Raw genomic sequence first — 115,343 nt, forward strand, 5'->3', positions numbered from 1 at the left:
CACCGACTGCACCGACTGCACCGACTGCACCGACTGCACCGACTGCACCGACTGCACCGACTGCACCGACTGCACCGACTGCACCGCAAAAAGCTCAAAATACTCAGCCTACTTCAGCAAATAGTCATGAATTAAAAACACCTATTGAAAATGTAGAACTTCAGACGGCATCTAATAATGAATGGCAGAAACAATTACTTTTAATTCCACCTCCGATCAAAAGTACTTCACAGGCTTCCCCTGAGCCAAATTCTTCACAAGATAAGTCTAAATTTACTACTATTGATGGCATAGAATATGTAAATAGTGAATATCTTGAAGACCAAGAGTTTAATTTAGAAGGAAAAAAACGTTTTTATATCGTGCCAGATGGTTTAGGCAGAACTGAGTCAATAGAACGTAAAAAAGGTCTAAGTCGATCAACGTTGGATCAGCTTTTTAATCGACATACTCAAGATACAGAGTCGGCAGTGGTATTAGCGCCGACGTATATACGTTTATCTTCTCAAGATTTAGAAGCAACTTTTGAACAGGATAAATGTTTTATTAAAAATTATAATAAATCAATTAAAAAGCTCAATATAAATAAAGAAGTAAATTTGTGGCCAAGAAAACCTCTTAAAGAAAAGTTTGAGTATGAGTTGATAAAGCTTGGTCCTTCAATTCAACATTTAAAACTTATGTCATTCGCTGCTAGTAATGAAAGACCTTTATATTATTGGCCTTTAGTTATTTTTTTAGATGATAAAGGGTGTATTTTAGAGGGGGTGAGCGGTTTCAAGAGTAAATCGTATCCTTCTACTCTATTACAACACGCATCAATCCAAGGTGTTTTAAAATTACCACCCTTAGCACATTACATGATGTTGACGCCATTATCCTCTGCCGTAGATGTGGCAGAAAATGAGTTAACGAATCAGGGACAAATTCAAATTTCAGTATTACGTTAAAAATAAGTAGGATATCTAATGAATAAAAAAGTTTTATGGCCTTTTGCACTTACCACATTGGCAATGATGCTAAACGGTTGTGGTGGTGGTAGTTCCACAATAAATGAGAATCCTACAAATGGATCAGGAGGAGCTACTGCTAATGGAAGTTGTTCCGTAACAAACAGTGATTGTCTACAATTCTCTTTAGATTACCCAATACCGGGTATTAATTTTACCTGTAGTAGTGCAGCGAATCTAAGTTTTGTTACTAAGGCTTCTGGAAATAGTGTTATCGGATCTTGTAAAGCAGGCGATACTGCTAGTTTTTATTTGCAAGATACCAAAGCTACAAGAAAAATTGAACTAGGCTCTGTTAAGTTAGACACTGTTTCAAAAATTCAGATGACTGTTCCGCCACGTTTGAAAGTCATGGATATGGCGATTGGATTAACTGGGCAAACACCAACCTCACTTAACCAGAATGATCCTACAGTGCGGGTTGCAATGGCATTAGTAAAACTTTTTCAAAGCGTTGGCTTAGAGAGGGGAGATCATGTTGCTGGTGATTTGCAGCCAACCCAATTTACCGATGAGAAGAAAAATACTTTAAATATTTTAGTTCAAAATATTACAGCTACAGAATGGAAAAATGGTGCTTATGCCAATATTTTGAAACCATGGTTAGATGTAAGTCCAGTAACAGATACGCAAGCTTTTGAATTGGTAACCCAGTTGGCACACTTAAGTTTAGTAGGGTTATATCAATCAGATTATATTACTTTGGCTGAGCCTAATTTAATATCTGAAAATTTTTATGGATGTAATTTAACTAATTTAGCAGATTGTCCAAAAAATAGCGCTAATACCCAACATATGTTTGGTAATTTATTCTTACTATCTGATCGTCGGGGATATACATTTGGTTATGGCTTACAATGGAAAGGAACGAGTACAATTACAAGCCAGTTAGCAATTAGTGCAGTATTAAATGTCTTGACGAAATCTAAGCCAACTCAAATGGTTGCAGACTCGCAAACTGCTTGGCTTGATCCAATACAGACAGAAATTAAATCAACACAACCATTCCGTTTAAAAACTTCTAGCAATACAAATGAAGATTTAGTGATTTATCAAGGCAAATTATTAAATGATTCACTTATTGCAGGACGTGATAGTTCATATTTCGGGTTAACGAATACTAAAACTCCTAATCCTCAGCAGTATGCTTTATGGAAACAGAGTGTTGATAACCAAAATTATAATGGTTCTATGGATATTTATAAGGTAAGCCCTGCGAGCTATTTGTCTAATCAGATCTTTAAAACAGCTAATAATGTCAAATCTGGTCAAACTTATATTTTCCCATTATATGCAACTCTAAACTTTAAATTTGATACAGCAGGGATTGCACCTATTGATTTAGGTATTGTAGTTGATGAAAATGGAGACATTAGAACAGATATTAAACCTAATGCTACTGCGACAGACATGTCTGGTCAGTGTGGAGTGGTTTCAAATACCAGTTTAATTGATAACAATGGGGTTCAGCAGTACAGAATTGGTACAACTGGAGGAACAGAGTCTGCCGCCAATGATAAGTCAATTACAGTAAGAATGATTTTTGGGGTGCCTCAATTAGGGAATTTAAATGGTATTGTAGTCGGCCTAAATTCAAATGTTGTTCAAAGTACTTCTCAAACTGGTAGCCAAACTTTACTTGTAAGTGGCGCAAAAATTAACGTTGCGAACTTATTACAAGGGCAGACCAGTGGTGCGAATCTTACTACCTACGATAACAAGACAGTTTCATGGTTAAATCCGTATGCTTTTTATCAACAGGTTTATAATAATATTAAAGATATTTCCCCTGCTCCGACTGAGACTGAAAAAGCTTTAGGTCAGCGTATGGCGGGAACTGTGACACTTAGAACAGCTGATTGTTATCAGATTAAGACTAAATCTTAAAAATAAAAGACACATAAAAAAGACCGCAAAAGCGGTCTTTTTTATTATCTAATTGATTAACCTGTATGGTCTAAACGAGTACCCAAAGTTTCAAGATGGGTTGGGAATACTTGTTTTTTACGATCTTCAAAATAATGTCTTAGTGTATGTTCGACACTAGGGAAGGCGAGTTCTCCCCATGGAATTTTATGTTCTTCAAACAGACGACTCTCGATACTTTCTTCACCTGCACCAAAAATGCCATCTTTCAGCTGTGCTTTGAAAAGAACATAAATTTGGCCAATACGAGGAATGTTGTACATGCAGTAGAGTTGCTCTATTTCTATCTCAGCTTCTGCTTCTTCACGAGTTTCACGTGCTGCTCCTTGTTCCATGGTTTCGAACAATTCCATATAACCAGCAGGTAATGTCCACAATCCATAACGAGGTTCAATTGCACGACGACAGAGTAATACTTTGTCTTCCCATAACGCTAAGGCACCGCAGATTACTTTGGGGTTTTCATAGTGAATATTTCCACAATGAGTACAAACACGGCGTACTTTATGATCACCTAAAGGAATTTTTTGTTCGGTTTTATGCCCACACGCTACACAGAAACTCATAATTATCATCGAGTATAGAGATGCCTCAGCATAACTGAATTTTTAGACTTACGCATCAACTCTATTCCCTAACTTTGATTTTCAGATATGATGCAAAGAGAGACAGAATAATAGGTGAAAGGTATGGAAGAGCACTTGCTAACACAAAAGTTACAGCAAAGATTGCGCTTTTCCACCCGCATACAAGAAGCACAAGCTGCAGTACTGATTGCAATTACGAATGAGAATGACCCCAAGGTACTGCTTACACGCCGTTCAATACATATGAACAACCATGCGGGGGAAGTCTCTTTTCCTGGGGGAAAGCGTGATCCTAGTGATACCAGTAATATTGTTGTAGCGTTAAGAGAAGCTCAAGAAGAGACAGCTTTAAATCCGTTTGATGTACAGTTGCTCGGTGATTTGCCGATGCAGCGTGCAAGAAGTGGTTTGTCTGTAAAACCGATCGTTGGACTTATTCCTCCAGAGGTGACTTTAATACCACAGCCCACCGAAATTGATCGAATTTTCTTTGTCCCGTTACAGCAACTTATAGAGACGCGTCCAACACCCTATGAAGTTCGGTATGCTCATCAGTCTTTATATTTTCCAAGCCTACAGATTGATAATGAAATTATTTGGGGCTTAACTGCTCGTATGTTAGTTGCTCTGTTTAAATATGGATTGGGTTATCAAAAAGATTGGCCATTTTTACTTAACTCACCAACCTTTGGAATGCCAAAGTTTTCTCATAAAAAATAAAGATCAGGATTGATAAATTATGATGTATAGCTATCAAGGACAGCACCCAAAAGCCTTACATGAGCCATGGGATGGCTGGGTTGCTCCAACCGCAACGCTGATTGGGCAAGTGGAATTAGGCCGTCAGGTCAGCATTTGGTTTGGAGCTGTAGTTCGTGCTGATAACTGTGTGGTTCGGATTGGTGATTTCTCTAATATTCAAGAAAATTCGGTATTACATACCGATGCTGGACTTGAGCTAAATATTGGTGAATACGTTACAGTCGGGCATAAAGTCATGCTGCATGGTTGTACGATTGGTGATAATAGTTTGATTGGTATGAACGCCGTAATTTTAAATCGGGCTGTGATCGGTAAAAATTGTATTATTGGTGCTAATGCTTTAATTCCTGAAGGAAAAGTAATTCCAGATAATTCCGTAGTGATGGGTTCACCTGGCAAAATTGTCAAAACTTTAGATGAAGATGGCGCGGCAAAAATACGCTTGAGTGCATTGCATTATGCTGAACACTTTAAGAACTATACAGATTTAAAAGAGTTTCACTTTTAAAATTTTTTAATAAGTTATTTTGTATCCTAAGCATAAGCTTGGCATTTTTATTTAGAGATAGAACAACTCGCCTATCAGAGCCGAGTGGGGTATCATAACTTCCGTTTTTAATCTGATTGAATACTAAGGTTGTGCATGAAACTGCTGGCGTTGGAAACTGCAAACGAGCAATGTTCCATTTCATTAATCGATGAAACCCAAGAACTGTTTTTTCAACTCGATACGCGGGCGAAAGCACAAACACAGACTATTTTGCCTATGATTGAGCAGGGGCTACAACAAACAGGTCTTGAAATTGCTGGTTTAGATGCGATTGCCTTTAGCCGTGGACCAGGTTCTTTTAGTGGTGTTCGAATTAATGCTGCTGTTGCCCAAGCTTTAGCTTGGTCACAAGATTTACCTGTGGTTCCAGTTTCTACGTTGCAAGCTTTAGCACAAGCGGCATACCGACTTGAAGGTTTGGAACAAGTGACTGCTGTGCTCGATGCGCGCATGAATGAAGTTTACATTGCAAGTTTTGTTCTAGATGAACAAGGTATTATGCAGTGTATTGATGAAGAAAAATTAATGAGCTATGAACCAGCAGCTGCTTATGCAAAACATTGCTTAATTGGTTCGGGTGCGAAGCTACTTCAAGCTGATGCAGAGCATCAAACAATCACTGCAACTGCACAGGATATTGCTTCTATTGCACGTGTTTATGCTGCACAAAAGCAGTGGGTGGATGCCGAACATGCTTTGCCAGTTTATTTACGTGATGATGCGTGGAAAAAGATAGCAGATCAGGGTAAAGCAAAATAAAGGCTAATCATGCACATATATTTTGAAGTAGATTTTCAAGAGCAGGCACAGCACTACCAAGCTGTGCTTTGTTCTAGAGGTGTGACTGTCGATTTACAGCCAATTGAAAAGCTGAATGCACGGTTTTTACGCTTCAATCCTGAAATTGCCCTTTGTGTAGATGAAAACGGACTTTGGTTATCTGCTAATGGCATGAAAATGCAACCCGATTGGAAAGCAGAAATTCCCCGTTTAAAGCGTGCAAGTCTTAAATCAGAAATGATTGCCCGTGCTTGTCAGTTAGGTGAAAAACCAATACTGGTTGATGCTACAGCAGGCTTGGGTCACGATAGTTTACTCATGGCTTATTTAGGCGCACAAATACAATTGGTTGAGCGCCATCCGATTTTATTTACTTTGCTTGAAGATTCAAAAGCTCAGGCGGACCACGATCCATTTCTAAGTCAATTTATGGATCGTATTCAACTGATCTTTGCTGATTCTGCAAGTTATTTACAACAGTTACAACAAACAGCTCAAATGGTTGATGTGGTTTATCTAGATCCGATGTTTCCACAGCGTGATCAGAATCACCAAGCCATCAAAAAACAAGCTCAAGTTAAAAAACAGATGCAGCTTTTACACCTACTTTTACCCGAAGATGGTGAGATGGATTTAGGTGATAATCTGCTGGTTTTGGCACAGAAAGTTGCTAAACGTGTAGTCGTTAAACGACCGCGCCATGCTATTTTCTTGGCAAATCAAGAGCCAGCTCATCAATGGCAAGGAGATGCTTGTCGTTTTGATGCGTATTTTCAGTAGGCTTATGTAAGGTTAGGTTTTATTGCTTGAATAATGCACAAATATATGTGATATAGTTCAAAAGCATGATTGCTAAAATTCTTAGCAGGCATACACTTAAGATGCCTGTCAAAAACGAAATTTTTGAAAACCTTCTATGATTGATCTTAAACCCTCCATTAATTTTTGGCATGATTTTAAAAGCAACCAAATTGCCGGAATGTGGCTGTTTTTGGGGTCGAGACGTTCTTTACAGATTGTGCATCCATCTATCCTTCAGCTCATTGTCTGGGGAATTTTAGGGGGATGTACTAACTCTCTATATAGTTGGCTTGTCGCTGGTCAAATCGGTGATTTCAATTCACAAGGTTTAATTGGTTATGCACTTTGGCCATTCATTGCCTTAATTGTTGGTATTTTCTTATCACAGCGAACCAATCAACCTCGTTTAATGCTAGTTCCTGCTTTACTTTGGCTGGTTCTAGATACAAATATCTTATTAATTCAATGTTTAATCCAGTATTTGGGGTCTAACGGTTATCTCAACTTTATTCCAGATGCTATTTATAACGGAATTTTACCGAGCTTATTTGTAGCTTTGTTCGTGTGGCAAAGTTTAGCGGTAATTTGGGTTTTCTCACGTGAGCTTAAATGGCCCTGGTGGGAACGTGCATTGGTTATGGTTGCGACTATTGCAACAATGGTAGTGTGGCAACTTTCCGTAAAAGATCAACCGATTTGGAAGGTGGAAGATTCGGCTCCAACGTTTGCTGAAGATGCTTTTTATGCGCAAAGTAAGTTGTTGAACGATTCTTTAGAGCAAGTGCAATATGGTGAGCTCGCCAAAAGCCATTGGTATTTTTTAGGTGTTGCTGGCGATAGTTATCAAGATGTTTTTAAATCGGAAGTGGTCCGTATTAAAGAACAGTTTGATACACGCTTTGGAACGATTGGGCGCTCAATGATGCTGGTCAATAATCCAGATACCCGTACAGAGATTCCAATTGCCTCTAAAACAAGTATTGAACTGGCACTACGTCGTATGGGCCAGCAAATGAACCGTGATAGTGATGTCCTATTTTTATATATGACCTCACATGGTGAGCAAAATCACTTCGAAATTGAAAATGCACCATTAGATTTAGGGCAAGTGGACCCGAAATGGTTGCGAGAAACACTGGACAAATCCGGTATTCGCTGGCGTGTAATTGTGATCTCAGCCTGTTATTCAGGAAGTTTTATTCCTGCTCTACAGTCTCCTGATACCTTAATTATTACTGCATCGGCTGCTGATAAGACTTCTTTTGGATGTAATAACGAAGCTGACTATACCTATTTTGGTCGAGCTTTCTTTGATTTGGCTATGCGAGAGCAATCGTCGATGAAAGATTCGTTTAACACAGCTAAGCAAACGGTAACTAAATGGGAAGTGGCTCAAGGTGTTGAACCTTCAGAACCTCAGTGGATGATCGGTAAAAATATGGAACTTATGCTACCTCAATTGGAAAAGTATCTATTTCCTCAGCAAAATACGGGTAGTGTAGATATTGCTCAAACAAAAACAGAGGCTAAAAACGATGCAACTCCTGCAAAAAAACCGCTGCTTTGAGGGTGATCAGCGCATATACCAATTTGAATCTTCTTATTTAAAAGGACCAGCGAAGTTTGGTGTTTATTTACCACCAGCAGCTTTGGAAGGTAAAGCTTGCTCAACTTTGTTTTACTTAGCGGGTTTAACATGCACTGAAGAAACTTTTGCCATTAAAGCACATGCACAGCATATGGCAGCACAACTGAGCCTCATACTGATTACCCCAGACACTTCTCCTCGTGGAGAACAAGTCGCAGCAGGGGATCATTGGGATATTGGGCAAGGCGCGGGCTTTTATATTAATGCAACACAAGCGCCGTGGTCTGAGCATTATCAAATGGAAAGTTATTTAATTGATGAGTTATATCCACTCATTTTAAAAAGCTTTCCTGTAAACGCTCAACAAGTTGGTATCTTTGGACACTCAATGGGTGGTCACGGTGCATTAACTTTAGCGTTTAAATATCCAGAAAAGTTTAAGTCGGTATCTGCTTTTGCTCCGATCTGTGCACCAACTGAATGTGCATGGGGCGACAAAGCCTTTAGCCATTATTTGGGTGCAGACCGTGAAAGCTGGTTGGCTCATGATGCCACAGCATTGGTCTCAAAAAATGGGGCAGTATTTGACGAAATTTTGGTTGATCAGGGGTTAGATGATCAATTTTATGAACAACTTCACCCTGAAAAATTTAAGCAAGCATGTTTAAAAGCAGGACAGCCTTTAACTTTAAGACAACATGCTGGCTACGATCATGGTTATTACTTTATTCAAACCTTTATGGATGAGCACTTACAGTTTCATGCAATCCAGTTAGAAAAGGTATCTGGTTAATTAATTTAGTGTTGCCATTCAACTTGAAATTCTTGTTGAGCCATACGGTTTAGATGATCAAGAACAACTTTTTCTAAGTGGTTGTGGTCATCTAACTGACTATCAATAGCAACGTTTAACTGCTCTGTTTCTGGTGCAAGCGTAATGGTTGCGGTAGGCATTAAGATTTTAAAATCTTGTTCAGTTTCTTGTACTTCAAATTTATGTTTCCAATGATTAACTAGACGTTTTGCAATGCGTTTTCCATCGTTTGTTAATAGATGAGTTGTGCTTTTCATTATCAATCCTCACATTGGTTTAATGTACCTTAACAAATTCGTTTCGCCGTTAGCATTCTATTGTTGCAACGTTACGTTGCAAGTTTGAAATGTTGTCATTTAAGCAAGGAATGGCGGGCCAAGTAGGTTCTTTTTTGTTATAATTTTTAGTCTCTCCTTAAACTTCTAGCCAGGTCATCCACCTATGTCCAAGCCTTATTTGATTGCTCCTTCTATTTTATCTGCCGATTTTGCTCGTTTAGGCGAAGATGTAGACAAAGTGTTAGCCGCAGGTGCAGATGTAGTGCATTTTGACGTGATGGATAACCACTATGTTCCAAATTTAACTTTTGGTGCAGGTGTATGTAAGGCTTTAAAAAACTATGGGATTACAGCTCCTGTTGATGTGCATTTAATGGTATCTCCAGTTGATCGAATTATTGGCGATTTCCTAGAAGCAGGCGCAGATATTATTACATTCCACCCAGAAGCATCTCATCACATTGATCGTTCATTACAGCTGATTAAATCTGGTGGTGCTAAAGCAGGTTTAGTTTTCAACCCAGCAACGCCATTGCATTATCTAGATTATGTACTTGATAAAGTTGACCAAATTTTATTAATGAGTGTAAACCCTGGTTTTGGTGGACAAAAGTTCATTCCAATGACTTTAGAAAAATTACGTGAAGCGCGCAAAATTATCGATGCAAGTGGTCGTGATATTCGTTTAGAAGTTGATGGTGGCGTTGGCCCTGCAAATATTCGTGAAATTGCAGAAGCGGGTGCAGATATGTTTGTTGCTGGTTCAGCTATTTTTGGTCAACCAGATTATAAAGTTGTGATTGATCAAATGCGTGCAGAGCTTGCGAAAGTAGGCAGTGTAGACGCTTAAAAAGTTTGTTGAACTGAGAATAAGCTTGTGGATAACTTTGTTTATAACTGTATGGATAACTGTGTTGATAACCGTATGGATAAGATGTTGGTAAAATAAACAAAATTAGATCAACCGTTTATTCTATAGACAAAAACGATGAAAAAAGAACGTTTTGGCGTTCTTTTTTTATGCGTGTTGAGTAATTTATTAGCTGGCTTTTTATTAAGCTTTGCTAAAAAATAACCTGTGCAAAAAACGATGCAGCTCTGTGTAAAACTTTTTGTGCATACATACGTATAAAACTGTAAAAGTGTCATGAAAAATAAAGCTAAATTTGGTTTAATAAGTTTTTAGTAAGAGACCTTGATCATTAATGACAGTAAAAATTTTAGCGGTAGATATGGATGGGACTTTTCTTAATTCCAAAAAGCAGTACAACAAAGCACGTTTTTTAAAACAATATGAACAACTAAAACAAAATAATATTCATTTTGTGGTAGCTAGCGGTAATCAACTTGCAAAACTTGTTACCTATTTTCCAGAAATTAATCATGAGATTGCTTTTATTGCAGAAAATGGCGCACATGTTGTAGATGCGGGGCAAGAATTAGCTTTTGCTCATTTAAGTCAGCAACAATACGTTGAGATTTTAAAAGCGATTGGCCCAGCGTATACCTCAACCATGGTGATCTGTGGAAAACAAAGTGCTTACGTGCATAGAAGTATGAACGCAGAAGACTATGCCAAAGTTGCCCGATATTTTGAAAAACTGACAGTTGTAGATGACTTTTATGCACTAGATGACTTGGTGTGCAAAATTACTTTTACCGCTCAGGAAAACGAAAGCTTTGCGATTTTTGAGCATTTTCAGAAGCAAAGTTTTGTAGCAGATAAAGTTTTGGTACCTGTTTCAAGTGGTTTTAATTTTATTGATTTGATTCTTCCCGACCAGCATAAAGCACATGGTTTGAAGTTATTACTACAAAAATGGCAGGTTGAACCTAATCAAGTGGTTGCGATTGGTGATAACAACAATGATATGCAGATGATTAAAGCTGTGGGGTATGGGTTTGCAGTTGAAAATGCAGTAGAAGCATTAAAAGCGGTGGCGCCCTATACCACTGTAAGTAATGAGCAAGAAGGTGCATTAGAGGTGATTGATTTAGTACTTCAGCATCGACCCCCATTTGCTTAATTGCTCTATAATAAGCAGTTAAGATAGAAAATTGTATCTCTTTTAAAACTTAGTTATGCTAATGGCATTAAGATCACTCATCGGCTCTAGGCGATAAACCACAATGGCTCTACACCACTTACGCAAGTATGCTTGGTTTGTGTTCCTAATGACTTTGGTCATTGGGTGGAGTGGTGTGTCTGTTGCTCAGACGCCTATGCAGCATGATCTTCATACGATGCCGTGTCATAGTGAAAAAACTTCGCATAAGAATATGCATGTTCAAACAGATGATCAGACTGTATGTCATCAAAATATGACACAGGCTGTTCACTCGCATGGTGAGCATTGTCAGGACTGTAACCCAGTTCATTGTCAAATTGTGAATTTGGCATTACAGCAAGCTGTACCAGATATTGACTCGCAGTTCATTCCCATCTCGTCTCAATTTAGCAGTATTTATCAGGCTCAGCATTTAGCCGGATACTGGCAAGAAATTTTACGTCCTCCAAAAGCTTAATCCTTTCTTACTTATTTTTTTAGTTCAAAGGATTACAGCAATGTCTCATAAAACAATTAGCAGCCTCGTCGCTGTATTTGGTCTATTGGTTTCACCATGGACCCTCGCGGCAATTAAGGAATATCACCTTAATATTAATGAACAACAGGTCAATGTTACCGGTCAGCCGCTCAAACGAATTACCGTAAATGGAAAATTTATAGCACCACTCCTTGAGTTTGAAGAGGGGGATGAGGCTGTTATTCACGTCCATAACCAATTAAAGAATCAAGATACCTCTTTACACTGGCATGGGTTATTACTGCCAGGACTAATGGATGGTGTGCCGGGTTTTAATAATTTTAAAGGAATCGCGCCAAACGGAGACTTTGTTTACCGTTTTAAGGTGAAACAAAATGGCACATATTGGTATCACGCCCATAGTAAAGGCCAAGAACAAGACGGTTTATATGGCCCGCTCGTGATTTATCCAAAAGGGAAAATACCTGTAGCTTCACATGAAAAAACTGATCGTGATTATGTAGTGATGCTTTCAGATTTTCATAATTCTTCTAGCGATAGCATTATGAAGAATTTGAAGAAATCTGCTGAGTATTATCAAAACCGCCGTGAAACCGTATCTGATGTTTTGAAGCAAGTTAAAACACAAGGTTTAAAAGCAACTTGGCAAGATCGTTCGATGTGGAATCAGATGCGGATGTTAAAAACCGATATGTCTGATGTGACGGGCTATACCTTCTTAGTCAATGGTAAGACACCACAGCAAAACTGGACAGGTAATTTTAAAGCTGGCGAGAAGGTTCGATTACGATTTATTAACGCATCGGCTATGTCATTCTTTGACGTTAGAATCCCAAATTTAAAAATGACAGTTGTAAGTGCAGATGGGCAGCCAGTCAAACCTGTTGCAATTGATGAGTTTCGTATTGGTACAGCCGAAACCTACGATGTCATTGTAGAACCTAAACAGCCAAATTATCAGATTGAAGCAGAGTCTATTGACCGCAGTGGTTTTGCCATTGGGACTTTGCACAATGAAAATGCGCAGGCTGTAGGACCAATTCAAATACCGCAGCCACGTCCACGTTCTTTGCTAACCATGGATGATATGGGCATGAGTCATGGCAATGGGGCAAGTGATGAACATGCTGGCCATCAAATGAACATGCAACACGACATGTCGGCGATGCCTGAAATGAAGCATGATATGCAGGCAATGTCATCGAGTGAACATGACCACGCTATGATGAATATGAAGCATGAGATGCCTGCGCAATCTGAGAATAAGCCTAAAAAGGATGAGCCCGTTTATGGCTGGGCAAATGCTTCGACACCAGCGGGCATGAAGGCACTGCAATATAGCGATTTGCAATCTTTAACACCTCAACCAGACACGCGTGCGCCAGAACGAAAGCTTGTTATTCGTTTAGGCGGCAACATGGAGCGTTATATCTGGACCATTAATGGCAAAAAATTTAGCGAAGCTGAGCCATTACAAGTTAAGTATGGCGAACGTATTCGCTTGAAGTTTGTGAATGACAGTATGATGGCCCACCCAATGCATTTACATGGCATGTTTATGCAATTGGAAAATGGTCAACAAGCTGAAAATTTACCAAATAAACATACCCTTATTGTTCCACCTGGAAAGACCGTTACTGCGTTATTGACAGCCGATGCTTTGGGAGAATGGGCGATTCATTGCCATCTGCTCTATCACATGAGTGCTGGAATGATGAATAAATTAATTGTTGCTCAAGTCAACGATGGGCAACAACCCGCTCAGTCCCAGCCAACTGTTCAATCTGAAAATGAGAAAGGAGCTAGTCATGCGCATCACTAAGTTATTTTCTCAAATGATATATTGCGGTGCTTTCTCGAGCATATCAGTATTTACTTTTGCTCAAGAGCCTTTAACTCATGATCATTTACGCGAACATGGTGGACAGATCTATCAGGCAACAAAAATTGATACTGGCTGGACTCAAAATGAAGAAGGAAAAGGTAGTTTTTCTTCTGAATTAGAAACTTGGGTGGGAACGGATGAAAATAAATTGTTCATTAAAGCCCACGTTGAAAAAGCAGAGTCAGAAGATGCCAATTATGGCGGTTCAGTACTCTATAGCCGAAATATAGCTGACTATTGGGATGTACAAGCTGGGGTAAACTACGAGCGTTTGCAACGGGAAGATGAAAAGCAAGATCGTTGGGCTGGTGTTGTGGGTTTACATGGCATGGCACCTTACTTTTTTGAAACCGATGCTTATCTTTATGCAGGTGAAGACCAGCTATGGAAGTTAAGTTTAGAAACGGAAAGGGACTTGCTCTTTACCCAAAAGTTAATTGGTAAACCTTATTTAAAAGCAGATGTTGTTTTGCAAGATGAAGCTCGCTATGCCAGTAAAACAGGGCTATCTAGTTTACAAGCTGGCTTTCAAACCCGTTATGAAATCAATAAAAAGGTGATGCCATTTGTTGATGTCGGTTATGGCTATGAAAAAGGTTTAAAACAAACTGATTGGCAAACAGGAACCGACTCCGAACATGGTTGGTATTATGGAGCAGGGTTAACACTAAAATTCTAATTGCCGAACAAAAAGTAAGCTTAAACAGATGCCATTGGTTTATACTAATGGCATTGTTTTTTGTGTCAGTTATGGTGCAAAGATGGCTTTAGAAAAACAAGAGAATCAAATACATTTAAGTAAAAATAGCTCTAACTGCGGATGCTCAAGCATATCGTCTCAGGAGTGTTTTACACCTAGTGAACCTGTAGCTAAAAAGAGCCAATGGGTAAGTTATTACCATATTCCTAGCATGGACTGTGCAGCCGAAGAGCAAATGGTGCGGATGGCTTTAGCCTCTTACACTGATGATATTCAAGAGCTTCATTTTGATTTGCCTGCACGCCATTTAGCGATTTATCACAGTCTTCAAGCTGAAATGATTACTCAAAGTTTACAGCGTTTAGGATTAGGAGCCGAGTTACAACAAACACAGCCACATTATGAACCTGTTGAAAAACCAAAAAAGGTTCGAGCTAGTTCTTCAACGAATGCAGCACAAAAACAAGTTTTACAATGGTTGTTACTCATTAATGGGGTCATGTTTGTCATTGAGTTGATGGCAGGCATTATTGCTTCATCGACAGGATTAATCGCTGATTCGCTTGATATGTTTGCCGATGCTGCAATTTATGGCATTGCTTTATTTGTGGTGGGTAAAAATCTAAATGCCCAATTAAAAGCCGCGCATCTTTCGGGGTGGTTGCAGTTTGGCTTAGCCATGATTGTGTTAATTGATGTGCTGCGCCGTTTTATATATGGCAGTGAACCAGTTTCAATTTTAATGATTTTAATTGGTGGATTGGCGCTTGCGGCCAACATTAGTTGTCTTTACTTAATGAGTGACCATAAAGAGAGCGGGGCACATATGAAGGCGAGTTATATCTTTTCTGCAAATGATGTCATCGTTAACTTGGGTGTCATTGTCGCGGGAATATTAGTTGCCATGACAGGCTCTAGTTATCCTGATTTGATTATTGGATTAATTATTGTTTTGTTTGTCTTAAATGGCGCACGAAAAATTTTACAATTAAAAAGTGAATAAGTTTCTCTAAGACAGGCAAGCTTTAGATAGGGTTTGCCTTCATTTTTTATTTTAAAGTAAACTGAGTTCACACATAAAGGAGGAACGACCTCCCCCATAATGGGTAATCATGTCGGGACGACCTGACGCTATAAAAATCAGTGAATGTTATGGCTTGGGCTATTTTAATTTTAGCAGGTGTATTTGAAATCATTTGGGCATATTCTATGAAAATGTCCGAAGGTTTTACCCGTTTAACCCCTAGTATTATTACCGTAGTTTTTATGATTTTGAGTGTGGTTCTACTTTCAATTTCAATGAAAACTTTACCGCTTGGCACTGCCTATACGGTTTGGACAGGCATTGGCGCGATTGGGTCATTTCTTGTAGGTATATTTTTTCTTCATGAGCCTATTGGAGTTATGCGAATGATTGCCGCTGTATTGATTGTGTCAGGTTTGGTTTTAATGAAAATTTCATCGCCGTCCTAAGAGAATAAAACTATGTTGCTGTCTTATAAGTATATCAATTCGCCTGTTGGGCAATTAAAGCTAGTTGCGAATGAAAATGCTTTGGTGGCAGTACTCTGGGACAATGAAAATCCAAAACGTGTTCGACTGGCTGAGCTGGTCGAACAACTTGAGCATCCAGTTTTATTAAAGACCGAACAACAATTAAAAGAATATTTTGAAGGTAAACGCCGTGAGTTTACATTACCACTAGATTTCGAAGGAACTGCATTTCAAAAGCAGGTCTGGTCTGCTTTATTGACCATCCCTTATGGTGAAACAAGAAGTTATAAAGATATTGCTGTTCAAATTGGCAAAGAAAAAGCGGTGAGAGCAGTTGGCGCTGCCAATGGCAAAAACCCGATTTCAATTATTGCACCTTGTCATCGTGTCATTGGTGCGGGCGGTGCTTTAATTGGTTTTGCTGGTGGGCTTGATAAGAAAGATATTTTATTAAAACTAGAGCAACAATGAGCCGTTTTTGCGCTCGATTTTTTTAGACTTTTCTACTAAGCTGTCCTCTATGATATTTCATGAAGAAAGTGCTTCATGGCATCGCTTTTTTTGAAATATTGATCTTATTCAACAAACTTTGGATGTTCTAAAAATGGCTGTCGGTGACGTAACAATGCCACAAATGCATGTGGTAAAAGGTGTAAAAATTGGCTCAACAGAAGCATATGTACGTTACCAAAACCGACGAGATTTAGTCATTTTTGAGTTTGCAGAAGGCTCAAATGTTGCTGGTGTATTTACGCAAAATGCATTTTGTGCAGCGCCTGTTCATGTCTCTAAAGTCCATCTTGCCGAAGGTAACCCTCGTTATTTAGTGATTAATACGGGTAATGCCAATGCGGGAACCGGACCTACGGGTTTGAAAAACGCTCAGGATACTTGTGCGAAGTTAGCGGAGCTTGCTGGAGTAAATAGCTCTGAAGTACTTCCGTTTTCTACGGGGGTGATTGGCGAGCAGCTTCCAATGGAGCGTTTACTTGCTGGACTTCAGCCTGCATTAAATAGCGTACAAGATGCGGCTTGGAATGATGCTGCAACTGGCATTATGACGACAGACACTGTGCCTAAAGGCGCATCTGAACAATTTGAACTTGATGGTATGACTTATACCATGACTGGTATTAGTAAAGGCGCTGGAATGATTCGCCCGAACATGGCAACCATGTTGAGCTTTGTGGCAACAGACGCACCTATTCGCCGTGATTTAGTACAAAAGCTACTAAAAACCACGGTTGAGCATTCATTTAACCGTATTACGATTGATGGCGATACTTCGACCAATGACTCTTGTATTTTCGTAGCAACAGGTCAGGCGGGTGGCGCTGAAATCACATCAGACAACGATGCACGCTACACTAAAGTGTTAGAAGTACTTGCTCGTGTAATGAATCGTTTAGCCCAGTTAATTGTCCGTGATGGTGAAGGTGCGACAAAATTTATTACTGTTGTTGTAGAAGGCGGCGCAAATACTCAAGAATGTTGTGACATTGCTTATAGCATTGCGCATTCACCACTTGTCAAAACTGCACTTTTTGCATCGGACCCGAACTGGGGACGTATTTTAGCTGCGATTGGCTATGCAGGCGTTAAAGACTTAGACGTGTCTAAAATTCAAGTGTGGTTAGACGACGTGCAAATCTGTAAAGATGGCGGCGCAGCTGAGGACTATACCGAAGAAGCGGGCGCGCGTGTTATGGCTCAAACCGAGATTACCATTCGTGTTGATTTAGGACGTGGTCAGGCCAAAGACACGGTATATACGTGTGACTTATCTTACGACTATGTCAAAATTAATGCTGATTACCGTTCTTAAATATCAGTTATAATCAAGCCTCGACAAAGAGGCTTTTTTATTAGCCCCATCTTTTGATATTAAATGATTCAATCCGTAAATCATTTAAGCAGTAACGTTATATGCGAGCAGGTATGCCAGCATGAAGGATAGAGAAGACGTTTTATGAGTGATGCGACTTTAATTGCCAACGATGCAAAAAACATTGTACAAGCGCATTTAGACCGTTTAGGTGAGCCAAAAGACAATCGCTTAAGTGAAGAAGCAAAACAACAAAAGTTTGCGCAGATCGAAGCAGAGCTCAAAAAACGTGATGCTGTCCTTGTTGCTCATTACTATTGCGACCCTGAAGTACAAGAACTTGCCGAAAAAACAGGTGGATGCGTTTCTGACTCTTTAGAAATGGCCCGTTTTGGACGAGATCATGCAGCCTCTACACTGGTTGTGGCTGGTGTTAAGTTTATGGGAGAAACAGCAAAAATCCTGTCTCCTGAAAAAACAATTTTAATGCCGACACTTGAAGCAACCTGTTCACTCGACTTGGGTTGCCCAGTTGATGAGTTCACGGCATTTTGTGATCAGCACCCTGACCATACCGTAGTTGTTTATGCTAATACATCGGCTGCTGTTAAAGCACGTGCAGATTGGGTCGTGACATCAAGCTGTGCGGTTGAAATTGTTGAGCACCTAGACAGCTTAGGTGAAAAAATTATTTGGGCACCAGATCAGCACTTAGGTCGCTATATTCAGAAGAAAACTGGTGCAGATATGTTGCTTTGGGATGGCGCATGTATTGTGCATGAAGAATTCCGTGCGCGTGGTATTGCCAACATGAAAGCACTGTATCCAGACGCTGCTGTATTGGTACATCCTGAGTCACCAGAGTCAGTTGTAGAAATTGCAGACGCGGTAGGTAGTACGTCTCAACTCATTAAAGCTGCGCAGACTTTGCCAAACGAAAGACTCATTGTGGCAACAGACCGCGGTATTTTCTACAAAATGCAGCAAGCTGTACCGAATAAGATTTTAGTTGAAGCGCCAACAGCGGGTGAGGGGGCAACTTGTCGTTCATGTGCCCACTGTCCTTGGATGGCAATGAATGAACTCGACGGAATTTTAGAAGTTTTACAAAAAGGTGATCAGGAAATACACGTTGATCCAGCGCTTGCTGAACGTGCCAAAATGCCTTTAGATCGAATGTTAGCCTTTAGTGCATCGTTAAAACGTTAAAAAACCTCAAAATGCTTGTTAAATATACATTTGATAAGGATTTTTAACTTTTTTTGAGAATAGGTGTTGACGTCTGAGGGCGTCGCGCCTAGAATGCACACCGTACCGCACGATGTGCGATACAGCAAAAGCTGAGATAGATCGGAGCATAGCACAGCCTGGTAGTGCACCTGGTTTGGGACCAGGGGGTCGTAGGTTCGAATCCTACTGCTCCGACCACTTAAAATAATATTTTAAGATCGGCGAAGTATCGCATGATAAGCATCATCGGTTAAGCGCCTGTAGCTCAGTTGGATAGAGCATCCGCCTTCTAAGCGGATGGTCACAGGTTCGAATCCTGTCAGGCGCGCCATTCGGTAGCTTGGTACATAGAACTTATTTGATGGTGGATGTAGCTCAGTTGGTAGAGCCCTGGATTGTGATTCCAGTTGTCGCGGGTTCGAATCCCGTCATTCACCCCAATTTCGGAGCATAGCACAGCCTGGTAGTGCACCTGGTTTGGGACCAGGGGGTCGTAGGTTCGAATCCTACTGCTCCGACCATATTTAAAAGCGTTCAAGCTTTATAAAATATCCCAAATATTGAAAAGAATTTCTTCTTGTCTTATCGATAGAAGGAATTTTTTTGTTTTTATATATTTAAATTTTAATTCATACACACTCCAATATTTGAACTTATTTATATAAGCTTTGTTCTCTGTTCTCTGTTCTCTGTTCTCTGTTCTCTGTTCTCTGTTCTCTGTTCTCTGTTCTCTGTTCTCTGTTCTCTGTTATTGATATTTCTGCCTTAACTCATCCTTTTCTTGATGTGATAAAAATGCGATTTTTAGGCCATTTTGTTGAGCTGTATAAATTTGCTCAGGGCTTAAACCTGCTAATGGAGCAGCAGTTAAATATTCATGCTGTATTTCAATGCCTTCAACCGCGGGATCATCCGTATTAATGGTGGCAAGCACACCATGTTCTAAAAAAGTCTTTAATGGATGCTCTGCTAAAGAAGGTACTGTGTTGGTTTGAATATTTGAGGTAAGGCAAGATTCAATACCAATCTCATGTTTCGCTAAATAATCTAAAAGTTTTAAATCTTGAACTGCTTTAACACCATGTCCAATTCGTTCGGCACCTAATTCTTCAATAGCTTGCCAAATACTTTCTGGGCCGGCAGCTTCGCCTGCATGTACCGTAATGTGCCAACCTGCATCACGCGCTTTTTTAAAGTGCTCAATAAATAAATTGCCCGGAAAACCAAGCTCATCTCCAGCAAGATCCAATGCTTTAATATCATTTTTATGGGCAAGCAGGGCATTTAATTCTTTTTCGCAGGCTTCCTGACCAAAAGTACGGCTCATAATGCCAATTAAATTCGCTTTTACACCGTACGCCTGACTACCTTCTTTTACACCAGCAATAACTGCTTCAACCACACCTTCGAGTGGAAGTTGATGTGTCATTCCCATATAACCCGGTGAAAAACGCAGCTCTACATAGTCTAGCCCTTGTTGTGCTGCATCTTGCATGTTTTCAAATGCAATACGTTTGCAGGCATCTAAGCTTGCTAATACTTTTACACCCCAATCGAGCTTAGATAAAAAACTTAATAAGTCAGGTTGGTTATCCATAACTTGTACGTGTGGTCGTAAAGATTCAATGTCGTAAGCAGGTAAATCTAAATGGTATTGCTGACCCAATTCTAAAATGGTTTGAATGCGGATGTTGCCATCAAGGTGGCGATGTATATCTGTAAGCGGGAGCGTTTTTGTAATCATAGATTTCTTCTTATCTGTTTGCATCAATTCATCATGCCTGTTTAGATGCACTGATAAAAGTTTGGATTTGCTATGTTTTTGTGAAAATGGTTGAGTTGAGTTTTTTGAACTTACTATATTTGTATAAGTTTTAATTTTGATGACATTGTTCTGGCCTAAGAAGACAACGCAGTCTGTGTAAGATACAAGCACCAAGATTTTTATTGTTTTTAATTTTGCTGAGCCTGTTTTTTGTTGACTCTTCAAGAGTGGATTGGCTGAAGAATGGTCATTGGTATTTTGCCTTTTACTTGTAAAGATGAATAAAGGCTTGCTAAAGACCAAACCGATAAAGCGATTAATTTATCTGTAGAAATCTATTTCTGGCAAGTAAATGAAAAAGAAGAAATAGGAAGCACTCAAATGAAGTCGGTACTTTGTCATCAAGCAACATTGCAAGTAGTAGACCAACCGAACTTAACGCCTGCAAAAGGACAAGTTTTATTGGAAGTGGTGCGATGTGGGATCTGTGGTTCAGATTTACATATGCAGCACCACTGCGACCACATGCATGATTTGGCTGCACGTGTCGGGTTTAATGGTTTAGCCAAGTCTACAGACCCATTTGTACTAGGACATGAGTTTTGCGGCAAGGTTTTAGACTACGGTCCAAAAACACGCCATAAATTTAAAGCCGACACACTCGTTTGTGCAATGCCGCTTTTGAATGTAGATCAGCATGGTTATTTGTCTACGGGACTTTCGCCAAATGCTTCGGGTGGTTATGCCGAGCAAGTATTGGCTCAATCAAGCTTGATGTTTGAAGTCCCGAATGGTCTAGATGCGGATAGTGCTGCCATGACCGAACCTATGGCGGTTGCATTGCATGCCGTTCGCCGTAGCCGTGTGAAAACCAGTGAGCCTGCTATTGTGATTGGCTGCGGACCTGTTGGGCTAGGTGTCATATTAATGCTTAAAGCGGCTGGGGTTAAAACTGTAGTTGCCAGTGATTTTTCACCAAACCGCCGTAAGCTTGCCGAGCAATGTGGTGCGGATATTGTGGTAGACCCTAAAGAGACATCGCCATTTGCCAACTGGAAAGAGTTTGGTTTGCTTGGCAATGTTTCTGACGCAATTAACATGGGCATGGGACTATTTGATAAGTTGCAAGCGACACGCTTACCGTGGTGGCATGGATGGCGCATGATTGATAAATTGGGCGCTCTGCCAAAACGTCCTGTTATTTTTGAGTGTGTGGGCGTACCGGGTGTTTTGCAGCAAATTATTGAAGGTGCGCCTTTATTTTCCCGAATTGTTGGGGTGGGCGTCTGCATGCAAAGCGACAAAATCGAACCCGCACTTGCAATTAATAAAGAGTTAGAAATTCAGTTTGTGTTGGGCTATACACCGCTTGAGTTCCGAGATGCGCTACACATGATTGCAGAAGGTAAAGTGAATTGTTCGCCGCTGATTACTGGTGTTGTCGGTTTAGAGGGGGTTACGAGTGCATTTGAAGCGTTACGTGACCCTGAACAGCATGCCAAAATCTTGATTGACCCGAAACGTAGTGGTTCAGACATTCAATTAATGAGTCATTAATTCAAAGATATTTACGTTTAACTAAAAGGCTGTGATTTGATTAATCACAACCTTTTTTATGAGTATAGTTCGCGATATTGGGCATAAATAAAAGCTACTAAGCTAATTTGCATTGCTCTTTAGTTGTTCTAATTCTTGGTAAATCCAGTCAACAAATTTTTGAATAGTCGGTGAGATGTCTTGGCTTGAGTGAATGAGATAATACTTTCGGCTGCCTTTTAGTTTTTTATTGGAAACAATCACCAGTTCCTTTTTTTGTAGTTCAGACTCAATCAACATTTGCGGAATTAGGGCCATTCCCATGTCATGGCTAGCAGCTACCGCAAGCATTGAAAATAACTCATGGCGTTGTCCATCAAAAGGTTTAGGGTGCTGCATGTGATGGGTCAGAAACCATTCTTGCCAAATGCTAGGCCGAGTGGTTTGTTGTAGCAGAGGAATTTTCAGCAAATCTTCAGAGCTTAGATCATAGGTATTTTCATTGATCATCACCGCATCTGGAAAATACTTTTCGATCAGTTTTGGTGAGCACACAGGTACAATTTCTTCATCCATTAAATAGTGTGCTTGTATGCCGGGCCAGTGGTCAATTTGCTGCTGTGTCCCTGCAAAAATGGCAGCGTCAAAAATATTATCGTTAAATAAAAAAGGTTTGGTACTGGTTTCTAAATGTACTGTAATTTCAGGGTGTTTTTGATTTAAAAGATGGAGCTTGGGTAACAGCCAGCGCGTTGCAAAGGTAGGCACCACGCCTAACTTTAATGTTCCACCTAAACCTTTATGAGAAATCACATCGGCTGTACATTTCTCTAGACCTAATAGGTAGGGCTTAATACTTTTAAAATATTGTTGGCCTGCAATGGTGAGTTCAACGCCATGCCGAGTACGTATAAAGAGTTCAACGCCTAAGAAATCTTCTAATTGTTGAATTTGACGCGAGACTGCACTTTGGGTAATGCATAACTCTTGCGCAGCATAGGTATAACTTAGATGTTTCGCTGCACTTTCAAAGCAAATCAGGCCCTGAATAGACGGGATACTTCTTCGCATAAATAAATCCTTTTATTTGTCGTCATATTTCAAAACAGCATATGACCTACATGCAGATATCAGAGTTTAGTATAAAAATAAGCCATTTTTAATGAAATACAACCAATTAAATATCTAAATTTAATGCATCTTATTTTAAATATGCGTAAGTCGCATATCTGCATGAACATTTATCGTTTGATTACTGCATTTTTCACGCATAACATCGAGTTAAATAAAGAAGATCAAATCAAGCAGAGGATGCGATGAATCACATGGTGACAACAAAAAAAGCAAAAGTTCAATTTAACTGGCAAGACCCATTTTTAATTGAGCAACAGCTTAGCCCAGATGAGCGCATGATTCGTGATGCGGCTCATGCCTATTGCCAAGAACGCCTGCAACCCCGTGTACTTGAACAATTCCGTCATGAAACAACAGATCCATCTATTTTTCGTGAAATGGGAGAGCTCGGCTTACTGGGGCCAACCATTCCTGAGCAATATGGCGGCGCAGGTTTGAACTATGTGAGTTATGGTTTGGTTGCGCGTGAAATTGAATATGTCGATTCGGGTTACCGCTCTATGGCAAGTGTGCAAAGCTCATTGGTGATGGTTCCGATTCATGAGTTTGGTAGTGAAGAGCAAAAGCAGAAGTACTTACCTAAACTAGCTACTGGTGAATACATTGGCTGTTTTGGTTTGACCGAACCTGACCATGGTTCAGATCCGGGCAGTATGATTACACGTGCTAAAAAAGTTGACGGTGGTTACCGTTTAAGTGGCGCAAAAATGTGGATTACCAACAGTCCAATTGCCGATGTATTTGTGGTTTGGGCAAAAGAAGTTTCTGCTGAAGGTAATGTGGGTGACATTCGCGGCTTTATTTTAGAAAAGGGCTGGGAAGGCCTATCTGCGCCTGCCATTCATGGCAAGGTCGGTTTACGTGCCTCGATTACGGGTGAAATCGTGATGGATAACGTATTTGTACCTGAAGAGAATGCGTTCCCTGAAATTCGAGGTTTGAAAGGCCCATTTACCTGTTTGAATAGCGCTCGTTATGGCATTGCATGGGGTGCAATGGGTGCTGCCGAGTTTTGTTGGCATACCGCACATCAATACACCATGGACCGTAAACAATTTGGTCGTCCGTTGGCTGCAAATCAATTGATTCAAAAGAAACTGGCAGATATGCAAACTGAAATTGCTTTGGGTTTACAGGCAGCTTTACGTTTTGGCCGCATGAAAGATGAAGGCATTGCATCAGTTGAAGGCACATCTCTAATTAAGCGTAACAACTGTGGGAAAGCACTTGATATTGCCCGCATGGCACGTGACATGATGGGCGGAAATGGTATTAGTGACGAGTTTGGTGTGGCACGTCATTTGGTCAATCTTGAAGTCGTAAATACCTACGAGGGTACACATGACGTTCATGCTTTAATTCTAGGTCGTGCACAAACAGGCATCGCAGCATTTAGTAACTAACTCATTAATTTTTAAAAGATAGAGGTGTTCTTTCGAGAATGCCTTTAGGGATTTTTACGCAAAAATTTATGGATAATGACAAGATTCATCGTACGGATACTCATGTAAAGATGTGCCTCTGTGTACTTAAAACTAAATGTAAGATGATGAAAAGTATAGAAGATTAAGTCATACAGAAAACATAAGTAAGCTATCGATGACTCATTTGGGAAAATGAGGAACTAAAGATGAACAATGATGTTCAAGTAATATCGAAAGAGTTAAGAACTACATTTCCAAGTAACCTTGGAACATATGAAAAGATTGGACCAAATACATGGAAATGGGCGTTGTTATTTGCCTATTTTGCGATGGTGGTCGATGGCATTGATATTATGCTGCTGTCTTATAGCTTGACCAGTTTAAAGGCAGAGTTTGGTTTAAGTACCTTTCAAGCGGGTGCATTAGGTAGTGCTTCTTTAGCAGGCATGGGTATTGGCGGTATTTTGGGTGGTTGGGCATGTGACAAGTTTGGTCGCGTACGAACCATTGCCAACTCGGTGACTTTCTTTTCTGTAGCGACTTGTTTGTTAGGCTTTACGCAAAGCTTCGAGCAATTTATGGCTCTACGTTTTATAGGTGCTTTAGGAATCGGGGCACTTTATATGGCTTGTAATACCTTAATGGCTGAATATGTACCGACTACTTACCGTACAACGGTATTGGGCACGTTACAGACGGGTCAGACTGTAGGTTATATTGCTGCGACGTTATTAGCTGGCGCAATTATTCCAGATCATGGCTGGCGCGTTTTATTCTTCCTGACCGTAGTACCTGCTTTCGTTAATATTTTCCTGCAACGCTTTGTGCCAGAGCCAAAATCTTGGCAGCTCACCAAAATTGAAAGCTTGCAAGGCAATAGACAACCTAAAGAAATGGTGGTGGCTGAAAAGCCGAAAAGTGGCAGTATTTATAAGCAAATTTTTAATAACTTTAAGCACCGCAAGATGTTTTTGTTGTGGATGACCACAGCATTCTTCTTGCAGTTCGGTTATTACGGCATTAACAACTGGATGCCAAGTTATTTAGAAACAGAAGTGCATATGAACTTTAAAAACTTAACCAGTTATATGGTGGGTTCATATACCGCAATGATTCTAGGCAAAATTTTAGCGGGTTATCTGGCTGACAAATTTAACCGCCGTGCCGTTTTTGTGTTTGGAACAATAGCCAGCGCCGTGTTCTTGCCAATCATTATTTTCTTCAATACCCCTGACAATATTTTGTATTTATTGATCACTTTTGGCTTCTTATACGGCATACCATACGGTGTGAACGCGACCTATATGGCTGAAAGTTTTTCAACCGATGTGCGCGGAACAGCCATTGGCGGTGCTTATAACATTGGTCGTGTCGGGGCTGCTATTGCACCAGCCACGATTGGTTTCTTAGCATCGGGTGGAACTTTTACCATGGCCTTTATTGTGATGGGCGCTGCGTATTTTGTTGCGGGTGTATTGCCGGGCTTATTTATTAAAGATCGTCAGTACGATCCACAAAGACAATCATAAACAATGAAAAGAAGGTGCGTTGAGTGCCTTCTAAAAGATAAGGGTATCGTTATGGGTGCATTACAAGGAATTCGGGTTTTAGATTTAAGTCGTGTGCTTGCAGGGCCTTGGTGTGGGCAAATCTTGGCAGACCTTGGCGCGGAAGTCATTAAAATTGAACGTCCTCGAGTAGGTGATGATACCCGTATGTGGGGTCCACCATGGATGCCCGATCAAAATGGAAACATGACCCGTGAATCTGGTTATTTTCAGTGTACCAATCGCAATAAATATTCGGTTGCGGTAGACATAACCACACCCGAAGGTCAGGCCTTAATTTATGAAATTGCCAAGACTGCCGACGTCGTCATTGAAAATTATAAGACAGGGTCTTTGGCTAAATATGGTTTGGACTACGCGTCATTAAGTGAGTTGAACCCGAACATTGTTTATTGCTCGATTACCGGTTTTGGGCAAGATGGCCCACGTGCAGAAGAACCCGGTTATGATTTTATTATTCAGGGTATGTCTGGCTTAATGAGCATTACTGGCGAGCCTGATGATGTGGCAGGTGGTGGTGCGCAAAAGGTTGGTGTGGCTGTTGTAGATATTCAAACTGGATTATATTCCACCATTGCCATTCAAGCTGCCTTGATTGCACGTTCGCACACAAGGCGTGGTCAGTATATTGATATGTCACTCCTTGATGTGCAGGTCGCGGCACTGGCAAATCAGGGAATGAATTATTTAGCCTCAGGTAAAGCTCCACAACGCATGGGTAATCAACACCCAAGTATTGTGCCGTATCAAACTTTTAAGGCTAAAGATAAAGAATTTATTATTGCTTGCGGTAACGACAAACAGTTTAAAGATTTGTGTATTGCGATTGGTTATCCAGAGCTACTCGAAAATGAAAAGTTTGTGCGTAATCAGGACCGCGTCAAATATCGAAATGAACTGATTCCTTTATTGTCCGAGCACTTTTTACAGAAAACTGCTAAAGAATGGGTCGACATGATTCATGCACTTAAAGTACCTGTAGGTGTTATCAACTCTATTGAAGATGCTTTAGCTGAACCACAAATTGTACATCGCAACTTGGTGGTAAATATTCCTCATCGTTTAAATGAAAACTTCCAAACCATTGGTTCACCAATCAAGTTATCTGATACTCCAGTTGAATATCATCATGCACCACCAGAACTAGGCGAACATACTGCTCAAATCTTATCGAGATTTAAAACAGCAGAAGAGCTTGCTGCATTAAAAGAGAAGGGCATTATTGATGGGAAGATTGCTTAATCAAAATCTCATCTATTCAATTGCAGCTCTAGGGCTGCAATTATAAATTTTTGTTAATATTAAATAATTGATTAATTGAACTTTTCATATTTATCGCAAGTGTTTCATCGAAACCATCGACTAAAAAGCGGCTAATTAAGCCTTCAATCACCGTATAGATTAGCTCAGATAAAGCTTCACCATTCGGCATATTACAGTTTGCGGCTATGAGCTCTTTAATCCATTGTTTATGGGCTTTTGAAATTGAAATAATGTCTTGGTCATCTTGATTAGATTCAGCAACTGCTCTTACAAATAAACATCCTTTAAAAAAATCTTGCCTAAACCAGTTGGTGTGCCAATCCAGAATCTTATTGATGGCCTCTAACCCTGTTGCATCTCCTACATAGCCCAAAAGACTTTGCTTAAACCGTTCATCACGTGCAACGAGCACAGACTTAACCAGTTGATTTTTATTTTTATAGTACGTGTACATGGTGGTTTTGGAACAGCCAGATTCATCGCGAATCAGGTCAACGCCAACCCCGACAAAACTATTTTCATTAAATAGCTTCTCGGCTGTATCTAATATTTTTAAGGCAGATTTTGACATAAAAATTTTCCAAAAAATAAAATAGTACAGATCTGTACTATTTGGAATTTTATCTATATGCTTTTTAAAAAGCAAATTTTTGTTTGAGGAAAAAACCATGTTCTCGATCTTTTATGGCAAAGAAAAATTGGCTCCATCGCCCACTAAATTTGATATTTTAAGAAGCCTTGTTGGGGGGACGGTCAGTATTTTTATACTTCTGTGGCTGAGTAAGGTCACACATAATATCTTTATCATGGCGCCGTTTGGTGCAACCTGTGTATTGCTGTATACCGTGTCACAGTCACCTTTGGCACAGCCCAGAAATATTATATTTGGGCATCTTATCTCAGCTTTTGTGGGTTTGTTTTTTCTAAAATTTGTCGGTGTTTCAATTTTTACAATTGCTTTTTCAGTGGGCTGTGCAATTGCGCTCATGCAGGTTTTTAAATGCGTTCATCCACCTGCTGGAGCTAATCCTTTGGTTATTTTGCTCACCGCAAGCAGCATACATTATGAGTGGAATTTCTTAATTTTCCCTGTTTTGGTGGGTGCAGTGTCTTTAGTTTTAGTGGCGATGCTCATTAATAATATTAAAGCGAGTACGAAGTGGCCAATGTATGGCTTGGGAATTTTAAACAGTAAAAAGTAGGGATGGCATGAAGTGTTTTGAGCTTAAAATAATGAAAGTATTCACTACGCCAAGATAGTGAATACTTTTGAATGAAATTATGATTTCTTGGAAATACGTTCTTCGATAGCAAATTTGAGTAAAGAAGCACTGCGGTAAAAACCGTGTGCGAACTTACCAAATGGCATGGTAATAAAGAAAGTCATGACAGTGGCTAAATGGAAAATCAGTAAAAGTGCCATGTAAGGGGTATTGCGAAATGCCATGAGTGCTAGCCCTGAAGCGCTAACGATAAGTAGAAGGAAAATAAAGCCTCGATCTACAGGTTTTTGCTCACGGTCACCATGCAACGGATGACGTTTAAGATTTAAATAGAGTAAGCCTGCAGGCCCGACAACTAAGCCAATTCCACCTAAAGTGCCTAAAATCACAGGCAAGCTTAGGTAAGGATAAGGTGCATGTAGGTCAAGAAAATAATGATATAAAGTCGCTACACCTGTAGCTGCAAAGCAGAGCATAAAGCCATAAAACGTCAGGTGATGGAACACACGGCGGATTTGTGTATAACGATCATCTTGCTCATTACAGCCTTTGCCATGACCGCCATCTAAATATTTAAGTGTTAATACGTTTTGGGTGGCTTGAATAAGGTCTGGTTTCTCAACTTTGCCGTGAATGACTTTAGAAGTTTGTCGCCAGAATTTGCTAATTCCAATGCCGAGCAGAACAATTGCAACTGTAAAGGTCGCTCCAAACAATAGGGCTAAAAAGTTATGCGGGAAAATCGCATAGAAATTACCTTGATAGCCTGCAAACAGGTCGGTGCCTTTGTACCACACCACGGCTAACATACACAAAAAGAAAATAAGTGTTAAAGCTGAGACAAAAGGAATACCCACAGATTTATAAAGTCGACCTAAAGGCTGAGGGGTCGCAAACTCTTGGTAAGTTTCTAAACGTACTTGTGCCATCGCTTTTGGAATGTTTACGCCAAACTCATGCGGTGGGGCATATTGGCAAGCGTGTAAACACGCACCACAGTTATGGCACAGGTTTGCGAGGTAATGAATATCGGCTTGATTAAACTCAAGTCGTTTGGTCATGGCCGCAAATACAGCGCAAAAAGACTCACAGTAGCGACAAGCATTACAAATCTGTAGAGCTCTTTGGACTTCTTGCTCATGGTCAGAGAGCTGAACAACTGGAATTAGGGCTTTGCTATTAGCATTCATGTTCAACTCCTTGTGAAAGTGCATAGTGGGCGGCATTTTTTCCGGCAATTCGTCCAAACGTCGTTCCGATCGACATACCGACACCTGCGGTATAACCCTGACCAAGTACGTTACCTGCCATCATTTCGCCTGCGACAAACAGGTTAAGGCTTGGCTTATTGTTAAAACGCACAGCAGCATCGTCTTCGACTTTTAAACCTAAATAGGTAAAGGTAATGCCGGGTTTAAGGGCATAGGCATAGAAGGGTGGCTGGTCGAGAGGAACGGCCCAATGAGTTTTGTTGGGAACAATATTTTCGGTGGTGCAGTCATCTAAAACAGTATGGTTAAAGGTGCCTTGCACACAGGCTTGATTAAATTCTTCTACGGTATGGCATAAGGTTTTGGCATCTAGCCCGATTTTTTCGGCTAACTCTTGAATGCTATTTGCTTTTACGCCAGCAAATACAGGTGGCATAAAACGACCAATGGCTTTTGAATCAATAATCGAATAAGCAATTTGCTGCGGCTGTTTAGCTACAAGACGCCCCCAAATCGCATAACGTTTTGGCCAGAAGTCTTCGCCCTCATCGTAAAAACGTTCAGCTTTGTTATTAACCACAATTCCCAGTGAAACGCAGTCAATACGGGTACAGATGCCGCCGTCATATAACGGTGCGCGCGCATCTACAGCGACACAGTGCGATTGTGATGGGTCACCAATAATATCGGCGCCTTGATCTATCATAAATTTGAGCAAGTTGCCTTGATTAAAGCGGGTTCCGCGAATAATGAAATTATCGGCAGGCCATTCGCCGTTTTCATTTTGTCCCCATGCTTCTCTTAACCATTCCAAATTTGACTCAAAACCACCGGCGGCCAATACACAGCTTTTTGCTTTAAATACACGTCCATCTTCAGCAATTGCAGCTTCAAAATGTCCTTGATTTAACTTTAGATCTTTAATTTTTGTGTTGTATAAAATTTCGATACCAAGTTCTTGAGCACTACGGTAGTACGCATTAATGAGGGCTTTACCACCACCCATAAAAAATGCATTGGTACGTGCAACATGCAAAGCACCCGATAGTGGCGGCTGAAAATTAACACCATGTTTAAGCATCCAGTCGCGGCAAGTCGCCGTGCTACGAATCACTAGACGAGCTAAATGTTCATTGGTTTTGCCCCCAGTCACTTTAAGTAGATCTTGCCAATATTCTTCTTCGGGGTAGGCATCGACCAATACATCTTGAGGAGCATCATGCATGCAGCGAAGGTTACGAGTGTGTTGTGAGTTACCACCACGCCACTCTTTGGGCGCTGCTTCTATTACCAGCACAGAAGCACCACTTTCTTTTGCCGTGAGCGCGGCACACAGTGCGGCATTCCCACCACCAATTACAATCACATCATGCATGGATTTCTCCCTTTCTCAGCTAGGGCTAATGTAGCTTTAAAAGGAAAGGTGAAGTGAGAGGCTAAGCTTGAATGGGTGTTTAGTAAAAATAAACACTAACAGCTTAAGTGTTTATGAGTTCCGCACCGGGCCAGCGCTTTTCATTAATCAAGTTTGCTACACAGGCACGAATCACCACTTTCGTGGCTAAGGTGGCAGGCGAGAGTTCTTCTTCAGAGAGGCTAATTAAATAATTAATACGCTCAATGGCAGGTTCTACAACGCGCAGTAAACATAGGTCTTGCCGCGAATTTAACGATGCACCCGCAGGTTGGATGGTTGCCATTTCGAGTTGGCTAATGCTTTCCATTAACAAATGCAGCCCATCAATTTCATAGGCCACTTTAAGCTGATGAATTTTCTGTTCGAGCAACAAGCGCAGTCCATGTCGTTGACTCGGTAAAATCAGGGGAAGTTCTTTAAGCTGTGAATGATTAATGGTTTGAGTATCGATACAGCTTTCAAGGTCGTACTGGCTCAGCACTTCTTTAGGCGAGATTAAAAACATCTGTTCTTTGACTAAAGACTGTATGGCCCACTGTGGGTCGACATCGTCACTAAAGATGATGGCGACATCGAGCTGCCTTGCATTCACCAAAGCTTTGAGGTCACCCGATAAGCCTTCGATTAAACGAACTTTAATGTCGGGGTAACGGTTTCTCATCAGTTTTAAAAAATGAGTGCCTATAACAGACGCAACACTCGGCGAAAAACCGACGGTGACGTGGCCACTTAAACGTGAAGAATGCGCAGAGTCTACGGCATGGTCTAGGTGTCTAAGTGCCAGTTGCACTTGTTGAAAAAAAGCTAAGCCCGCAGGGGTGGGAACCGTACCCAAAGCGGTACGTTGTAAAAGGCGAATAGAAAGCTCGCTTTCTAATTTTGAGATTTGCTGACTTAATGCAGAAGTTCCAATATCGAGATTTTTTGCAGCTTTACCCAAGCTTCCTGACTCGATCACTGCAATAAAATACTTTAATTGTTTCAGTTCCACGGCAAATACTACATTAACCTTTATGGATTAATTCTACACTGGTTTGTCGCTATAGTTTTTACTCTATTGCTTTGAGTAAACCACTAAAAGAGTAAAGGCAACATCACCTCAAGATGTTGCCTTTTAGAGCTTTTATTCTTTAACCTGCTCAAGACCCTGTTCTTCAATAATTTGGGTGGCTTGTGGCGATTTCACAAATTTAATTAACTCTTTTGCGACTTTTGCATGTTCCGAGTTTTTACCAATGCCTGCCGCAAATACCGTCACTTTTTGATAAGGTGCAGGGATTGGGCCGACTAATTCAACTTGACCATATGTGCCAGTAAAAGGTTTGATTTCACTAATTTGCTGGAAACCAATATCAAACTGGCCTTCAGCGATACGTTTTGCAACGCGGTCACCAACTACTTTTTCTGCCTTACCCGAAATTACTTTGTACTCGACAGGCGGGAAGCTTGGGAAAACATCTTTTTCAAGATGCGTACCACTCGCACTTGCTGAATAGCCTATGTGCTTGGCATTTAATAAAACTTTTTCGAATTTTGCCGCAGAGCTAATATCTGGCTTTGGTGCACCTTTAGGCACAGCCATGCCAATGCTTGAATTTACTAAAGCACTTTGTGAATTGGGGTCTACATAACCCTTTTCTGCGAGCTTGTTGAGTTCAGGAGCAGCCAAGACTACCACATCAAAACGTTCACCACGATCGAGTCGATTTGGAATTGCAGTCGGTGATGCGCCCATTGATGAACCAGACGAGAGATGCACAGTATGGCCTGTTTGTTTTTCAAATAATGGAATGAGTTTTTCCATAGATGAATAAAAACCGCCTGAGCTAATCACTTCGATTGTATCTGCGTTAGTAAGAGTTGAGCCTAAGCCAGCACCAGCTAGGCAAATGGTCATGAAGATAGGGGACTTTTTCATAGTATCTCGCTTTAATGACAGGAGAACACAGTACGGAGACGTAAGATCTGCCGTACTGTTCATTAAAATTTCAGGTTAAGTAGTTGTTGTTTTAAGCGCTAATTTTTGCAGGTTCAGCAATCGCATCAGTATTTTTCTGTTTAGAACCGCGGCATAGATACAAGCTTGAGATGAGGCTACAGACCGCAGCAAGCATGAGCCAGAAAGCAGGGGTACTTGGGTTGCCTGTGTTTTCGACAAGGAAGGTACAAGCCATTGGTGTCATACCACCAAAAATAGCGGCTGCAAGGCTGAATGCTAAAGAGAAACCAACTGTACGCACACGTTTCGGCATCACTTCTGCAAGGGTTGCGACCATGGTTCCGTTGTACATACCAAAGAAGAACGAGAAGTAAGCAAGCGTAATTAGAAGGTTTGAGAAGCTAATGTTGCTCACTAACCAACTTAAAACTGGATAACTTGTAAAGAGAGCAAGTGTGGTAATGCCGACTAGAACTGGACGGCGGCCAATTTTGTCTGAAAGCAAACCACCCATTGGTAACCAGAAGAAATTAGACAAACCAACAAACACGGTTGCTAAAAGGCTATCTGTTACTGACATTTCTAAAGTACGTTTTGCATACACTGTGGTGTAAACCGTAATAAAGTAGAAAGTGGTCGTCGTCATCGCACTCATCATCATGCCTGCAAGGACGATGCGCCAGTTGCTTGCCAGTGTGCTAAAAATTTCTTTTGTTGAAGGATGAGTCTTTTGCGCTTTAAAGTCTTCGGTTTCCTCTAAAGTACGACGGAACAAAAAGATTAAAGGAATAATCAAACAACCGATTAAGAACGGAATACGCCAGCCCCATTCACCCACTTGAGCAGTAGTTAAAATGGTGTTGAGCCAGTAGCCAAGTAATGCAGCAAACACAACAGCAACTTGTTGGCTGCCAGACTGCCAGCTTGTGATAAATCCACGATTTTTATCCGTTGCAATCTCTGCGAGATAAATCGACACACCGCCAGATTCAACACCTGCCGAAAAGCCTTGTAATAGACGTCCAATGACCACCAAAATCGGCGCAATAATACCTATGGTTTCATAACCCGGTACAAAGGTAATTAAGATGGTTCCGATGGCCATAAGGCTTAAAGTAACAATGAGACCTTTGCGTCGACCAACTCTGTCGACATAAGCGCCCAAGAAAATAGCGCCGAGAGGACGCATAAGAAAACCCGCAGCAAATACGGTAAATGTCATCATTAAAGAGACATATTCATTTTCAGAGTGGAAAAATTTTGCCGCGATATAAGTGGCATAGAAACCAAAAAGAAAAAAGTCGTACTGCTCTAAAAAGTTGCCACTCGTTACATTTAATATTTTTTTAAAAGTAGCCCTACGGTTATTCACGACATCCATTGGAGACCTCCTTGGCCTGACAAAATGGAAACATTCACGATTTTCGAGGCTGGACCTAAATTGATTCAATCAATAAATCTAAAGAGCAAATGGGTTAGAGATGAGATTTAGCGAGGTCCTTTGCAGAAAATGTGATGCCTTGTTTCCAGTTCAAACTACACATCTATATTTCGATAAGCAGAAAACCACTTATCATTCGGACGAAAATGTAATCTCAAAAAGCGGGAGGGAGTGAGAGGGCAAAATTAATTAGGTATTTAATAAAATTAATGACTCTTTATAAAATAATTTCAGAACATGGCCAAATCTGGTTTTGAATCAAATCTTTCACGCAAGCCTTAATGGCTGACTTTGCGGCAAGTGCGGCAGGTGATAATTCTTCTTCGGCAAGGCTCACCAAATAATTGATTCGTTCAACTTCAGGTTCTACTAACTTGAGTAATTGAAGTTTATGTTTGTACTCTTGCAGACAAGCGCTGCCTGGGCGGACACTGGCAAGGTCGAGGTGAATTAGACTGTCCATGAGTAAGTGTAGGCCATCAATTTCATAGACGACATTAAGCTGACCAATCTTGTGCTCAAGCAACTTTCTTAAACTATGGCGCTGACGTGGTAGTACTAAAGGAAGATCTCCAATTTGTTGAGACTGAATAACGCCACTTTTGATGCAGTCGGCAAGACCGTATTTTTCAAGCACTTCCTTGCGTGCCATTAAATACATTTGCTCACGTACTAAGGGTTGAATCGACCACTGTTTATCAATTTCATTGGTAAAAATAATCGCGATATCGAGCTGACGCGAGTTAATGGATTGAATTAGATTGCCCGATAGCGTTTCCACAATCTCTAAACGAATGTCTGGGTAACGTTCAGACATTAGTTTCATTAAAGGGATGCCAATCAAGGCAGTAATGGTCGGTGGAAAACCAAGGCTGACATGTCCAGACAGTCGTGCAGAATGAGCAGCATCTACCGCGAAGTTCACTTGACGTAAAATAAGTTGAGAATGTTTTAAAAAGGCGAGTCCTGCGGGAGTAGGGGTTACACCAAAGGCATTACGCTGTAATAGACGAATGCTTAGCTCTTGTTCTAATTTACTAATTTGCTGGCTAATAGCAGAAGCACCCACATCAAGTTTTTGGGCAGCTTTACCAATACTACCTGCTTCAACCACAGTCAAAAAATATTTTATTTGCTTGATTTCCATAATAAATGTGTTCGCTCATCATCCTTGATTTAATTGATACAGATATGAAGGATTGGGAAATCTATCATGTGCTTTAATATTAACAGCAATCCATAAAAAAGATCTTCAATTTGATATTCTAAAAATAATAAAACGATCTTTTTCAACTTTAATATTAAAATTTATTCTCTAACTTTTATTTATTATTACGATAAATTTACCTTTAAATTTTATTCTCTCCCATTTTATTTTTCTTAGAATTTTAACCTATTTAATTTTACTAATGCCCCCTTTAATTTATTGGTATCACGATGTTTTCTTGATCTGTGCTTTAATCTTTTCAAATGAAAAAAGGAGCACATTAAATGCATGATGCATTAGAAAATATGATGGATTTACAAATGATGAAGAAGAGTAACTGATTCAATAACTATTGGAAAAATGTATGAGTATTTAGCTCATTTGATCAGAAGGGAAGATTGGGTAAACAGGTTTATTTATTTGAATATTAACGTTACCCATAGCATGGATATGCAAAAGACAACGCAATAGATTACGTTTTTACTATCTTGTTGTTATTCATCAGTATTATTTAACCGAAGCATTTTTAGATATTTCTGCAAAGGTTTTAATTCTCATTATAGATCTGGTGATTGTCCTAACTTTCCCTCTACTTAGCTATTTTTTTCAGTCGATTGATTCGTAATTTTTATAGTAACGCTGCATTACTGAAGTTCGATGTGAAAAGCGCATTTCAAAACATAAGACCAAAACTAAAAACCAATAAGCATGATCGTGCCAAGGAGGTCGATTATGGAGATTGGTAAAAATCAAAATATGAATAGAGCAAAACGTTATAAGGATGTATGTAACATGAAAAATTTAACTTTACTCGCATTAACATGCGTCAGTGTGACAATGGCTGGGTGTGGATCAGGAAATGCTTCTAAAGAGGCGGGTCAGCCAAAACGTCCGGAATGTATAGCCCCAGCTAAGCCGGGTGGCGGGTTTGATATGACCTGTAAATTGATTCAATCTGGCTTTAAACAAACAGACCAACTCAAAGATCCAATACGCGTAACCTATATGCCAGGTGGGGTTGGTGCCGTAGCCTATAACAAAATCGTTAACAGTGACCCTGCGAATAATAATGCCGTGGTTGCATTTTCCACTGGTTCACTCTTGAACTTAGCACAAGGAAAATTCGGACACTTCACTGAAAAAGATGTGAAATGGTTGTCTGGCGTCGCCGTCGATTATGGTTTGGTTTCGGTACATAAAGACTCACCATTGAAAAACCTTGATGACTTGATGAAAGCACTCAGAGAAAACCCAAAAGCACTTAGCTTTGGTGGTGCCGGAAGTGTGGGTGGTCAAGACTGGATGCAAACAGCAATGTTGGCAAAAAAAGCAGGTATTAGTCCTGCCGATTTAAGATTTGTTGCACTTGAAGGCGGTGGGGAAGTGCTGACTTCATTATTGGGACAACATATTCAAGTTGGGGTAGGCAATATTAGTGAAGTCAGTTCATACGTAGAGTCTGGTGATATTCGGGTTTTGGCAGTTTTTGCTAACAAACGTTTAGACGGGAAGTTTTCAAAATTACCTACTGCAAAAGAGCAAGGCTATGACATTGAGTGGCCGGTGATCCGTGGTTTCTATATGGGACCAAAGGTGAGCGATGAAGCCTATGGTTGGTGGAAAAATGCCTTCGACAAAATGATGGCTAACCAGAAATTTGACGCAGTCCGTGAAAATCAGGATCTACTTCCATTTCAGCTGACAGGTGAAGAACTCAAAGCTTATGTTTATAAACAGACCGCGGAAATGCGGCAGTTATCGCAAGAATATAAATTATCACAATAACAAATCGGCTGGGTTGAGAAGCTATTTTTCAGCTCAGTTTTTTTCTGAGGATAGATGATGAAATCTGAACGGATTCTTACCGCCATTATTACGGTTTGTGGGTTATTTTTGTTGATTTATGCGAGCAATTTTGAAGCCCCAATTTCCTACGATCCAGTGGGTCCTAAAGCTTTTCCTATTTTATTAATGGGCTTAATTACAGCGAGTGCAGCGTATCTCACTATTCGACCGGCCATTATGTTTGAACCCGTGGAATTGGGATGGACAAAACATCTAGTCGTTAAGTTAGCGTTGTGCGCTGTGGCTTTAACGCTATACGCATTAGTTTTTGAATGGCTCGGCTTTATTGTTGCAACCCTGTTGATGACCATTGCAGTGGGCAAACTTTTCCATGGCAAAACCATACCGGTTTTGGTGACAGGTTTGGTACTTAGCATGAGTACCTACTATATGTTTGACCGTTTCTTGGATGTGCCATTACCACTTGGATTTTTTGGTTAAGGATGACCCGATATGGATGTATTAAGTTTTTTAATGATGGGGTTTGAAGTTGCCTTGCAACCGCAGAATCTTTTAATTGCTTTGATTGGCGCATTTATTGGAACGATTGTTGGCTTATTACCAGGTTTAGGTCCAATTAATGGGGTGGCAATTTTATTGCCGTTTGCTTACGCTTTGGGTTTACCCGTAGATAGTGCCTTGATTCTATTGGCAGCGGTTTATTTGGGCTGTGAATATGGCGGACGTATTTCAGCGATTCTGTTAAACGTACCCGGAGATGCCGGAGCCATTATGACCACCTTAGATGGTTATCCATTGGCACAGCAAGGAAAGGCAGGAATTGCATTGTCTTTGTCATCGGTCAGTTCCTTTGTTGGGAGTACGGTCGCTTTTATTGGGATTGTATTGTTTGCTCCTATACTGGCGAAATGGGCAATTGCATTTGGTCCCGCTGAATATTTTGCTCTGATGGTCTTTGCAATTGTTTGTTTAACTGGTCTGGTCAGTACGCAGCCTTTTAAAACCTTGATTATGGCACTCATGGGCTTAGCACTTTCAACTGTGGGAATGGATGCAATTACAGGTGTATATCGCTTTACCTTTAACAGTGTCGGTTTAAGTGATGGAATTGCTTTTACTACTTTGGTTATTGGCTTATTTAGTGTAAGCGAAATCCTATTAATGCTCGAACGTACGACAATTGGTCAAGTTGCTTTAAAACAAGGAAAGCGTTCTCTTTTTAATCTTAAAGAGTTCATTTTCTCGTTAGTTGCTATTATTCGCAGTTCAGTGATTGGTTTCTTCTTAGGTATTCTTCCGGGAGCAGGCGCAACCGTTGCAAGTGCAATGGCCTATACCACTGAGCGAAAAATGGCAAAAGATAGTAGCAAGTTTGGTAAAGGTGATTTACGTGGGCTTGCTGCACCAGAAAGTGCGAATAACGCAGCTGCTTGTGGTTCATTTGTACCCATGTTGACACTCGGTGTGCCGGGTTCGGGAACGACTGCGGTCATGATGGGCGCCTTGCTTATGTACAACATCGCACCAGGTCCACAGTTATTTGTTCAGCAACCAGTATTGGTATGGTCGCTGATTGCATCGCTTATGGTGGGTAATATCATTCTGTTGGTATTAAACTTGCCATTGGTAGGCTTCTTTGCCCGCATGCTGAGTATTCCTAATTACATTCTGATCCCGATCATCGCAAGTGTGAGTTTTGTAGGTGTATATGCTATTCATAGCAATATCTTTGACTTGCTGCTCTGTATGGGCTTGGGTGTATGTGGATATATTCTCAGAAAATTTGATTTTCCTTTAGCCCCACTGATTCTTGGTTTTGTACTTGGCGAATTAATGGAATCGAATCTGCGCCGTGCACTTTCAATTTCTCAAGGGGAACTTGATGTCTTATGGAGCAGTAACATTAGTATAGGACTTTGGATCATGTCAGGATTATTATTGATCTTGCCAATCGTTCGTAAATACTTGTTTATCAAAAAGCAACAAGCTTAATAGGACAGCAATAATAGTCAGCATTGGTTGGCTATTATTGCTCTGAATTATGGAAAAAATAACCTCAAATCTCAAAGGATTAGCAATTGCTCTGGTCGGAGCTTTAATTGCCAAATATCTACATATTCCCTTGCCTTGGTTGCTTGGCCCTTTATTGACGGCCTTATTGTTCGGTAGCGTTGGTCATCCACTTGCCTGTGATCCCCAGTGGCGACGCATAGGACAGGTTATTATTGGTATGGCGTTAGGCCTATACTTTTCACCAGCTTTGGTACAGGCAGTGGCAGCATATTGGGGCTTTATCCTCATAGGTTTGGCATGGTCACTTGTGTTGGGGACGTTGCTGGCTGGATTGCAATATCGAGTTAATGCCTTGGATTGGGCTACTGCATGGTTTTCTTCTGCGATTGGTAGCGCCAGTGAAATGGTGAATATTGCAGAGCGACACCAAGCTCAAGTCGATAAAGTCGTTGCTGCTCATAGCCTAAGAATTGTGATTTTGGTTGTGCTGGTCCCAATTTTTATGGAACTTTATTTTCATGTCGAATGGACTGGTTTAAAGATACCAGTGTCAGATCAATTTAACTTTTTTCAGGTCGTCTTACTGTTTTGTTTGGCTCTGTTTGTTGGTCAGGTTTTTCAATTTTTTAATCTTTTGAATGCTTGGATTTTGGGGCCACTCGCCATTATCGGGTTATTGTCATTTTGCGGAATACTTCAGATGAAATTGCCTGAATGGTTTACTGCCTTTGGTCAAGTCTGTATTGGTTGGTCACTAGGTAGCAAATTTCCATTTAGCTTTTTAAGGAAAAATAAAAAATTTATTGGAATCACACTAATATTCAATTTACTGGCTTTAGTGTTATCGATCAGTGTTGCTTTATTACTGGTTAATTTAAGTCATACAGAAAAACAAATCTTGATTTTAGGTCTTTCTCCCGGAGGCATCGCAGAAATGTCACTGATGGCTAAAGCTCTCGGACTCGCAGTACCCATTATTGTTTCCTTTCAACTCTCAAGATTAATTTTCGTAATTCTCACTACACGCTTTTTTTATCAATACAGTCTGCAATTGTTTTTTAAATCTAAAAAGTAAGACTTCCTAGGCAACTGAAGAGAATGTTTAGGTGGGGAATATCTATGGTTAGCGCTTACATGGTTAAGTCATGTAATGTCTTAATCTATTGACCAAAATAAGCTAAAGCGATGCTCTGTATTTATTATCGCTTTAGTAATCAAGTGCCTCTACTGAAACTTAGTAAAAAGTAGAATCACCCCTAATACCCATAAAATTGAACCAATCACCTTATTAATCTGTACTTGCTTGGCTAACATTTTCTGTCTCAGTAGCATGGATGAAAACAGCACAGCCACCAGTGAAAACCATAAGAAATGTGCAAATGACATAAAAAAGCCATAAGCCAAAAGAATAGTTTTAGGCGTAGTTAAACTCACAATTTGCGTATAGGTACTAATCACAAATAGCGTGGTTTTAGGGTTCAGGGCGTTAGTAAAAAAGCCGTACTTTATGGCTTGAAAAGTACCTATAGACGTTAAAGCAGTGGTGTCTAAAACAGGTTTTTGAGTAAAAGTCTTATAGCCAATATAGATTAGGTAAAGCGCGCCAATATACTTAACAATATTCAAAATTTGCGGCGTATAAATCATCACAAAGGCAACGGCGACTAACGTATAAGTCACATGCACCAACACGCCAAGCGATATTCCGAGTGAAGTGAACACACCTATTTTTCGACCGTACAAGTAACTATTTTTGGTCACGATCGCGAAGTCAGCGCCGGGGCTAACCACCGCCAAAATTGTAATGAAAATAACTGCAATAAACTCTGCCATTATCTTGTTCCCTCACTGAAAACGATGGGATTAATCTGTACTTTTTGGAATGTATTTGAGAGGGCGAAAGCACTACTTAAAATTGCTCTTCTTTTTGCAAGAAATGCGGAGGCTTTACATTTATGAAAATAGATATAGATATTCAATATATTTTTCATCATCTAAAATGGGGTTTAATAAAGATGATTTTTATTTTGAACAGAAACTTAAAAATAAAAATCGATAAAAACGACTTCACATCTATGAGTTTTTGGAATGATTGAAAGAATATCGTTGAATTCACTAAAATTTTTCTATTTTGTGGCGAAGTATGGCAGCGTCACTTTAGCTGCAAAGAAATTATTTGTGACGCAAAGTGCGGTTAGTAAACAAATTTATAATTTAGAAGAAGCTTTAAATACGACTTTGTTCGACCGAAAAAATAAAACACTTGTGATGACGGAGCAGGGTGAAATTTTACTGAGTTGTTGCCATCAAGTGTTTGGTCAACTCGATGAATGTTTAATAGAACTCAGCCAGCCTAAAACTCACAACAAACAACTGGTCTTGTCGTGTGAACCGACTCTTTCAATGAAATGGCTCATTCCACGGTTATCAAAATTTAAAAAGCTTGGTCATGATTTTGAGGTTGTGCTACTCACAGCAGGCGGCGTGGTCGACTTTGAAAAAGATAATATTGATATCGCGATTCGCAGAAATGACTTTGAATGGGGAGAGCATATTTATAGCGAAAAAATTGCCGATGAATATATCGCTCTAGTTCAAGCAACCAAGCCATCGGAAACCAACGACGTACTCATTTCGACTTCTAGACCAAAGTTTTTCAAAAACATGAGCCGCATTGCTGAGTTAACGCAGAGTCTAAAAGGCTACACCAAAGTTGAACTCGAACATTTTTATCTGTGTTTAGAAGGCTGTTTGGCAGGACTTGGCGCAACAGTCATCTCAATTTTTATGATTGAAAAAGAGCTTGAGTGGAACTTACTGAAAAAAATTTCACCTGTTGTGCAAGATAATTCAGCCTATTTTTTACTTTCTCATAGCGCTTTTGAGGAAGATTCACGCAAAACCATATTTTTAGAATGGCTAAAAGCAGAGATGAATGAAAGTCAGCACACATTACTTTAGGTTGATTCTTTTTAACTTAAATTTTTACTATTAAGTATTTGAAAATTATAATTAATATTTAAAATGATTAAGGTGCCGTGTGAGCGCCGTATCTTGAATTTCTGTTGTCTAAAATTCTCTAAGATGAAAAATATTTAACTTCATACTTATTTATTAAACCCTAAACATGAATTTCACTCAGTTTGTAATGAGACTAAATCATTTTTATTCATGTTCTGATTGCGGTATAAATCTATTCATGCTCTGAAGCGCTCCAGTAATTCACTTTGGTAAGACCATAAGGCACAAATCTGACAAGTCTGGAAAGTTTAAAAAGAGCAAAAAGTTTTTATTTAGGTTTTATCTCAGAAATTAGGGTACTGATCACAATGAGTAAAGAATTTACATTTACGATTAAGAGTATTTGTTTCGATGAGAACTATCGTCCAGCAGACAATACACGTATTACAACCAACTTTGCTAACTTGGCAAGAGGGATGAGCCGCGAAGAGAATTTGCGTAATACATTGCAGATGATCGACAATCGTTTCAATGCCTTAGCTCATTGGGACAACCCTAAAGGCGACCGCTATGGCGTTGAACTTGAAATCATTTCAGTTGAAATGAACATTGATGCCGAAAACCGTACAAGCGGGCTTCCTTTAATCGAAATATTGAAAACCAATATTGTTGATAAGAAAACCAATGAACGCATCGAAGGTATTGTAGGCAACAACTTCTCGTCTTATGTACGTGACTATGACTTTAGTGTGCTTTTGTTAGACCACAACAAAAACAAGTCGACTTTTAGCACGCCAGAAAAGTTTGGTGAATTGCATGGTAACTTGTTTAAGAGCTTTATTAACTCTGAAACTTACAAAGCCAACTTTAAAAAGGCGCCTGTAATTTGCTTAAGCGTTTCGACGACTAAAGAGTACCACCGTACTGAAAACGAACATCCTGTTTTAGGTGTTGAATACAAGCAAGAAGACTATTCACTCACTGATGAATATTTCCAAAAAATGGGCTTAAAAGTTCGCTACTTCATGCCGCCAAATAGCGTTGCGCCGTTAGCGTTCTATTTTACAGGCGATTTGTTGAGTGATTACACCAACCTTGAGTTGATTAGTACCATTAGTACGATGGAAACATTCCAAAAGATTTACCGTCCTGAAATTTACAACGCAAATTCAGTGGCTGGAAAATCTTATCAACCAAGCTTGAAACACGAAGATTATTCACTTACTCGAATTGTGTATGACCGTGAAGAACGTAGCCGTTTGGCTATTGAGCAGGGGAAGTTTGTTGAAGAGCAATTTATCAAACCATACCAAGCGATTCTTGAGCAGTGGTCTGCTAATTACGCTCCTAATTAATCAACATACGGGTCATTATCATGAAAAAATTATTACCAACTTCAACTGCTGGCAGCTTACCAAAACCGTCTTGGCTTGCAGAACCTGAAAAGCTTTGGTCGCCTTGGAAACTTGAAAATGAAGGCTTAGTTGAAGGTAAAAAAGATGCGTTACGTTTGGCGTTGCACGAACAACAACTTGCTGGTATCGACATTGTGAGCGATGGCGAACAAACTCGCCAGCACTTTGTGACCACGTTTATTGAACACTTAAATGGCGTAGATTTTGAGAAGCGTGAAACAGTTCGTATTCGTGACCGTTACGATGCAAGCGTACCGTCTGTAGTTGGTGCGGTGTCTCGTCAAAAGCCTGTGTTTGTTGAAGATGCGAAGTTTTTACGTCAGCAAACCAATCAACCAATTAAATGGGCATTACCTGGCCCAATGACCATGATTGATACGCTTTACGATGGTCACTACAAGAGCCGTGAAAAACTTGCTTGGGAATTTGCAAAAATCTTGAACCAAGAAGCGCGTGAGTTAGAAGCTGCTGGTGTAGACATTATTCAGTTTGACGAACCTGCATTTAACGTATTCTTTGACGAAGTAAATGACTGGGGCATCGCGACTTTAGAGCGTGCAATTGAAGGTCTTAAGTGTGAAACTGCGGTGCACATTTGCTACGGTTACGGCATTAAAGCCAACACTGACTGGAAAAAAACATTAGGTTCAGAATGGCGCCAGTACGAAGAAGCTTTCCCGAAACTTCAAACGTCTAACATTGATATCATCTCGTTAGAATGTCACAACTCACATGTGCCTATCGATTTACTCGAACTCATTCGTGGTAAAAAAGTGATGGTCGGCGCAATTGATGTTGCATCTAACCAGATTGAAACACCAGAAGAAGTGGCTAACACACTGCGTAAAGCGCTTCAGTTTGTAGATGCTGACAAGCTTTACCCTTGCACAAACTGCGGCATGGCGCCTCTTTCTCGTGAAGTGGCACGTGGCAAGTTAAATGCTTTAAGTGCAGGTGCAGAAATCGTTCGCCGAGAACTGACTGGTTATGATCTTACTGCTTAATATTTACCAATAAGTGGTATAAAGGGTTACTTTTTTGATAGCAGTTGATAATCAAACAAGTAACCCTCATTTTACTTACTACATGTCGCTCTAATCAGATCGCATGTCGATAGTACCTTCCTGATGGAGTTGGGCGGTATAGCAAACACACAGGACAAGGTACGGTTCAATTTAGGAATAATGTCATGGTTCAAGCAACAGACTTTAGAAATGCAATGTCTTTACTCACAAGTGCAGTTAGTGTTGTGACCACGGCAGGCATGTCTGGCCGTTTTGGATTTACTGCCTCTGCTGTTTGTAGTGTGACTGACACACCGCCGACATTATTGGTGTGTATGAACCAATCTGCGAGTTCACATGCACATTTCCTAGATAACAAAATCTTAACTGTGAATGTTTTAGGAGCACACCACGAACATATTTCAAAAGCATTCTCATCTAAACTCACACCAGAAGAGCGCTTTAAACATGGCACATGGATTGAGTTAGAAACGGGTTCACCTGTGTTGGATGATGCTTTGGTAAGTTTCGACTGTGAGATTGAGCAAATTCAACAAGTTGGTACACACACGATTTTTATATGTCCGATTGTGGCAATTAAACAAAGCCAGCATGACCAAAGTTTGGTTTATTTTAATCGTGCTTATCACCAAGTGGGGCAGACAGAGATTGTCTAAGCCCACTTTCCGTTTTGTTATTTCAAATTAAAAGTTAAAAGACAGAAATCAATAAGCATGGATCGCTTCACTTAATTTGAAAATGCAATTAAATATAATATCTAAAATAATAATTAAGTTAATCTAATGAAAAATAATAAGAAATTTAATAACTTGTCATGAACGCTACATTGACACCTCTAAACTCTCAGATTATGCTTTGCGTGCTGGCCTACATTGCCAGCTGGCTTTGACAGGCCAGAACCTAAGTACATTGAAAAAACTTGTTTTTTTAATGTAGACTCGTTCGTCCCCCTTTTTTTGTTGCGGTAGGACGGAAGGGGGACACCCTCGGGTGTGCTGATTCTTAGGTTCAGTCTGTCAACCCTCTTTCGTTCTGCCACCATTATTTGACAGTAATGCGGTAGGACTTCTTTTACCTAAGGAGTCGCTCATGCGCAACATTTCTATTTTGTTGGCTCTCGAAGCCAAAAGCTATAACGACACAGCTTAAAAATTTACAGCAGCTTGAACGCCATAAGGTTTTCAGGCTCTAAGTCATTTTTACTTAAAACTTAGCAAAACAAAACTTGAGATGTGCCAAGCACCGTCTTACGGCTTTGCTGTGCCTTTTTTTCTCCCAGAAAGGGCACAGGCTTTTTATCTCATTTAGAAACAACAAGAATTTATAACGGTAAAACGATGCCAACTTTAGAAATATCTTCCAAAAAATTACAGGTGGTGCAAACCGCCATCCAACTCTTTACCACGCATGGATTTCACAATGCAGGCGTAGACCTGATTATTAAAAAATCCAAAATTCAAAAAGCCACATTTTATAACTACTTTCACTCGAAAGAACGCCTTGTTGAAATGTGCCTAATCTTTCAAAAAAGCCGACTTAAAGAAGAGGTGCTGGCAATTGTCTATTCACACAGCTACCCAACCGCAGCCGATAAACTCAAAGAAATTGTCCGCTTACATGTTGATGTAAATAGCCTTTACCATCTTTTGTTTAAAGCCATTTTTGAATTAAAACTGCTTTATCCACGGGCTTACCGCATGGCTGTTGAATACCGTAAATGGCTACTAAAAGAAATTTTTGATCTGGTCTTTAGTCTGGAAACCAACAAACCCAAACCCGATGCCAATATGGTTTTAAACTTAATTGATGGCTTGATGCTACAGCTTTTAAGCTCTAACAGTTTGAATGAACGGGATGTGGTGTTGGAGAGGTTTTGGGGGAGGGGATATTAGTTTTATAAACGACAATATTTGTCGTAGTGGTAAAATTTTACCTTATAAAAAAGTAACTTAATGGTAATATTGCATCAAACAAATATTGTGAAACTTAAAAAGAGAAAACAGTGACTAATCATTTAAGAATAACTATAGCAATACGAAAGGATAATGTTGAAAATTTCGGCTTATTTTATATGAAAATTTAAAGAAGGCTGGAGGGTAAAAGGCATAATATTTTTCAATGTAAATTTTAAGAATAAATTTAAAATTAAATAGTTTTATATTTCATGAAAATTTAGTTTAATTACTTTGTTTTTATTGGGGGAAGATTATGAAAAACGAAATTATGAGCAAATCAGAAGTATGGGGATTGATTGCTCTTTTTTTAGGTTTGGCTAGTTATACTACTTTTATGTTTTATCTTCTTGCTAAAAGAAGTGAAGGGTTAAATTATTTTGATGATTTATCTTCTTTTAATTATAAAATAGCATATTTACTTTGCTTTTTAATTTTTATATTAAGAAAGTTGACTGCAAAATATAAGAGTAAATTAGCTTTTATGCCATTTTTGGCAGGGGTGCTTTTATCTGTCATGTTCTTTATCGTTATTTTATAGTAATAAATTTTAGAGTATTGAATTGTAAATAAGTCAGATGTTTGAGAATTATTGGTGTTTTATTCTGGTTGGTTGAATTTTTTAGATTCTAGATTTTTTTATAAAAGCAGATTGGATTAAAGGGGGTAATATTAATTTTAATTTTTATATTGGGGGTGTTCTGAATTTAATATTTTAAAACGGGTTAAACAAAATAATATTTTTACTTTAGAATAAAGGGGTTTTTATGAGTGGTTCATTAGTTTTACAAATAAATGATATATATAGTGCTGTAAATGATTTAAATACAGCAACTTCATCTGGAGATAATAGATCTATAGATAAACAAATATCAGCATTATCTCTTACATCTTCGGTACTAAATTTCGCTATACAAGCTTCTCCACCAGGTGCTTCAGATTATTTAACGGGAGTCAAATATCAGGTTGATGCAGCTTTGACAGGTGCAGCTTTAACTCAGGCTATGATTAATATAGATCAAGGAAATTACTCGGGAGCAATATCCAATACACTAGCAGCAATGTCTACAGCAACCGGTCTTGCAGCTCTCGCCGTAGATAAACCTGGTTTAAGTACTGCATTGAATGGCCTTTCAGGATTTTTGGGATTAAGTTCCAATATTGCAGAGAAAGGGCCTGAAATAGGAGATGCTTTAGCTCAAGCCCTTTCTGAAATACAGAAAATGCAACATGACGGTACATTCCCGGAACTAGATCCAGGTTTAATGGCTGGTTTTGCTGGTGAAGTATTAGAAGGGTGGTCAAAAGAGTTCTATAGTTGGTTCCCAGATGATTGGAATCCTTGGAAAAATATCGATCGAAATAGTGATGGTGTAAAAAAGTATCATATTTATGATCCAGTTGTCTTAGATCTAGATGGGGATGGTATTGAAACGATTGCTGCCAATAAATGGGCTGGTGTGTTATTCGATCATGATAATGATGGTATCCGTACATCAACAGGTTGGGTTGGTTCGGATGACGGTATCCTAGTATTGGATCGCAATGGTGATGGTGTCATTAATGATGGTAGTGAGTTATTTGGTGACAGTGTAACTTTGAAGGATGGTAGTCAAGCAAGTAATGGTTATGCTGCTCTAGCTGAGTTTGACAGTAATGGCGATGGTAAAGTAAATGCTGAAGATACAAACTTTGAGCAGCTTAAAGTTTGGCGTGACCTAAACCAAGATGGAGTTAGTCAGACGAATGAATTATTTGGTTTAACTGAGTTAGGGATTCAATCTTTAAATTTAAATCATACAAATACTGATACTGCGTTGGGTAATGACAACATCTTGGCTCAAACTGGAAGCTTTGAAACTCTAGATGGTCAAAGCCATATAATGGGAGATGTCAATTTTAGTTTTAATAGTATCTACAGCAGTTTTAATAACGCTATCGAACTAACAGCAGAACAACAACAAGCTGCAAATCTACAAGGTGTTGGACGTGTTCGTGATCTTAGAGAAGCAGCTGCTTTATCTCCAGAATTAGCAGAAACATTAAAAAATTATTCAAATGCAGAAACTAGATCTGAGCAGTATGATCTATTAGATCAATTGATTTTAAATTGGGCAAAAACTGATCCAGATTATAAAGAAGCAAATGAATTGCAAATGGTATCTTGGGTTAAAACTGCTAATGAAGGTATAGCATTAACCCCAGGACAAGCATCGACAGGTACTTTAAGCTCACCATTGTCACAAGAATCTCAGACAATGTTAGATAAGATTCATTATATGCTTCCAATATTAAATGCATTTTCTGGTTCAAAATCTTCACAAATTTATTATGACAATGAAGCAGATATTAAGAATGTATTTAATACTATAAATAATGCATATATGAGTTTGAAAGAAGGGATTTACACTGGCTTACTTTATCAAACTCGCTTAGATGATTATCTGGCAGAGATTAAATTTAATTTACAAGCATCAAATCCATCTGAGTTGTTTGATTATTCTGGAATTCAGGAAAAACTAGAGCAAACTTTTATAAATAATCCAGAGAAAGTATTTACAGATTTAATTGATTTAGTAAACCATCATCCTGATGTTTTAACTAATTGGTTGCCAGAAGGAAAAGAATTATTAATTAATTATTTAAGTAAAGTCGTTGATCAGGAACTATGGGGCGATTTAGTGCCTAAAATCGATCTAAAAACATTCGATGACTTAGGTTTTATTATCGGAACAAAATTAGATGATACTTTAAATGGCACAGTTCAAGATGATATTTTAGTAAGTGCTTCAGGAAATGACATATTAAATGGTGCTGCTGGTTCCGATACTTTAGTTGGAGGCAGTGGCAATGACAAGCTGTATGGCGGAGCTGGTGTAGATATCCTGATCGGTGGTACAGGAAATGACAATCTGGAAGGCGGATATCATGGTGATACCTATATCTTCTCGAAAGGCCATGGGCAGGACATCATTACTGACTACAGCGGTGGTTATGCCGGTGATGACATTATCAAGTTTACAGATGTGAAGTTTGAGGAAGTGAAGTTCCAGAAAGAAGGAACTGACCTGAAGCTATCTGGTTATAACGAGGGTGACGGGATTACGATCAAGGGCTTCTTTAATACTTATTACGACATTGAGAAGTTTACTTTCTCTGACCAGACCATCACCATGGACTATTTCCGCCAGAACGGATTGACCTTTGACGGTACGGATGCAGGTGAGACAATTACAACCTGGTCTTATAAGAGTGTTGTTAAGGCTGGTGCGGGAGACGATATCGTGACTGCTTCAGGCTATGATGATGTGCTTGACGGAGGCAGTGGCAATGACAAGCTGTATGGCGGAGCTGGTGTAGATATCCTGATCGGTGGTACAGGAAATGACAATCTGGAAGGCGGATATCATGGTGATACCTATATCTTCTCGAAAGGCCATGGGCAGGACATCATTACTGACTACAGCGGTGGTTATGCCGGTGATGACATTATCAAGTTTACAGATGTGAAATTTGAGGAAGTAAAGTTCCAGAAAGAAGGAACTGACCTGAAGCTATCTGGTTATAACGAGGGTGACGGGATTACGATCAAGGGCTTCTTTAATACTTATTACGACATTGAGAAGTTTACTTTCTCGGATCAGACCATAATATCTTCAGATATCCCTAAGATAGGTTTAGAGATTATTGGTACAACTGGTGGTGATACATTAACAGGTAATATTGGAAAGGATAGTCTAATCGGTGGTGCTGGAAATGACATTCTAAATGGTGGAGATGGTAATGATCTTCTGAATGGTGGAGCAGGCAATGATACATTGAATGGCGGAATAGGTGCCGATACTGCAATTTTCAAAATTTTAGAAGGTTTGGGAAATGATGCTACAGGTGGTAATGGCATTGATACATGGTCAGACTTCACGGTTTCCCAAGGAGATAAAATCAATATTTCTGATTTAATCATTGGCCAAGCTAGTAAAGAAAATCTCGATCAGTTTGTATCATTTGAAAAAAGCGGTTCAACAGTTACGCTAAGTTTGGATAGAGACGGAAATGATGTGAATTATTCAGCTACCAAGCTATTAATTTTAAATAATCAAACAAATGTGGCTAGTTTGGATGATTTAATTAAAACTGATGTATTTATAATTTAGTTTCATCACTGATACTTTAATTTAAATTTTAAAGACTGAATAAAAAACCGCTATTAGATAGCGGTTTTTTTATCTGCACCTTCTATAAAGAACTTTCATACTCCACATACCCATCTTCAATTGCAGGAATAATCTCTACAAACTCAAAGTAGGGCACTGTACAAAACTCAGAGTCTCGAATCGCATCAATCACAAAATAATAATCTTGCAGAGATGTGGTTTCAAACACAGCAATATCACTGGCTTTAGTGCTAAAAGCTTCAACGTCATACCACCGAACTTTTACAGTCGGGTACTTCTCAAAAATAGGTTCAAGCTTTTGTGTACTAAACTCAGCCCGCTTTTCACGAGCTAAAGCCAACCAAGCAGGCAATGCTCTTAAATGAATAAAAAAAGTATAGGTTCTAGACATAACCACTCCATGACTGGGTCGAGTTGTAGTTCAACTGAAAAAGCAGCATTTACTTGTCACATCAATATGACTCAGTCAGTATATGAGTGATTACTCACATTAAATACTCGCATTTCGGCTCATGTCAGAAACACTTCCAGACCCACGCAAACGCCCGCGTCAAGCTCGCTCAGTGGCTACCTTTGAAGCAATTCTAGAGGCGGCTGCTCGCATTTTAGAGACGTTAGGCTTTGCTGGATTTAACACAAATGCCGTGGCTGAACTTGCTGGCGTAAGCATTGGTAGCCTATATCAATACTTTCCATCTAAAGATGCCTTAATCGTTGAGTTAATTCGACGTGAGCGGGCTGAGCTTTCAAATCGTATCGTTGAAGCTATACAGCAACACAACATCGCAGACTTAAAAGAAAAACTAATACTCATCATACATGCTGCTGTACAACATCAATTGAGCCGTCCGCAGTTGGCACGAACCTTAGAATTTGCTTCTGAACTTATTGGAAAAGACATTGAAGAAAGAGAACTTCAACACGAACTTGAAACCATAATTTCTGATCTGTTTATACGCTCAGGTATTTCACATGCACAGTTAGCCGCACAAGATGTGATTGCGTTAAGTAAAGGAATGATTAACGCGGCAGGCATAGCAGGGGAAAACGATTTAAACCATTTACAGCAGCGAGTTGAAAAAGCTGTATTTGGTTATTTAGATCTGGATTAATAACCTATAAGCATGAGCATATAACTGTCAAAAGCTCTTTAATGAAAAACACCTTCCAAATACGAAATTTGAAAGGTGCTTTTATAGGGTTTATATCTTTACGAACGAATTAGACAGTCGGTAAAGCATGCAACAGTTGATCAGTTAACTGATTTACCGATGTGAAAGAAATCGTGTTAATTAAACTGCCGCCAGTTGGGTCAGGTTCACCAACCGCAATACCTTCATTCGAACCTACCGAGCCGAGAATATTTCCTAAAATAGTATCTATACCAAGGCTGTTGTCGTCAGAGCTGCCATTGTCGATAGAAATTATTCCATCAAGACCACCCAAGAAACTACCATCTCCACTGTCAACGCCACCAATAATCGTAGTGATTGAACCTAATAGGCCACCGTTTTCAGTGACTAGGTCATCACCTACAATATGCTGAATAATGGTCGAAGCCGTTGAACCATTAGTAAGCAGTGTATTAATTACACCAGTGAACGAGCCACTTGCACCATCAAGGTCAACGCCTGCAAGGTCAGAAATAGCCTCAAGCGTACCGTTAACACTATCGCGTGAAGTCTCGAAAAGTAGTTTTCCAAGGTCTGCAAAATCACCTACTGGATGCTCTGCATCTGGGAATACACCAATAATTGTGTCGGCAATCGTATCAATACCTGTGTTAATCAAACCTGTTTTTAGGCTCTCTAAATTTTGTAGAACGTCGATACCACTTTGAATAATACCTGTAATTGGGTTATCGCCCAGATCTCCACCAATACCGCCAATAATGCCAGTAATTGGGCTCAAGATATCGCCTGTACCTTCACCACCAATAAATGAGAAAGAGTTACCTAATACATTAATTGGAGTGGTGATAGGAGCAGTAACATCAACATCATCACCATTACCGTTGCCAATACCGTAATTATGTTCACCGTTACCTGATGCAATGCCATTTAATAGGCCATCACCAGAGCCATTGCCTGAATCACCAGAACCAATCACGCCACCTGAAGTGTTGCCGTTATTGGTTGTGTCATTGTCATTGACTGTATTTGAAGTGGTTGTCGGTGAGATATTAATAGAGTCTGTCGAAGAGCCACCTATACCTGATAAAGCATTACCTAAAATGTTCAAGCCACCAGTAAATGGAATTGTAAAGTCTGCGTCGTCACCATTTCCGTTGCCAATACCGTAGTTATGTTCGCTATTACCAGACGCTGCACCATTGAGTAAACCGTCACCAGAGCCATTACCAGAATCGCCAATGAGGCCGCCCGAATTAGCATTATCAATGGTGTCATTATCATTGACTGTGTTAGTCGTTGTGGTTGATGCAATATTTACCGAGTCACTAGATGAGCTGCCAAAGCCTGAAATCGAGTTTCCAGAAAAGTTGAGTATGCCAGTCAGTGGGAATGTGAAGTCTGCATCGTCACCATTACCGTTGCCAATGCCATAGTTATGTTCGCCATTGCCAGAAGCAGCGCCATTGAGTAGGCCGTCACCAGAACCGTTTCCAGAACTTCCGCCAACAAGTGCACCACCATCATTGCCATTATCAGTTACGTCATTGTCATTAACCGTGTTGATGCTTGTGGTTGGGGCAGTATTAATTGAACTAGAAGATGAATTGCCAATGAGCGAGAAAGAATTACCAGAGAAGTTTAAAACCCCAGTAATTGGGGCAGTGATATCCGCATCATCACCGTTGCCATTACCAATGCCGTAGTTATGTTTGCCGTTGCCAGAAGCCGCACCGTTCAACAGTCCATCGCCAGCACCATTTCCTGAGCCACCGCCAATTCCGCCACTGTTGCCATTATCAATAGTGTCGTTGTCATTAACCGTGTTTGAAATCGTTGTTGGGGCTGTGTTGACTGAACTTGATGAAGAATCACCAATGAGAGTAAATGAATTCCCAGATAAGTTCAGAACACCAGTAATTGGAGCAGTAATATCAACATCATCGCCGTTACCATTGCCAATACCGTAGTTGTGCTCACCATTACCTGAAGCTGGGCCATTTCCAGCCCCATCACCTGAACCATTGCCGGAGCTGTCCAGTGCACTCACTCCACTATCACCATTGCCGTTATCAGTAGTGTCATTGTCATTAACTGTATTTGAAGTAGTGGTTGGTGAGGTATTCACTGAACTCGCAGATGAGTTGCCAATTAAAGTAATTGAATTACCAGAAAGGTTGAGAGGAATAGTAATTGGGGCAGTAATGCTTGCATCATCAGCAATACCATTTCCGATTCCGTAATTATGTTCCCCGTTTCCAGAAGCGATTCCATTGAGCAGGCCATCACCAGAACCATTGCCTGCACCCGAGCCATTACCGTTAATAGTATTGTCGTTGTCGTTAACATTATTTGAAGTCGTTGTTGGAGAGTTGTTGACTGAGCTTGAAGATGAGTTGCCTATGAGTGTAATTGAATTACCAGAGAGGTTGAGAGGAATAGTAATTGGGGCAGTAATACTGGCGTCATCACCAATTCCATTTCCAATACCGTAGTTATGTTCTCCATTACCTGAGGCTGCACCATTTAATAGCCCATCGCCAGAGCCATTACCTAAATTATTGCTTGTGTTACTATTTTCAGGAAGTGGGATAATATTAGTAATCGAAGATAAAATACTTTTAATAAACATAATCTATTTCCATGTGATTTGTTTGAGATGTTTTTATTACTATTGTTTTATTATGTGCGTTAAGCCCCATAATTGAGAAAGAGTATTTAATTTTTTGCTATTTGAAGTCAAGTTGTGTAATAGGTCACTGCTAATACCGAAAAATTTTAAATATATTCAAAATCAACTAAATAAAAAAGATGATTATTTTTGATAACATTTTTTAAACACAAAAGAGAGTGGGGTAAATAAAAATATTTTAAGAATAAAATAATATATTTATTTTTAAAATATAGGGTAGATAATATTTATCTTATTGAAATAAAATAAATTTGCTATGTATTGGAATTTTAATTTTTTATAAATTATTGTTTTTTATATTGGTTCTATGTTTAGTGTTTAATTTAATAATATTTATTTAAATAATTTTAATGACTTAAATAATATGGCTGGGCTTTGTAATAGTTTTAATTAATTCTCTTTTTTAATTTGTAAAATAAACGTATTGATAGGAACTGTTGTAATAATAATTTGGTATATCTACACCGTCGGCTGAGATTTCCTTCGTTTAAAAGCTAAATTGGGTCAGCCGACACCCTAATTTAAAGTATTAAAAAATCTTTTTTAAAACAAGAGAATTTCTATATTTATAAAATATTCTTTTATTTATATTATTTGTTTTTAAAATAATAAAATATATTTTAATAGTTTGAATGTTAATCTGAATTTATTGAAATTAAATAATTTTAATAATAAAAAAGCCACTCGAGTAGAGCGGCTTTTTGGAAACGCTACGCCATGCGATACATAAGTTTTCATTGATACGATTTATAAATCAATGAATTAGTTTGAAATAATACGTTAAATGATAACTCGTTGCACACAATCAATCCCATTGTGTATTTTGTGAAATATTCTGTGTCTTTTTGTAAAAGATAAATTGATTTTTAAATTCAGATTGAGATAGTAACAATTAAATTTTATACTATATTTATTAAATAATAATTTTTATAATCTTTGAAAGAACTTAATTAGATAAAAAATAGTTTAATATTAAAAAAAATTGGTATTGTTTGTGATGAAATTTACGTTTTATTGAGCATATCCTCAATGCAAAAAAATAAATTATCTTTTAAGAAGAGATATTTGTTGCTGCTTTTACCAGTGTGTTTACTCAGTTATTGTGTATATGGTGAAGTAACAAAAGAAGCGCGGCAAAAAAAGTTCTTGGAACATCCTCCAAATGTACGTCAAATTTGGCCGTCTTCTACTAACCCAGATGGAATGGTATTAAATATTCCTGCCACTTATATAGATGGCAGCACTTTTATTTTTGAACCAATTTTAAAACAAGATGAAGAAAAGAAAAGAGAAGAGAGGATTAAAGCGCGAAAAGAAAAAATTTGCGATGTGTATACTTGTCAGGAGCTTTTTGAACTTCTACTTCCAAAGTTTGAACCTAAGAATTTAAAAAACCTACATATTTTTCAAACAAAAAGTACTGAAGACTTAGAAGTATATAAAAATCATTATTTAAGATTAAATGTAAATAGTTGGCGAGTTACACCTAATAATAATGTAGATAGAAAAGGCTATAGTTTACCTACCAGTAGTTTAGGTCTAGGATTGCAACAGGTTTTCCATACTAAAACTATTTTCTGGAATGAAGAATTATTAAATTACATGATAATAAAACCAAGACCAGATTTAAAACTTATAGAAGTTGTAGGTTTAAAATCGAATGTTCCTGGTGGATTTTATAAGGTTTTAGTTCATAAACAATGGGATAAAAAATATCCAGAAGATGTCATTGAAGATAGTCAACGACATAAAGTTTTTTTCAATAAAGACAAGAGTGGATATATTACGACATATATAAATTGTAGTTCAGAAACCAGTGTGGTTACTGAAGAAAAGTTAGAAGCTTATTCTCATCCTAAAAGATATCATTGTGATCATTATTTTGAAATACCACAATTATCACTTGATATAGAAGCTCATTATAGTGATCTATATTTACAAGAATGGGAAACTATTGAAAAAAATATAAAATATTTATTTAATAAATTTGAGGAAAAATAACTCATGGCACCTTTAAATTCAATTGATATAACTCAACTTGAAAAATATGCTACAGCTTGTGACAAATATAATTAATGGAAATTTCTATCTAATAAAGGCGATAGATATGCAACCTTAGCTCTCTCCTTTGAGTTATAAATGATATTTAATGATTAATATTAAAATGGAAATAAAAAAGCCACTCTAGTAGAGCAGCTCTTTTGATTTGATAAGTTAAACTTACCAGCTTAACGCACCACCAGTTTGGTAGTCGGTTACGCGAGTTTCGAAGAAGTTCTTCTCTTTACGTAAGTCCATCATCTCAGACATCCACGCAAATGGATTTGTTACACCAGCAAATTGCTCTGGTAAACCTAACTGAGATAAGCGGCGGTTACAGATGAATTTCAAGTATTCTTCCATCATGCTTGCGTTCATACCCAATACACCGCGTGGCATGGTGTCACGTGCATATTCGATTTCAAGCATCGTACCTTCAACAATCATTTGAACCACTTCTTGTTGGAACTCAGCAGTCCAAAGGTGAGGGTTCTCAATCTTGATTTGGTTAATCATGTCGATACCAAAGTTCAAATGCATAGACTCATCACGCAAGATGTATTGGAACTGCTCAGCAACACCGTTCATCTTGTTACGACGACCCATACTCAAAATTTGAGTAAAGCCACAGTAGAAGAAGATCCCTTCAAGTACACAGTAGAATGCGATCAGGTTACGAAGTAAACGTTGGTCGTTTTCAGGCGTACCTGTGTGGAAATTAGGATCAGTTAAAGATTGAGTATATTTCAAGCCCCAAGCTGCTTTACGTGCAACAGATGGAACTTCACGGTACATGTTGAAGACTTCGCCTTCGTCCATACCTAAAGATTCGATACAGTATTGGTAAGCGTGAGTGTGAATTGCTTCTTCAAACGCTTGACGCAAGATGTACTGACGGCATTCAGGGTTAGTAATGTGACGGTAAATCGCCAATACCAAGTTGTTTGCAACCAAAGAGTCAGCAGTCGAGAAGAAACCTAAAGAACGCATAACAATAGTACGCTCATCTTCTGTTAAGCCATTTTCAGACTTCCAAAGTGCGATGTCATGGTTCATGTTAACTTCTTGAGGCATCCAGTGGTTTGCACACCCGTCAAGATATTTCTGCCAAGCCCACTCATATTTAAATGGTACAAGTTGGTTCAAGTCCGCACGACAGTTAATCATGGCTTTGTCGTCAACTTGAACACGTTGAGCACCCATTTCTAGCTCTTCAAGGCCAGGGGCAACGTCTAAATGTTCTAAGGCTTGAGCGGCTCTAGCCACTGTATCGGAGGCAACTGTTGGTCGCACGGAATGGGTTCCAGCGGATTGTGGAGCTGCCACGCTCGGCGATGATGGCTGCGCAGTAGATACATTCTGCGAATCTGACGCTTTTTCCGATTGGACGGGCGCAGACTTGTGTTCAGGTGTAGTCGGTTTTTGCGAATCATCTTCAAAATCGTCCCAACTAAGGATAGACATTTTTGTTCTCTCTTCGTTGTATATATCTATATTTGACATCTCTTAAACGAAGATGTCCCTACTATACGCTTTTAATGTGTAAACAAAATTAAGTTTTATTGATGCATGACCAAATTTTGGGCCTTTGGTCTCTACTCCCTACAACTTATTTTGTTTACGCTGCTGCTTACGTATTGTGATAAATGCGTAAACCATCGGCATATAAAAGAAAATAAAGGCAAAGATTAAAACTCCAACACCAAGCATATAGTTATGGCTGAGATGAGAAAGCATAATCTTTACCTCTTTTAAGATTGCTCTTTAGTGAAAAAGAGCAATCTTATTAAATGTTATTGGCAAGCTTCACAATCAGGGTTGTCGATCGAACAAGCCATTGGTACAGGAGCTGCTTGAGTAAAGCCTTCTTCTTCAACCGCTGCTTCTGGTTTCTTCGCTTCTACAACAGGGGCAGCAACAGCTGCTGCTTCAACAGTCGCAGGTTTAACTGCGTTTAAAGCACCTGTGTTGATTGTAGATTTTTCAGCAGAAGTTGCACCTAAAGCTCGGAGGTAATAAGTCGTCTTAAGACCACGTAACCATGCCATCTTGTAAGTGATGTCAAGTTTCTTACCGTTTGCACCAGAGATGTAAAGGTTAAGCGACTGAGCTTGATCAATCCATTTTTGACGGCGTGATGCAGCATCAACGATCCAACGTGTATCCACTTCAAACGCAGTAGCAAAGATTGCTTTTAATTCTTCAGGAATACGAGCAATTTTTTGTACTGAACCTTCAAAGTGTTTAAGGTCGTTAACCATTACTGTGTCCCAAAGACCGCGTTCTTTTAATGCACGAACAAGGTATGGGTTAATAACAGTGAACTCACCAGACAAGTTAGATTTCACATATAAGTTTTGGAATGTTGGCTCAATAGATTGAGAAACACCACAAATGTTAGAGATGGTAGCAGTTGGAGCAATCGCCATCACGTTTGAGTTACGCATACCGTCTTTTTGAACTTTGGCACGTAAAGTGTCCCAGTCTAAACGTTGAGTACGGTCAACTTCGAGCATGCGCTCTGGACGAGACTTCGCAACAATTTCTAAAGAGTCGATTGGAAGGATGCCTTGATCCCACAATGAACCTTTGAATGTTGAGTAAGCACCACGTTCAACAGCCAAGTTGCTTGAAGTTTCAATCGCGTAGTAGCTAATTACTTCCATTGATTCATCAGCAAAATCAACAGCAGCATCTGAACCGTAAGCAATACCCATTTCATATAGAGCATCTTGGAAGCCCATGATACCCATACCGACAGGGCGGTGTTTCAAGTTCGAGTTTTTCGCTTGTGGTACAGCGTAGTAGTTAATGTCGATAACGTTATCGAGCATACGTACTGCTGTTTTAATAGTGCGAGCTAACTTCTCACGGTCTAACACACCACCTTGAACGTGTTGTACAAGGTTGATCGAACCTAAGTTACATACTGCAATTTCGTCTTGATTTGTGTTCAAGGTAATTTCAGTACATAAGTTAGATGAGTGAACTACACCAACATGTTGTTGTGGTGAACGTAAGTTACATACATCTTTGAATGTGATCCATGGATGACCAGTTTCAAACAACATAGAAAGCATTTTGCGCCATAAGTCTTTAGCACGTACTTTCTTGTGTAGCATGTTGGTTTCTTTCGCTACAGACTCATAGTAAGCATAACGCTCAGCAAATTCAGCACCAGTTAAGTCGTGCAAGTCTGGAGTTTCAGAAGGGGTAAATAATGTCCATTCACCATCTTCAAATACACGTTGCATAAACAAGTCTGGAACCCAGTTCGCAGTGTTCATGTCGTGAGTACGGCGACGGTCATCACCCGTATTTTTACGAAGCTCTAAGAACTCTTCGATATCTAAGTGCCAAGTTTCTAGGTATGCACACACAGCACCTTTACGCTTACCACCTTGGTTTACTGCAACAGCTGTATCGTTCGCGACTTTCAAGAATGGAACAACACCCTGAGACTTACCGTTAGTACCTTTAATATAAGAGTTCAAGGCACGTACAGGTGTCCAGTCATTACCTAAACCACCAGCCCATTTAGAAAGCATTGCGTTGTCACGCATCGCGCCATAAATGTCATAAAGGTCATCGCCAATTGTTGTTAAGTAACAACTTGAAAGCTGTGGACGTAATGTACCTGAGTTAAACAGGGTAGGCGTAGAAGCCATGTAGTCGAAGCTAGACAATAAGTTATAGAACTCAATTGCACGCTCTTCTTTATCTTGCTCATTGAGTGCAAGACCCATCGACACACGCATGAAGAATAATTGTGGTAATTCGAAGCGAACGCCGTTTGAGTGAATGAAGTAACGGTCAAATAAAGTCTGTAAACCTAAATAGGTAAACTGATTAGAACGTTCTGGCTGAATTGCTGCTGATAATTTTTCTAAGTCGAAGTCAAGCAAGTCAGGTGAAAGCAAATCAAGCTCAACACCTTTTTTCAAGAATGCTTCAAGTGCATTGTTTTCAGGTGTATCTGTTGATAAGCCTAAGAACGTTAAACCAGTGCTCACTAATTCGTTACAAAGCAAACGTGCAGTCACGTAAGTGTAGTTTGGTTCTTGTTCAATACGGGTACGTGTTGCCATCATCATTGTTGTGGCAATATCACTTTCTTTTACGCCGTTATATAAGTTTTTAACGGTTTCATCAACAATGGCTTGAACGTCAATACCTTCCAAACCTTCAGCTGCCTTAGAAACAGTTGCTTGCAATGCACTTAAATCAAGTGGCTGAAGCTGACCGTTTTTGTCGGTAACTTGTAAAGTAGGGTGGTGGTTTGAGTTCGTTTGCTGACGAGCGCTAGCACGTTGTTCACGGTAAATCACATAAGCGCGGGCAACCTTTTGTTCCCCAGTACGCATTAAAGCAAGTTCTACTTGATCTTGAATTTCTTCAATATGGATCGTACCACCCGATGGTAAACGGCGAGTGAAAGTATTTAATACCATTTCCGTCAACTGGGTAATACGGTCATGAATACGGCTAGAATCCGAACTCTGTTGACCTTCCACAGCAAGAAAAGCTTTACCAATCGCAACTGAAATTTTCTCTGCATCAAATGCAGCAACATCTCCAGTGCGCTTAATCACCTGAATTTGACCGGGAGTCGAAGTAATTACGCTCATGCCAGCATAGCTCCATTGTCACTTTTGTTATGTTCATAGACCGTTTGAACCGAGCAAAAAACATGCCACGATATTTGAGGGATAAACACAAGACTTAGTAGTTAAAGTTTATTTTCAACACAAGATACGGGATTTTTCATAGCAGATCAATCTTGACTTTTTAGTAATTTTTTATCTGTATGATTTGATGGGAGATAGCATAGCAAAGCTGTTAAAAAACACTTATAGATAACTTTGTGGATAACTCAAAAAACAAACACTTAAATAAATTTAAACTAAACAGAGAAATAATTTGTTTAATATTCATACATTGGAAATATGAATAGAATATGAAATTTAATAACAATAAATAAATCTTAAAAACACGTGAAAATTCAAAGGCTAATAAAATGCAACAAAATACGATGGTCATGTATCAGTTTGGTGAACGCCTACTTGTTTACAATGTAAACGTGTGTATATTGCAAATGATAAACGAATGTATCTGCAAGATTTTTAAGATACATGAAACGAGATTTATAGGGGCAATGATATGAGCCAAGAAGAAAAGTTACCAAAGATTCTGATCGTTGAAGATGACGAACGCTTAGCACGTTTAACTCAAGAATATTTAATTCGCAACGGTTTAGAAGTTGGTGTAGAAACTGATGGTAACCGTGCAATTCGTCGTATTATTAGTGAACAACCAGATCTAGTGGTCTTGGATGTCATGTTGCCGGGTGCCGATGGCTTAACAGTTTGCCGTGAAGTTCGTCCACATTACCATCAACCGATTCTGATGTTGACTGCACGTACAGAAGATATGGATCAGGTACTTGGTTTAGAAATGGGCGCAGATGACTATGTTGCTAAACCAGTTCAACCACGTGTTCTTTTAGCGCGTATCCGTGCACTCTTACGTCGCACAGACAAAACTGTAGAAGATGAAGTTGCACAGCGTATCGAGTTTGATGACCTTGTAATTGATAATGGCGGTCGTTCTGTCACGCTAAATGGTGAACTTGTTGACTTCACTAGCGCAGAATATGACCTATTATGGTTGCTTGCATCAAATGCTGGTCGTATCTTATCGCGTGAAGATATCTTCGAACGTTTACGTGGTATCGAATACGATGGTCAGGACCGTTCAATCGATGTCCGTATTTCACGTATTCGTCCAAAAATTGGCGATGATCCTGAAAATCCAAAGCGTATTAAAACAGTACGTAGTAAAGGTTACTTGTTCGTTAAAGAAACCAACGGGTTATAAGGTCGGAATAAACTTCCTATAAGGTTGATCGAGTGTTTAAACACAGTATATTCCTGCGAATTTATGCGGGACTGGTAATTCTTGTTGTTTTGGTTGCTGTATTTGGTTATTTGCTTGTACAAATCATCAATTATCAACGGGCACAAGAATACCGAGAATCTTTAACTGATGGTATTTCTTATGTCATTAGTGAAGGGGTGGCTCGACAACCGGGGAAGCAACAGAAAATAGACTGGGTTTCAGACGCATCAGATTTATTGGAACTTCCAATTTACTATACTGATGCAAGCAAGGTTGAGTTATCTCGTACCGAGAAAAAACGAATCGAAGCTCAAAAATCTGTTGTTCGTTACGATGCCAGTAATAGTATTGCGTATATCATTATTGGCTTGCGTGACGACCCACAACATTATCTATCTATAAAAGTCGACAAAATTAGTGAGCGCCAAATGAAAGCTCTCCCTATTTTTGTACTTGATTATCTAATGTTTTATCCGGGGCAAGAACAAGAATATCTTGCCAAGATTCAAAAACATTTCTCTTATCCAATTAATATCTACAATATTCAAGACGTTAATCTGGACTCTGAGCAAATTGGTCGTTTACGCCAAGATCAAAGCGTCATGTTGTACAAAGACAGTGCAACAGTTCGCGGTACAACCATTTCAATCGTCTCACCAATACCGAATCATCCTACACAGGTCCTCGTGCTTGGACCGGTGCCGATGTTTAACTGGATGCCTTTGCAGCTTTCAGCAGGGATTACCTTATTTAGCTTATTCTTGCTGAGTCTAGGTGTTTATGGATTGATCTTGCCGCTAGAGCGCAAAATTCGCCAAGTACGTTATGCATTAAACCGCATGAAGTCTGGTGATTTGTCATTGCGTGTTCCTATTGAAGGAAGTGACGAAATGGCAAACTTGGCATCAAGTTATAACAACATGTCTGATCATATTCAGCGTTTAATTGAGGCTCAGCGTGAGTTAATGAGAGCGGTATCTCATGAGCTTAGAACGCCTGTTGCCCGTATTCGCTTTGGTACAGAAATGTTAGCTGAAGAAGATGATTACAACCATCGTATGCATCAGGTCGACATGATTGATAAAGATATTGAAGCGCTTAATACTTTAATTGATGAAATCATGACTTACGCAAAACTAGAGCAGGGGACACCTTCACTAGATTTCGATGAAATTACTTTATTTGATGTGTTGGATCAGGTTGCTGTCGAAACTGAAGCTTTAAAAACGCAAAAAGAAATTGAACTGGTTGCTCCTCCACTTTATGTAAAAGTAGATGCAGAGCGTCGTTATTTACATCGTGTTGTTCAAAACTTAGTAGGTAACGCGGTTCGTTATTGCGATAATAAAGTTCGAATTACCGGTGGTATCCATAGTGATGGCATGGCCTTTGTATGTGTTGAAGATGATGGTGCCGGTATTCCTGAACAAGACCGTCAAAGAGTATTTGAAGCTTTTGCCCGTCTGGATGATAGCCGTACTCGTGCGTCGGGTGGTTATGGCTTAGGATTGTCTATTGTAAGTCGTATTGCCTATTGGTTTGGTGGTGAAATTAAAGTGGATGAAAGCCCAAGTTTGGGTGGCGCCCGTTTTATCATGACATGGCCAGCAAAACGTTTTAAACAGCCTCCTTTAAAAGCCAATAAAAAAGCACCTTCATAAGGTGCTTTTTTATTGAACTATTTATAGTCGAGTTGCATCTGGTTCCAAAATAGGTTTTCCGCTTCTTAAGCTGGCTAACGCATCGGAATTAAAATCGATCAGTAATGAATTATTTTTTGCATCAATCTGGTATTTTTGAATAAGAGGTTGGTCTCCATTAATTGTTTCTATTTTATATTCATCAGCAATGTGCAAAATACCTTCTAGGTTTGTTGTCGTTGACGCAAAATCCTGTCTAAATATTTCATAGACATCCCGCAAGTCAAAAATTGCATTATTCGCATCTGGATGTTTGTGAATATAGCTTTCTATATGTCGCACAAGTAGCTGGGCAAACAAGTAGTAATTTGGTTTGTGCGTATATTCTAGAGTCATGCATTTTTCTCCTTATTATCTGTTATTAGCATACATGGCAAAACACAGGTTATTGTATAAAATTCATTACACTAGATGATGAAATGAAAAAGTTATAAAGAGATAAACACTCGATTACGTCCTTGGCGTTTTGCTTGATATAAAGCGTCATCTGCTTCCTTAAATAAACTTTCAATAGCTCGATGGGAAGATGGTGAATATAAGCTTATCCCAATACTCACCTGTATGAAAATGGGTAATTTCCCATAAATATAAATAGGTTGCTGGCTAATTTTAATTCTGATTTGTTCTGCCAGTTCAAAAGCACTTTCCTTGCTGGTATCTGCAATAAAAATGGCAAATTCTTCACCGCCTAAGCGGCCCAATAAATCATGAGGATGCAAAATATTTTGTATCGTGGTGACACAAGTCTGTAGCGCCCGATCACCGATTTGATGACCATAGTTGTCGTTGACTTGTTTGAAATGGTCGACATCCAACATGAAAAAAGCTGAGGTTTTATTTTCTTTTTGTACTTTTTCTTGAAGTAATCTGACCGACTGTAAAAACTGGCGTCGAGTGAGGCTAGAGGTTAGTTCGTCATGTGCAATCGCATGTTGAAGCTTTTGAATTAATTCTGAATGTAAAACACTAATACTCGAAACTGTCAGAGGGGCAATTGTCATCATGATTAATCCTATACGGATTGAAATCGTATTGCTGAAATAGTCATTCGGATAGAGTAAAAGGTAATGTCCGGAAACATGATAAATAATGTAGGCGCTGGTGAGGCTCGTAATGAGTGCAACAACAATAGGTTTATAGCGAATGGCGCACCAGATGAGCGCAGCAATGGGGTAGAGTAGCGAACCGGGACCCGAGTCGTAATAGCTAGCAGCAATCGAAATGAGCACAGCTCCAAAAGGTAAAAGGTCGGTTGCCTGTAATCCCCGACTTCTCGAAAAGTAATGCTTTACCTGACTATACTGAGGTAGGTTCAATATGATGGGTAGAAGAAGCAAAGCATTTTGTAGTTCAGAAGTGAACCAATAACCGAATTCATCCAACAAACCACTCAGCATAAATTTAGTATTAAACATAGGCACGAAAGTTGCTGCAAACAATCCGCCTACTATGCTACCGACTCCGCATAGTCCAAATAAAAAAAGGTAAGAATAGCCTCGGTAGGCAGCTTTAATATGCTGATTAAAAAACATATAGAGCGCAAATGTAGTAACAACATAAAGAAAATTTGAAGTTGTTAAAACAAGTGTGAGAGCAAATGGCGTGCCCTGAAATAAGTCGGCAATCACATATCCTATATAGGCACCTAAAAATGCGCTTGGTCGGCGTGTGATTGGGAAGCGAATGAGCAAGCCAAGTAAAACCGAGTTAGCAGGCCAAAAGAATGCAAGAAAACTTAAAGGGCGAGATGCGATGCCAATGAAACAACATACTGCAATAATGATGCTAAACAGGAGAAAATATTTTAAAAAGGAGAGAAATGAAAATTCACGAAGTGAGTATGGCATCAGCTGCCCTTAATGATAAATACTCTTATCCAAGAGTAATAAAATATTATGCATGATTAAACATTCATCATAATTCAGAGGAGAAGTTGAATACAATAAAAAACAAACTAATATTATAAAAAAGTAAGTTATTAAAACTTAATAGTCGATGAACTGTGTAAATATTCTAAAATTAAAAAATGAAAAAAATCATCATAAATAAAGAAACTATTAAATAAACCGATTATGTGCGGTGAAACCCCCCTTACAACACATAGATGAATAGTTTTGTTGGGAAAATCATCCGAAAGACTAAGACGCTTCAACTAGCATGGGAAATTAGAAATCAGGTACAATTGGCGGGATTAATTTTGTGTTTGGTGTATTTGAAGGCCAATACATACATTCTTTGTTAAATAAATAGGCCTGCCAGGAGTTATCCCCGCATGAGTGCCATTACTCCATACGACTGGGCGATTATCGCCTTCGTGATCGGCGTTACATTTCTTTGCGTCTTTATGCTCACAGTTCCCTTACTTCTCGGGGGAAAATCGTGGGGACGTGCTAAGCAAGAGCAGTTTGAATCAGGTGTCGTGAGTGCTGGTGGCGCTCGCATTCGCCTGTCTGCAAAGTTTTATTTAGTCGCAATTTTCTTTGTTGTCTTCGACTTAGAGGCTCTTTACCTCTATGCATGGTCTACTTCTGTGCGTGAAGTAGGGTGGTTGGGATATACCACTGTTGTGATCTTTGTCGTTGATTTATTGATTGCGCTTATTTATGCCTTCTCTGTAGGTGCTCTAAGTTGGTCGCCAGCAGATCGCCGTAAATCAGCAGGTGAGGCGGTTAAAATCGGTTCACCAACAATGAACATTGCTGAAATTACACGCTTTAATTCTATTGAAGAGCTCGTAACTGACCCTACAGGCCAGATTCCAGCTCAATCATCAGGTCGTGTTAAGTCAAAAACTACACCTGCATTGTCATCTGAAAAGGAGTAAGTCGGGATGAAATATACTCTGACCCGCGCGAATCCGGATGCTGATCAATACCCATTGCAAGAACGTCAAATCGTGACGGATCCGCTTGAAGAGGAAGTGAATAAAAACGTATTCATGACTCGTTTAGAGGATGTCTTGCATACAGCAGTAAACTGGGGACGTAAAAACTCCTTGTGGCCATTTAACTTTGGTACCTCATGTTGTTACGTCGAATATGCAACGACCTTAACAGGTGTGCATGACTTGTCACGTTTCGGTGCAGAGGTTATCCGTGCTTCACCTCGTCAGGCTGACTTGATGATTGTTGCAGGGACCTGTTTCGTAAAAATGGCACCAGTTATTCAGCGTCTTTATGAACAGATGTTAGAGCCTAAATGGGTCATTTCGATGGGTGCTTGTGCAAACTCTGGAGGTATGTACGACATCTATTCAGTAGTACAAGGTGTAGACAAAATTATTCCTGTTGACGTGTACGTCCCAGGTTGTCCGCCTCGTCCTGAAGCATTAATTCAAGCTTTAATGCTTTTACAAGACCAGATTCAATTAGAGCGACGCCCGCTTTCTGCCGTGATCGGTGATGATCTTCAGCCAGTATATAAGCCAAAGATGATGCCAGAACGTGACCGTAAGAATGCGCAGCGTATTGCCGTTAAAAACTTACGCTCTATGGATGAGATTAAATAATTTTTTGACGGTGTTTTGACATATCTAACTGATATGTTCATCGAGAAAATTGACAGAATTTGTATTAAATAGGAAGCCAAGCCAATGGCTGAAACTGACATTGCTATGCCAGAGTCAACAGCAGTTGATTCACGCCCAGCATTTGCAATCGTAGAAGAGCTCAAAACCAAATTTGGTGAGAACTTTTACGTGCAGGCGACTTTTGAAGAGTTTCCAACAGTCTGGGTTGAGCGCGCACGCGTGCAAGAAGTCCTTATGTTCCTACGTAAAGTGGAACGTCCGTATGTAATGCTATTTGACTTATCTGCGATGGATGAACGTTTACGTGTTCATCGTGATGGTTTACCAGCATCTGACTTCACTGTGTTCTATCATTTATTATCGCTTGAGCGTAATAGTGACATTCGTATCAAGGTTGCCTTGAACGAAAATGATCTTAACATTCCGACAGCGACAAATATCTGGCCAAATGCCAACTGGTATGAACGTGAAGCTTACGATATGTTCGGTATCAATTTCGAAGGGCATCCAATGCTCCGTCGTATTTTGTTGCCAACCTATTGGGAAGGTCATCCGCTTCGTAAAGAATATTCAGCACGTGCGACAGAATATACGCCGTACATGCAAGACAAAGCGAAACAAGACTTTGAACAAGAGCACTTACGTTTTGTGCCAGAAGACTGGGGTCTTAAGCGTGGTAACGCTGATGAAGACTTTATGTTCTTGAACTTGGGCCCTAACCATCCATCTGCACATGGTGCGTTCCGTGTTGTATTGCAGTTAGATGGCGAAGAAGTGAAGGACTGTGTACCTGATATCGGTTATCACCACCGTGGTGTGGAAAAGATGGCTGAACGTCAAACATGGCATTCTTTCATTCCTTATACTGACCGTGTTGACTACTTAGGTGGTTGTGCTCAAAACATGCCGTATGTGATGGCTGTCGAGCAAATGGCTGGTATTAAAGTTCCTGAACGTGCGCAAGTGATTCGTGTCATGTTGAACGAATTGTTCCGTATCAATAACCACTTATTATTCTGTGGTACGGCAATTCAGGATGCCGGTGGTATGACACCAGTATTCTATATGTTCGCAGACCGTCAAAAAGTTTACGACATTGTTGAAGCAATTACGGGTTACCGTATGCATCCAGCATGGTTCCGTATTGGCGGTACAGCACACGATCTTCCAAACAACTGGCAAAAGCTTGTTAAAGAATTGCTAGAGTGGATGCCTAAACGCTTAAACGAATACTACACAGCTGCATTGAAAAACTCTGTGTTTATTGGTCGTACGCGTAATGTTGCACAATACGATGCCAAATCTGCACTCGCATGGGGTGTAACTGGTACTGGTTTACGCGCAACAGGTATCGATTTTGACGTTCGTAAATATCGTCCATACAGTGGTTATGAAAACTTTGATTTTGATGTGCCGGTTGAGTATGAAGGCGATGCTTATGCACGTGTGCTTGTTCACTTTCGTGAAATTACCGAGTCGCTAAAAATTATTCAACAGTGCTTGGATAACATGCCTTCTGGTCCATACAAAGCGGATCATCCATTGGCTGTTCCACCACCGAAAGATAAGACATTACAAGATATTGAAACCTTGATTACGCACTTCTTGAGCGTTTCATGGGGTCCTGTCATGCCAGCGGGCGAGTCATCATTTATGACTGAAGTGGTTAAAGGTGCAAGTACTTACTACTTGACTTCAGATAAAGCGACCATGAGTTATCGTACTCGTATTCGTACACCGACGTTTACTCACTTACAGCAAATGCCTTCAGTGATTAACGGAAGTTTAGTATCTGACTTAATCATTTATCTGGCGACCATTGACGTGGTTATGGCTGACGTGGATCGCTAAGAGGTAACACATAATGATGATTTTGACTGATAAAAAACCACGTGTGAATGTCGAAGGGATTTTGACTGCGGAAGAAATTCACGAAATCGAACATCACATTGGTCACTATCCATACCCTCGTGCAGCCTCTTTGGATGCATTGAAGTGTGTACAACGCCGTAATGGTTGGGTAGATGACGCTCAGATGAATGCTATCGCACAGTTGTTGTCGATGAGCGTTGCTGATTTGGAAGGTGTTGCAACATTTTACAACCGTATCTATCGCCATCCGGTAGGTCGTCACGTGATTTTGCTTTGTGACTCAATTGCTTGCTTCTTGATGGGTGCAGAAACACTTGCTGAAGCATTCCAGCGTGAATTAGGAATTCAGTATGGTCAAACGACACCAGATGGTCGTTTTACGCTGCTTCCAATTTGCTGTCTAGGCAACTGCGATAAAGGCCCAACTTTAATGATTGATGAAGATACTCACGGTTTAGTCGAAGTGACATCAATTAAACAGTTATTGGAGAAGTATGTATGAATACTGAACCAAAACCAATTTATGGCGACGGTAATCCGGAAACTCATCCGCTCACTTGGCGTTTAAGCAAACAAGAAGCGGTACGTAGTGCTGATGATTACGAAGCACTTGAAGGCTATGCTGGCTTTAAAAAAGCATTAGGCATGAAACCTGCTGAAGTGTTAGACGTCATTAAAGCTGCAACTGTAAAAGGTCGTGGTGGTGCGGGTTTCCCAGCGGGTATTAAATGGTCATTGATGGCACCAAATGATGGTGGTCCACGTTACTTGATCTGTAATGCCGACGAAATGGAACCGGGTACCTTTAAAGACCGTTTGTTGATGGAAAAACTTCCACATCAATTGATCGAAGGGATGTTAATTGCGGGTTATACCTTAGAAGCAACTCAAGGTTATATCTTTATCCGTGGTGAATACATCGAGGCTGCTCAATATCTAAATGAAGCGTTAGAACAGATTCGTGCTAAAGGCTATTTAGGCGAAAATATCTTAGGTTCTGGCTGGAATTTTGATCTGCATGTACATACGGGTGCAGGGCGTTATATCTGTGGTGAAGAAACTGCATTGATTAACTCGCTTGAAGGCCGTCGTGCTAACCCACGTACTAAGCCACCGTTCCCGCAAGTTGCAGGAGCATGGGGCCGTCCGACGATTGTGAACAACGTTGAAACTTATAACAACTTGCCAGCAATCATGCTTCGTGGACCAGAGTGGTATATCGGCTTGTCAGCGGGTAAATCAAAAGATCCAGGCACTAAAATTTATGGTGCATCGGGTAAAGTTAAATTCCCAGGTCTTTGGGAATTGCCGTTTGGTACAACTGCACGTGAAGTCATTGAAGATCATGCAGGTGGTATGCGTGAGGGCTTAAAGCTCAAAGCATGGTTGCCAGGTGGTGCTTCAACTGACTTTTTACCAGCAGATACCATTGATTTACCAATGGATGCGGACACGATTATGAAAGCAGGTTCTCGTTTGGGAACATGTTTGTTAATGGTGGTAGACGAAACTCAATGTATGGTATCGCTCACTCGTAACTTAGAAGAGTTCTTTGCGCGTGAATCATGTGGTTTCTGTACACCGTGCCGTGATGGTTTGCCATGGGCTGTTAAAGCGCTTAAAGCACTTGAAGCAGGCGAAGGTAAGAAAGAAGATATCAACCATTTACAAGAACTAACTCGTAAATTATGGATCGGTAAAACTTTCTGTGCCCACGCACCAGGTGCGATGGAGCCGCTTATGGGCGCACTCAAACATTTCCGTGGTGAGTTTGAAGCGAAAGTGACGAATCGTCCTGTCGTGCAAACCAGCAACGTAGAACAAGCTTAAGGAATTCGACTATGGCTACAATTCATGTCGATGGAAAATCGTATGAAGTCAACGGCTCGGAAAACTTGCTACAAGCATGTTTGAGTCTGGGCATCGACATCCCATATTTTTGTTGGCATCCATCCTTAGGTTCGGTTGGTTCTTGCCGTCAATGTGCTGTTACGCAATATGCGAATCCAGAAGATACGCGTGGTCGTTTAGTCATGTCTTGCATGACACCAGCATCTGACAATACCTATATCTCAATTGAAGACAAAGAAGCAACGGATTTCCGTGCATCTATTGTTGAATTTTTGATGACCAACCACCCGCACGACTGTCCAGTTTGTGAAGAGGGTGGTCACTGTCATTTACAAGATATGACTGTAATGACAGGTCATGACCGTCGTCGCTATCGTTTTACAAAACGTACGCATTACAACCAAGAACTCGGCTCATTCATTGCACATGAAATGAACCGCTGTATTGCTTGTTACCGTTGTGTTCGTTACTACAAAGACTATGCGGGCGGTACAGATTTTGGTGTCTATGCCAATGCATCTCGTGTTTACTTTGGTCGTCCAGAATCAGGTACTTTAGAGTCTGAATTCTCTGGTAACTTGACTGAAGTATGTCCAACAGGTGTATTCACTGATAAGACTCATTCAGAGCGTTATAACCGTAAGTGGGACATGCAGTATGCACCAAGCGTGTGTCAAGGCTGTTCTTCTGGTTGTAACATTTCTCCGGGTGAACGTTATGGTGAAATCCGTCGTGTAGAAAACCGTTTTAATGGTTCGGTTAACCAGTACTTCCTTTGTGACAAAGGTCGTTTTGGCACAGGTTATGTAAACCGTGCAGACCGTCCACGTCAGCCTCAGTTCCGTAATGGTGAAACTGTTGCAACTGTTTCTGTCGACCAAGCTCTAGATCAAGCGATTGCTAAGCTTCAAGGCAAAAAAGTTTTGGGTATTGGTTCTCCTCGCGCAAGCTTGGAATCTAACTATGCATTACGTGAGCTTGTAGGTCAGGCAAATTATTCAACTGGTATTGCACAAAAAGAGCAAAAGCTTGTTGAACTTGCTGCATCTATCATGCAAACCGAGGGTATCTACAACCCGAACATGCGTGAAATTGAAAGCTATGATGCTGTTCTGATCTTAGGTGAAGACCTAACTCAAACTGCACCCCGCATGGCATTGTCTGTTCGCCAAGCTGCGAAAAACAAAGCACGCGAAATGGCTGCAAAAACACGTACACCAGATTGGTTAGCTGAGCCTGTACAACGTATTGGTCAAGAAGCAAAATCTCCGGTTTACATTTTAGCTGCAACTCAAACTCGTCTTGCTGACATCGCAACTGGTGAAGTGGTTGCTTCTCCAAATGACATCGCACGTTTAGGATTTGCAGTTGCTGCGGCAGTGAATGGTGAAGTTGTAAGTGGTTTAGATGAAGATGCAAAAGCATTTGCTCAAACCATTGCTGACACTCTAAAAGCAGCAAACAAACCATTAATTATTGCGGGTACAAGCTTGCAAGATGCTTCTATTATGGAAGCTGCAGCACAGTTGACTCAGAACTTAGGTTCTAAAGCTGGTTTAAGTCTTGTAGTTCCTGAAGTGAACTCTATGGGCTTGGCATTGTTCGGTGGTTTAAGCCTTGAACAAGCATTTGCTCAAGACTACGACACACTTGTTATTGTTGAAAATGACTTGTTCCGTCGCTTACCAGCTGCACAAGTACAAGCTGCATTAGATAAAGCTGAAACAGTAATTGTACTTGATCACAGTGAAACTGAAACTGTGAAACAAGCTGATATCGTTCTTTCAGCAGCAAGCTTTGCAGAGGGTGATGGTACTGTTGTAAGCCAAGAAGGTCGTGCACAGCGTTTCTATCAAGTTTACGATCCAAGCTATTACAAACCTGAATATGCAATTAAAGAATCATGGCGTTGGTTACATGCCATTGAAACTGGCATTAAAGGTAAGGCTGTAGATTGGACATTGCTTGACGATGTAATTGAAAGCATCGTGAAAAATGTACCAGTACTTGAAGCTATCCAAGATGTAGCACCAGATGCGGGTTACCGTGTACATGGCTTGAAAATCGCGCGTGAACCACGTCGTTATTCAGGTCGTACAGCAATGCGTGCGCCGTTATCGGTTCATGAGCCTAAACAGCCTACCGATCCAGATTCAGCATTAACATTCTCAATGGAAGGTTATGTTGGTCCGCAAAAAGCATCATCATTAGTACCATTTGCATGGGCTCCAGGTTGGAACTCTCCACAATCTTGGAATAAATACCAAGATGAAGTCGGTGGTCACTTAAAAGGTGGTGATTCAGGTGTTCGTTTATTCGATCGCTTGGTAAAACGTCCTGCACGTAGCTATGTTGCTCCAGTGCCGGTTGTTGCAAACCCTGAAAGTTTCCGCTTAGTACCAATGCATCATATTTTTGGTTCTGGTGAATTCACGATTAAAACACCTGCAATGGAAACTCGTATTCCGGAAGCTGTGTTTGCAGTGGGCGAACAAGATGCAACTCGTTTGAACCTTCAAGAAGGTCAACGCATTACGGTAAAAGCAGGCGAAACGACTGTGAGCTTGCCAGTACAAGTAATTGAATATTTACCTACAGGTTATATTGGTTACCCAGTTGGTTTAGCACCAATGGTGTCACTAGCTGAGCCTGTTTCAGTGGCTTTAGGAGTGTAATTCATGAATCAAGAAATTATACGTCAAACGCCACTTTGGGCTGAGAACTGGCCGATTGCGTATGCTGTCGTTCAAGCAGTTGTGATTTTGCTTGTTGTTGTATTAGTTGCTGCGTTGATGTCTTTTATTGAGCGTCGTTTACTTGCTTGGTGGCAAGACCGTTATGGTCCAAACCGTGTTGGTCCTGGTGGTATGCTCCAGATCGTTGCCGACATGCTCAAGATCATGTTCAAAGAAGACTGGACACCAAAGTTTGCTGACAAACTTACATTCCGTTTAGCACCTGCTGTTGCAATGGCAACAGCGGTTCTTTCATTCATGGTAATCCCGGTGAGTCCTTCACTGGGTGTTGCCGACATGAGTATCGGTTTATTGTTCTTCATGGCAATGGCTGGTATTGCTGTCTACGCAGTTTTATTTGGTGGCTGGGCTTCAAATAACAAATACTCGTTGCTTGGTGGTTTACGTTCAGCAGCTCAAACCATTTCTTATGAAGTGTTCTTGGGTATCTCGCTGATGGGTGTGGTTGCAATTGCAGGCTCATTTAACCTTCGTGAAATCGTTGAAGCACAACGCGATGTTTGGTTCGTTATTCCACAATTCTTAGGTTTCTTGATTTTTGTGGTTGCTGGTGTTGCGGTAACTCACCGTCATCCATTTGACCAACCAGAAGCAGAACAAGAATTGGCAGAAGGTTACCATGTTGAATATGGCGGTATGAAATGGGGTATGTTCTTCGTTGCTGAATATGTCAACGTAGTACTGATCTCTGCATTGATCGTGACTTTATTCTTTGGTGGCTGGTTAGCGCCATTTAATTTAGAAATTCCATTTGTTCCACCAGTATTTTGGTTTGTGATTAAAACAGCATTCTTTGTAATGATGTTTGTATTGGCACGTGGTTCTTTAATGCGTCCACGTTATGACCAAGTCATGAACTTTGGTTGGAAAATTTGTTTGCCATTGGCGTTGGTCAACTTGTTAGTGACTGGTGCTGTGATTCTGATGAATCAGGCCTAGGACAGCAGGGAGTACAAAATGTATAAATTTCTAGCTGGATTCGGATCAATTGTACGTACGTTACTCATGGTGTTTAGCCATGCAACACGTAAACGTGACACGATTTTATATCCAGAAGTTCCGGCTGAACAGATTGTGCCGCCACGCTTTCGTGGTCGTATCGTATTAACGCGTGACCCTGATGGGGAAGAGCGTTGCGTAGCATGTAACCTATGTGCGGTTGCATGTCCGGTTGGCTGTATTTCACTACAAAAAGCAGAAACAGAAGATGGTCGTTGGTATCCGGAGTTTTTCCGTATCAACTTCTCACGTTGTATTTTCTGCGGTATGTGTGAAGAAGCATGTCCAACAACTGCGATTCAGCTCACACCAGACTTCGAGTTAGGCGAATATGTACGTCAAGACCTTGTTTATGAGAAAGAAAACTTACTCATTTCAGGTCCGGGCAAATACCCAGACTACAACTTCTACCGTGTGACGGGTATGGCAATTAACGGTAAAGAGAAAGGTCAAGCACAAAAAGAAAGTGCACCAATCGATGTACGGAGTCTATTACCATGATGTGGCCGTTTTATTTGATGGCACTCGTGGCCATCGTTTCTACGGTTCGTGTAGTGACTAACACGAACCCTGTACACGCTCTACTTAGTCTAATTGTTTCATTGCTTGCTGTTGCTGGTATTTTCATGATCGTGGGGGCACCTTTTGCAGGTGCTCTTGAAATCATCGTTTATGCCGGAGCAATTATGGTTCTGTTTGTCTTCGTGGTGATGATGCTTAACTTAGGTCAACACACCGTTGAACAAGAACGCAAATGGCTTTCTTCAGATGCTTGGGCATATCCAGCACTCATGAGTTTCTTACTCGGCTTGCTTTTAGTTTGGATGCTTGGTGGTGAATACACCACTATTTCAGCACCACTTGGGGCACAAGTGATTGGACCAAAAGTAGTTGGTCAAGCACTCTTTACTCACTATTTATTATTGGTTGAAGTTGCCGCGATGTTATTGCTAGCAGCCCTTGTTGCAGCATACCACTTAGGTAAACGTGAACCAGGTGCAGAAGAGGAAAAAGAATAATGGGCCAGATTCCTTTAGAACATGGTTTGATTGTTGCAACCATCCTTTTTGCACTCGGTTTTTACGGTGTAATGGTGCGACGCAACCTTTTATTTATGTTAATGAGCCTTGAAATCATGATGAATGCTGCAGCATTGGCATTTGTTCTTGCGGGTAGCGTATGGGCACAACCAGATGGGCAAGTGATGTTCATTCTGATTTTGACCCTTGCAGCAGCAGAGGCATGTATCGGTCTTGCGATTGTCCTTCAGTTCTATCATCGCTTCCATCATTTGGATGTGGATGCTGCTAGTGAGATGCGCGGATGAGTTATTTATATCTAACAGTATTATTTCCGCTGATCGGTTTTATTTTATTGGCGGCAGGACGAGACAAACTCTCTGAAAACATTGCAGCAGTTATTGGTGTAGGTTCTGTAGGTTTATCTGCATTATTTGCACTTATTGCTGGAATGGCATTTACCACGAGTGGTCAGCAAGTTTTCGTTCAAAACTTGTGGACATGGTTCAATGTTGGCGGTTTTGCTCCGGGCATTAGCTTACATTTAGACGGCTTATCTTTACTCATGATGGGCATGATCACGGGTGTTGGTTTCTTAATTCACATCTTTGCATCATGGTACATGCGTGGTGAAGAGGGCTATGCGCGTTTCTTCTCTTATTTCAACCTGTTCGTTGCCAGCATGCTTGTGCTTGTATTAGGTGACAACTTGGCGTTGTTATTCTTGGGTTGGGAAGGCGTAGGTCTTTGCTCTTACTTGCTGATTGGTTTCTATTATGCAAACCCTGCAAATGGTTGGGCAGCGATCAAAGCGTTTACAGTGACCCGCGTTGGTGACGTATTCTTGCTTATTGCTTTATTCTTGCTTTACCAACAATTTGGTACGCTAAATACTCAGTACATCGTTGAACACGCAGTAGAAGTAATGACGAAGAGTTCGTCACTTACCATTTGGACTGCATTAATGTTGTTCTTAGGTGCTGCTGGTAAATCTGCTCAAATTCCATTGCAAACATGGTTGGCAGATGCGATGGCAGGTCCAACACCTGTTTCTGCATTGATCCACGCTGCCACAATGGTAACGGCTGGTGTGTACTTATGCTGTCGTCTATTCAGCGTATTTGAACTTGCTCCTGAAGTGATGCAATTCATTTCAGTAACTGGCGCGGTAACTTTGTTAGTTGCAGGTTTTGCTGCACTCGTTCAAACAGACATCAAACGTATCTTGGCTTACTCAACAATGAGTCAGTTGGGTTATATGTTTATGGCTGTAGGTGCGGAAGCGTATCAAGCTGGCTTGTTCCACATGTTGGCTCACGCATTCTTTAAGGCATTATTATTCTTGTCTTCTGGTGCGGTTATTCTGGCTTATCACCACGAGCAAAACATTTTCAAAATGGGTGGTTTGTTCAAACGTAACAAATTCCTGTTTGCTTGTTTCGCGATTGGTGGCGGTGCATTAGCAGCGATTCCATTCTTGACTATCGGCTTCTTCTCTAAAGATGCGATTCTTGGTGAAGTTTGGGTACAAGGTCAATCAGTTGCTTTATACCACACCTTATATTGGGTGGGTGTAGCAGGTGCATTCCTGACTTCAATCTATACATTCCGTTTAATCTGGGTTGTATTCTTTGGTCAAGAAAACACGCCTTACCATGAAATTAAAGGTGCAACTTACTGGGCTCCATTGGGTATTTTAGCTGTATTGTCTACTTTTATTGGTGCGGTATTAAAAGCACCGGTAGCAGGTATTCTGAATACTGCAAAAATTCCTGAATTCCATGTCGCTGAACAATTTGTAGAAGGCATGCATGGGGCAGAGCACTTAGCTGTAGGTATTGCGCTAGTTGGTCTAGTTGTGGGTATAGCATTATTTACATTTGCTTATGGTGCAGTGAAATCATTTGCTCAAACAAGTTTGGGTTCAGGTTTGGCACATATTTGCCGTACCGCTTTTGGTTTTGATGCGTTGTATGACATCGTTTTTGTTAAACCTTATTTATTCTTCGCCAAAATCTTTGGCCGTGATCCGATTGACGGTTTGTGGTTAGTTCTTCCTGCACTCGTGAAAGGCGGAAACAGTTTTACAAGCTCACGTCAAACAGGTTCATTGCGTGAATACGCATCAAGCATGTCACTCGGTGTAGTGGTGTTATTGATGATCTTGATCGTTATTCAGGTAGTGGGGAAATAAAATGGAAAACAATTTAATTTTACCCGCGCTGATCCTTGTTCCGTTCATTGCCGGTTTTATTTGTTGGTTAGTCGATAAGCTCGACAAAACTTTGCCACGTTGGATTGCCTTAATTGGTATGCTCATTACTTTGGGCTTGGGTCTTGCGCTTTGGCAAAGCGGAACTTATAGCTACGAGTTGGGTTCTAAAATCCCAACTTGGTCTGCTGAGTTCTATTTACCGTGGATTCAATCACTCGGTATTGGCATTCACTTAGCTGTGGATGGTTTATCTCTACTCATGGTGTTATTAACAGCGTTACTTGGTGTACTTGCTGTTGGTTGTTCATGGGGCGAGATTCAAAAGAACGTTGGTTTCTTCCATTTAAACCTTTTATGGAGTTTAGGTGGCGTTATCGGTGTATTCTTAGCGATTGACCTGTTCTTGTTCTTCTTCTTCTGGGAGATGATGCTTGTACCAATCTACTTCTTGATTGCGTTATGGGGTCATAAAGGTTCAAACGGTCGTTCACGTGTTTATGCTGCGACTAAGTTCTTCCTTTACACTCAGATTGCTGGTCTAGTGATGTTAATCGGTATCCTTGGTCTTGTGGTTTATGGCTACATGATGACAGGCATGATCGGTTTCGATTACAACTATTTATTAGCTGTAGCTAACCACTTACCTGCAGGCTTAGCATACGGTTTCATGATCTGTTTCTTCATCGGTTTTGCGGTGAAGTTACCAGTATTCCCATTACACGGTTGGTTACCAGATGCGCATGCTCAAGCACCTACAGCAGGTTCTGTAGACTTAGCGGGTATCTTGATTAAAACAGCTGCGTATGGCTTGCTTCGTTTTGTTATTCCATTCTTCCCGACAGCTTCTGCACAATTTGCAGACATTGCGATTATTTTCGGTTTGATTGGTATTTTCTACGGCGCATGGTGTGCTTACCAGCAAACTGACATGAAACGTTTACTTGCGTATACGTCGATTTCACACATGGGCTTTATTTTACTTGCAATCTATGCAGGTAATATTTTGACCTTCCAAGGTCTAATGATCATGATGTTGGCACACGGTTTGTCATCAGCTGCATTGTTCATTATGTCTGGTCAAATCTACGAACGTTTACATACACGTGATTTACGTTTAATGGGTGGTCTTCGTGGCCAGCTTCAGTACTTGCCATTTTTCTTAATGTTCTTCGTTGCTGCTCTTGTAGGTGTGCCGGGTCTAGGTAACTTTATTGGTGAATTCCTGATTTTGATGGGTTCATTTAATAAATATCCTGTCTTTACGATCCTTGCTTCTATCAGCCTTGTATTCGCAGGTTTATATGGCTTGATCTTGATTCACCGTGCTTTGTTTGGTGAACCAAATCCTGAACAAAAGCAACATTACACTAGTCCATTGAAAGACTTATCTGCTCGTGAAGTTGGTATTTTGATGATTTGTGCGATTGGTCTCGTTTGGCTTGGTATCTACCCACAAACATTCTTGGATGTATCTCATTCAAGCATGCAGTGGTTGGTCAATAGTTATGTACCAGTACAAGAAGTCGTTGAAACTGTTCAGCAAACAGCTACTCAACTTGACCATGTGGAGATCCAATAATCATGAACTTCACAGTATCATACTCTACGCTTATGCCTTTAACTCCGGTGATGATTGTTGCTTTGACAACAATCGTCGTCATGTTGTTAATTTCTATTAAGCGTAATCATAATTTAATCGCAACGACTTCTGTTGTTGGTTTAAACCTCGCTGCACTTTATATTTTATTTGCAGTATTTGGCGGTAAGTTTGTACCGGCAAATGTGATGGGCATGTTTATGGTTGATCCATTTACCATGTTCTATCAATTTATGATTTTGATTGCGGCGTTGGCTTGTTGTACTTTGTCTCACGCTTACATTGAAACCTATAAAGACAATCGCGAAGAACTCTATCTTTTGTTACTTGCTTCAGTAGCAGGTGCAATGTTGATGGTTGCAAGTTCTCATTATGCATCGTTCTTCATTAGCCTTGAGTTAATGTCGATCCCTGTATACGGCTTACTTGCTTATACTTATCAACGTAGTAGTTCACTTGAAGCGGGTATCAAATACCTTGTACTTTCAGCAACAGCTTCTGCCATGTTGTTGATGGGTATGGCATATATTTATGCATATACAGGTTCACTTTCATTCTATGATTCTGTACAAGCATTATTTGAAGCAATCAAACAGCCAATGGTGTTATTAGGTTTAGCACTTATTATCTTTGCTGTTGCATTTAAATTGTCGCTTGCGCCGTTCCATAAATGGACTCCGGATGTATATGCGGGCGCACCAGCACCAATGGCAACTTTCTTAGCAACTGCTGCTAAAGTTGCAACAATTGGTTTATTCGTGCGCTATATGCTTGCTTCAGGCGCAATGATGGTGAACTCGTTAGTAACTATTTTGACGATCATTGCTGTATTGTCGATTTTGGTTGGTAACTTACTCGCTGTTCGTCAGGTTAACTTAAAACGTATTCTTGGTTATTCATCTATTGCTCACTTCGGTTATTTGTTAATTGCTTTAATTAGCATGACTTATGCAAGCTTAGGTAGCGTAACTGTATATGTGGTGTCTTATGTATTAACAACTATCGGTGCCTTTGGTGCGGTAGCGTTAATGTCTAGCCCATATAACAACGTAGATGAAGCACAAAGCCTTGCAGATTACCGTGGTTTGTTCTGGCGTCGTCCAGTACTTACAGCAACTTTAACAGTCATGATGTTATCTTTGGCTGGTATTCCATTAACAGCAGGCTTCATTGGTAAGTTCTTGGTGGTAATGGCTGCTGTAACAACTCAACACTGGTTCTTAGCTGCAATGATTATTGTGGGTAGTGGTATCGGTTTGTACTATTACTTACGTGTGATGGTTGTCATGTATATGACCCCACCAGAAACTCCTCGTATTGATGCAGATGCTCATTGGGGACAAAAAGTGGGTGGTTTAATGGTATTGGCTGCTGCTGCATTAGTTATTATTTTGGGTGTTTACCCAGATCCAATGATTAATTTGGCATTAAAAGCAGAAATTTTATCTCCATTACATTTCATGCTTTCACAACAGTAATTCTGGTGTACAAAAAAGCCTCCAAAACTGGAGGCTTTTTTTTATTGAGCGTTAAAAAAAGATTATAATAAATACGTTTTTATATTTTTAGGTAACATCTGTGGCCATTCAAGAAATTCGTCACCCACTTATTCGTCATAAATTAGGTTTGTTACGCCGTGCTGATATCAGTACTAAGAACTTCCGTGAGCTTGCTCAGGAAGTGACTATGTTATTGACGTATGAAGCAACAAAAGATTTACCAGTTGTGGATTGCGAAATTGATGGATGGGCTGGAACTGTTACTACACAGCGTATTGCTGGTAAGAAAATAACGATTGTACCGATTTTACGTGCCGGAATTGGTATGTTGGATGGTGTGCTTAATCTGATCCCAAGCGCAAAAGTGAGTGTTTTAGGTCTTGAGCGTAATGAGGAAACTTTAGAAGTTCGTACATATTATAAAAAACTAGTCCCAGATGTAGCTAACCGTCTTGCGATGATTATTGACCCAATGCTAGCAACAGGTAATTCTTTAGTTGCTGCTATTGATGTGTTAAAGGCGAGTGGCTGTAAAGATATCCGTGTTATGGTGTTAGTTGCCGCTCCAGAAGGTGTTGCTAAAGTTGAAGCAGCTCATCCAGATGTGCAAATTTATACAGCATCTATTGATAATGGCTTAAATGAACAAGGTTATATTGTTCCTGGCTTGGGCGATGCTGGCGATAAAATTTTTGGTAGTGTACAAAAAGATTAATTTTTTGAAATCGTAATAAAAAGAGACTTCATTAAACCGTATAATTTTAAAACGGAATCGTGAGTCTCTTTTTTATTTACCGCAACAACTGGATTGGAAAAATAGGGGAAAGATCATGAAGCAAGAGTTTTATACTGGATGGGTAAAACAATATAACCCTGATAAAGGGTTTGGTTTTATTGAAACTAGTGAAGGAGATATTTTCTTTCATATTTCTGATTTCCCTGCATCAGAGGGCGAACCGAAAAGAAATGAAAAAGTAAGATTTCTTGCCGCAGATAATCAGGGCAAATTTAAAGCGATCAAAATTGAGCGTGTTGACCCAAATTCTGCGAAAACCAAGAAAAATAAAATTGCGGATCACAATAAAGCGATCACAAGCGAATTGTTGTCAAATTTTCGACGTTAATTAAAGAAAAGATCAGGTTTTAAACCTGATCTTCACAAAATTGTAAGAATGCTTTGAGGCCTGGACCCTGATACTTTTGACGGTGTACCAGCATATAAAGCGGGCGGGTAAGCTGCCAAAATGGTGTATCTAAAATTACTAATTGTCCCTTTTCAATTAGAGGTTCAATAGCAAGTTTAGAAATACATGACATACCTAAACCACCAGCAACAATTTTTAAGATTGCTTCATTGTGACCTAGGGTGAGGCGAATATTCGCGTCTGGTAGGTCTTGCAATATAGCGTTATCAAACACTTCACGCGTTCCTGAACCTTCTTCACGTAAAATCCACTCGACTTGAAGAAAATCATGAGCTGTTAAAGGTCTATTTAAGCGTGCTAATGGATGATTTGGGGAGCAGCATACTGCAAGCTCATCATCACGCCAATGGATACATTGGAGCTGAGGTAAATGACATGATCCTTCAATTAAAGCTAAATCAAGTTGGAATTGATTAACTGCTTCAATCATTTGGCGTGTATTGCCCACCTGTAATTGCAAATGTGCTTTAGGATGATGCTGTAAAAAGTTTGCCATTAAATCTGGCATGAGGTAATCACTAATTGTTAAAGTGGCCCCAATACGTAAATCAATGCTTTGCAATTCACCTTTTGCAGCTTGCTCAAAAGCTTCACAGCGACCTAATATTTCTAGGGCTTGTGGTAATAGAAAACGACCTAAATCATTAAGCTGTAATCGTTTACCTAAACGATCAAATAGAGGAGCACCAAGGCCATCCTCTAAATCTGCTAAAGCCATACTTGCTGCACTTTGCGTCAGTCTGACCGCATCACTGGCTTTAGTGACAGTTCCTTCTTGAGCGACTGCTACAAAAACAGCCAACTGGCGTAATGTCATGCGCATGTTTAAAAAGCCTTAACGTTTAAAAGTATTCATTATTTCGGCTGTCATGCTAACATGAGCGCACTATTTCATGCCACGTTGAAATCATGTCAATTGAAAAATTTAGCGTAGAAAAAGTTTTATCTGTACACCGCTGGACCCCAACTCTTTTCAGTTTCACCATGACTCGCCCTGCACATTTTAAATTTACGGCTGGGCAATTTGCACGTATTGGGCTGAAAGTTGGAGAGGAGCTTGTTGTCCGTGCTTATTCGGTTGTCTCTTCACCATTTGATGAAACGCTTGAATTCTTTTCGATTGTAGTGCCAGATGGTGCATTTACTTCAAATCTTCAACATCTAAAAGTAGATGATGAGCTTTACTTAGAAAAAATACCTTATGGCTATTTGACCTTAGCTCGCTATCAACAGCCTTTACCGCATGATTTATGGTTACTGGCAACAGGTACAGGTTTAGCTCCATTTTTATCGATGCTACAAGACTTTGAAACTTGGTCTAATTATCAAAAGATTAATTTGGTCTACAGTGTCCGTACTGCAGCTGAATTGGCTTATGTCGATCGTATTCAAGAGATTGCTGAAACTTTTGGAGAGGGGCACGACAGTTTTAAATTTATTTCAATTATTACCCGTGATCCATCTGCGCCATTGCATGATCGTTTGCCGATTCTGATTGAAAATGGTGAACTAGAAAAATCTGCTGGTATAGAACTGAACCCTGCCACTAGCCATGTCATGCTTTGCGGAAATCCGCAAATGGTAGATGACACTAAAGAGGCTTTAAAACGACGTGGTTTGACGATGAATCGTCGAGGTGAGGGAAATATTGCGGTAGAAAATTACTGGTAATAAATCTTATTTTGAAAGTACTTTAAAATTAATTTTATGGATATGTTTATTAGTGGACAAACATATCCATAAATTCGCGAATTTCTGAAATTGCGCTGTCTACATCAGTTGAAAGCCAAGTTGGTTCAAAAAGACCTGCATAATGTTCCAAACGATCTTGAGGGACAACTAAGCGAACAGGGCAGTCTTCTTCAAGTAAACGCCAAGGTAAAATCGGAACTTCATTGTCCAAAAAAATATTGATATTACGAATATCAACAATCATGGCATTAATGCAGTCAGGAAACGGCATGACGGAAAATTCTTCAGTACGGCGACGAAAATACTCTAAATCACCCCATTTGAGTTCATAACTTGGTTTATTAAATTCAATAATACCAATGAGATGTTCGTCTCTCGTCTGATGTAAATAACATTGATGTGTGACGTCAGTGTCGAGATCAAGTGTTACGTTTTGCTGACGATACATCATAAAATAGAGCAGCTTTAAAACAAGGGGGCTTATTATAGCCTATTTTATAAAAAGTGAGCGCTAAAACATATTGTATTACAAATAGAACATTGAAGAAGCTCGGGCATAACTCATCATTATTTCTAGAGGGTAAAATAATTTTGCCTAAATTTTATACTATTTTTATGATTTTAATAGTAGAGTTTTGCAACTACAGACACCTTAGCATAATGCTTTTTCACACAATGCAACAAACCAAATTGCTATGATGATTATAAAGTTAATGATAAAAGAAGAGGGGAAAGAAGATGCATGATTTTTCAAAACCACCTCATGTGACGAGTCCTGAAGAAACTGCGAAAAAAAGAAGATTGCCAGTTTACATTTTAATTATTGTTGGGCTTTTTCTTATTGCACTGATCGTCTACATGGTTGCTGATCACAGCAAAACGCCTAAAGAAGAAGCCGCTTTTCAACATGAGGCCATACCGCATGTCATTAAGAGTACTTCAGATTTGAATATTTATAAAGGGTAATAAGCCAACCAGTATATCTTGATAGAAAGCCTTTAGGACGTGACCTGAAGGCTTTTTTTGCAACCTTTTGCATCAATTTGTTGTATTTATGCAGAACTGTGTTGATTAGAAAATATTCAAAACATAAGGTGAGATAGACCGCATTCATCGTCATTTTTAACAACGAAAAGTGTTTTCACTATTGATAGCACTGAAAAGAACATAACAATTGAGGACATAACAATATGAATGAATTTTTTGATGGGCCTCGCGGCGCTCAGTTTGATGCGATGTATTACTGGGATCAGTTTCATCCTATTTTAGCTGCAATCGTCATCTTACTGGTAGGCTGGATAATTGCTTTATTAGTTGCGGCAGGTGTTAAAAAACTTCTGCAAAAAGTAAATACCAATGCAAAATTATCTTCAGCAACTGGGCGTACTCCAAATATAGAAGGCCTTATTTCAAAAGTCGTATTCTGGTTTATTTTAATCTTAGCTGTAGTCGCAGCTCTCAATGTACTTAACATTAGTGGAGTAAGTGGCCCGTTCAGCAATATGGTGAATCAGGTACTCGTCTATATTCCAAATATTATTGCTGCTGTTGTGGTCGGTTTTATTGGTTGGATCGTTGCTCGACTGGTGCGAGCAGGGGTGACCAATGTTTTATCGCGAACTCAACTCGATGATAAGTTAAGCAGTGAAGTGGGTGTAGGTGGAATTAGTCAAAATATTGGTGAAATTCTTTACTGGCTTGTATTGTTACTTTTCCTTCCGATTGTTCTTTCAATACTAGGATTAACAGGCTTACTGATTCCAGTTCAAAATATGGTAAATGACGCCGTAGCGTTCTTACCAAATATCTTTATTGCTGGCGTTATCGTTTTTGTTGGTTATATCTTGGCAAAAATTGTACGCGGTATTGTTGAAGGTTTGGTAAATAGCCTAGGTGTTCAGGCTCAAGCTGAAAAAATTGGTCTTTTCAAAAGCTCTAACGTAGGCAAATTCTTAGGTTCATTTGTTTTCGCAATCATCATTATTACAACATTGATTGTAGCATTTGAAGCTTTAGGTATTGAGACAATTTCTCAGCCAGCAACAGCAATGCTCAATGAAATCTTGCAAGCGATTCCAAACATTATTGCTGCTGGTTTAATTCTACTGGTTGCTTATATTGTTTCTCGTTTTGTTGGTCGCTTAGTCGCTGAATTAATTGCAGGTACAGGTGTTGATGAAATTCCTGCAAAGTTAGATGTACAACGCTTTTTAGGTCAAACTAAAGTTTCTAATGCAGTTGGCTGGTTAATTGTATTCTTTACGATGCTGTTTGCAGTTTCTGAAGCTGCGGATCGTCTTGGTTTCGATCAAATTAGTGGTCTAATCGCAATGTTTATCCATTTCGGTGCAAACATTCTATTGGGCGCAGTAATTTTGGTTATTGGTTTCTGGCTTGCCAATGTTGTGGCAAACGTAGTTCAACGTGGCGAATATAATAGCTCGCGTTGGTTGGGTAGTTTAGTTCGTGTCTTAATTATTGGTCTCGTACTTGCGCTTGGTTTAAGAGCGATGGGTATTGCAGATTCAATTGTTAATCTTGCATTTGGTTTGACTCTAGGCGCAGTTGCAGTTGCTTTCGCTCTCGCATTTGGTTTAGGTGGTCGCCAACCAGCAGAAAGACTGTTGAGTGATTTGTTAGATAAAGCTAAAAAAGAAGCTAATGAACCAAATCCTCTGTACCAACCACCTTCTACTACCACTACGAGTAGTCCATCTGCTGGTAGCTCATCTGCAACGACTACTTCGTCAACATCTACAGTTGCACCGACGACTACAACTTCACCATCAACAGTGTCATCTGACGCAAAACCAGCTGATTCTGCGCAAGTAAATCCAGCACAACCACCAGTAAATAAACCGTTTGGATCTACTGGAGAAAATGACGAAATTTAGTAGTTGAAACTAATTTTCAGATAAACAGACAAAAAATCTTTGATTTTTGTGATAAGTTCGACCACTCTATATTGAGTGGTCGTCCTTTTTTGGTCGTTATAAAAACAAATAAGTGAGGAAAATACGATGAAGAAACCAGGTCGTTTTTTAGCACCGATTGTCATTGCGGGAATTACCGTAGGTTTTTTAGCAAGTGCTTATAAATTTGTATTTAACAAATCTAATTCATCAAAACAGACAACAACTCATACGCGTAATTCTGAAAAATCGTCAAATGATTCGAAAGCCTCAAATTAGCTTATTCATCATTTAAACATATTGTGCTGCTGCATAAGCGGAAGACCAAGCCCATTGGAAGTTATAACCTCCTAAATGGCCAGTCACATCAAGTACTTCGCCAATAAAAAACAGTCCTTTTTGCTTTTTACTTTCCATGGTTTTGGAAGATACTTCAGTTGTATCCACTCCACCTAAAGTAACTTCGGCAGTACGATATCCTTCTGTACCTGATGGTTTCACAGCAAAACCATGTAATTGCTCGGCAATATGATCTAGCTGTGCATCACTGATATTACCAATCGCTGTTTCACTCTGTTCTGGCCAGATGAGTTGCTGTAACTCTTGTACAATACTTTTTGCCGTAAATTCGTTCAGAAGAGTACGCAATAAAACTTTAGGTTGGGCTTTCTTTTTATCTTTTAAATAAGTTGCTAAATCTTGGCTTGGGAAAAAGTCAATTTTAAAACTTTCACCAGTATTCCAATAGTTTGAAAGCTGTAGGGAGCTTGGTCCACTTAAGCCACGATGCGTAAACAATAATGCTTCAGTAAAGCTATTTTTTGAGTTACTTAGAGTCACATCTAAAGCATTACCACTAAGGCGTGTAGTGACCTCTTTAATATGATCTGAAAAGGTAAATGGAACTAAACCTGCACGAGTTGGAAAAACCTGATGTCCAAACTTTTGTGCCAGTTCATAGCCAAACCCAGAACCTCCAAGAGTCGGAATAGATAAGCCCCCTGTAGCCACCACTAATGACTCGCAACTAAACCGACCTTGATTTGTGTGTACAGTAAAACCGCCTTTTTCTAATGGGTCAATCTGGACAGATTCGCATTGGGTTTGGATATCCACATTTTGGGTTTTATTGCATTCACTCACCAGCATTTCTAAAATTTCTTTAGCGCCATTTAGCGTAAATAACTGCCCGTGTTTTCTTTCTTCATAAGCAATTTTATAATCACATACCAGACCAATAAAGTCCCAGTTGCTATAGCGGGATAGGGCAGAAATAACAAAGTGTGGATTATGAGAAATATAGTTGTCAGGTTCTACATACAGGTTGGTAAAGTTACACTTACCGCCGCCTGACATTAAAATCTTTTTACCAATTTTATTGGCTTTTTCTAAAATTAAAACCGAGCGTCCTCGTTTAGCAGCATGTGCAGCCAACATGAGTCCAGAAGCACCTGCACCTAAGACAATGACATCGACATGACTGTTAGACATAAGAGATTCTCGATTAATCGTGAAAATTAAAAAGGGGCATATACTATCATGCCGAGCCTTAGTCGTGCTAAAGACATTTACCGCTGTGGTGAATAATACGACCTGAAAATAAGTAAGTTATTGATGTGATTTATTTCTTATACCTGCCTGTAAACCACCTGAATGGATTGCCAGAATGCGAGTTCCCTCAGCAAAGTAATTATTTTTTATAAGATTAAGTAAGCCAAACATCATCTTTCCCGTATAGATCGGTTCAAGTGGTACGGCATGCTGCTCTTCAAAGTTTTCTATAAATGCCAATAGCTCGGGTGAGGTTTTTGCATATCCGCCACAGCAGTATGCATCTGTCAGAGACCAATTTTGTTTTTGGGTCCACTGCCGAATTTCTTGTTGTAAAAAATCACCTTTTAAAGCCGAAAATCCTAGAACCTTTTGATGAGGGGCGCTTCGTTCAATGAGCCCTGAAATCGTTCCACCAGTTCCGACTGCACAGCAAATGACATCATAGTTTTGCAAATCGCTTTGACTGAGAATTTTCTGACAACCTTGAACTGCCAGTTCATTGGTACCGCCTTCGGGAATAATATAGGTCTGTGGAAATTGGTGTTGTAATTGTTGAAGATAGTTTGCCTCATCTCTCAAGCGGTATTCATTGCGTGAGACAAAATGTAGATGCATTCCTAAACTTTGAGCTTTTGATAGAGTTGGATTGAGAGGTTTGCTCGCCAATTCCTCACCACGAATAATGCCTATACTTTTTAAGCTAAAAAGATGAGCTGCATAGGCAGTCGCGGCAATATGGTTGGAATAAGCCCCACCAAAAGTCAAAATACTTGATAAATTTTGTTGTTTTGCTGCAAGCAAATTGTATTTCAATTTGAAAAACTTATTACCCGAAATTTGAGGATGAACTAAATCTAATCGTTTAATGTCGAGATGAACTAAAGAGGGGAGTTCAATGTGCTGATAGGAAATAGGTTGGGCAATGTGATCAAACATTAGAAATTGAGAAAAATAATGATTGATCACATTGTAGCTTTTTAAATAGAGCTTTAAAAAGCTGTTTACGAACTTGTATCGACAGAAGTAACCACTGACATGCCAGGGCGTAAATGTTCCATTCCTTCCTGATTTGGATCAATGGTAATACGTACAGCAATTCGTTGAACCACTTTGGTAAAGTTTCCTGTTGCATTATCAGGCTTTAACACACTGAACTCAGAACCCGCGGCAGGTGAGATCTGTTCAACATGTCCTGTAAATTTTTTATGTTTCATGGCGTCGACTGTGAACCACGCCTTTTGACCAATCCGCATATTGGCAATTTGGGTTTCTTTGAAATTGGCAATCACCCAAGTTTGCTGTGGAATGAGGTAGAGTAATTGGGAACCTGCTGCTACATATTGCCCAACACGAGGGTTCACCTCACCAAGTTGACCATCCATTGGAGCAACAATAACACTGTAGTCTTTGGTAGTTTGCGCCTGATCTAATTGTGCTTTAGCGCTAGAAACTTGTGCTTCTAAACCTGCTTCTGCTACTTGCGCCGTTTTAAGCGCTTCTTTCGCAACTAAAACATTAGCCTCTGCTTGCTTAAGTGCTGCAAGATTATTTTCAGCATCTGCCGCAGCTTTATCTTGTTCAGATTTAGAGGCTGCTCCACTATTTCCTAACTGTTGATAGCGTCTAAGCTGGGCTAAGGAGAGATCATATTGCGCTCTAACTTGTTCAACTTTGGCTTGTGCAGCCACAATATCAGCTTGTTTTTGAGCAATGGATTGGGTTTGATTGGCTAAAGTGTTTTTGGCCTGTTCTACCCCCGAAGCCGCTTGTGCTACTTTTTGGTCATAAGTGGTGGCATCGATATGCATAAGCACTTGACCCTTTTTAACATGGTCAAAGTCCTTAACAACTACATCCTTAACGTAACCATTAATTTGTGACGATAAAATCGTGGTTTTACCTTTGACATAACTATTGTCAGTTTGCTGAACACTCGTTGCAAAAGGTCCGATTCTCCATGCCCATAAAATCACTAAAATACCGACAATAAGAACACCTAACATCCATAACAGTGTTGAGCGTTTTGTCGGAATCAGTTTACTTGCAGGTGCAGGTGCAGGTGCAGGTGTTGGCTCGTTGGCGGGTGCCTGAGCTGGTGTTGGTTCCGGTTTGTTTTGATCATCTGGCATATATCAATCTCAATTTCTATTTCATCAATAATGAAGGCCGTTAAGGACGGCTAATTCCTCTACGTTGTAGATATTTACTTCGTGCAATATTAAAACCACCCCACAAGAGTAGTGCGACAGCAAAAATACCGTTTAATGCAATTACATCATTGTAGGCACGCACTTGAGCTTCACGAGTGACCACTTGATTAAGCGAACGCATGGATTGGGCGGTTTGTAATGCGGGGTCATTTGTTGTGATGGCTGCACTGCGTTGATAGGTAGAGAGTCTTTGAGCAACTAAAGGGTCTGCTTGTTCTAAATCTTTAATAATCTCGGCTTGATAATTTTGCGTACGATGTTGTTGATAGGTCGAGAAGAAAGAAGACCCAACAAGACCACCGAAGGTTTGTGTTGCGGAAAATAATACAATAAAGGTGACTACATAAGATGGACCTTTAGCAAGTGTCTGTGCAAAGCCAATAAGCAATAATGGGCCAATAAATAGTCCACCAGCAAAGCCGACTAAAAACTGACTTGCAAAGAAATTCACAGGTCGAACATCACTGGTTAAGTGATAATCTAGTCCACAGGCCACTAAAATTAAAAACTCTGCAAAAAGTAAGTGGAAGATAATTCTTTCACGTGAAAAAGTCAGGGCACTAAAAAGAGTTCCACTTAAAATCCCCACCAAAATGACAACATAGAGTGGAACAAATTGGTCTGGACCCATTCCCATAGTTTTTAGGAAGTTAACAGCTGCATAACTTTGTTCTGACATTAAAAGCCGGATAGCAAAAGCACCAAAAATGAAACGTAGAGTTGAAGCAGCACCTAACCAACGAGTCATAATTAATGGATTGGCACGATAGTGTTCATAGAGCAAACCAAGAACAACTAAGCTAAAACCTGCAATTAATACATAAGCAAGCCATTGGCTATTAAACCACCATAAAATTGGGCCTTGTGTGAGCACAATACATAAACAGGCAAAGCCGGGAGCGAGTAAAGCAAAGGTGAAAAAATCTTGCTTCTCAAAAACGTAAATTCTTAAGCTACGTGGTAATTTCAATGAAACGACCATGGCTAAACAACAAAGTGCTAAGCCGAGCTCAAAAGTGTAAAGAACAGACCAACTGTCTGTATTTACAAGAAATGGAGAAATAATCCAAGCTAATGGTACACCGAGTTGCTGAAAGCCGAAGGCAATATATATTCCCTTTGCCATGTCTGCTTTTTTAAAAGCTTGCATGGTGTAATACATACCTAATGAGCTTAGTGGAGCACCAGCCAAACCTGCTACAACTCGAGCGAATAGTGCCATTTCATAGGTATGCACAAAAATATGTAATACCAAAACCGCAATAAAAATCACCAGTCCTATTTCTGAAAATACTCTCAAACCATATTGTTGTCTGGCTTTAAATAAAATCAGGTTTGAGCTAACGTTTGCCATAACATAGGCTGCAGGTAGCCAGGCAGCTTCAGATGGAGTCAGTCCATATTCACCTTGAATTAAAGGTAAGTTTGCCGTAATAAAACCATTACTTAAGCTTGCTGAAAGAGCGACAAATAAACCGATAAAAAAGTATATAAAGCGTTTAGGTACAGAATGTGCAATAGCTGCTGGTGAACCTGGTAAAGTTGGTTGCTCTTCTGGCGTCCAGTCGGGTGGTGTTTCTAAATAACGAGGCGTTTTACTCATTCTATCCCTCGAATTTTTTGTATTTGAATACCTTGAAACAGTAATTCAATTGCTCGTTTTGCTAAGCGAGTCTGTTCTTCTGTTTCATGTCCTTGAAATGAAGAACCCAACATTGCAGTGACCATTGCATAGTCATCAGCAGTTAGATCAGCTCGGCACAATTTTTGTTCTATCGCATTTTCAATCAGTGGGTTAAGTGCATTATTTCGCCGTTCATAAATTTTTAACATAATTGGGTCTTGTCGATCAATTACTCTCCAAAAATCTTGCAAAATTGCGAGCTTGGGAAGTTGCCCAATATGTCCTTCAATTAAACGAAATAAACCGTCCTCGAATTGTTGAAAATGAGCTGCTTTTTGCTCTAGCTGTGTAATCGCACGCTCTAAAAGCGCACTAATTAAAGCTTTGCGATCACCAAAGTTACGATAGAACGTCGCTCTGCCTACGCCAGCATGGTCAATCACAACTTGTAAGGGGACATTAATGCCATGAATACGAAAACATTCTTCGGCTGCATTGAGTAATTCATCCCGATTCTGGGCAGCAATTTTTTGACGTTTACTCATGTCATTGGTTGGGGAGTTTTAAAGGTTATATATTTAACGGACATTTTTGTCCGTTGTGAAGATATAAATTGTAAAAACATGAAAATTCAATTTTCATCATTTATATCTTCTGCATTTTTATATGCATCATAAAAAGCTGTTAGAATACCGCGCAATTGCATGATGGTAGGTCAATACAATGTTTGAGTCCCTTATTCCTCTTTTTTCAATTGCGATGGCATTGATGCTTGGAGCAATAAGCCCTGGGCCAAGCTTTATTTATGTTGCACAAAATTCAATTTCTAAATCACGTAAACATGGGTTGTTTACCGCTTTAGGGACGGGGACAGGTGCAGCACTTTTTGGTCTATTAGCTGTTATGGGGTTACAAGCAGTTTTATTGGCGGTGCCTTCTGCTTATTTAATTTTAAAAGTTGGTGGTGGGCTTTATTTGCTTTGGCTTGCTTTTAAAATTATTAAACATGCCAAAGAACCAATTGCGATGGAAAATGATGGCAAATCGAAAATGACTTATAAACAAGCATATCGATATGGTTTGATTACCCAGTTAAGTAATCCAAAAATCGCAGTTGTGTTAGCCAGTGTATTTACTGCTTTACTGCCCAAAGAAATTCCAAATTATTACTATGTTGCCTTACCAGTGATTTGTTTTATGATTGATGCTGGTTGGTATTCATGTGTAGCAATGCTGTTATCTTCCGAAAAACCTAGAAAAATGTATTTGAAAGCAAAAACTGGCGTTGATCGAGTTGCTGGAAGTATTGTTACTCTACTAGGTTTAAAGCTTATCTTTTTCAAGTAAATAAAGTTTAATTAAAATATCTAAAAGATAAAAAGCCAGATAATTAAAGTCTGGCTTTATTTTTGCGTAAAATATATACAAATTAAAATAACTTTTTCGGCACTTAAGCGTTTAAAAAGTGGTAACTTAATAAATAAAACAAAAAGAAATGAGGATCACGTTATGAAAAAACTAATGGTGAGCATTTCTGTAGTTTTTCTCATCTTAACTACAGGATGTGAGATGAGAACGATGAGTAAGCAGCAACCAGCAAATGAACGGACCATGAGTATTGTTGGTACACCTGTGCATGAAAAAGACTATAAAATTTCCGATTTACATGCCAACAATCATGAGCAATCTAATTATTAAGTTGCTTACAGACTGCATCACTTACTGCATTTTTAATGTGGTAAGTGCTTGCGAACCTGCCTCTTTAGATTGGGAGCTTTTTCAGGAAAAATACGATGTAAATCATGAGGGAATGTATAGCCTAAAAGAATTTCAACGTGTTGAAGATTTCTATCCTTACACCTAGCCGAGCGATAAACGCTTTCAAGGTGAAAACAAGCAAATAGAGCTATTTCATTATTTAGATGAAAATAAGAATGGTTATGTAACAAATGAGGAATTAGGAAACATACATGTTTTGTTTAATAATCCTTGTGAAGGGTGGCCATGGTCGTAATTTAAATTTGTTTATTCACGCTTGTTTAAAACTTAGATATTCAAAATAAAAAAGCTCCCAATTTAGGGAGCTTTTTTATGAATCTAGATTAAGAAACTTTATCGCCTGGTTTTGCACCGCTATCTGGTGAAATAATGAAAATACCTTCACCATTTCCAGCAGCAAGTACCATACCGTTTGAAATACCAAAACGCATTTTGCGTGGTGCAAGGTTAGCAACCATAACAACTAATTTACCTTTGAGGTCTTCTGGTGCGTATTGGCTACGAATACCACTAAATACATTGCGCGGTTCAGCTTCACCAACGTCTAATGTCAGTTGAAGTAACTTATCTGAACCTTCAACTGTACCTGCTTCAACAACCTGAGCAACACGTAAGTCAACTTTTAAGAAATCTTCAATACCGATAATTTCAGCTTCACCAACTGCTGGAGTAGGCGCTGCTTTTTTCTCAGCTGCTTTGTCTTTTTTCGCTGCCGCTTTTGTTGCTTCTAGAGCAGGAGCACCTAAAGACTCTTTAGAAGCATCAACCATAGCTGCAACAGCTTTTGGATCAACACGCTGCATGAGAGGTTGGAACTGCGCAATCTCATGGCTTACAAGAATTTGTTTGCGTGACTTGAAATCGAAGCTTTCAAGTTTTAAGAAATCTTGAACTTGTTGAGCTAAAGTTGGCAGAACTGGAGCTAAGTACACTGCGAGTTGACGGAATAAATTGATACCAACAGAACATACATCAACAACTTGTTGTTCTTGACCTTCTTGTTTAGCAAGTGCCCAAGGCTTTTTCTCATCAATATATTGGTTTGCACGGTCAGCTAGCGCCATAATTTCACGAATAGCTGTAGAGAATTCACGTGCTTCATAAGCAGCTGCGATTGAATCACCTGCATCAATAAAACTTTGTACTAAGTCAGATTCTGCACAGTCAGCAGATAAAGTATTATTAAAGTTGCTATTGATGAACTTCGCACAGCGGCTAGCAATATTAACGACTTTACCAACTAAGTCTGAATTTACTTTTTGAACAAAATCATCAAGGTTCAAGTCAGAATCTTCAACTTTATCTGAGAGTTTAGAGGCAAAGTAGTAACGTAAATATTCTGGGTTTAAATGCTGTAAGTAAGTCTCGGCCTTAATGAAAGTACCGCGTGACTTAGACATTTTTTGTCCATTTACAGTCAAGAAACCATTTACAAACAAGCCAGTTGGGGTGCGGTAGTTTGCGCCTTCAAGCATTGCAGGCCAGAATAAAGCATGGAAATAAACAATGTCTTTACCAATAAAGTGATAAACATCGTTTCGGCTATCTTTTTTCCAGAAATCATCAAAGTTTAAATCTGGGCGTTTAGTTTTGATGTAGTTTTCAAAACTAGACATATAACCGATTGGGGCATCTACCCACACATAAAAATATTTGTTTGGCGCATCTGGAATTTCAAAACCAAAATAAGGGGCATCACGAGAAATATCCCAGTCTGCTAAACCTGCTTCAAACCATTCATCAAGTTTGTTTGCAATTGAAACTGGTAAGCGACCTTCATCACGGGTCCATTTCTGCAAATATTCAGCGAAGTTAGGAAGTTTGAAGAAGTAGTGATCTGATGATTTTTCAACTGGTGTTGCACCACTTAAAGTCGAACGAGGGTTAAGTAACTCGGTCGCATTATAAGTTGTACCGCAGACTTCACATGAGTCGCCGTATTGATCTTCTGACTTACATTTTGGGCACGTACCCTTAATGAAACGGTCAGATAAGAACATACCTTTTTCTGGATCAAACAATTGAGTTACAGGACGAACTGCAATATTTCCAGCTTCACGGTTTTTAATATAGATATCTGTTGAACGTGCTTTGTTTGCATCGCTATGCGTTGAATCGTAGTGATCGAAATGTACGCCAAAACCGTCAAAATCACGGATGTGTTCTTTTTGAACATTCGCAATTTGCTCTTCTGGGCTAATACCATTTGCTTCGGCACGTAGCATGATGGCAGTACCGTGAGCATCATCCGCACATACATAAGTCACATCATGACCCATTGCTCGCATGGCACGAACCCAGATATCTGCCTGGATGTAACCGAGTAAATGACCCATATGAATTGGACCATTAGCATAAGGGAGGGCATTAGTGACTAAAATTTTACGCACGGATTTCATTCTCTCATTCGTATTTATAAGGTGGAAGATTTTAACTGATGCACGGAGATAAGCAAAGATTAATAATCTTGGGCTTGGCGTAAGAGGTTTCTATTAAAATAGATTTTGCTCATAGATGTTTCTCTTTAGAACAGATAAACAAATCGAAAAATATTTGAATCTTCCTGTATTGTCTTTGTTTCAAATTGCAGTTACGGTCAGAAAATAAGCCATAACGATGTATAACTAATAACTTATTCAAGTAATTTTTTTAATTAACTATGAGGATAACAACGATGACTTCTGAAAATAAATTAGATGATTTAAAAGCAAAAGCGGCTGATGCAAAAGTACAAGGTGAAAAAGCTTTGGATGACTTAAAAGAAAATGTAAAAGAGAAGCAAGCTGCTAGTAAAGAAGCAGTTGAAGATAAAGTAGACCAATTAAAGGCAAAAGCAGCCGATGCAAAAGTACAAGGTGAAAAAGCTTTGGACGATTTAAAAGAAAATGTAAAAGAGAAGCAAGCTTCTGGTAAGGAGGCTCTTGAAGAAAAAGCAAACGACTTGAAAGGCAAACTTGAGGATGCTCAGCATACTCTACAAGATAAGTTTGATCATTTACGTACAGAGGCAGCCCATAAACTTGACGATGCTAAAGCCAAAGCGGTGGAATTAAAGGAAGAAGCTGCTACCAAATTGGATGAGTTGAAAACGCAAGCAACCGCAAAACTTGATGAGTTGAAGAAAACTGCGACCGATAAACTCAATAAATTAAAGAACCATGATTCTGCTGAATAAACTGATTTAAACTAAAATCCGTACTCCTTATCTAAAAGATGAGATGTGAAGTTAGTAATTATTCATCCCAAGGTGAGCGAGTGCGGAGCAATACTGTTACACTATCTCCATTAAGCTGTAATGATCTGTTTTTGGAGTAAACAATATGTCTTGGCTTTCTTCATTAAAGTCCGTTTTTTCACCCGCACAAGAAGTGAAGGAAGATGAAATCCAAACCGTACTCCAAAATTATTTATTACCGCATTCAAAAGATGCTTTAAAAGAGCGCATTAGTCAGCTTCAAGTTCAAGGTCGAGTATTACAACTCACTATAAATACATTTCCTGATGAAAAAGAACACTTGCAGCAAATTCATGATGACTTAGCTGGTGCATTAGAAAAGTGCGGTATTGAAGAACTTAATTTACACGTGGTGCAACAGAAGCGCCCTACACAAGAAAGTTCAAACTTACCTCCTGTGCTTGATGCCTCACCGAAATCAGAACCAGATCCAAATAATCCACCGATTCAAAAAGCCGCTCCGCAACAAAGAGATGTTCCACTTCATCCTCGCATTAAGAATGTTATTTTAGTTTCATCTGGTAAAGGTGGGGTGGGTAAATCGACAACTACGGTTAATTTGGCGCTTGCCTTGCAAAAAATGGGACTTAAGGTTGGGGTTTTGGATGCTGATATTTATGGCCCAAGTATTCCGACAATGCTAGGGAACGCTGGCAAAACTCCACTTATTGAAAGTGAAAATTTTGTACCGTTAGATGCTTACGGTATGGCTGTACTTTCTATTGGTCATTTAACCGGTGATAACAACACGCCTGTTGCATGGCGTGGACCAAAGGCAACCGGCGCTTTAATGCAATTATTTAATCAAACGCTTTGGCCTGATTTAGATGTACTCATGATTGATATGCCACCAGGTACTGGTGATATTCAACTCACGCTTGCACAGCGTATTCCGGTTACAGGCTCAATTATTGTGACTACTCCGCAAAATGTTGCCTTGCTTGATGCCACCAAAGGAATTGAGTTATTTAATAAAGTTGGCATTCCGGTATTAGGTGTCGTCGAAAACATGTCGACTCATATTTGCTCTAACTGTGGGCACGAAGAACAAATTTTTGGTATTGGTGGTGGTGATAAGCTTTCCGAGCAATACCATATTCCATTGTTAGGTCGTTTACCTTTAAACGCTCAGATCCGTGAACATGCTGATCAGGGTAAACCTAGTGTTGTGGCAATGGATGATGCGGCTGATAGTTATATTGAGATTGCTAAAGCAGTCTGGCAGCAGATTGAAAAAATCCCTCAACGCACACGTGATGATAAGCGTATTTTCTAATTTATTAAAACCCGGCTTTAAGTCGGGTTTTTTATCATCTGATTAAAATAAAAAATTAAATTACTGAATCCTAATAACAAAGCTGAACTTGAAATTGGCATGTAGATTGCTACTTTACACTTTTTAAAAAGAAAGGTTAAAACATGCAATTTAAGTATAGTTTAGGCGTAATCAGTTTATGTAGCGCTTTATTTTTAGTTGGATGTAACGATGACAACTCATCCGTCTCACAAACGCCAACAGTTCAGGAACAAAAACAGAAATTACAGCCGATCATTATTCAGGGTGCTTTACCTGTAGAGTCAGAAAGAATGGCTTCAAAGCTAGAAAATCAAACTGTTGAAACAGTAGGTGGATGGACCTTCTGGAAGGGAACCTATAACGGTTATCCAGTGATTATATCTAAAACTCGTATGGGAATGAGTAACTCAGCTGCCGCAACGGCTTTAGCCATTGAGCGTTATAAACCGATTGCAATTATTAATCAAGGAACAGCAGGTGGACACGACCCGGATCTACATGTTTACGATATTGTTTTAGGAAAATATGCAACCAATATTGGAGCATTTAGAACGCCTAAACAACCAGTAGGTGCTGGTTCAGACTCACTCACATGGGTTGAGGCTTTTGATGTTTTGCCAACAGATGAATCTGACCCAGAACCGATTGCAATACGCAAATTTGAAGGTGACCAAGAGTTATTAATGGCAGCTCATAAAGTTCGTTATGATAAAGGCGAGGTTGTTGAAGGAACGATTGGTTCAGCAGATGTTTGGAATAATGAGCTAGACCGTATTCAATTTTTCCATCAGCGTTATGGTACTTCTGTTGAAGAAATGGAGGCGGCTTCTGTTGCACAAATCGCAAGCCAGTTTAAGGTTCCTTTCCTCGGTATTCGAATCTTATCTAATAATATTACCAATAATGGAGCTTATGACCCAGGTACGGGAGAGGCTTGCCAAGAGTATGTACTTAATGTGGCTGAAGAGTATATGAAATCAAAACTACCAAAATGATAATTTAAACTTATGCAAGAAGAGAGGAGTTTTTATAAAACCTCTTCTTGCTTTTTATGGCGATGTCTACTTTTCCAGTTTTTTATGACCATCCAACGCCAGAAAATTTCTGTGCATATATATAAAATAACGGCAAATACAAAAGCTTCTACGACTAGACCTGTCATCAAAATTTTCGCGAGACTAAAATCAATATGACCATGGCCGAAATGAGTAATCCAACGAGAAATCTGATGCAATACACCTAGCAGCATTTCTTTATTAATCATATGTACATGAAAAATGTGGGCACCGAACCAAAAACCAATATATAAAATAGGAACTAATGTAAGCGGGTTACTTAACCATGCGAGCATCAAGCTAATGGGTAAATTTACTTCGAATAGTAATACTGCCATCACAATAAATACGCTGTGAAAAGGAATAGGCAGTAAACCAAAAAAAGTTCCGACAAAAACAGCTCGGGTAATTGATTTTCGATTGACATACCAAAGCACAGGATTAAGGGTCTTTTGACCAAAAATCCTTAGAAATTTCATATTCGAAACTTTCTCGGGGGAGGGAAGCCAAGATTGAAAAAAGTGCTTTGCCATAATCATTAAGGTAGTAGAGCGCGATGCTCTATATAAAAAATCAGAAATAATATAAGAATTGAAACTTATTAAAAGCTTAAAATTTAAACTTACCATTACTATATATTTTTTATTATAAAGACTTTTGATGGAAAAATAGACTTAAAATAAAAATACTTATGTTACTTAATGCGTAATCTATTTGAAAAGCATCACAACTGACCGTAAAGTTTTCTTCTCTACTTTTTTAAATAATTTTATAAGTATTTGTTTTTATAAATTTTATTGAGATAATAAAAATAATTTTAAAAATTTTGTCTTACAATTACCTTTTGCCTTGTAACAGGATATCTATTAATCTGAGATGACTATATTGTGAGGTCATTCAATGATTTCATGGCTTTTTATTGGCTTAGTAGCCACAATTTTACTTACTCCTGGTCCAACCAATACACTACTCGCTTCTTCAGGCGTGCAAGTGGGTTTAAGGAAGTCAGTAAAACTTATTCCAGCAGAAGTTTTGGGTTATGTGATCTCTATTTCTGCATGGGGAATGCTGATTGGAAAAGTGTCTAGTACACTACCGATGCTGCCGCCTATTCTAAAGCTATTGAGTGCTTGTTATATTATTTTCTTAGCCATTAAGTTATGGCATACGGCAAATCAAGAAGTTGAATTAAATCAGCCTACGATTCGTGCTCGTGAATTATTCTGTGCAACTTTATTAAACCCAAAAGCCTTACTCTTTGCTTCAGCTATTTTTCCGGTAGCTGCATGGAGTAATTTTCATATTTATTTAATTCATATGATGGCTTACTTGGCACTTATTACCCCAATTGCATTGTTCTGGATTTTCTTGGGATCGGTTTTAGCATCTAAGAAAGTGGGTTGGTTAAATCAAACTAACTTGCAAAAAACTGCCTCGCTTGTTTTGGTCAGCTTTTCAATTCCAATTAGTTATTCTGCTTTACTGAACCTTTAAATGAGGCACATGGCTATTCTTATTTGTTTGAGTAGCTTTGTGTTGTTTTCATAATTGATTTTTTAAGTTAAAGTACGTCGAAATCAATGAATTTACCTTTTGGATAGAAAATACATGGCCATTAAGTCTGATCGTTGGATTCGCGAAATGAGCGAAAAACACGGCATGATTGAACCTTATGCAGAGAATCAAGTCCGTTTTGATAAAAATGGTGAAAAGTTGATTTCCTACGGGGTCTCTAGCTATGGTTATGATGTACGCTGTGCCCGTGAATTTAAGGTTTTTACAAACGTACATTCTGCAATTGTCGATCCAAAAAATTTCGATGACAAAAGTTTTATCGATATTGAGTCTGACGTTTGTATCATTCCGCCAAACTCATTCGCTCTAGCGCGTACAATTGAATATTTCCGTATTCCTCGCAATGTGTTGACTGTTTGTCTAGGCAAGTCGACCTATGCTCGCTGCGGTATTATTGTAAATGTGACTCCGTTAGAACCTGAATGGGAAGGTCACGTTACTTTAGAATTCTCAAATACGACTAATTTACCTGCACGTATTTATGCAGGGGAAGGCGTAGCGCAAATGCTATTCTTTGAAAGTGATGAAGTATGTGAAACCTCTTATAAAGACCGTGGTGGTAAATACCAAGGTCAAACAGGTGTTACACTTCCTAAAACATAATTTTCTTAGCTGAATAATAGTTTTAATAATGATGGGTCACTGAGGTGGCCCAATTTTATACATAAAATTTTTATGAGAAGCGTTTATCGGAATTATGATAAACGACAGTTTTCTTTTGTAAAAAATGATATAAAATGATCAATGATTGATTTGTTTTTTGCTCTGTATCACATAATTTAAAAGCAAATAGAATAGATATAGGCTCTCTTTGATAATGTTTAGTTAAATACATGATCAAATGTAGATAGGCCAAATAAAAAGAAATTAAACAGAATTATGCCCCCACGGATACGGAGGTCGGCCATGCGACAGTTTACGTCTCTTCGAGTAGCACTCTTAACACTCGGAAGCTTATGTTTTTCTTCAGCTTACGCTGCTTCTACACTAGTCCCTATGTCAGATGCTGAACTATCAGCAACTCGTGGCCAAGCTTTAATGGGTATGTCTTATATTGCGCCTACAGATTCTGCAAGTAACTCAAGTTCAAATGGAAATATGGGGTTTTACCGACTTGCACTAGATGCCCAATTAGAAATTAATGCCAATATTAAAAAATTACAGCTAGGTTGTGGTGGCGTAAATGGAGCCGGTGCCTGTGATATTGACATTGATTATCTGAGTTTAAGTGGTGGCACAGTAGATAGTACTAGTACTGAGCGTGCATCTTCCTCTGCTGTTATTACAAATCCATTTTTAGAATTCGCTGTTAAAAATCCAGACTCGGCTTCCACTCGTGAGATTCAAGGTTTTAGATTAAGTGCTAAGTCACTTTCGGGCTTACTTACTTTTGGTTTAGAAAATGGTGATGCTTCCACTGGTATTAATTCATTAAGTGGATATATGGTAACTAAACCAACAGGGGGAACCGTAACTACAAATCCTTACTATGGCATTACCCAAGATGAAACAAATACGGCAATTACTGGTCGAGCCACAGTTATAGGTAAGTTATATACTGTTCCATTTACATCTACTGGTTATAACTTGAATCTAGGAGCAGGTAGTGGAACTTTGTCCATGGGACAGCAAATTATTACGGGTAAACGTATTAATACTGCTAACTTGAATGCAACCGCAAAAGTGGGTGGACTTGCTATTACTGGAACTCTCGATGCTACAGCCTCTGTACTAGGACTTCCTATCCCTATTTCAGGTGATGTAACTGGAACAGTGGATAATCTTGATGTAAATGTAGCAATTAAGCAAAGCTTAGGTTACTTCCATGCTGCACAATTAAATGGATCTGCTGGTTACCTCTCTGTGCAGGGGGTAAATATTCTGTGGCCCGAGGCTGCATCTACGGCACAAACAGGATGGTGGCTAGAGCTTACAAACCCAATTGATATTGGACAAATTACTCCTGTAGGTAGTGTAGATATTGCTCTTTCAACAATTGTTGATGCTTTAGGGCAGGTAAGCGCATATTTAGACAAAAATCCTGTGGATTGTGGACTTTTAGCAAGTAGCTGTTTAATAGAAGGAAAACTTCCTGTTGGTACAGTTGATTTAACCGGAAAAACACCAGCTTCTATGGCCTTAACTAATGTTGTCTTACAAAAACAAAGTTTTTCGGCTAACTGTTATGGTTCTTTAAAATTTTGTTAATTGAGTTAAAGAGCCCTGCCATTTTTCATTTATCGGAAAAGTAATTTTTTACATGCTTTTTTTTGCATTTGTGCAAATATTCCGCATAATAGAAATGTAGAAAGGTTGGCAATATCTTTTAGAGTTGTCTCTTTGTCTAAGGTGAAAAGGATAGATTCACCTGGCATCAAGGATTGTTAAAGAAAAATAAATATGGTGCTCGGCATCGTATAAAACAGGAAGGTCAAGATGACTACACTTAATTATACGGTATGTTTTAAAAAAACCGTTTTGGCAAGTTTAATTGGACTTTTTTTAAGTCAATCTAGCTTTGCTCTTGAAGAACTTTCCGATGCTGGTCTAAGTGAAACTACGGGTGAGGGTATTGCAATATTACCGCAAAATACATTTATGGTATTTCGTGGTGCTGGTCCAAATGAATCTGTAAATCAAATTATTACTGATCGTAGTAAAGATACAGGTTACATTAATTATGTGCCTGTTGGGCCTTTGAGTGTTGCTGCAGCTGATACGAGTGGTAATGGCACTGTTGGGCCAGAAGACCGCGCAGTAGGTAAAGCTGATATCTTTCTTTATGGTTTAGCACTATCGAAGTCGGATAGTGATGCAAATTCGCGTATTGCTAATACCTCAGCCGCAGCAGCGATTTCAAGTTGGGGTACGGGGGCCAATCCATGGATATTCAAAGTAAAAACTGCGACCAATGTTCCTAATTTTAGTACCACCGATAGTTCTCTTTATCCAGTAACGTATTTATCTTTAGAGGCTCCTCTTTATCAGCCAACAATTGATGGGGCAGAGGGAGCTGATGCATATAATTTAAAATTAGGTTTATGGGCTGATGCCTTTGTACGAAATCCAAATGTTGTGGCTACAACGAATGGCTCTCTAGCTCAATTTCAATATGGTAATAGTAATGGATTAATTGGAACAAGTATTGATATAACTCGTGCTAACCGTTTACGTTTACAAGGCATTCTAAATGGCTTTAGTTTAAATGGTAGCCAGATTAGTATGTTTCAGACTCTTGGTGGTGCCACCTCTGCTGGTGGGATGAGCCCTTTTTATAATAATACTTTAGGAATGTCTGGACTAGTTCGTCTTAATACTGGCGATAGTAAAAATACCAGTATTGTGACTGAAAATGTTACAAGTCAAACTCAGACATATGCAACAAGTAGCAATAACGGATGGCAAACCGTACATGCAGGCGCAAATTCAACTTTAAGTACCAGTAGTACTGGAGATTGTGGTAACAGCGGAACAGGGAGTTTTAGTACGTCTCGTGGATGTCGTTACTATGTAGAAAATCGAACCAGAACAGATACAAAAACATCGAATAAAACACGAATTGCATTTAATGATACAAGCAAGGTATTACGTTTTAGTACCCGTGAAACTTCAGATTCACCAAATGCTTCAAATAATTTATATACACCCGCATATGATTCTGCAGGCGCCGTAGCACCAAAATTTGCTGATAGTGAAGGATTGTATCTTTATAATCCAAATATTAACTTAGTATTAGGTAATCTATATCAACCCCTTATTTTAGGTTCTGACGGTAAAAACTTTAGTATTGAAATTGCGCGGATTGCAAATAAACCTGAAATATATAAACAGATCTATACAGATTACTCTGGCGCAGACACGACTTACAAAGGATCTACTTGTAACGTTTATTCGTGCGTTAATCCTACCCATAGTAGTATTACGATTGGTACCGTATATAGTCCAGATAATGGAAAAACCTTATTAGCAAATACAAGTGAAGGCGCAATTGGAGTCTCCTTTGGGCGTTTGATTTCAACAGGAACACAGGTTTCTGGAACTTCAGCAGGTAGTTTGGTGTCATTGACCAATTCGGTATCTGGCACTACATCTGCCACAATGACAGAAGTCCGTTTTAAACAAAGACAACAAAATACCCAAATATGGAACCAAACATATAGCTGCGGATTGTTTAATTCGAACTGTGGTTATACGACCGCTGGTTATCTATATCAGTGGGAATATAACAAAGGAACTGGGGCTTGGGTTATTACAAATCCAACAACAAAACCAGCTGATGCGCCAAAGTGCTCTGGTGCACTAGGATGTACGAGCACATCTGGTTCGACACCAATGTACGGAACAACTCCAAACCGCGATTGGAGTAATGCTGCTATTCCATGGCTAACTTCAAGAAATGCTGTAGTTAATGATTTAATCGGTAGTAGTAATGGCACAACTGGCTATGTGATTCCAACTGCCAATCAAGCTCCAGCTTTGTCTAACATTAGTCCTTTAAATAACTTAGGATCAGCTTCAATTGATGGTGTTTTAATCCAGCATCTGAAACTAACAACTAAAGGCCTATAAGAGGAGGATAATGATATGAAAAAATTAAGTACTTTAATCCTCGCTCTTTGTGCAACGGTTACTCATGCAGAGCTACAAACTTTAGATAATGACGCCTTACAGGCCATAAATGGACAAGCAGGTGCTGATTTATCTTTAATGCTCAATTTAAACCAGACAGCTAGCGGTGTATTTGACAATGGTAGTGGTGGTGTCTGTGAGAATGTAGAGTTCTGTCATATTGGGTTGGCAATTAACAAACGTTTTGTACAGGCAGATCCGTCGAAACCAAGTGGTTGGGCTGAAAATAGTGATAGTGGTAATAAACTTTGGCTTGTATTTAAAGGTGTACAAGGCACTTTAAATATTCAAAAAATGGGTTTGGATGGCGCTGATTTAAAGTATTTGGATAAAAACAATACTGAAATGATTAAGCCTGCTATTCAACTGAGTTTTAGTGCAGCACAGCCAATTTTAATTCGTAACTTTGGTTTTAATGCCTTATCAATTGAGCAAGATAACTTTACCAGCTCAACAATAGCGCAAGGGTCCAGTGCAAATATGTATGATTATGCATATTTCAAAAAGCCAACTTATGCGGCCACTGCTAATAGTGCAAACCAGCAAGTTGCTACTGCAACACCATCGGCGTATGACCATGGACGTGAAACTGGTTTTATGGGCTTGATGATGAATGGGAATTTGGCTATCCAAGGAAAAGTCATGGTCTTTAGCTGTGATGGCAGCCATCCTCGTTGTTAAGGGTTAATGTAGATTTCAAAGGAACTGAAGTGATGAAAAAAAATAAAGAAAATCACAGCTCAAAGTTTATTTTAAACGCATTAACAACCAGCATGTTGTTAGTGAGCGGACATGTTTTTGCGTTAGAAGCTTTAACAGATGCTGACATGAGTGCTGTTAATGGACAAGATGGGATTTCGATTCAAACGACGTTTAATGAAATCAATATTGATAATGCTTACTGGGATGATCATGCAGGTACACCTAGCAGTGCTGATCAGGTCTTAAGAGCACAAGCAGGCGGGATAAAAGTTCAAAAAAGTAATGCATCTAGTCAGCCTTTAAGCACAAATTATCGGTTAGATGTAGGGAGCAATCCAACTACAGGTAAAACTGGACTCGACTTTTCTATGCAAAGCAGTCCATCACTCATTACTGTAAATAGTTTTAAAATATGTAATAACTCTGCTACTTGCTCACCGACAATGGGGCAGTTGGCTATTCAAACGACTTCTCCACTAAATTTGGCACTTACCACACAAGACGGTCTATTTAATGCAAATAGTCAGTCAAGCATGACGCTCGGTATTAATAATGCCAATATTTATCTAGGGCAAGTGGATGCACGCAGCCAGTTAAATCAATTAATTTTAAGAAATTTTAACTTTAATTTTGTGGGTAAAGGGGTCATGTTGATTGACCCAACTCGTGGCGTAGTTTTACAGACAAATACTGGAACTAACGTCGCTGGTGTAGGGCAAACGCCAAATAGTACCTATGGTTATGTTGATTTTAACCGTGTAGCAGATTCAGCTTCTGGTTTAACCGCAGGCACATATGTAGATAGCAGTGGGAAAGTAACTAATTCAGGCCTGAATATTGAGGTCATGTTAAGTTCCAATGTCGATAAAACAAATCCTTATGCTTTAGATGCAACCAATAGTCCACAAAATGCGAAAGGCTTGATTCGTTTAGGTGCTAGCGGACGTATGGTAAATAGTTATTTACAAGTCCGAGGTATGGATGGTACGTCAGATACAACAATATTAGGTACAGCAAATACTGCTTCAGGTACCAGTTCAAGTAATAGTATTTTAGGTAATTCTGGAATTGCCTTTCGTATGAAAGGTGAATTCACTAAAGATAATGACTCAATGCTAGGTTCGGATGGTAAAGCAACTACTTTAGAAATTGGTGGAGCAGGTCTGAATGCTTATGGTTTCGAATTTGGTAATTTAACAGGCCTTAACTCAGCTACTCGCGGTTATTTCGACAGCGGAAATATTTATTTAAATCTTGCTGATACAAAAACATTATTAATGCCAAACAACGCGACTTTAAATACAATTCGTTTAGGGGCGGGTACTTTAACAACAGCTGCTGATTATCAACATAACATTCACCGTGATACGGTGACTAATCCGTTTAGCTTAATTCTTGCGATGCGTGGAGCAGAGTTTCAGGCATTTTCAAGACGCGGTCGTTTTACGACAAGTGCAAATGTTGCTGCTGCCAATCAGTTTGCAGACAATGGTGCAAATAACCAGTGGGGCTTAGCCTTACCTTTTTATAATTTAAATGCTAATGCTGCTGTATATGGTTTAGATGCACCAGCAAATAGTGCTTATTACTATACCAAAGATGCCAATGGTAAGCCTGTTCGAAATGTTGTGGCGACCTCTGGAACGACTTCTCGTTTAGGTTTTGGTATTGCTGCTGGAACTACGGGACGTGATGCGACTGGAACCAAAACAACCTCAATTTTATTAATTGATGGTTCTCCAAATGCTAATAATGGAGGTAGTCCTACTGATTATTATATGGGATTACGTAATATCGATATGTTCGTTAAAGGCAATGGTAGTATCGGTTTAGAAAATGGCAGTCTTAATATTAGTTTAAAAGAGATGCTACTTGCTTTATCAACAGAAATTGCAGCAGGTTATTTACCTGGGGCAAAATATAAAACTTGTCCAGCTACCGGTTCATGTACCTCACCAATTGATAACTTTGCCAGAAATAATGATGTCTTATTTGGTCTAAAACTGCGTTTAGGCGGAGATCTTAACTTATCGATCGTGCCAAACAGTTCAATTGCAGATGGTAGTGCTTTAACTGTACTGGGCGATTTTACAATGCCTGCGACCGCAACTGGAAATACAGTTCAAATTAGTGATCCGATCGATGGTTCTGCGATTGGCTTTGATAATATCACTGGAAAGCTTGCGTTTAATACTGCTTTAGTTGTTGGTAAAGACAGTGCAAGTGGTTTAGGTAAAGTTGGCGTAAATACGGCGGTTTATTTTAATCCAGATAAGAGTATTGACGGCGCATTACGTGTTAAAGATATTAACTTCTATCCTCCATCAACAGGAGCAGGAGCGCGTTTAGGTGAGCTTGCAATTACGGGTGGACGTTTAAATAGTAGCTTTAGTATTGTTCCTAGAAATGGTGCTTTTAACTAATAAAGAAAAGTGGCGATATCGCCACTTTTTATAAAAAATTTATTTTGAATGTGATTGGATTTGCATTCGTCGGGTTATAGGGATAATTGCTTTGTACTTGAATATTATTCTGATAGTCTGAACAAATAATAAGCGTTTGTCTCTTAAGGATTAGAGCGACATGAAGAATAAAAATATAGGGTTCTGGCTGCTACTTGCCAGTAGTTCAGGTGTTTTTGCAATGCAGCCTTTGGATGATCAAAGCCTTGCTGCAGCGACGGGCCAAAATGGTTTAACCTTAGGTATTCAGGCCGATAGTGTTAAATTTAATCAAGTCGCGCTCATTGATACTAATGGTATTGTTTCAACGTCTTATAACAGTAAAGCTGGTTTTGTCATTGCCGGAAACTCTACTAATCCAGTTCCTGGTATAGAGTTTATTAAAGCCGCTGTATCGGGTAATCCTTCTTTTAATATTGCAATGGATACCGATGCTGGGGGTGGAAATCCTTTTTTAAATTTAGCTATATCTATGGGGAATGATGTAAACGGAATTCGACTTCTACCTTTTTCAGTTTATTTAGCCCCAAGTACATCTTTATCTAGCCCATTCGATTATGCATTAACAAGTTATGCACCAAAATCAATTTTTAGTTCGGGAACGACAGTAAATACGGGTGTAAAAGAAATCATTCGCTCTACTGGAAATTTAGATATTAACTTTGTACAAACCAATAAAACTCGTTTAAATATTCAACTGGGTCATGCTGCCCAATCCGTTATGGTTAAATTTGGTGGAGCAATTCAGTCTATTTGTTCTGCTGCTACGGGTTGTCCAATTACTTTAGTGTCCGATAATACAGGTGCTACATTTGGGTTTAAGTTTGCAGGAACAAATACCTCAACTGGTTTTGTGTTAGATGGTTTTTATGCAGGTGTTGAACCAACTGGATTAACTTTTGGGAATACAGGCGCATCTAGTAAATTTGATGCTTCACTTAACAATGTCACTTTAGGGAATATGGGTACTCAAAATACAACAACGTTTAATAATTTACCTAATGGTTCTATGGGGAGTTTTGGTGTCACTGGCGTTTCTGTAACTGACTTTAAAATGAAAGTAAGCGGCTTTTAAAAAAGAATAATAGCTTAACCTGAAATACGAAAGAGGGCAGTTGTGAAAACAAGTGCCCTCTTTTTTTAAAGGCTATGCCGAGTTAAATAGTATCTGATCTGGTGTGTTCTAATTGTTGAACAATTTCATCTAAAGCTTTAATACGTTTCACTTGGTCCCATAATTCTTTCGCTTGAGGATAGGCTTTGGTCATCATGCCTAACCACTGCTTATAACGACCAACCATCCCAATTTCTGTTTTTGCTTGACCGTTTAAAAAGCGAATTTGTAAGTCAACGAGTTGTTCCCAATTAAATAATGCTTCATTCATATTTTGGCGAATACATTGGGTTAAATCTGGAGTCGTTACCGCACCACGGCCAATCATGAGGTCTTCACAGCCAGATTGTTGTTGACAGGCTCTAGCATCAGCATTGGTCCAGATTTCACCGTTAGCAATGACATTAATTTTTAAAGCTTCTTTAATAGGTAGAATTTTTTCCCAATAAGCTGGTGGTGTATAGCCATCTGCTTTAGTTCGAGCGTGTACAGTTAACCAGCTTGCACCTGCATCTTCGACAGCGTGGGCATTTTCCATTGTATGGTTTTCATCGAGGTAACCTAAACGCATTTTTGCTGAAACAGGAATATGAGCAGGTACAGCATCTCTCACTGCTTTAATCAGCAGATGTACCACGTCTGGTTCATCAAGAAGGACTGAACCACCACGATGTCGATTAACGGTTTTTGCAGGGCAACCAAAATTAAGGTCGATTGCAGGTGCACCCAATTCAACAACTTTTGCTGCATTTGCTGCCAGCATATCTGGGTTATTACCTAGGAATTGAACGTGAACAGGTGTACCGGCTGCCGTTTTACCGTCATTTTTTAATTCTGGGCAAAAACTATAGTAAATATGGTCTGGCAAAATACTGTCTGTAACGCGAATAAATTCGGTCACACACCAGTCGAAATCACCAACAGATGTGAGTGTATCCCGCATGATCGGGTCAGTTAAACCTTCCATTGGAGCGAGTATGAGTTTCACAGTCTGGGTCACCTGAGTAAAACGAAAACAGCGTTATACGGGATATGTATAACGCTGTCTAGTATCGATTAAATTTTAATTTATCTAGCGACCTAAGATCATCTCAAGCACGAATTTACTACCGATAAATCCAATCGCCAAAAGCACGAAACCGATTAAAGTAAAGCGAATCGCTTTTTGACCTCGCCATCCTAGTTTGTAATGGCCGATCAATAATGAGCCATAGATAAACCAAGAAATAATACTAAATACTGTTTTATGAGCGAGATGCTGGGCAAAGAAGCTATCAATTGTTAAAAAACCAAATGCAAGCGCAATCGTTAATAAAATGAAACCAGTAATAATCAGATCAAATAATAAAGATTCCATCGCCTGAATCGGCGGGAGTAAATTAACCCAGAAACGTTTTTTTTGTTTCTTTTTGAGTTCACGATTTTGGAACCATATTAAGATCGCATGTATGGTTGCCATCAGTAAAACTGCATAGGCCGAAAGTGAAAGAATAATATGAGTATCAAGACCTAGCGAATGTTGCTCAATAAATTGATCTGGTCGGCTAAAGGCAAAACCTAAAATAAGACCAATGGCCGCTACAGGAATGCCTAATAAATTTAACGGTACAATCGGACGAAAAGTACTAAAAATTAAACTTAACAACAACATAAGCCATGATGTAAATGATACTAAATTAAAAACATCATAGTTAATTCCGGCTGGAGTCAGCATGCCATGGCATAAAACCGTGCCGTGCAGTAGCAGTGCTAATGTTACAACAAATGCAAATAACCATGGGTTTGGTTCACGTTTTGACATTAAACGAATAAACAGATACCAGAAAGAAGTGGTATATGCGATCAGTGCCAAAATTGTGTAAACCAAGGGGAGGCTAATCATGTCAAACCTTTTTCAGGATTAATTCATCTATATAAGATATAAATTCGCTGCGAACTAAAGTATCCTATAGCATTCTATGCATAAATTTTCTATTTCGAGAAAGATTTTTTTGCAACTAGCCATTTTAAGCGGATTTTGCAATGTTTGATACCTTAACAGAACGACTCACACAGAGTTTAAGAAATGTTACTGGCTCAGGGCAGCTGACCGAAGACAATATTAAAGATACCTTACGTGAAGTACGTATGGCACTTCTTGAAGCCGATGTCGCGTTACCTGTAACTCGTGAATTTATCGCGAAAGTTAAGGAAGAGGCATTGGGCCAAGAAGTGATGACTCAGTTATCACCAGGCCAGGCATTTGTAAAAATTGTTTATGACGAACTCACCAAGATGATGGGTGAGGCGAATGAAACACTTGATTTAAGTGCGAAACCTCCTGTTGTAGTATTACTTGCTGGTTTACAAGGTGCAGGTAAAACAACAACTGCTGCCAAGTTGGCACGTTTCTTAAAAGAACGTCAAAAGAAAAAAGTAATGACTGTTTCTGCCGACGTTTACCGTCCGGCAGCAATTAAACAGTTAGAAACTGTTTCAAATGAAGTTGGCGCAGGCTTTATTCCTTCAGATCCTTCTGAAAAGCCAATTGATATTGTTAATCGTGCAATTGAACAGGCAAAAATCCAGTTTGCTGATGTGTTGATTGTCGATACGGCAGGTCGTCTACATGTCGATGCAGATATGATGGACGAAATTAAAGAATTACACGCAGCAGTTAAGCCGACTGAAACTTTGTTTGTGGTTGATGCCATGACAGGTCAGGATGCTGCAAATACAGCAAAAGCATTCAATGATGCTTTGGCACTTACAGGTGTAATTCTTACTAAAACTGATGGTGATGCACGTGGTGGTGCTGCGCTTTCTGTGCGTGCCATTACTGGTAAGCCAATCAAGTTCTTGGGGATGGGTGAGAAGCTTGATGCTTTAGAACCATTCCATCCGGACCGTGTTGCTCAACGTATTTTAGGTATGGGTGACGTACTTTCTTTAGTCGAAGAAGTTGAACGCAAAATCGACAAAGAAAAAGCGGAAAAAATGGCGAAAAAATTGCAAAAAGGCGGTAGCTTCAACTTTGAAGATATGCTGATGCAATTTGAGCAAATGAAAAAAATGGGCGGCATGATGGGCTTCTTAGACAAGTTGCCTGGCATGAGCGGTGCAGGAATTCAGCAAGCAATTGAGCAAGCGAACCCTGAAAAACAAGTCAAGAAGATGGAAGCTATTATCCAGTCAATGACTGTTAAAGAGCGCCGTAATCCAGACTTAATGAACCCAAGTCGTAAAAAACGTATTGCCGCAGGTTGCGGTATGGATGTTGCTGAAGTGAATAAACTTATCAAGCAACAAGCGCAAATGGCTAAGATGATGAAGAAGTTTGCCAATCCATCTGGTATGAGCAAAATGATGCGTTCTTTAGGCAATATGCAAAAGCAATTTGGCGGCGGCGGTGGCGGAATGGGGCCACTCTTTGGTAACAACGACCAAAAGAAATAAATCCATAAAATAAAAGGCGCATATAGCGCCTTTTATTTTGTTCTGTATTTTAGTCTTTAGGATAATGAGCAATATATTGCTGTAATCCTTTGAGCAAAAGATCTGTTTCTACCACAGGCTCATATTTTTGTAAAAACTTGGCAAATAGTTTTGCATCACCACCAGTCAGTAGCAGCTTTTTAGGAGATTGCTGCATAATATTTTTAATGGTACTAATCAGGCCTAATAAAATACCGTGATGTACTGCATCTACAGTGTTATTGCCGGGATTTAGATTGTCAAAAGCTGAGTCTGGAATTTTAATGCCTTTGGTATTTTGAATAAGAGCATCTCGTTGCAAATATAAATTAGGGAGGATGTAGCCACCTAAATGCTGTTTGCCTTGCGTTAGGTCAATTGTGAGCGCTGTACCACAACCAATAATGCAATAGTTTTCATCGGCTTGAGCTACAGCTAAAACTTGTAACCAGCGGTCAATACCGAGCTGACTCGGTACTTCATAACCACACTGTAAGCCTGCATATTCTGAATGGACTTTGGCAAAGACCACAGGAATTTCAAGCCATTTTAAAATCTGCTGAATACGTTGGTTGTTTTCAGTATCGAGTACCGATGAAATTCCAATTCGATGTAGACCTTGATGTTTAAAGTGTTGGATTAATCCCAGTAATAAATCGGCAGGAGACTGTAAATGTAGCTCGGCTGCATGCTCAATAGTTTGCTGATTTTCAGTAATCCAGTATTTTAAACGAGTGTTTCCTATATCAAGCCATAAACTTTTCATGGAGAAAACACCTATTTACTGAGTGGTCTG

At 39.5% G+C, this 115,343-nt stretch carries 103 protein-coding genes, 4 tRNA genes and 1 pseudogene (1 of these 108 running past the window's edge); 76 read left to right on the plus strand and 32 right to left on the minus strand.

The window, feature by feature from the left end; translation table 11 throughout:
- Together filE and KTI79_RS13015 are read left to right on the plus strand one after the other, a co-directional pair.
- Window positions 1–950: putative pilus assembly protein FilE (gene filE, locus KTI79_RS13010; RefSeq protein WP_262468600.1), on the plus strand; the 950-nt coding region annotated here is incomplete at its 5' end.
- An 18-nt stretch (window positions 951–968) separates the two neighbouring features.
- Window positions 969–2,897, plus strand: a complete 1,929-nt coding sequence (locus KTI79_RS13015) for a hypothetical protein (protein ID WP_032055170.1) — start codon at window positions 969–971, stop codon at window positions 2,895–2,897.
- A 56-nt stretch (window positions 2,898–2,953) separates the two neighbouring features.
- Here KTI79_RS13015 and KTI79_RS13020 read toward each other — a convergent pair whose 3' ends face one another.
- Window positions 2,954–3,502, minus strand: a complete 549-nt coding sequence (locus tag KTI79_RS13020) for an NUDIX hydrolase (RefSeq protein WP_032055171.1) — start codon at window positions 3,500–3,502, stop codon at window positions 2,954–2,956.
- Window positions 3,503–3,616: 114 nt separating this feature from the next.
- Between KTI79_RS13020 and KTI79_RS13025 the strand changes: the two genes are divergently transcribed.
- From KTI79_RS13025 to fghA, 6 genes are all read left to right on the plus strand, one after another.
- Window positions 3,617–4,243: a CoA pyrophosphatase gene (locus KTI79_RS13025; RefSeq protein WP_079284346.1), complete on the plus strand. Its 627-nt coding sequence runs from the start codon at window positions 3,617–3,619 to the stop codon at window positions 4,241–4,243.
- A gap of 22 nt (window positions 4,244–4,265) precedes the next feature.
- A complete protein-coding gene (locus KTI79_RS13030; protein ID WP_079284351.1) occupies window positions 4,266–4,793 on the plus strand; it encodes a gamma carbonic anhydrase family protein in 528 nt (175 codons plus the stop codon).
- A gap of 135 nt (window positions 4,794–4,928) precedes the next feature.
- Window positions 4,929–5,594, plus strand: coding sequence for a tRNA (adenosine(37)-N6)-threonylcarbamoyltransferase complex dimerization subunit type 1 TsaB (tsaB, locus tag KTI79_RS13035; protein WP_032055173.1), 666 nt, complete (start codon window positions 4,929–4,931; stop codon window positions 5,592–5,594).
- 9 nt (window positions 5,595–5,603) lie between these two features.
- Window positions 5,604–6,395, plus strand: a complete 792-nt coding sequence (locus tag KTI79_RS13040) for a class I SAM-dependent methyltransferase (protein WP_032055176.1) — start codon at window positions 5,604–5,606, stop codon at window positions 6,393–6,395.
- A gap of 136 nt (window positions 6,396–6,531) precedes the next feature.
- Window positions 6,532–7,983 carry a C13 family peptidase gene (locus tag KTI79_RS13045; RefSeq protein ID WP_005071224.1) on the plus strand — a complete coding sequence of 484 codons (1,452 nt, stop codon included), beginning with the start codon at window positions 6,532–6,534 and terminating at the stop codon, window positions 7,981–7,983.
- The gene (fghA, locus tag KTI79_RS13050; protein WP_032055178.1) at window positions 7,952–8,797 is read left to right on the plus strand and encodes an S-formylglutathione hydrolase; all 846 of its coding nucleotides are present in this window, start codon (window positions 7,952–7,954) and stop codon (window positions 8,795–8,797) included. The genes KTI79_RS13045 and fghA overlap by 32 nt, the downstream gene beginning before the upstream one ends.
- Before the next feature lie 5 nt (window positions 8,798–8,802).
- Here fghA and KTI79_RS13055 read toward each other — a convergent pair whose 3' ends face one another.
- Entirely contained in the window at window positions 8,803–9,075 is a 273-nt protein-coding gene (locus tag KTI79_RS13055) for a DUF2218 domain-containing protein (protein WP_000843456.1), read from the minus strand.
- A 184-nt stretch (window positions 9,076–9,259) separates the two neighbouring features.
- Between KTI79_RS13055 and rpe the strand changes: the two genes are divergently transcribed.
- The 14 genes from rpe to KTI79_RS13125 all read left to right on the plus strand — a co-directional run bounded on the left by rpe (window position 9,260) and on the right by KTI79_RS13125 (window position 19,298).
- A complete protein-coding gene (rpe, locus tag KTI79_RS13060) occupies window positions 9,260–9,946 on the plus strand; it encodes a ribulose-phosphate 3-epimerase (protein ID WP_000043044.1) in 687 nt (228 codons plus the stop codon).
- 355 nt (window positions 9,947–10,301) lie between these two features.
- A complete protein-coding gene (locus KTI79_RS13065; RefSeq protein WP_032055179.1) occupies window positions 10,302–11,123 on the plus strand; it encodes a Cof-type HAD-IIB family hydrolase in 822 nt (273 codons plus the stop codon).
- 103 nt (window positions 11,124–11,226) lie between these two features.
- Window positions 11,227–11,622: a hypothetical protein gene (locus tag KTI79_RS13070; RefSeq protein WP_032055180.1), complete on the plus strand. Its 396-nt coding sequence runs from the start codon at window positions 11,227–11,229 to the stop codon at window positions 11,620–11,622.
- 40 nt (window positions 11,623–11,662) lie between these two features.
- Entirely contained in the window at window positions 11,663–13,465 is a 1,803-nt protein-coding gene (locus KTI79_RS13075) for a copper resistance system multicopper oxidase (RefSeq protein WP_032055182.1), read from the plus strand.
- On the plus strand, window positions 13,452–14,207 hold the full coding sequence (locus KTI79_RS13080) for a copper resistance protein B (RefSeq protein ID WP_032055184.1): 756 nt from the start codon (window positions 13,452–13,454) through the stop codon (window positions 14,205–14,207). The genes KTI79_RS13075 and KTI79_RS13080 overlap by 14 nt, the downstream gene beginning before the upstream one ends.
- Window positions 14,208–14,235: 28 nt before the next feature.
- On the plus strand, window positions 14,236–15,231 hold the full coding sequence (locus tag KTI79_RS13085; protein WP_032055185.1) for a cation transporter: 996 nt from the start codon (window positions 14,236–14,238) through the stop codon (window positions 15,229–15,231).
- A 149-nt stretch (window positions 15,232–15,380) separates the two neighbouring features.
- Window positions 15,381–15,701 (plus strand): DMT family transporter, encoded by a 321-nt coding sequence (locus tag KTI79_RS13090; protein WP_032055186.1) that lies wholly within the window; start codon window positions 15,381–15,383, stop codon window positions 15,699–15,701.
- Window positions 15,702–15,713: 12 nt separating this feature from the next.
- Complete coding sequence (locus tag KTI79_RS13095) at window positions 15,714–16,193, plus strand: methylated-DNA--[protein]-cysteine S-methyltransferase (RefSeq protein WP_032055188.1); 480 nt, start codon at window positions 15,714–15,716, stop codon at window positions 16,191–16,193.
- A 133-nt stretch (window positions 16,194–16,326) separates the two neighbouring features.
- On the plus strand, window positions 16,327–17,547 hold the full coding sequence (argJ, locus tag KTI79_RS13100; RefSeq protein WP_032055190.1) for a bifunctional glutamate N-acetyltransferase/amino-acid acetyltransferase ArgJ: 1,221 nt from the start codon (window positions 16,327–16,329) through the stop codon (window positions 17,545–17,547).
- A gap of 144 nt (window positions 17,548–17,691) precedes the next feature.
- Window positions 17,692–18,756, plus strand: a complete 1,065-nt coding sequence (gene nadA / locus KTI79_RS13105; protein WP_002115913.1) for a quinolinate synthase NadA — start codon at window positions 17,692–17,694, stop codon at window positions 18,754–18,756.
- 142 nt (window positions 18,757–18,898) lie between these two features.
- Window positions 18,899–18,975, plus strand: a tRNA-Pro gene (locus tag KTI79_RS13110).
- 56 nt (window positions 18,976–19,031) lie between these two features.
- Window positions 19,032–19,108: transfer RNA gene (locus KTI79_RS13115), tRNA-Arg, on the plus strand.
- Window positions 19,109–19,141: 33 nt separating this feature from the next.
- Window positions 19,142–19,217: transfer RNA gene (locus KTI79_RS13120), tRNA-His, on the plus strand.
- 4 nt (window positions 19,218–19,221) lie between these two features.
- Window positions 19,222–19,298: transfer RNA gene (locus KTI79_RS13125), tRNA-Pro, on the plus strand.
- Window positions 19,299–19,525: 227 nt separating this feature from the next.
- Here the strand turns inward: KTI79_RS13125 and add are convergent.
- Entirely contained in the window at window positions 19,526–20,521 is a 996-nt protein-coding gene (gene add / locus KTI79_RS13130; RefSeq protein ID WP_032055191.1) for an adenosine deaminase, read from the minus strand.
- A 402-nt stretch (window positions 20,522–20,923) separates the two neighbouring features.
- Here add and KTI79_RS13135 point away from each other — a divergent pair, with 402 nt between their 5' ends.
- Entirely contained in the window at window positions 20,924–22,099 is a 1,176-nt protein-coding gene (locus tag KTI79_RS13135) for a zinc-binding dehydrogenase (protein ID WP_021511527.1), read from the plus strand.
- 102 nt (window positions 22,100–22,201) lie between these two features.
- Here the strand turns inward: KTI79_RS13135 and KTI79_RS13140 are convergent, their stop codons facing one another.
- Window positions 22,202–23,149, minus strand: a complete 948-nt coding sequence (locus KTI79_RS13140) for a LysR substrate-binding domain-containing protein (RefSeq protein ID WP_032055193.1) — start codon at window positions 23,147–23,149, stop codon at window positions 22,202–22,204.
- A 245-nt stretch (window positions 23,150–23,394) separates the two neighbouring features.
- On the opposite strand from KTI79_RS13140, the gene KTI79_RS13145 reads away from it, so the two are divergent.
- The 3 genes from KTI79_RS13145 (at window position 23,395) to KTI79_RS13155 (ending at window position 27,446) form a co-directional block, all read left to right on the plus strand.
- A complete protein-coding gene (locus tag KTI79_RS13145; RefSeq protein WP_032055194.1) occupies window positions 23,395–24,615 on the plus strand; it encodes an acyl-CoA dehydrogenase in 1,221 nt (406 codons plus the stop codon).
- Between the two features lie 227 nt (window positions 24,616–24,842).
- A complete protein-coding gene (locus KTI79_RS13150; RefSeq protein ID WP_086375857.1) occupies window positions 24,843–26,165 on the plus strand; it encodes an MFS transporter in 1,323 nt (440 codons plus the stop codon).
- Between the two features lie 51 nt (window positions 26,166–26,216).
- Window positions 26,217–27,446, plus strand: a complete 1,230-nt coding sequence (locus tag KTI79_RS13155) for a CaiB/BaiF CoA transferase family protein (protein ID WP_032055198.1) — start codon at window positions 26,217–26,219, stop codon at window positions 27,444–27,446.
- A gap of 40 nt (window positions 27,447–27,486) precedes the next feature.
- Here KTI79_RS13155 and KTI79_RS13160 read toward each other — a convergent pair whose 3' ends face one another.
- The gene (locus tag KTI79_RS13160) at window positions 27,487–28,038 is read right to left on the minus strand and encodes a TetR/AcrR family transcriptional regulator (protein ID WP_032055199.1); all 552 of its coding nucleotides are present in this window, start codon (window positions 28,036–28,038) and stop codon (window positions 27,487–27,489) included.
- Window positions 28,039–28,135: 97 nt separating this feature from the next.
- Here KTI79_RS13160 and KTI79_RS13165 point away from each other — a divergent pair, with 97 nt between their 5' ends.
- Window positions 28,136–28,669 (plus strand): HPP family protein, encoded by a 534-nt coding sequence (locus tag KTI79_RS13165; RefSeq protein ID WP_032055201.1) that lies wholly within the window; start codon window positions 28,136–28,138, stop codon window positions 28,667–28,669.
- A gap of 77 nt (window positions 28,670–28,746) precedes the next feature.
- Here KTI79_RS13165 and tcuB read toward each other — a convergent pair whose 3' ends face one another.
- From tcuB to KTI79_RS13195, 6 genes are all read right to left on the minus strand, one after another.
- Window positions 28,747–29,880: a tricarballylate utilization 4Fe-4S protein TcuB gene (gene tcuB, locus KTI79_RS13170; protein ID WP_032055203.1), complete on the minus strand. Its 1,134-nt coding sequence runs from the start codon at window positions 29,878–29,880 to the stop codon at window positions 28,747–28,749.
- Entirely contained in the window at window positions 29,870–31,276 is a 1,407-nt protein-coding gene (gene tcuA, locus KTI79_RS13175; RefSeq protein WP_032055204.1) for an FAD-dependent tricarballylate dehydrogenase TcuA, read from the minus strand. The genes tcuB and tcuA overlap by 11 nt, the downstream gene beginning before the upstream one ends.
- A gap of 103 nt (window positions 31,277–31,379) precedes the next feature.
- A complete protein-coding gene (locus KTI79_RS13180; RefSeq protein WP_032055205.1) occupies window positions 31,380–32,309 on the minus strand; it encodes a LysR family transcriptional regulator in 930 nt (309 codons plus the stop codon).
- Window positions 32,310–32,441: 132 nt separating this feature from the next.
- The gene (locus tag KTI79_RS13185; protein WP_032055207.1) at window positions 32,442–33,236 is read right to left on the minus strand and encodes a substrate-binding domain-containing protein; all 795 of its coding nucleotides are present in this window, start codon (window positions 33,234–33,236) and stop codon (window positions 32,442–32,444) included.
- A gap of 91 nt (window positions 33,237–33,327) precedes the next feature.
- Window positions 33,328–34,638 carry an MFS transporter gene (locus KTI79_RS13190; protein ID WP_014208455.1) on the minus strand — a complete coding sequence of 437 codons (1,311 nt, stop codon included), beginning with the start codon at window positions 34,636–34,638 and terminating at the stop codon, window positions 33,328–33,330.
- 277 nt (window positions 34,639–34,915) lie between these two features.
- On the minus strand, window positions 34,916–35,845 hold the full coding sequence (locus KTI79_RS13195; protein WP_000403821.1) for a LysR family transcriptional regulator: 930 nt from the start codon (window positions 35,843–35,845) through the stop codon (window positions 34,916–34,918).
- Window positions 35,846–36,637: 792 nt separating this feature from the next.
- On the opposite strand from KTI79_RS13195, the gene KTI79_RS13200 reads away from it, so the two are divergent.
- From KTI79_RS13200 to KTI79_RS13215, 4 genes are read left to right on the plus strand one after another with little or no spacing between them, the layout of a single operon-like run.
- Window positions 36,638–37,690, plus strand: coding sequence for a Bug family tripartite tricarboxylate transporter substrate binding protein (locus KTI79_RS13200; RefSeq protein ID WP_032055209.1), 1,053 nt, complete (start codon window positions 36,638–36,640; stop codon window positions 37,688–37,690).
- 54 nt (window positions 37,691–37,744) lie between these two features.
- A complete protein-coding gene (locus tag KTI79_RS13205) occupies window positions 37,745–38,191 on the plus strand; it encodes a tripartite tricarboxylate transporter TctB family protein (protein WP_005803309.1) in 447 nt (148 codons plus the stop codon).
- Window positions 38,192–38,203: 12 nt separating this feature from the next.
- Window positions 38,204–39,703, plus strand: a complete 1,500-nt coding sequence (locus KTI79_RS13210; protein WP_032055211.1) for a tripartite tricarboxylate transporter permease — start codon at window positions 38,204–38,206, stop codon at window positions 39,701–39,703.
- A 49-nt stretch (window positions 39,704–39,752) separates the two neighbouring features.
- On the plus strand, window positions 39,753–40,799 hold the full coding sequence (locus tag KTI79_RS13215) for an AbrB family transcriptional regulator (RefSeq protein ID WP_032055213.1): 1,047 nt from the start codon (window positions 39,753–39,755) through the stop codon (window positions 40,797–40,799).
- Window positions 40,800–40,948: 149 nt separating this feature from the next.
- On the opposite strand, the gene KTI79_RS13220 is transcribed toward KTI79_RS13215, so the two are convergent.
- Entirely contained in the window at window positions 40,949–41,557 is a 609-nt protein-coding gene (locus tag KTI79_RS13220; protein ID WP_086375856.1) for a LysE family translocator, read from the minus strand.
- A 255-nt stretch (window positions 41,558–41,812) separates the two neighbouring features.
- Between KTI79_RS13220 and KTI79_RS13225 the strand changes: the two genes are divergently transcribed.
- The 7 genes from KTI79_RS13225 (at window position 41,813) to KTI79_RS13255 (ending at window position 51,231) form a co-directional block, all read left to right on the plus strand.
- Entirely contained in the window at window positions 41,813–42,685 is an 873-nt protein-coding gene (locus tag KTI79_RS13225) for a LysR family transcriptional regulator (RefSeq protein WP_032055230.1), read from the plus strand.
- Between the two features lie 368 nt (window positions 42,686–43,053).
- Window positions 43,054–44,040, plus strand: coding sequence for a DUF1852 domain-containing protein (locus tag KTI79_RS13230; RefSeq protein WP_000031350.1), 987 nt, complete (start codon window positions 43,054–43,056; stop codon window positions 44,038–44,040).
- 20 nt (window positions 44,041–44,060) lie between these two features.
- The gene (locus tag KTI79_RS13235) at window positions 44,061–45,104 is read left to right on the plus strand and encodes a methionine synthase (protein WP_016803246.1); all 1,044 of its coding nucleotides are present in this window, start codon (window positions 44,061–44,063) and stop codon (window positions 45,102–45,104) included.
- Window positions 45,105–45,289: 185 nt separating this feature from the next.
- Window positions 45,290–45,781, plus strand: coding sequence for a flavin reductase (locus KTI79_RS13240; protein ID WP_032055233.1), 492 nt, complete (start codon window positions 45,290–45,292; stop codon window positions 45,779–45,781).
- Window positions 45,782–46,462: 681 nt separating this feature from the next.
- A complete protein-coding gene (locus tag KTI79_RS13245) occupies window positions 46,463–47,017 on the plus strand; it encodes a TetR/AcrR family transcriptional regulator (RefSeq protein ID WP_032055235.1) in 555 nt (184 codons plus the stop codon).
- A 316-nt stretch (window positions 47,018–47,333) separates the two neighbouring features.
- Window positions 47,334–47,618 carry a hypothetical protein gene (locus KTI79_RS13250; protein ID WP_032055237.1) on the plus strand — a complete coding sequence of 95 codons (285 nt, stop codon included), beginning with the start codon at window positions 47,334–47,336 and terminating at the stop codon, window positions 47,616–47,618.
- 226 nt (window positions 47,619–47,844) lie between these two features.
- Window positions 47,845–51,231, plus strand: coding sequence for a calcium-binding protein (locus tag KTI79_RS13255; RefSeq protein WP_086375855.1), 3,387 nt, complete (start codon window positions 47,845–47,847; stop codon window positions 51,229–51,231).
- A gap of 82 nt (window positions 51,232–51,313) precedes the next feature.
- Here the strand turns inward: KTI79_RS13255 and KTI79_RS13260 are convergent, their stop codons facing one another.
- Complete coding sequence (locus KTI79_RS13260; protein ID WP_016803340.1) at window positions 51,314–51,643, minus strand: darcynin family protein; 330 nt, start codon at window positions 51,641–51,643, stop codon at window positions 51,314–51,316.
- A gap of 121 nt (window positions 51,644–51,764) precedes the next feature.
- On the opposite strand from KTI79_RS13260, the gene KTI79_RS13265 reads away from it, so the two are divergent.
- Window positions 51,765–52,364, plus strand: coding sequence for a TetR/AcrR family transcriptional regulator (locus KTI79_RS13265; RefSeq protein ID WP_032055243.1), 600 nt, complete (start codon window positions 51,765–51,767; stop codon window positions 52,362–52,364).
- 109 nt (window positions 52,365–52,473) lie between these two features.
- Here the strand turns inward: KTI79_RS13265 and KTI79_RS13270 are convergent, their stop codons facing one another.
- A complete protein-coding gene (locus tag KTI79_RS13270) occupies window positions 52,474–55,014 on the minus strand; it encodes a beta strand repeat-containing protein (protein ID WP_032055245.1) in 2,541 nt (846 codons plus the stop codon).
- 1,089 nt (window positions 55,015–56,103) lie between these two features.
- Between KTI79_RS13270 and KTI79_RS13275 the strand changes: the two genes are divergently transcribed.
- A complete protein-coding gene (locus KTI79_RS13275) occupies window positions 56,104–57,075 on the plus strand; it encodes a hypothetical protein (RefSeq protein WP_086375854.1) in 972 nt (323 codons plus the stop codon).
- Window positions 57,076–57,294: 219 nt separating this feature from the next.
- Here the strand turns inward: KTI79_RS13275 and KTI79_RS13280 are convergent, their stop codons facing one another.
- The 3 genes from KTI79_RS13280 to KTI79_RS13290 form a co-directional block, all read right to left on the minus strand.
- Window positions 57,295–58,578, minus strand: a complete 1,284-nt coding sequence (locus tag KTI79_RS13280; protein WP_005803276.1) for a ribonucleotide-diphosphate reductase subunit beta — start codon at window positions 58,576–58,578, stop codon at window positions 57,295–57,297.
- Between the two features lie 138 nt (window positions 58,579–58,716).
- Window positions 58,717–58,851 carry a hypothetical protein gene (locus KTI79_RS13285; RefSeq protein WP_002120013.1) on the minus strand — a complete coding sequence of 45 codons (135 nt, stop codon included), beginning with the start codon at window positions 58,849–58,851 and terminating at the stop codon, window positions 58,717–58,719.
- A gap of 56 nt (window positions 58,852–58,907) precedes the next feature.
- Window positions 58,908–61,742 carry a ribonucleoside-diphosphate reductase subunit alpha gene (locus KTI79_RS13290; RefSeq protein ID WP_086375853.1) on the minus strand — a complete coding sequence of 945 codons (2,835 nt, stop codon included), beginning with the start codon at window positions 61,740–61,742 and terminating at the stop codon, window positions 58,908–58,910.
- A 353-nt stretch (window positions 61,743–62,095) separates the two neighbouring features.
- Between KTI79_RS13290 and KTI79_RS13295 the strand changes: the two genes are divergently transcribed.
- From KTI79_RS13295 to bfmS, 3 genes are read left to right on the plus strand one after another with little or no spacing between them, the layout of a single operon-like run.
- A complete protein-coding gene (locus KTI79_RS13295; protein WP_032055251.1) occupies window positions 62,096–62,278 on the plus strand; it encodes a hypothetical protein in 183 nt (60 codons plus the stop codon).
- A complete protein-coding gene (bfmR, locus tag KTI79_RS13300; protein WP_000076440.1) occupies window positions 62,275–62,991 on the plus strand; it encodes a response regulator transcription factor BfmR in 717 nt (238 codons plus the stop codon). The genes KTI79_RS13295 and bfmR overlap by 4 nt, the downstream gene beginning before the upstream one ends.
- Before the next feature lie 32 nt (window positions 62,992–63,023).
- A complete protein-coding gene (gene bfmS, locus KTI79_RS13305; RefSeq protein WP_016142095.1) occupies window positions 63,024–64,673 on the plus strand; it encodes a sensor histidine kinase BfmS in 1,650 nt (549 codons plus the stop codon).
- Between the two features lie 21 nt (window positions 64,674–64,694).
- Here bfmS and KTI79_RS13310 read toward each other — a convergent pair whose 3' ends face one another.
- Both KTI79_RS13310 and KTI79_RS13315 read right to left on the minus strand, forming a co-directional pair.
- Window positions 64,695–65,048 (minus strand): hypothetical protein, encoded by a 354-nt coding sequence (locus KTI79_RS13310; RefSeq protein ID WP_032055252.1) that lies wholly within the window; start codon window positions 65,046–65,048, stop codon window positions 64,695–64,697.
- A gap of 92 nt (window positions 65,049–65,140) precedes the next feature.
- Window positions 65,141–66,559 carry a sensor domain-containing diguanylate cyclase gene (locus KTI79_RS13315; protein WP_032055253.1) on the minus strand — a complete coding sequence of 473 codons (1,419 nt, stop codon included), beginning with the start codon at window positions 66,557–66,559 and terminating at the stop codon, window positions 65,141–65,143.
- A 425-nt stretch (window positions 66,560–66,984) separates the two neighbouring features.
- Here KTI79_RS13315 and ndhC point away from each other — a divergent pair, with 425 nt between their 5' ends.
- The 15 genes from ndhC (at window position 66,985) to KTI79_RS13390 (ending at window position 83,173) form a co-directional block, all read left to right on the plus strand.
- Entirely contained in the window at window positions 66,985–67,536 is a 552-nt protein-coding gene (ndhC, locus tag KTI79_RS13320; protein WP_032055255.1) for an NADH-quinone oxidoreductase subunit A, read from the plus strand.
- Window positions 67,537–67,542: 6 nt separating this feature from the next.
- Window positions 67,543–68,220, plus strand: a complete 678-nt coding sequence (locus tag KTI79_RS13325; protein WP_002050353.1) for a NuoB/complex I 20 kDa subunit family protein — start codon at window positions 67,543–67,545, stop codon at window positions 68,218–68,220.
- 84 nt (window positions 68,221–68,304) lie between these two features.
- Window positions 68,305–70,092, plus strand: a complete 1,788-nt coding sequence (gene nuoC / locus KTI79_RS13330) for an NADH-quinone oxidoreductase subunit C/D (RefSeq protein WP_002120052.1) — start codon at window positions 68,305–68,307, stop codon at window positions 70,090–70,092.
- Window positions 70,093–70,105: 13 nt separating this feature from the next.
- Entirely contained in the window at window positions 70,106–70,615 is a 510-nt protein-coding gene (nuoE, locus tag KTI79_RS13335; RefSeq protein ID WP_002120040.1) for an NADH-quinone oxidoreductase subunit NuoE, read from the plus strand.
- Window positions 70,612–71,943, plus strand: a complete 1,332-nt coding sequence (gene nuoF / locus KTI79_RS13340; RefSeq protein WP_086375852.1) for an NADH-quinone oxidoreductase subunit NuoF — start codon at window positions 70,612–70,614, stop codon at window positions 71,941–71,943. Before nuoE ends, nuoF begins: the two co-directional genes overlap by 4 nt.
- 11 nt (window positions 71,944–71,954) lie before the next feature.
- Window positions 71,955–74,639, plus strand: coding sequence for an NADH-quinone oxidoreductase subunit NuoG (gene nuoG, locus KTI79_RS13345; RefSeq protein ID WP_032055260.1), 2,685 nt, complete (start codon window positions 71,955–71,957; stop codon window positions 74,637–74,639).
- Between the two features lie 3 nt (window positions 74,640–74,642).
- Window positions 74,643–75,659 carry an NADH-quinone oxidoreductase subunit NuoH gene (gene nuoH, locus KTI79_RS13350; RefSeq protein WP_086375851.1) on the plus strand — a complete coding sequence of 339 codons (1,017 nt, stop codon included), beginning with the start codon at window positions 74,643–74,645 and terminating at the stop codon, window positions 75,657–75,659.
- A gap of 18 nt (window positions 75,660–75,677) precedes the next feature.
- The gene (gene nuoI / locus KTI79_RS13355) at window positions 75,678–76,220 is read left to right on the plus strand and encodes an NADH-quinone oxidoreductase subunit NuoI (RefSeq protein ID WP_002120012.1); all 543 of its coding nucleotides are present in this window, start codon (window positions 75,678–75,680) and stop codon (window positions 76,218–76,220) included.
- Complete coding sequence (gene nuoJ / locus KTI79_RS13360) at window positions 76,220–76,738, plus strand: NADH-quinone oxidoreductase subunit J (RefSeq protein ID WP_014205902.1); 519 nt, start codon at window positions 76,220–76,222, stop codon at window positions 76,736–76,738. The genes nuoI and nuoJ overlap by 1 nt, the downstream gene beginning before the upstream one ends.
- The gene (gene nuoK, locus KTI79_RS13365) at window positions 76,738–77,046 is read left to right on the plus strand and encodes an NADH-quinone oxidoreductase subunit NuoK (RefSeq protein WP_000529822.1); all 309 of its coding nucleotides are present in this window, start codon (window positions 76,738–76,740) and stop codon (window positions 77,044–77,046) included. Before nuoJ ends, nuoK begins: the two co-directional genes overlap by 1 nt.
- Window positions 77,043–78,932: an NADH-quinone oxidoreductase subunit L gene (gene nuoL / locus KTI79_RS13370; RefSeq protein ID WP_032055261.1), complete on the plus strand. Its 1,890-nt coding sequence runs from the start codon at window positions 77,043–77,045 to the stop codon at window positions 78,930–78,932. The genes nuoK and nuoL overlap by 4 nt, the downstream gene beginning before the upstream one ends.
- A 1-nt stretch (window position 78,933) precedes the next feature.
- Window positions 78,934–80,532: an NADH-quinone oxidoreductase subunit M gene (gene nuoM, locus KTI79_RS13375; protein WP_002120006.1), complete on the plus strand. Its 1,599-nt coding sequence runs from the start codon at window positions 78,934–78,936 to the stop codon at window positions 80,530–80,532.
- Window positions 80,533–80,534: 2 nt separating this feature from the next.
- Complete coding sequence (nuoN, locus tag KTI79_RS13380; RefSeq protein ID WP_057074980.1) at window positions 80,535–82,028, plus strand: NADH-quinone oxidoreductase subunit NuoN; 1,494 nt, start codon at window positions 80,535–80,537, stop codon at window positions 82,026–82,028.
- 100 nt (window positions 82,029–82,128) lie between these two features.
- On the plus strand, window positions 82,129–82,764 hold the full coding sequence (gene upp / locus KTI79_RS13385) for a uracil phosphoribosyltransferase (protein WP_002120045.1): 636 nt from the start codon (window positions 82,129–82,131) through the stop codon (window positions 82,762–82,764).
- 115 nt (window positions 82,765–82,879) lie between these two features.
- Window positions 82,880–83,173 carry a cold shock domain-containing protein gene (locus tag KTI79_RS13390; RefSeq protein WP_086375850.1) on the plus strand — a complete coding sequence of 98 codons (294 nt, stop codon included), beginning with the start codon at window positions 82,880–82,882 and terminating at the stop codon, window positions 83,171–83,173.
- Window positions 83,174–83,192: 19 nt separating this feature from the next.
- On the opposite strand, the gene gigC is transcribed toward KTI79_RS13390, so the two are convergent.
- On the minus strand, window positions 83,193–84,077 hold the full coding sequence (gigC, locus tag KTI79_RS13395) for a LysR family transcriptional regulator GigC (RefSeq protein ID WP_009393857.1): 885 nt from the start codon (window positions 84,075–84,077) through the stop codon (window positions 83,193–83,195).
- Window positions 84,078–84,163: 86 nt separating this feature from the next.
- On the opposite strand from gigC, the gene KTI79_RS13400 reads away from it, so the two are divergent.
- Window positions 84,164–84,925: a ferredoxin--NADP reductase gene (locus KTI79_RS13400; RefSeq protein WP_032055268.1), complete on the plus strand. Its 762-nt coding sequence runs from the start codon at window positions 84,164–84,166 to the stop codon at window positions 84,923–84,925.
- 49 nt (window positions 84,926–84,974) lie between these two features.
- On the opposite strand, the gene KTI79_RS13405 is transcribed toward KTI79_RS13400, so the two are convergent.
- Window positions 84,975–85,394, minus strand: a complete 420-nt coding sequence (locus KTI79_RS13405) for a hypothetical protein (RefSeq protein ID WP_171073847.1) — start codon at window positions 85,392–85,394, stop codon at window positions 84,975–84,977.
- 290 nt (window positions 85,395–85,684) lie between these two features.
- Between KTI79_RS13405 and KTI79_RS13410 the strand changes: the two genes are divergently transcribed.
- The 3 genes from KTI79_RS13410 to KTI79_RS13420 all read left to right on the plus strand — a co-directional run bounded on the left by KTI79_RS13410 (window position 85,685) and on the right by KTI79_RS13420 (window position 88,137).
- A complete protein-coding gene (locus KTI79_RS13410) occupies window positions 85,685–85,912 on the plus strand; it encodes a hypothetical protein (RefSeq protein ID WP_014205906.1) in 228 nt (75 codons plus the stop codon).
- A 224-nt stretch (window positions 85,913–86,136) separates the two neighbouring features.
- Entirely contained in the window at window positions 86,137–87,840 is a 1,704-nt protein-coding gene (locus tag KTI79_RS13415) for a mechanosensitive ion channel (protein ID WP_057074977.1), read from the plus strand.
- 126 nt (window positions 87,841–87,966) lie between these two features.
- A complete protein-coding gene (locus KTI79_RS13420) occupies window positions 87,967–88,137 on the plus strand; it encodes a hypothetical protein (RefSeq protein ID WP_000742879.1) in 171 nt (56 codons plus the stop codon).
- Between the two features lie 12 nt (window positions 88,138–88,149).
- Here KTI79_RS13420 and KTI79_RS13425 read toward each other — a convergent pair whose 3' ends face one another.
- From KTI79_RS13425 to KTI79_RS13445, 5 genes are all read right to left on the minus strand, one after another.
- Window positions 88,150–89,349, minus strand: a complete 1,200-nt coding sequence (locus KTI79_RS13425) for an NAD(P)/FAD-dependent oxidoreductase (RefSeq protein WP_032055273.1) — start codon at window positions 89,347–89,349, stop codon at window positions 88,150–88,152.
- Window positions 89,350–89,466: 117 nt separating this feature from the next.
- Entirely contained in the window at window positions 89,467–90,348 is an 882-nt protein-coding gene (locus KTI79_RS13430; protein WP_032055274.1) for a 1-aminocyclopropane-1-carboxylate deaminase/D-cysteine desulfhydrase, read from the minus strand.
- Window positions 90,349–90,413: 65 nt separating this feature from the next.
- A complete protein-coding gene (locus KTI79_RS13435; protein WP_032055276.1) occupies window positions 90,414–91,541 on the minus strand; it encodes an HlyD family secretion protein in 1,128 nt (375 codons plus the stop codon).
- A gap of 40 nt (window positions 91,542–91,581) precedes the next feature.
- A complete protein-coding gene (locus KTI79_RS13440) occupies window positions 91,582–93,225 on the minus strand; it encodes an MFS transporter (RefSeq protein ID WP_032055278.1) in 1,644 nt (547 codons plus the stop codon).
- A complete protein-coding gene (locus KTI79_RS13445) occupies window positions 93,222–93,791 on the minus strand; it encodes a TetR/AcrR family transcriptional regulator (protein WP_032055280.1) in 570 nt (189 codons plus the stop codon). Before KTI79_RS13445 ends, KTI79_RS13440 begins: the two co-directional genes overlap by 4 nt.
- Before the next feature lie 178 nt (window positions 93,792–93,969).
- Here KTI79_RS13445 and KTI79_RS13450 point away from each other — a divergent pair, with 178 nt between their 5' ends.
- From KTI79_RS13450 to KTI79_RS13460, 3 genes and pseudogenes are all read left to right on the plus strand, one after another.
- Window positions 93,970–94,593: a LysE family translocator gene (locus KTI79_RS13450; protein WP_032055281.1), complete on the plus strand. Its 624-nt coding sequence runs from the start codon at window positions 93,970–93,972 to the stop codon at window positions 94,591–94,593.
- Window positions 94,594–94,755: 162 nt separating this feature from the next.
- Window positions 94,756–94,944: an NF038215 family lipoprotein gene (locus KTI79_RS13455; protein ID WP_032055283.1), complete on the plus strand. Its 189-nt coding sequence runs from the start codon at window positions 94,756–94,758 to the stop codon at window positions 94,942–94,944.
- Window positions 94,913–95,260 (plus strand): annotated as a pseudogene (locus tag KTI79_RS13460) (calcium-binding protein). Before KTI79_RS13455 ends, KTI79_RS13460 begins: the two are co-directional and overlap by 32 nt.
- Before the next feature lie 88 nt (window positions 95,261–95,348).
- Here KTI79_RS13460 and metG read toward each other — a convergent pair.
- Window positions 95,349–97,415 carry a methionine--tRNA ligase gene (gene metG, locus KTI79_RS13465; protein WP_032055284.1) on the minus strand — a complete coding sequence of 689 codons (2,067 nt, stop codon included), beginning with the start codon at window positions 97,413–97,415 and terminating at the stop codon, window positions 95,349–95,351.
- A gap of 284 nt (window positions 97,416–97,699) precedes the next feature.
- Between metG and KTI79_RS13470 the strand changes: the two genes are divergently transcribed.
- The 3 genes from KTI79_RS13470 to KTI79_RS13480 all read left to right on the plus strand — a co-directional run bounded on the left by KTI79_RS13470 (window position 97,700) and on the right by KTI79_RS13480 (window position 100,552).
- Entirely contained in the window at window positions 97,700–98,200 is a 501-nt protein-coding gene (locus KTI79_RS13470; RefSeq protein ID WP_032055285.1) for a hypothetical protein, read from the plus strand.
- A 145-nt stretch (window positions 98,201–98,345) separates the two neighbouring features.
- Window positions 98,346–99,536, plus strand: a complete 1,191-nt coding sequence (apbC, locus tag KTI79_RS13475) for an iron-sulfur cluster carrier protein ApbC (RefSeq protein WP_017399777.1) — start codon at window positions 98,346–98,348, stop codon at window positions 99,534–99,536.
- A 143-nt stretch (window positions 99,537–99,679) separates the two neighbouring features.
- Complete coding sequence (locus tag KTI79_RS13480) at window positions 99,680–100,552, plus strand: 5'-methylthioadenosine/S-adenosylhomocysteine nucleosidase (protein WP_032055286.1); 873 nt, start codon at window positions 99,680–99,682, stop codon at window positions 100,550–100,552.
- A 32-nt stretch (window positions 100,553–100,584) separates the two neighbouring features.
- Here KTI79_RS13480 and KTI79_RS13485 read toward each other — a convergent pair whose 3' ends face one another.
- The gene (locus KTI79_RS13485; protein WP_032055288.1) at window positions 100,585–101,151 is read right to left on the minus strand and encodes a DUF2062 domain-containing protein; all 567 of its coding nucleotides are present in this window, start codon (window positions 101,149–101,151) and stop codon (window positions 100,585–100,587) included.
- A gap of 361 nt (window positions 101,152–101,512) precedes the next feature.
- Here KTI79_RS13485 and KTI79_RS13490 point away from each other — a divergent pair, with 361 nt between their 5' ends.
- The 7 genes from KTI79_RS13490 (at window position 101,513) to KTI79_RS13520 (ending at window position 111,055) form a co-directional block, all read left to right on the plus strand.
- Entirely contained in the window at window positions 101,513–102,106 is a 594-nt protein-coding gene (locus KTI79_RS13490) for a LysE family translocator (RefSeq protein ID WP_005071033.1), read from the plus strand.
- A gap of 114 nt (window positions 102,107–102,220) precedes the next feature.
- Window positions 102,221–102,790, plus strand: coding sequence for a dCTP deaminase (gene dcd / locus KTI79_RS13495; RefSeq protein WP_002120290.1), 570 nt, complete (start codon window positions 102,221–102,223; stop codon window positions 102,788–102,790).
- Between the two features lie 303 nt (window positions 102,791–103,093).
- A complete protein-coding gene (locus KTI79_RS13500) occupies window positions 103,094–104,395 on the plus strand; it encodes a hypothetical protein (protein ID WP_032055290.1) in 1,302 nt (433 codons plus the stop codon).
- Window positions 104,396–104,623: 228 nt separating this feature from the next.
- Window positions 104,624–106,756, plus strand: a complete 2,133-nt coding sequence (locus tag KTI79_RS13505) for a hypothetical protein (protein WP_032055291.1) — start codon at window positions 104,624–104,626, stop codon at window positions 106,754–106,756.
- 15 nt (window positions 106,757–106,771) lie between these two features.
- Window positions 106,772–107,497 carry a DUF6160 family protein gene (locus KTI79_RS13510; RefSeq protein ID WP_032055293.1) on the plus strand — a complete coding sequence of 242 codons (726 nt, stop codon included), beginning with the start codon at window positions 106,772–106,774 and terminating at the stop codon, window positions 107,495–107,497.
- 32 nt (window positions 107,498–107,529) lie between these two features.
- Window positions 107,530–109,941: a DUF6160 family protein gene (locus KTI79_RS13515; protein WP_199964139.1), complete on the plus strand. Its 2,412-nt coding sequence runs from the start codon at window positions 107,530–107,532 to the stop codon at window positions 109,939–109,941.
- Window positions 109,942–110,101: 160 nt separating this feature from the next.
- Window positions 110,102–111,055, plus strand: coding sequence for a DUF6160 family protein (locus KTI79_RS13520; RefSeq protein WP_032055826.1), 954 nt, complete (start codon window positions 110,102–110,104; stop codon window positions 111,053–111,055).
- An 82-nt stretch (window positions 111,056–111,137) separates the two neighbouring features.
- Here the strand turns inward: KTI79_RS13520 and KTI79_RS13525 are convergent, their stop codons facing one another.
- Both KTI79_RS13525 and KTI79_RS13530 read right to left on the minus strand, forming a co-directional pair.
- Window positions 111,138–112,082 carry a tRNA dihydrouridine synthase gene (locus KTI79_RS13525; protein WP_002120273.1) on the minus strand — a complete coding sequence of 315 codons (945 nt, stop codon included), beginning with the start codon at window positions 112,080–112,082 and terminating at the stop codon, window positions 111,138–111,140.
- Between the two features lie 84 nt (window positions 112,083–112,166).
- Window positions 112,167–112,976, minus strand: coding sequence for an inner membrane protein YpjD (locus tag KTI79_RS13530; protein WP_016142065.1), 810 nt, complete (start codon window positions 112,974–112,976; stop codon window positions 112,167–112,169).
- Window positions 112,977–113,116: 140 nt separating this feature from the next.
- Here KTI79_RS13530 and ffh point away from each other — a divergent pair, with 140 nt between their 5' ends.
- A complete protein-coding gene (gene ffh, locus KTI79_RS13535; protein WP_002120334.1) occupies window positions 113,117–114,529 on the plus strand; it encodes a signal recognition particle protein in 1,413 nt (470 codons plus the stop codon).
- Window positions 114,530–114,578: 49 nt separating this feature from the next.
- Here the strand turns inward: ffh and KTI79_RS13540 are convergent, their stop codons facing one another.
- Complete coding sequence (locus KTI79_RS13540; RefSeq protein ID WP_086375848.1) at window positions 114,579–115,313, minus strand: pantothenate kinase; 735 nt, start codon at window positions 115,311–115,313, stop codon at window positions 114,579–114,581.
- 15 nt (window positions 115,314–115,328) lie between these two features.
- On the minus strand, window positions 115,329–115,343 hold the final stretch of the coding sequence (locus KTI79_RS13545; protein ID WP_032055829.1) for a biotin--[acetyl-CoA-carboxylase] ligase. Its footprint extends 738 nt past the window's final position; only the last 15 of its 753 coding nucleotides appear in the window; the start codon falls outside the window, past its right edge — the gene reads right to left on this strand; it ends in the stop codon at window positions 115,329–115,331.

It is taken from the genome of Acinetobacter sp. WU_MDCI_Abxd143, from assembly GCF_025514195.1.
GTDB lineage: Bacteria > Pseudomonadota > Gammaproteobacteria > Pseudomonadales > Moraxellaceae > Acinetobacter > Acinetobacter pittii_H.

What these genes read in the sequence shown, in the direction of transcription:
- KTI79_RS13015 (WP_032055170.1), top strand. Translation starts at nt 969, where the DNA reads ATGAATAAAAAAGTTTTATGGCCTTTTGCACTTACCACATTGGCAATG.
- KTI79_RS13020 (WP_032055171.1), bottom strand. Translation starts at nt 3,502, where the DNA reads ATGAGTTTCTGTGTAGCGTGTGGGCATAAAACCGAACAAAAAATTCCT.
- KTI79_RS13030 (WP_079284351.1), top strand. Translation starts at nt 4,266, where the DNA reads ATGTATAGCTATCAAGGACAGCACCCAAAAGCCTTACATGAGCCATGG.
- tsaB (WP_032055173.1), top strand. Translation starts at nt 4,929, where the DNA reads ATGAAACTGCTGGCGTTGGAAACTGCAAACGAGCAATGTTCCATTTCA.
- KTI79_RS13040 (WP_032055176.1), top strand. Translation starts at nt 5,604, where the DNA reads ATGCACATATATTTTGAAGTAGATTTTCAAGAGCAGGCACAGCACTAC.
- KTI79_RS13045 (WP_005071224.1), top strand. Translation starts at nt 6,532, where the DNA reads ATGATTGATCTTAAACCCTCCATTAATTTTTGGCATGATTTTAAAAGC.
- fghA (WP_032055178.1), top strand. Translation starts at nt 7,952, where the DNA reads ATGCAACTCCTGCAAAAAAACCGCTGCTTTGAGGGTGATCAGCGCATA.
- KTI79_RS13055 (WP_000843456.1), bottom strand. Translation starts at nt 9,075, where the DNA reads ATGAAAAGCACAACTCATCTATTAACAAACGATGGAAAACGCATTGCA.
- rpe (WP_000043044.1), top strand. Translation starts at nt 9,260, where the DNA reads ATGTCCAAGCCTTATTTGATTGCTCCTTCTATTTTATCTGCCGATTTT.
- KTI79_RS13065 (WP_032055179.1), top strand. Translation starts at nt 10,302, where the DNA reads ATGACAGTAAAAATTTTAGCGGTAGATATGGATGGGACTTTTCTTAAT.
- KTI79_RS13070 (WP_032055180.1), top strand. Translation starts at nt 11,227, where the DNA reads ATGGCTCTACACCACTTACGCAAGTATGCTTGGTTTGTGTTCCTAATG.
- KTI79_RS13075 (WP_032055182.1), top strand. Translation starts at nt 11,663, where the DNA reads ATGTCTCATAAAACAATTAGCAGCCTCGTCGCTGTATTTGGTCTATTG.
- KTI79_RS13080 (WP_032055184.1), top strand. Translation starts at nt 13,452, where the DNA reads ATGCGCATCACTAAGTTATTTTCTCAAATGATATATTGCGGTGCTTTC.
- KTI79_RS13085 (WP_032055185.1), top strand. Translation starts at nt 14,236, where the DNA reads ATGCCATTGGTTTATACTAATGGCATTGTTTTTTGTGTCAGTTATGGT.
- KTI79_RS13090 (WP_032055186.1), top strand. Translation starts at nt 15,381, where the DNA reads ATGGCTTGGGCTATTTTAATTTTAGCAGGTGTATTTGAAATCATTTGG.
- KTI79_RS13095 (WP_032055188.1), top strand. Translation starts at nt 15,714, where the DNA reads ATGTTGCTGTCTTATAAGTATATCAATTCGCCTGTTGGGCAATTAAAG.
- argJ (WP_032055190.1), top strand. Translation starts at nt 16,327, where the DNA reads ATGGCTGTCGGTGACGTAACAATGCCACAAATGCATGTGGTAAAAGGT.
- nadA (WP_002115913.1), top strand. Translation starts at nt 17,692, where the DNA reads ATGAGTGATGCGACTTTAATTGCCAACGATGCAAAAAACATTGTACAA.
- add (WP_032055191.1), bottom strand. Translation starts at nt 20,521, where the DNA reads ATGATTACAAAAACGCTCCCGCTTACAGATATACATCGCCACCTTGAT.
- KTI79_RS13135 (WP_021511527.1), top strand. Translation starts at nt 20,924, where the DNA reads ATGAAGTCGGTACTTTGTCATCAAGCAACATTGCAAGTAGTAGACCAA.
- KTI79_RS13140 (WP_032055193.1), bottom strand. Translation starts at nt 23,149, where the DNA reads ATGCGAAGAAGTATCCCGTCTATTCAGGGCCTGATTTGCTTTGAAAGT.
- KTI79_RS13145 (WP_032055194.1), top strand. Translation starts at nt 23,395, where the DNA reads ATGAATCACATGGTGACAACAAAAAAAGCAAAAGTTCAATTTAACTGG.
- KTI79_RS13150 (WP_086375857.1), top strand. Translation starts at nt 24,843, where the DNA reads ATGAACAATGATGTTCAAGTAATATCGAAAGAGTTAAGAACTACATTT.
- KTI79_RS13155 (WP_032055198.1), top strand. Translation starts at nt 26,217, where the DNA reads ATGGGTGCATTACAAGGAATTCGGGTTTTAGATTTAAGTCGTGTGCTT.
- KTI79_RS13160 (WP_032055199.1), bottom strand. Translation starts at nt 28,038, where the DNA reads ATGTCAAAATCTGCCTTAAAAATATTAGATACAGCCGAGAAGCTATTT.
- KTI79_RS13165 (WP_032055201.1), top strand. Translation starts at nt 28,136, where the DNA reads ATGTTCTCGATCTTTTATGGCAAAGAAAAATTGGCTCCATCGCCCACT.
- tcuB (WP_032055203.1), bottom strand. Translation starts at nt 29,880, where the DNA reads ATGAATGCTAATAGCAAAGCCCTAATTCCAGTTGTTCAGCTCTCTGAC.
- tcuA (WP_032055204.1), bottom strand. Translation starts at nt 31,276, where the DNA reads ATGCATGATGTGATTGTAATTGGTGGTGGGAATGCCGCACTGTGTGCC.
- KTI79_RS13185 (WP_032055207.1), bottom strand. Translation starts at nt 33,236, where the DNA reads ATGAAAAAGTCCCCTATCTTCATGACCATTTGCCTAGCTGGTGCTGGC.
- KTI79_RS13190 (WP_014208455.1), bottom strand. Translation starts at nt 34,638, where the DNA reads ATGGATGTCGTGAATAACCGTAGGGCTACTTTTAAAAAAATATTAAAT.
- KTI79_RS13195 (WP_000403821.1), bottom strand. Translation starts at nt 35,845, where the DNA reads ATGGAAATCAAGCAAATAAAATATTTTTTGACTGTGGTTGAAGCAGGT.
- KTI79_RS13200 (WP_032055209.1), top strand. Translation starts at nt 36,638, where the DNA reads ATGGAGATTGGTAAAAATCAAAATATGAATAGAGCAAAACGTTATAAG.
- KTI79_RS13205 (WP_005803309.1), top strand. Translation starts at nt 37,745, where the DNA reads ATGATGAAATCTGAACGGATTCTTACCGCCATTATTACGGTTTGTGGG.
- KTI79_RS13210 (WP_032055211.1), top strand. Translation starts at nt 38,204, where the DNA reads ATGGATGTATTAAGTTTTTTAATGATGGGGTTTGAAGTTGCCTTGCAA.
- KTI79_RS13215 (WP_032055213.1), top strand. Translation starts at nt 39,753, where the DNA reads ATGGAAAAAATAACCTCAAATCTCAAAGGATTAGCAATTGCTCTGGTC.
- KTI79_RS13220 (WP_086375856.1), bottom strand. Translation starts at nt 41,557, where the DNA reads ATGGCAGAGTTTATTGCAGTTATTTTCATTACAATTTTGGCGGTGGTT.
- KTI79_RS13225 (WP_032055230.1), top strand. Translation starts at nt 41,813, where the DNA reads ATGATTGAAAGAATATCGTTGAATTCACTAAAATTTTTCTATTTTGTG.
- KTI79_RS13230 (WP_000031350.1), top strand. Translation starts at nt 43,054, where the DNA reads ATGAGTAAAGAATTTACATTTACGATTAAGAGTATTTGTTTCGATGAG.
- KTI79_RS13235 (WP_016803246.1), top strand. Translation starts at nt 44,061, where the DNA reads ATGAAAAAATTATTACCAACTTCAACTGCTGGCAGCTTACCAAAACCG.
- KTI79_RS13240 (WP_032055233.1), top strand. Translation starts at nt 45,290, where the DNA reads ATGGTTCAAGCAACAGACTTTAGAAATGCAATGTCTTTACTCACAAGT.
- KTI79_RS13245 (WP_032055235.1), top strand. Translation starts at nt 46,463, where the DNA reads ATGCCAACTTTAGAAATATCTTCCAAAAAATTACAGGTGGTGCAAACC.
- KTI79_RS13250 (WP_032055237.1), top strand. Translation starts at nt 47,334, where the DNA reads ATGAAAAACGAAATTATGAGCAAATCAGAAGTATGGGGATTGATTGCT.
- KTI79_RS13255 (WP_086375855.1), top strand. Translation starts at nt 47,845, where the DNA reads ATGAGTGGTTCATTAGTTTTACAAATAAATGATATATATAGTGCTGTA.
- KTI79_RS13260 (WP_016803340.1), bottom strand. Translation starts at nt 51,643, where the DNA reads ATGTCTAGAACCTATACTTTTTTTATTCATTTAAGAGCATTGCCTGCT.
- KTI79_RS13265 (WP_032055243.1), top strand. Translation starts at nt 51,765, where the DNA reads ATGTCAGAAACACTTCCAGACCCACGCAAACGCCCGCGTCAAGCTCGC.
- KTI79_RS13270 (WP_032055245.1), bottom strand. Translation starts at nt 55,014, where the DNA reads ATGTTTATTAAAAGTATTTTATCTTCGATTACTAATATTATCCCACTT.
- KTI79_RS13275 (WP_086375854.1), top strand. Translation starts at nt 56,104, where the DNA reads ATGCAAAAAAATAAATTATCTTTTAAGAAGAGATATTTGTTGCTGCTT.
- KTI79_RS13280 (WP_005803276.1), bottom strand. Translation starts at nt 58,578, where the DNA reads ATGTCTATCCTTAGTTGGGACGATTTTGAAGATGATTCGCAAAAACCG.
- KTI79_RS13285 (WP_002120013.1), bottom strand. Translation starts at nt 58,851, where the DNA reads ATGCTTTCTCATCTCAGCCATAACTATATGCTTGGTGTTGGAGTTTTA.
- KTI79_RS13290 (WP_086375853.1), bottom strand. Translation starts at nt 61,742, where the DNA reads ATGAGCGTAATTACTTCGACTCCCGGTCAAATTCAGGTGATTAAGCGC.
- bfmR (WP_000076440.1), top strand. Translation starts at nt 62,275, where the DNA reads ATGAGCCAAGAAGAAAAGTTACCAAAGATTCTGATCGTTGAAGATGAC.
- KTI79_RS13310 (WP_032055252.1), bottom strand. Translation starts at nt 65,048, where the DNA reads ATGACTCTAGAATATACGCACAAACCAAATTACTACTTGTTTGCCCAG.
- KTI79_RS13315 (WP_032055253.1), bottom strand. Translation starts at nt 66,559, where the DNA reads ATGCCATACTCACTTCGTGAATTTTCATTTCTCTCCTTTTTAAAATAT.
- ndhC (WP_032055255.1), top strand. Translation starts at nt 66,985, where the DNA reads ATGAGTGCCATTACTCCATACGACTGGGCGATTATCGCCTTCGTGATC.
- KTI79_RS13325 (WP_002050353.1), top strand. Translation starts at nt 67,543, where the DNA reads ATGAAATATACTCTGACCCGCGCGAATCCGGATGCTGATCAATACCCA.
- nuoC (WP_002120052.1), top strand. Translation starts at nt 68,305, where the DNA reads ATGGCTGAAACTGACATTGCTATGCCAGAGTCAACAGCAGTTGATTCA.
- nuoE (WP_002120040.1), top strand. Translation starts at nt 70,106, where the DNA reads ATGATGATTTTGACTGATAAAAAACCACGTGTGAATGTCGAAGGGATT.
- nuoF (WP_086375852.1), top strand. Translation starts at nt 70,612, where the DNA reads ATGAATACTGAACCAAAACCAATTTATGGCGACGGTAATCCGGAAACT.
- nuoG (WP_032055260.1), top strand. Translation starts at nt 71,955, where the DNA reads ATGGCTACAATTCATGTCGATGGAAAATCGTATGAAGTCAACGGCTCG.
- nuoH (WP_086375851.1), top strand. Translation starts at nt 74,643, where the DNA reads ATGAATCAAGAAATTATACGTCAAACGCCACTTTGGGCTGAGAACTGG.
- nuoI (WP_002120012.1), top strand. Translation starts at nt 75,678, where the DNA reads ATGTATAAATTTCTAGCTGGATTCGGATCAATTGTACGTACGTTACTC.
- nuoJ (WP_014205902.1), top strand. Translation starts at nt 76,220, where the DNA reads ATGTGGCCGTTTTATTTGATGGCACTCGTGGCCATCGTTTCTACGGTT.
- nuoK (WP_000529822.1), top strand. Translation starts at nt 76,738, where the DNA reads ATGGGCCAGATTCCTTTAGAACATGGTTTGATTGTTGCAACCATCCTT.
- nuoL (WP_032055261.1), top strand. Translation starts at nt 77,043, where the DNA reads ATGAGTTATTTATATCTAACAGTATTATTTCCGCTGATCGGTTTTATT.
- nuoM (WP_002120006.1), top strand. Translation starts at nt 78,934, where the DNA reads ATGGAAAACAATTTAATTTTACCCGCGCTGATCCTTGTTCCGTTCATT.
- nuoN (WP_057074980.1), top strand. Translation starts at nt 80,535, where the DNA reads ATGAACTTCACAGTATCATACTCTACGCTTATGCCTTTAACTCCGGTG.
- KTI79_RS13390 (WP_086375850.1), top strand. Translation starts at nt 82,880, where the DNA reads ATGAAGCAAGAGTTTTATACTGGATGGGTAAAACAATATAACCCTGAT.
- gigC (WP_009393857.1), bottom strand. Translation starts at nt 84,077, where the DNA reads ATGCGCATGACATTACGCCAGTTGGCTGTTTTTGTAGCAGTCGCTCAA.
- KTI79_RS13400 (WP_032055268.1), top strand. Translation starts at nt 84,164, where the DNA reads ATGTCAATTGAAAAATTTAGCGTAGAAAAAGTTTTATCTGTACACCGC.
- KTI79_RS13405 (WP_171073847.1), bottom strand. Translation starts at nt 85,394, where the DNA reads ATGTATCGTCAGCAAAACGTAACACTTGATCTCGACACTGACGTCACA.
- KTI79_RS13410 (WP_014205906.1), top strand. Translation starts at nt 85,685, where the DNA reads ATGCATGATTTTTCAAAACCACCTCATGTGACGAGTCCTGAAGAAACT.
- KTI79_RS13415 (WP_057074977.1), top strand. Translation starts at nt 86,137, where the DNA reads ATGAATGAATTTTTTGATGGGCCTCGCGGCGCTCAGTTTGATGCGATG.
- KTI79_RS13420 (WP_000742879.1), top strand. Translation starts at nt 87,967, where the DNA reads ATGAAGAAACCAGGTCGTTTTTTAGCACCGATTGTCATTGCGGGAATT.
- KTI79_RS13425 (WP_032055273.1), bottom strand. Translation starts at nt 89,349, where the DNA reads ATGTCTAACAGTCATGTCGATGTCATTGTCTTAGGTGCAGGTGCTTCT.
- KTI79_RS13430 (WP_032055274.1), bottom strand. Translation starts at nt 90,348, where the DNA reads ATGTTTGATCACATTGCCCAACCTATTTCCTATCAGCACATTGAACTC.
- KTI79_RS13435 (WP_032055276.1), bottom strand. Translation starts at nt 91,541, where the DNA reads ATGCCAGATGATCAAAACAAACCGGAACCAACACCAGCTCAGGCACCC.
- KTI79_RS13440 (WP_032055278.1), bottom strand. Translation starts at nt 93,225, where the DNA reads ATGAGTAAAACGCCTCGTTATTTAGAAACACCACCCGACTGGACGCCA.
- KTI79_RS13445 (WP_032055280.1), bottom strand. Translation starts at nt 93,791, where the DNA reads ATGAGTAAACGTCAAAAAATTGCTGCCCAGAATCGGGATGAATTACTC.
- KTI79_RS13450 (WP_032055281.1), top strand. Translation starts at nt 93,970, where the DNA reads ATGTTTGAGTCCCTTATTCCTCTTTTTTCAATTGCGATGGCATTGATG.
- KTI79_RS13455 (WP_032055283.1), top strand. Translation starts at nt 94,756, where the DNA reads ATGAAAAAACTAATGGTGAGCATTTCTGTAGTTTTTCTCATCTTAACT.
- KTI79_RS13470 (WP_032055285.1), top strand. Translation starts at nt 97,700, where the DNA reads ATGACTTCTGAAAATAAATTAGATGATTTAAAAGCAAAAGCGGCTGAT.
- apbC (WP_017399777.1), top strand. Translation starts at nt 98,346, where the DNA reads ATGTCTTGGCTTTCTTCATTAAAGTCCGTTTTTTCACCCGCACAAGAA.
- KTI79_RS13480 (WP_032055286.1), top strand. Translation starts at nt 99,680, where the DNA reads ATGCAATTTAAGTATAGTTTAGGCGTAATCAGTTTATGTAGCGCTTTA.
- KTI79_RS13485 (WP_032055288.1), bottom strand. Translation starts at nt 101,151, where the DNA reads ATGATTATGGCAAAGCACTTTTTTCAATCTTGGCTTCCCTCCCCCGAG.
- KTI79_RS13490 (WP_005071033.1), top strand. Translation starts at nt 101,513, where the DNA reads ATGATTTCATGGCTTTTTATTGGCTTAGTAGCCACAATTTTACTTACT.
- dcd (WP_002120290.1), top strand. Translation starts at nt 102,221, where the DNA reads ATGGCCATTAAGTCTGATCGTTGGATTCGCGAAATGAGCGAAAAACAC.
- KTI79_RS13500 (WP_032055290.1), top strand. Translation starts at nt 103,094, where the DNA reads ATGCGACAGTTTACGTCTCTTCGAGTAGCACTCTTAACACTCGGAAGC.
- KTI79_RS13505 (WP_032055291.1), top strand. Translation starts at nt 104,624, where the DNA reads ATGACTACACTTAATTATACGGTATGTTTTAAAAAAACCGTTTTGGCA.
- KTI79_RS13510 (WP_032055293.1), top strand. Translation starts at nt 106,772, where the DNA reads ATGAAAAAATTAAGTACTTTAATCCTCGCTCTTTGTGCAACGGTTACT.
- KTI79_RS13515 (WP_199964139.1), top strand. Translation starts at nt 107,530, where the DNA reads ATGAAAAAAAATAAAGAAAATCACAGCTCAAAGTTTATTTTAAACGCA.
- KTI79_RS13520 (WP_032055826.1), top strand. Translation starts at nt 110,102, where the DNA reads ATGAAGAATAAAAATATAGGGTTCTGGCTGCTACTTGCCAGTAGTTCA.
- KTI79_RS13530 (WP_016142065.1), bottom strand. Translation starts at nt 112,976, where the DNA reads ATGATTAGCCTCCCCTTGGTTTACACAATTTTGGCACTGATCGCATAT.
- ffh (WP_002120334.1), top strand. Translation starts at nt 113,117, where the DNA reads ATGTTTGATACCTTAACAGAACGACTCACACAGAGTTTAAGAAATGTT.
- KTI79_RS13540 (WP_086375848.1), bottom strand. Translation starts at nt 115,313, where the DNA reads ATGAAAAGTTTATGGCTTGATATAGGAAACACTCGTTTAAAATACTGG.